The organism is Rhodococcus sp. S3, assembly GCF_058211795.1.
Map to the genome: position 1 here is coordinate 4,187,635 of NZ_CM177074.1, position 115,343 is coordinate 4,302,977.

The window sequence follows — 115,343 nt, forward strand, 5'->3', positions numbered from 1 at the left end:
GATGCTCGCCAACGTCGCGCGAGGCGGCCTGATCGGAGTTGCAGAGACGGTACCCGGCGTGTCGGGCGGTACAGTGGCTCTGGTCACAGGGATTTACAGTCGCCTGATCGCGTCCGGCAAGCACATCACGGACGTCCCCCGCGCGATGGTCGGGGGAGCGGGTTGGCGGACCGCTCTGCGACGTGTCGACTGGTGGCTTCTGATTCCGGTCGCTGTCGGCATGGTGGTCGCCGTGTTCTCGATCGCCGGGGTCATGGAGTCGTTCGTGAGCAACCAGCCCGTCTATTCCCGGGCATTGTTCATGGGAATGATCGCGACGTCGGTGATCGTCCCCTTCCTGGAAATCGAACGCGGAGCCCTACGTGCACGGGGAGCGAAGGGCCGCGCGTGCGCTCTGTTCGTACTGATGGCCGCCGCTGTGTTCGCGCTGACGTCGCTGCCTCGCAGCGAGATGTCCGATCCGTCCCTGATCCTGGTCTTCGGCGCCGCGGCCGTGGCAGTCTGCGCTCTCGTGCTGCCGGGTGTCTCGGGATCGTTCTTCCTGCTGGTCGTCGGCCTCTACGCGCCGACGATGGCCGCCGTCGACGATCGGAACGTGCAATACCTGGGCGTGTTCGTGCTCGGGGCACTGGTGGGTGTGGTGACGTTCGTGCGCGTACTCGAATGGCTGCTGGAACGCCATCACACCGCGGCCATGGTCGCCGCAGCGGGTCTGATGCTCGGCTCACTACGTGCGCTGTGGCCGTGGCAGACGGATACCGGAGCACTCCTCGGCGTAGGCGACGGCTGGCCACTCGCATCGGGTCTGTTCGTGGCCGGTGCCGCTGTGGTCGGCGTGGTCGCTCTGGTCCAACGCCGGGTTTATGCCGCTGATGCCCGCGCATCCGTGGAGGCAGCGGAGCAAGCACGAAGTATCGAACAACGCTGAAGAACGACGCCGAACGCTGTACCGGGTCGGAGGATCGGTTCGTGAATCGGTATTCTCGCACATCGTGATTACTTCGGTCCCCACGACCAACCTGGCACTGCTTCCGGGGTTTCTCGATCCTGTCAATCTCCTGAATTCGTTCGGGACCTGGATGCTCATCGGGTTGCTGCTCGTGGTGTTCATCGAATCCGGTCTGCTGTTCCCGCTGCTGCCCGGCGACTCGCTGCTGTTCACCGCGGGTCTGATCGCGGCGGCCAAGTCGGCGGAGGTCGAGCCGTTCGCCCCGCTGTGGGTGCTGATGGTGACGATCCCGATCGCGGCCGTCCTCGGCGACCAGGTCGGTTACCTCATCGGCGCGAAGGGCGGCACCAGGCTGTTCAAGCCCGATGCGAAGCTCTTCAAGCAGGCCTACATCGACGAGGCGCACCAGTTCTTCCTGCGTCACGGTCCCGCGATGATCTTCCTGGCACGTTTCGTGCCGATCGTGCGCACCTACGCCCCGCTCGTCGCGGGCGCCGCGAAGATGCCTTACCGCGTGTTCATCACCTACAACGTCCTCGGCGGCATCGTGTGGGGCGCCGGCGTGACGCTGCTCGGCTACCTGCTGGGCCAGATCACCTTCATCGCCGACAACATCGACATCATCTTCCTGGGCATCGTGTTCGTCTCGGTGATCCCGATCATCACCGAGGTCGGCAAGCGCGTGCTCAGCTCGCGTCGTGCGGCCAAGAACGGTGAGGCGTCGGCCGCCGAGGCCGAGCCCGCGACAATGCCCATCAACCGCATCGAGAGCACGTAGGAACGGTCCTCGCACCACAGAAGGTGGATTCCGCCCGTCGAACGAACGGGTCGGAATCCACCTTCTTCCGTTTCAGGACCGCGAGGCCGCAACAGCGTAGGCCGATTCCATGAGCATCCACCCGCCGAGCTGCACCGACATGTCACGTTCGGCGACGGCCGACTCGCGGACGGTGCCGCCCGCGAACCGCGCGACCGAGGTGCCCAGGCCGGGCAGCCGCGCCTGCCGCGACCAGTCGCGACCGAAGACCGGCAGCTCCTCGACCTGCAATCGGTTCTCCCAGGCGGCCTCCGCCGACGCCAGCACGATCCGTGCCGCGACGTTGCGGGCGCGGATGTCGTCACCGTCGACGACGGGCAGTGTCGTGGCGACCATCGCGAGGTAGCGGGCCAGGATCCCGTTGAACAGTCCCCCGTCGCCGCCTCCCCCGCCGGTGACGACACTGCATTCGGTGAGGTGATCGTCGACCGCGGCCACGAGCGCGTGGACCCTGCGGCGATGCCGCGGGTCGTCGAGCTGCAGGGCGAGCTCGGTCTCCAGGCCGAGGGTCACACCCTGGCAGTAGCTGTAGATCGCGCGTTCGTGCACGCCGTCGCGGATGCCGTCCAGGACGAGACCCGTCTCGGGGTCGAGCAGCACCTCGTGGATCCAGTCGGCCATCTCCTCGGCGCGGTAGACCTTGCCGGTGCGGGCGAGCAGCAGCGCCGCCGGACCGTTCGCGGGGGCGTTGAAGAAGTTGTCCCGCCGACGCCACGGGATTCCGCCGCCGCTCTCGGGTTGCCAGGCGTCGACGAGCTCGTCGACGAGGGTCGCGATCGCGCCGCGGTGGTCGACGTAGAGATGCCGTTCGGCCCGTTCGAGCGACAGGCCGAGCCACGCCATGTCGTCGTAGTAGTTGTTGGTCCAGCCGGTGAGGTTGCGGATGCGGTGGGTGCGCGCGAGCCGCACGACACGGCGCCGGCGGCGCGGGGTCGCGTCGCGCTCGGCGGCGTCGACGGCGGTGTCGATCAGGTGTGCCTGCCACCAGTAGTGCCAGGAGAGGAACAGTCGCTCACGTCGGACGGCGGGCCATCCGACCACCCCGAGCGCGGTGCCGGGCAGGGCCCAGAGACGACGGAGGTGCCGCGACACGATCGCACCCTCCGCGGCGTCGGCCCGCTCCGACCACCGGGCGGCCTCGACTCCGTCCGAACGCTGTCCTGCTGCGGTGTTCATCACCCTCCACACTGCCCGACCGGCGGCCGCCCCGACGACGGTCCGCGCGACTTTCATCCCGGAATGCGGGGCAGGTGTTACCAGGCGTCCGAGAAATCGGCGTGCTGCCGGATCCACGCGTGCATCGCGATCCCCGCGGCGACACCCGCATTGATGGACCGCGTGGAGCCGAACTGGGCGATGGAGACCGTCATCGAGGCGACGTTGCGGGCCGCTTCGGTGACGCCGGGACCCTCCTGCCCGAACAGCAGCAGGCAGCGGCGCGGCAGGGTCGCCGTCTCCAACCGGACCGAGCCGGGGGTGTTGTCCACCGCGACGATCTCGAGGTCCTGCTCGGCCGCCCATGCGACGAGCGCGTCGACGTCGGGGTGGTGGAGCAGATGCTGGTAGCGGTCGGTGACCATCGCTCCGCGCCGGTTCCATCGGCGTCGTCCCACGATGTGCACGGTGCCCACGGCGAACGCGTTGGCGGTGCGGACGACCGTTCCGATGTTCGCGTCGTGCGCGAAGTTCTCGATGGCGACGTGCAGCGGGTGCCGGCGACGGTCGATGTCCGCGACGATCGCCTCACGGGTCCAGTAGCGGTAGGCGTCGACGACGTTGCGCCGGTCGCCGTGGGCGAGCAGTTCGGGATCGTAGCGCGGATCGGTCGGCGGCTCGGTGCCGAACTCCTCGATCCACGGTCCGACGCCGTGCGGGTGCTCACCCCACTCGGTGGGGCCCGCCGCGTCCTCTACGGCCGGTTCGGAATGCGTGTCGGTCACCGTCAGAACGTCTCGTTCGAACCTGCTGCGACGCGGAAACCGTGGCCGGTGGCATCATTGGTGCAGGTCACGTCGGCTGCGGTGGTGGCGCACGTGTAGCCGAGCTGTGACAGCGACGATCCCGGCGGCAGGACGGGGCTCGCCCCGTCGGGCGAGAGGTAGACCGGTCCGCCCGAGCACACGAACTCGCCTTCGCCGGAGTCCTGCACGCGGATGCCGAGCCCCCAGTTGACCATGCAGTCCTCGGGGCGCGGCGGGATCGGATCGGTCGGTCCCTCGCAGCCCGCCTCGGTGCGGGTGGGCAGCCGGACGATGCCGCATTCGAAGGTGCCGTCGGGGCTGCTGAAGTAGTACGACTCGTTGCGCTGGTACTCGACCTGCGCGAGCGGAGCCGGTGCCTCCGGGGAGGTCTCCGGCTCGGGAGCCGGTTCGGTCGTCGACGGGGTCGTCTCCTCGGTGGTGCTCGGAGCGACCGTCGTGGGCGAGGTCGTCGAGGCAGCCGCCGAGGTCGTCGTCGACGTCGCTCCGGAGTCGGCCTCCGGCCCGTCCGCGGAGCCTCCGCATCCTGCGACGAACAGTGTCGTACCCGCGACGACTGCGACCGGCCACATCCGAATTCTCACGCAACACCCTTCCCGACGACGTGCGGGTGTCACTCTATCGAGCGGTGTCAGTGGCCGGTCAGGCGCCGGTTGACCAGGCGATTCATCCATCCGGGCGACACCTGGGCGAGTGTGGCGAGCACGGTCGCCTGCCGGCCCACGGGCCTGTGCACCCGTCCCGAGCGCCGCGTGGGGCGGGTCGCGTCGAACACCGCGCGGGCGACGTCGTCGGCGCCGAGGTTCACGCCCAGGGAGCGTCGCGAGCCGATATCCATCCCGTCGACCATGTTCGTGTCGACGAACAGCGGCCACAGCGCCTGCACCTTGATGTCGTGGCGTGCCCACTCGAGTTCGAGTGCTTCGGTCAGACCGCGCACCGCGAACTTGGTAGCGCTGTAGGTGGCGAGCTCGGGTTGTCCGTAGAGCGCCGACGCCGAGCACATGTTCACGATGTGCGCGCCGGGGGTGTCGCGGAGATACGGGAAGGCCGCGTGGCAGCCGAGGACGACACCGGTGACGTTGACGTCGACGAGCTGGCGGTGCCGACTCGCCGGGATGTCCTCGAACGGCCCGGACGACAGCAGCCCGGCGTTGTTGACGAGGACGTCGAGCCGACCGTCGGTGCAGAAGTCCTCGAGGGCGCGGGTCCACGCGGAGGTGTCGGTGACGTCGAGGGCACCGGTGACGATCCGTCCGGCGGTGATCGAGGCGCCCTCCTCGGCGAGGCTCGCGAGCCCCACGGTGTCGATGTCGAAGGCACCGACGCGGTAACCGTGACGGGCGAAGAGCAGGGCGGTGGAGCGACCGATACCGGCGGCGGCGCCGGTGATCACCACGCTGGGAACGGACATGGGATCACCCTAATCGCGGGCGGGAGCCGACGGCGCACAGCGGGGATAGGCTGGGATCGGAGAAGCTGTGAATCGTCGTATCGTTGCCACCGTCGCGTTCGTCACCGTGGGATATGTCGTCGTTCTCGCGTTGTGGATGCACCTGTTCCTGCCGATCTCCGAACCCGGCACCGAGGGCTTCCAGGTGGTCTTCCTCGTCTGCCTGTACGGCACCGTGCTCGGCCTGTCGGTGGCGCTCGCAGGTCGTCGCTCGGAGGTCATGCGCCGCATCGAACGTGAGGGCTACGAGGGATGGGCGACCATCCGTTCCGCGACACCGCTCGACATGACCTCGACCGGTCAACTGACGCGGCTCGACCTCGAGCTCACGGTGCCCGGATCGGAACCCTATCGCGGCACCGTCGTCTACGAGGTCGACCGCCGCGACCTGCACCGCTACGTGGCCGGTGAGGTCGTGAGCATCTGGGTGGATCCGCTCGACCGCGACCGGATCGTCCTCTACCCCTAGAGGTCCCGGCTCGTGAGAGCGAGAAGCCCTTCCACGAGCAGCAGCTGGGCCACGACGTAGGTGGCCAGCACGAATCCTTCCGCCGCCGCGCGCGTCTTCTCGTCCTTCAGCAGGGTGCGGCGCACCACGATCGATCCGTCGGACAGCGTGAAGATCAGGCCGCCGAGACCGAGCCAACTGCGCCGGTCGGCACCCGGCACGGGCAGACCCGCGCGCACTCGCGCACCGGGCGCGAGTGCGGGGTCTCCGGCGAGGGTCGCGGTGGTGGCGAGCAGGGCGCCGTATCCGGTCAGCGGCGCGGCCACCGAGCGGTTGCGGGCGGCGAGCAGACCGGCCGCACCGGCCAGAGCCCCGGCACGCTGCACCGCGACCGGCTTCGACACCCGCGCACCACGCCGGACGAGGATGCTCGAGTAGGCGGTCTGCATGACGCCGAAACAGGCTGCACCGCTCAGGATCCGACGGTCCTCGTCGGAGCGGATCATGGCGATGTCGCCGAGGGTGGCGGCCGCGAGACCCGCGACCAGCAGGGCGGTGTCGGCGCGATCGGTGTCGCGGGAGCGGCGCAGCACCCGCACGGCGAGCGCCGGTGCGATGAGCGGTTTGGCGACCCGCTGCAGCGTCTCGTTCCCCGACACTCCCCCGACGACGGTGGCGGCCGACACCGCCGCGAACACCGCGTGCTCGATACCCCACCTCGTGCGACTGAACCAACCCATGCGCGCACAGTACCCGGGAGGGGTCAGCAGCGGCGCGCACCGCCGGACGCCGTGGCGCGCAGGAAGGTCGGCGCCGGAAGATCGCGACGTGCAGCGGCGTGGGCGACGGCCTGTCGCACCGGGTCGACGCGGTCGTCCTCGCACAGCGCGATCGCCGACCCGCCGAAACCGCCGCCCACCATCCGGGCGCCGAGTGCACCGGCAGCGACGGCCGCGTCGACGGCGGTGTCGAGTTCGAGGCAGCTGACCTCGAAGTCGTCGCGCAACGAACGGTGCGACGCATCGAGCAGGGGTCCGAGATCCCGGATCCGCCCTGCCCGCAACAACTCCGCGGCCTCCTGAACTCGGGCGATCTCGTCGATCACGTGCCGGGCGCGGCGACGCAGGACGGGATCGTCGATCGGGTCCGCCGACGAGGCGTCGCGCAGGCTCTCCACACCGAGCAGTCGGGTGGCGTCCTCGACCTCACGGCGGCGCTGCCCGTACTGTCCGTCGGCGAGCTCGTGTCCGGTGCCGGTGTCGACGACCAGCACGGTCAGCCCACGGGCTTCCGCGTCGAACGGGATGTGTTCGCTGCTGCCGTCGGCGAAGTCGAGGAGCAGCGCGTGGCCGAGGCGGGCGTGGAGGGCGATCCGCTGGTCGAGCCCACCCGTGGGAGCACCGGCGTAGTCGTTCTCCGCGCGCACGCACGCCGCGGCGAGCCGGTCACGACCGTCGTCGTCGAGGGGCAACCCGGACAGGTCGGCGAGTGCCACCGCGACCGACGTCTCGAGCGCCGCGGACGACGAGAGTCCCGCTCCCACGGGCACGTCCGATGCGACCGCGATGTCCGCGCCGGTGAATCCCGGCGGGTCGAGCGTCCAGATCACGCCGGCGACGTAGGCGGCCCAGCCGTCGACGTGCCGGTCGCGCAGATCGAAGTCGACGCCGTCGAAACCGGAACTGCGCACGCGCAGCAGATGATCGGAGCGGCGACGTACCGCGACGACGGTGACCTGCGGGATCGCCATCGGCAGGCACAGACCCCCGGCATAGTCGACGTGCTCACCGATGAGATTGACACGCCCGGGAGCGCACCAGCAGCCCTCGGGTTCGGTGCCGAACTCGGCCGCGAACAGTGCGCGGGCGGTCGCTGCGAGTGTCATGGCGCCACCTCACGCAGACGTTCGGCGATCCGTTCGGGGGTGGTGTCGCTGATCCACGCGCCCATCGCGGATTCGGATCCGGCGAGATATTTCAGCTTGTCCGGGGCCCGCCGCAACGAAAAGATCTGGCAGAACAGCCGCACGTCCCCGCGAGGTGCACCGACCGGTGCCTGGTGCCAGGCGGCGATGTAGGGGGCGCGGTCGACACCGGGGAAGAACCGGTCGACGCGGCCGAGCAGGTCGCGCTGGACGGCGGCGAGTTCGTCGCGTTCGTGCTCGTCGAGGGCGGCGAGATCCGGGACGTCGCGGTGCGGGACGAGGTGCACCTCGACGGGCCAGCGCGCCGCGGCGGGAACATAGGCCGACCACGCGTCGCCGGAGACCACGAGCCGGGTGCCCGCGCGTCGTTCGGCGTCGAGAATATCGCCCTGCAACGACCTGCCGGTCCGCCCGCGATGCTCGCGGGCGCGGTCGAGCAGGGCCTGTGAGCGCGCCGGGACGAACGGATAGGCGTAGATCTGTCCGTGCGGATGCTGCAGTGTCACACCGATTTCCACACCCCGGTTCTCGAAACAGAAGACCTGCTCGACATCCGGCAGCTGCGACAGCGCGGCGGTGCGGGCGGCGAGCGCATCGATGACGGTGCGCGCCCGGGATACGGAGAGGTCGGCGAACCGGGCGTCGTGGTCGGGGGTGAACGCGACGACCTCGCAGCGGCCGGTCGCCGGTCGTCGCGGCCACAGACCCTCGTCGTCGACGAGATCCCCACCGGCCGAGGGCGCCCCGAGCGACGGGAAACGGTTCTCGAACACCACGACGTCGTAGTCGTCGGCCGGGATCTCGGTGCACGCATCGGCCCTGCTCGGACACAGCGGGCAGTCGACGGCCGACGGCAGGAAGGTGCGGTCCATGCGGTGCGCCGCGAAGGTGACCCACTCCCCCGTCAGCGGGTCGCGGCGCATCTCGGAGGTCGCCGCGACCGGCGGCAGGTCGCGGCGGTCGTGGAGGTCGCGGGTCGCGGCACCGGAGACGAACGGCTCGGTGTCGTCGAAGTAGATCAGTTCCCGGCCGTCCGCGAGATGCGTGACGGTCTGCCGGACCCGCGCCTCCACGCGGCTACTTGTCGTCCAGACCCAGGTCGGCGAGGCCGAGCAGGGAACGGTACTCGACGCCCTCGGCGGCGATGACCTCGTCGGCGCCGGTCGCGCGGTCGACGACGGTCGCGACACCCACGACGATGGCACCGGCCTCGCGCAGCGCCTTGACGGCGGTGAGCGGCGAGTTGCCGGTGGTGGTGGTGTCCTCGACGACGAGCACGCGCTTGCCGGTGACGTCCGGTCCCTCGATCTGCCGCTGCATGCCGTGTGCCTTGGCGGCCTTACGGACGACGAAGGCGTCGATGGGACGGCCGGGGGCGTGCATGACGGCGAGAGCGACCGGGTCGGCACCCATGGTCAGGCCGCCGACGGCGTCGAAGTCCCAGTCGGAGACGAGTTCGCGCAAGAGCTTGCCGATCAGCGGGCCGGCCTTGTGGTGCAGGGTCGCGCGGCGCAGGTCGACGTAGTAGTCGGCTTCCTTACCGGACGACAGGGTCACGCGGCCGTGCACCACCGCCAGCTCGCGTACCAGTGCTGCCAGTTCGTCGCGGTCACTCATTGCGTCCTCACCCGTCGTTCGGCGGCGCGACGCCGGTGCGGTCGCGCTCGTGTCGGGGAACGAGCCTAGTCGCTGCGGGTCGCAGGTCAGGCAGCGACGGTGTCGGAGGTCGCCTCGGACTCCGACCGGACGTCGTTCTCGACAACCTTCGCATCGACGGTCTCGTGCCTGCGGGCCGGCTCGGATGCGGCGACGGGCGCGGGCGCCTCGAACAGCACGACCGGGCCGACGGCCGCGAGCTTCGCGAACAACGACGTGGGGAATCGGCCGACCGCGGTGTTCAGGGCGCCACCGAGGTCGTTGTGCACGCGGACGGCTCCGGCGATGCGCTGCTCGCGGGTCTGCAGTTCCCGGGCGACCCGGATGAACGGCCAGTGGTTGACCCCTTCGAGGCCACCGATCAGCTCGTGGAGCGTCGCGGACAGCGCGTTCTCCGCACCGGCGCGCTCGGTGAGGCCGAGGCGTTGGTCGCGCACGCCGATGGCGAGCGAGCGGGAGCCGACGACGGGCCGGATGCGCTCACGTTCGACGCCGGCACCGGCCGACGCCGCGATGAGCGCGGGCACGAGATCGTAGCGGTCGTCGAGTTCGTGGAGGAGCAGGCGCAGGCTCTCCCGGTGGCGTTGCTGCAACGTCCGAAGACGGCGCACGCCTGTACGCAACCACAGCACCACCGCAACCACGACAGCAACACAGAGCACCACAGCCACAGACGTCACGCGCAGAAATGTACCGAGCGCACGAATCGCGTCGAAGACTGCACCCGGCGTGTCCTACACGGTGTATCCGTACCGTGATCTGGCAACACCCGCCGTCAGTTCGTCCGGCGACGATCAGGTGCGGCCGCGACCATTGCCGAAGGTGTTGGTCAGCTTCCGCACGAGGTTCTGCGGCACCAGTCGTCCCGCCGTGGCGAGCACCTTGTACTGCAGCCCGGGGATGCTGCGGACCTCGCCCTTGTCGAGGTCGGCGAGCGAGGTGCGCACCACCTCGTCGACGTCGAGCCACATCAGGTTCGGGGTGGACGACATGTCGATCCCGGCACGCCGATGGAATTCGGTGCGCACGAAGCCGGGGCACAGTGCCTGCACCCGCACGCCCGTGCCGGCGAGACCGCCCGCCAGTCCTTCCGTGAACGACACGACATAGGCCTTGCTGCCGGAGTAGGTGGAACCGCGCCCGGGCAGCAGACCGGCCACGCTCGCGACGTTGACGATGTCGCCCCGGCCCGCCTCGATCATCGACGGGAGCGCGGCACGGGTGAACGCGACGACCGAGGTGACGTTGACGTCGAGCTGCGCCTGCAGCAGCGCCGGATCGGCGGTCCAGAACTCGCCGGTCGTGCCGAAGCCGGCGTTGTTGACGAGCATGTCGACGCCGCGACCGAGGCGCTCGACGACGAGATCGCGACCGTCGGCGGCCGCCAGGTCGGCGACGATGATCTCCGATGCCGCCCCGAACTTCTGCTTCAGCTCGGCGGCGAGTTCGTCGAGGGCGGGACGGGTGCGGGCGACGAGCACGAGGTCGTAACCGCGACTCGCGAGGGTGCGGGCGAAACCCGCACCGATTCCCGAGGTGGGGCCGGTCACGAGCGCGACGGGGCGGGCGGAAGTCATGGCCGCCACACTAACGACACGCGACGCGCGCGACCACCTCTCGAGGATCTACCTCAGTGACAATTCTCGGCGTTCCGCCTCAGTGACGGGCGGAGGGCCGTCCCGGATCCTGCGACCCCCGGTCGAGTTCCTCGGGTTCGACGACGGGCGGCAGCACGTGGAGGATGCCCGACAAACGCGCGACGGTCTCGATGGCCGAGTCCCATTCGCGTCCGGAGCTGCCGACGGGGATCGAGCCGAGCGTCCACTCGCCTTCGCTCCACAGCATCTGCACGTGGTCGGGGATGGACTCGGTGAACGCGACCATCCGCTGGTCGCACACGCGTCGCGCGATCTCGAGGTCGGTGGCGAAGACGATGCGCGGGCCGATCGAACCGAGCAGGTTCATGTCGGGGTCCTTCGGCGGCGGCGTCGACTTGAGCCGCAGATCGATGTCGACGTCGGAGCCGACCTTGCGCCGGACCGCGACGATCGTCGCGGTCTCCTCGATGTCGAACAGGACGAACTCCTCGCCGCGGCGAACCCCACGGACGATGTCGATCGCGCCGAGATATTCCTGCTTGGCGAGCGCCGCGCGGTGCCAGGTGGACGGCAGGTGGTCCTCGGCGGAGGTGTACTTGTAGCCCTGCGCCTTGGCCCAGATCTCCCGGATACGACCCGACTGTTCCCGCCGCGTCCGGTCGACGTAGAGCAGCGCGACCGCACCCAGCAGTGCGACCGCGGCCAGAGAGAACCACATGACAGTCATCGTCGAGTCAGCCTAGCGGGTCAGCGGCCCGAACCACCGAAGGATGGGAGGGACGCGCTGACGACGGTCTCGGCGGTCATCCGTCCCTGCTCGACGGCGCTGCCGGTCGCCACGGCGGTCGCTCCGACCTCGAGGTTGTCGGCGGTGTTGCCGGTCAGGGTGATGATCTCGGTGTCGGGGGTGAGGACGACGGTGACCGTCGAACCACCGATGACGCCGAGGGTGATGCTGCCGCCGTCGTTCGCGGTGATCGTGCCCACGACCGCACCCGCGTCGCCCATGACCTCGCCGAGTCCACCCGGGATCCGGTCGAGAGGCAGTCCCGGGGCGGTCGGTTCGGGTGCCGGCGGAAGAGTCGCCGTCGGCGGAGGCACGACGGTCGCCGGGGCGCGATCCGACGCGACCCGCGAGGTGGAGTCGTCGGGCCGGCTGAGCAGGAACCCGATGGTGCCGCCGAGCGCGATGAGGACCACGGCCGCGAGCGCGATCAGTCCCCAACGCGGGCCGCGCGGCTTCCCGGAATCCGCGCCGGGCACCGGACCCGTGGGTGGCTGCCCGGGGATTCCCTGTCCCGGCGTTCCCGACCCCGGGCTCATCGCCGTCTGCGGGTTGGCGGGGTCGTAACCGGGGAGCATCTGCGTGGGCTGATAGCCGTGCGGGGGCGGGTAACCCGGCCGAGGCGGATACGGCTGTTGCGACGGAGGACCCTGCGGGGACGGATATGCCTGGGTGGGCTGGTACTCGCTCCCCTGCGCGCCCCACTGCTCGTAGCGGGTGTACGCCACCGTCGGGTTGGTGACCGGCCGCCCGTACGCCTCGGTCGGGTCGTCGGTGTGCAGCACGCGGGTCGCGTCGTCGTCCGTCCCGTTCGACGACTCGTCGAGTGCGTAGGCCCGTTCCTGCGGGGTGCGCGGATCCTGGGGATTCGTCATAACGCCTTCCAGAGTAGGCGCGCGCGGCCCCGGCGGCTCCTGCCACCGAGACCGCGCACGGGTGCCGTCAGGCGCTGATCACGAGGTGGTCGCCGTCCTCGCTGACGCCCACGTGGACGGTGTCTCCGTCCTTGATCTCACCGGCGAGCAGCTTCTTGGCGAGCTGGTCGCCGACCGCCTGCTGGATCAGGCGGCGCAACGGACGTGCACCGTACTGCGGGTCGTAGCCGCGTACCGCCAGCCAGAACCGCGCGGTGTTCGAGACGTCCAACGTCAGTCGCCGTGCCGACATGCGGTCGGCGAACTGGTCGAGCTGGATGTCGACGATCTTCTCGAGCTGCTCCTCCGAGAGCGGGTCGAAGACCACGACGTCGTCGAGCCGGTTGATGAACTCCGGCTTGAACGCCGCCCGCACCGCCGCCATCACGTGTTCCTTGTCGCCACCCGCACCGAGGTTCGAGGTGAGGATCAGGATGGTGTTGCGGAAGTCGACCGTGCGGCCCTGGCCGTCGGTGAGACGACCGTCGTCGAGCACCTGCAACAGCGTGTCGAAGACGTCCGGATGGGCCTTCTCGACCTCGTCGAACAGCACCACCGTGTAGGGGCGGCGCCGCACGGCCTCGGTCAGCTGACCGCCGGCCTCGTAGCCGACGTAGCCCGGAGGCGCACCGACGAGGCGTGCCACCGAGTGCTTCTCGCTGTACTCGGACATGTCGATCCGCACCATGGCGCGTTCGTCGTCGAACAGGAAGTCCGCAAGCGCCTTGGCCAGCTCCGTCTTACCGACACCGGTCGGACCGAGGAACAGGAAGGACCCCGTCGGACGGTTCGGGTCGGCGACACCGGCACGTGCACGACGCACCGCGTCGGAGACGGCCTGCACCGCGACGTCCTGGCCGACGACCCGCTTGCGCAGTTCGTCCTCCATCCGCAGCAGTTTGGCGGTCTCGCCCTCGAGCATGCGGCCGGCGGGGATGCCGGTCCATGCCGCGACGACGTCGGCGACGTCGTCCGGGCCGACCTCCTCCTTGAGCATCAGGTCACCACCGGCGGTGGCACCCGACGCGGCGGCTGCCGCCTCGAGCTTCTTCTCCAGCTCGGGGATGCGGCCGTAGCGCAGCTCGGCGGCCTTGCCGAGGTCGCCGTCGCGTTCGGCGCGTTCCTCCTCGCCGCGCAGGGATTCGAGCTGTTCCTTGATCTCCCGCACGGAGTCGATCGCGGTCTTCTCGTTCTGCCAGCGCGTCGTGAGCTGGTTGAGCTTCTCCCGCTCGTCGGCGAGTTCGGCGCGCAGCTTCTCGAGGCGTTCCTTCGAGGCCTCGTCGCTCTCCTTCTGCAACGCCATCTCCTCGATCTCGAGGCGACGGACGATGCGTTCGACGCTGTCGATCTCCTCGGGACGCGAATCGATCTCCATCCGCAGGCGCGAAGCCGCCTCGTCGACGAGGTCGATGGCCTTGTCGGGCAGGAAGCGCGAGGTGATGTACCGGTCGGACAGCGTCGCCGCCGCGACGAGCGCGGAGTCGGTGATGCGCACGCCGTGGTGCACCTCGTAGCGCTCCTTGAGGCCGCGCAGGATGCCGACGGTGTCCTCGACACTCGGCTCCCCGACGAGGACCTGCTGGAAGCGACGTTCGAGAGCCGCGTCCTTCTCGATGTACTTGCGGTACTCGTCGAGGGTCGTGGCACCGACCAGCCGCAACTCACCGCGGGCGAGCATCGGCTTGATCATGTTGCCGGCATCCATCGCCGACTCGCCCGTCGCGCCCGCACCGACGATGGTGTGGAGCTCGTCGATGAAGGTGATGATCTGCCCGGCCGATTCCTTGATCTCGTCGAGCACGGCCTTGAGGCGTTCCTCGAACTCGCCGCGGTACTTCGCGCCCGCGACCATCGAGCCGAGGTCGAGCGAGATGACGGTCTTGCCGCGCAGCGACTCGGGCACGTCCCCGGCGACGATGCGCTGGGCGAGGCCCTCGACGATGGCGGTCTTACCGACGCCCGGCTCACCGATGAGGACCGGGTTGTTCTTGGTCCTGCGGGAGAGCACCTGGACGACACGGCGGATCTCGTTGTCGCGACCGATGACCGGGTCGAGCTTGCCTTCGCGCGCCCGCGCCGTCAGATCGGTGGAGTACTTCTCCAGGGCCTGGTAGCTGGCCTCGGGGTCGGCGGAGGTCACGCGGCGGTTGCCGCGGACGGTCGTGAAGGCGTCGCGCAGGGCGGTCGGCGTTGCGCCGTGCCCGGCGAGCAGCTTCGCGACATCGGAGTCGCCACCGGCGAGGCCGACGAGGACGTGCTCGGTGGAGACGAATTCGTCGGTGAGTTCGGTGGCGAGTTTCTGTGCCGCAGTCATGGCCGCGATCGCCTCACGCCCGAGCTGCGGTGTGGTGGTCGCCCCGCTGGTCTGCGGAAGACGACGGACGAGGTCCTCGGCTTCCCTGCGGACCGCGGCCGGGTCGACGCCCACCGCTTCGAGCAGCGGGCCGGCGATGCCGTCGGTCTGGTCGAGCAGTGCCACGAGCAGGTGTGCCGGACGGATTTCCGGGTTGCCCGCAGTGGACGCCGACTGAAGTGCAGCGGTGAGTGCGGCCTGGGTCTTGGTCGTCGGATTGAACGAGTCCACTGCGCGCCCCTTTCTTTCTCGGTGCACTCCCGCGCAGGCGAGTGCCCCATGTCGATTCTGCACCCGATTCCCTGCACCGGGCAGGTCTCGGTGATGTCGAATTCTTCAACGGATCATAAGTTGAGTTTGTTCCACTCAACTTTCCTGAGTGTAGTGACTCTGAACACAAACCGCTTGCAGACTGTGACGGACCCGGCGGTCAGTGGCCGGGCGCCCTGCAACCGACTACAGTGGCGGCGTTCGCGCAGCACGGATACAGGGAGGATGGCGTGGAGGCTTTCGCCATCGCCCGGGTTCAGCTCAGCTTCGCGTCGATCATCGCCACCCCCACCGGAGCCGAACGGTTCGCGACGGCGTTCTACAACGCCATGTGGAGCGAGTCCACCGGCATCCGCTCACTGTTCCCCGCCGGCATGGAGTCGATGCGGCAGCGTTTCGCGACCGCGGTCGGCTGGGTCGTCGCCCGTCTCCACGAGCCCGGCACCGTCGACAGGTTCCTCGCCCAGCTCGCGCGCGACCACCGGAAGTACGGGGTCGAGCCGCTGCACTACCGCGTCGCGGGCAACGCACTGCTCGCCGCGGTCCGCGAGTGCACTCCCCTGATCCTGTGGACGGCCGCGCTCGAGCGCACCTGGGCCGAGGTCGTCGACGGGGTCGTCGATACGATGGCGACCGCCGCGGCCACCGACGACCTGCCCGCCTCGTGGGGGGCCACCGTCGTCGGCCACGAACGCGTGCTCCCCGATCTGGCGATCATCCGGCTCGAGGCCGACAGCCCGATCCCCTATTACGCCGGCCAGTACATGAGCGTGCAGATCCCGCAGCGCCCGCACATGTGGCGGTACCTGTCCGCGGCGATCCCTCCGAATCCGTACGGGCAGATCGAATTCCACGTCCGACGGGTCTCCACCGGATGGGTGAGCCCGGCGCTCGTCGGCGAGACCGCCGTCGGTGACCGATGGACGATCGGCCCACCGCTCGGTGGCCTGCACGTCGACCGCGAGAGCGGCCAGGACGTGCTGATGATCGCGTCCGGTACCGGACTCGCCCCCATGCGCGCCCAGATCATGGAGATGGCGATGCGCGGCGACAACCCGCGCGTCCACCTGTTCTACGGCGGCAAGTATCCGTGCGACCTGTACGACCTCGAGACGCTGTGGCAGATCGCCACGACCAACCCGTGGCTGACCATCGTGCCGGTGCTCGAGGAGAAGGAGAACCCTTGGTGGCACCCGGTTCCTGTGAAGGAACCGCCCACCGGCCTCAACCGGCCGATGTACGGCAAGCTCGGTAAGGTCGCCGGGCAGTTCGGCACGTGGGCCGACCGTCAGATCCAGATCGCCGGGTCGCCGTCGATGATCCGCACGACGCTGTACGCGTTGTCGGCGGCAGGCACCCCGCGTCAGAACATCAGCTTCGACCCGCTCTGATCTGCTTGCGCAGCTTCCGTGCTGCGAGAACGTTCCGCGTCAGCGAGATGGGGTTCGGTGGCACCCATCCGGCCTGCTTCGCCATTCCGAGATCGTCGCGTACGGCCCAGTGCTCGACCACCTTGCCGTCGGCCACCCGCAGCCAATGGGTCTGCCGCACCGAGAACCGCTTCCCCGTGGGCGCGAACACCTGATCGACGCGCCCGTACTCGTCGTAGGTCACGAACGGACCTTCGTGCCGGGCCGACATGACGGAGTCGACGACGACGAGACCGTCCTCCTCCACGACGTGCCTCACCTCGAACCTCAGGTCCGCGAAGGCCTCGCGCAACCACAGTGCAGTCGCGAAGAAACCCTCGGGCCCCGGCGCTCTCGCGGCCGGCGGTTCGTCCTTCGCCTCGTGGTTGACCGCATCGGCGGACACCACCTCCTCGAAGACGCTGCGGTCACCGTCGACCATGATCATCATGGACCGCACGGCGAGAGCCCTCTTCTCCTCCGAACCGAGTTCCGAGGTGGACGCCGGAGTGGAATGTTCGATCTTCACGGCACTCTCCTGCCTGTGAAACGAGACGATCGACCCCCGGTTCGAGTATGAACCGGCCGGTCGGGAAGTCAACGCCGCAGGAGAAGGGAAACGGTGGCTACATCCGCTGCGCCGCGACCGCCCGCGCGAACTCCGGATGCGCCTGCGAGATGACGAGTTCCGAACCGTCCTCGGCCACGGACATTCCCAGCGACGCCCGCTTCGGTTCGAGCACCCGCAGGGCGACGTAGATCGGGAGGAACGACAGACCGAAGACACTGAGCAGCGCGAGACCGTAGATCTTGGGAGCGCCCTGCACGAGCGCGAACACCAGCGCGAGGAAGATGACGCCGAGGACCGTGCAGGTCGCGGCGGCGGCGATCTGCCACCGCGTGCGGACGGCGACGCAGCGAGCGCACACAGGCCAGTCCACCGCGGCGACCTGCACCGTGTAGGCGGCCTCGAGCGCCGAACCGAACCGGTTCGATCCCTGGCGGGGCTCCGACGCGTCGGCCGCGACCGTCACCCGGACACGTCCGGTCTCGGGCTCTCCGTGGCGCGGGCAGATCGGGGGGATGGGATCGATCGGTCGCATCGAACCGTCTCCGAGCGTGCTCGTCGCTCCCGAGCCCGGATATTCGACTGCCAACCGCACCTCGACCCGCTGGGCGTCCCCGTTCACCATGCGAGGGAGTATGTCAGGCCGCACTCCCCGGCGAAAGCCGAGGATCTATCGGCCGCGTCGCCTCTCCGTCTCGGCCACGAAATTCGGGTGGGCGTACGCGACAACGAGGGCCGACCCGTCGATCGGAGCCTCGAAACCCCACCAGCCCTGACGCATCTGTCTGACGAAGATCGCCGGGGTCGGAACGAGAATGGCACCGAACACCAGCAGTGTCGCCACGCCGGGATGTTCACGCCCCAACCCGATGATCGCCATATTCACCACGGCGAGCAGACAGAACAACCCGGCAAACAGGAACAACTTGATCGCCCATCGCGCCACCCGATCCACCCGCACACAGCGCGCACACATCGGCACGTCGAACGAGATGTGGCGCGGTACGTGCTGTGCGCGGGCGCGCCAGGTGCTCGCCTGAGCTCCGGCCTCGGTGCCGAGGATCCGAATTTGACCACGGGTGTGCCGAACCTTCCGGCTCGTGGTGACCCATGTCCTCACTCGTTCGATCTCCGGCACACCGTGCACGGGACACAAGGGCGGAAGTGGATCCTTCACGGTCAGCAGGGGGTTCGATGCTCCATCCGGCGCCGACTTCACGTCGTCGCGGCACTTCAACTCGAAACGCACATGTGCACGGTCCGATTTCGTGATCCCCCCATGTTTCACGCCGAGCACTGTAGCGGGCCGTCTGGAGGCGCGTCGCCATGCCCTACACTCTCGTCCGATCACGACAGGGGGGATGTCTTGACACAACCGTATCTACACGTGGATCCCGACGATCTGCGCACAGCGGCACGCGATCTGCAGGATCTGGCCGATCAGGCCGACAGCGCGCGCCGCTACGTAGACCGATGGCTGACGGCACCCGAGATCGGGGGGTTCGTCTTCCTCGACGTCGCCGAGCGTGTGCATACCGTCCGCTCCCGGCTGACCTCGCTCTACGGGGAACTGGGCGTGGCCACCGACCGGGCTGCGACGGCGATGACCGAATCCGCACGGACGTACGAGGACACCGAAGTCGCCACTTCGACACAGTTCGAGCGCACGAACCCGGACGTCGGCTGGTGAGCGCCCGTCCCGATGAAGCGCTTGTCGAACCCACCGCCTCCGATCCCATACCGGACCTGCTCGAACGCACCCTCGGCTTGTACTACCTCTCCCCGAGCTTCTACGTCGCCGAACTGTGCAAGTTCGTGGTGGGTACCGATCCGTGGGCATGGGCTGCCCAGTACTACGCCGGGGATTGGGCGACAGTGCTGCGCGCGAGCGATGCTGTCGACAGACTCGCCACCTTCCACCGCGAGTACGCGACCGCCGTCGAGGAGGTCCACGGCACGGTCGCCCCCTGGAGTGGGTCGGCCGCACACGCCGCAGGGTTGTACCTCACCGATCTCGCGGCCGTTCTCGACGAGCAGGCGCAGGCCGTCCACGGCATCGGTAGGCAACTCGAACAGGTAGCCCTGGCCATGTACGAACTGAACCAGGCCTTCGCCGAAATTCTCTCCGTCATAACGGATGCCGCAATCATCGCCCTCGTCAAGTGGGCCGCGGCGGGTGTCGTCGGCGCGACCGGGGTCGGCGCCATCGCCTCCGTGGTGGTGGCGGGCACCTCACTGCGGGAACTCAAGCTCATCGCCGATTCGTGGAGCCGAGCGATGAGCATCCACACCGCCGTATGGACGACCGTCCAGGGATCCATGGGATTGCTCGTCGGTCACCTCACACAGATCGAGAACATCGAGATTCCCACCCTCCCCGCAGTCTAAGCACCACGGTGCCGCACAGAAATCGAGAAGACATGGACGAACCCGAGATCGTCGTCGACGTCGCGCGCGGCGATGCCACCCTGTCCCGCGAGATCGTCACGTCATTGCGGTCGATCGCCGACGCCACGGGCGACCCGGCCTTCGCGAAGCTCGTCGAGCAGGTGACGTCGGGTGAGCTGGGGGTGCGGGAACTCGCCGGTACAGAAGTGTTCTCGTCGATGCTCGACCGTCTGGTCGCCCCGGTCCTCGAGTCGCTGAAGGAGACGACCTTCGAGGATCTCGTCGAGGAGCGTCCCGACCCTCATATGTAACGCAGATCACACTTCTTGCGATGATCCATCATCAGCCACACACAGAGGAACGGACATGAGCAGGATTCACGTGTGGCTCGCGATGATCGTCGTCATCGCGGGGATCGGGCTGACGGGCCCGACCGCGTCGGCCGCAACGCCCTATTGCGGCATCCACTGGGGTTCGCTGGACAAGGTGAACCCGACGATGGTCGCCTCACCGTTCACCGTCGTGCGGGCGGGACAGCACGAGTGCTTCGACCGGATCGTCGTCGATCTCGCCGGACCGGCCGCGGGGTACCGCGTCGGCTACGTCCCCGCCGTCCACGAGGACGGATCCGGGTTCGAGGCTCCGCTGCGCGGAGGCGCCTACCTCCAGGTGGTCGTCCTCGCGCCCGCCTACTACGTACCGGCGAACCGGCGCGAGGTCGTCGACGTGAGCGGATACCGCACCCTGCGACAGGTGGCGTGGGCCAACAGTTTCGAAGGCCAGACCACCCTCGGTGTCGGGGTACGGGCCCGGCTGCCGTTCCGGGTGTTCACCCTCGACGGTCCCGGTAGCGGTTCGCGGGTGGTGCTGGACGTCGCGCACCAGTGGTGAGGCAGGACAGCGGCATTCCGAATCCACGAGTCCTGGTGACAAACAGCCGGCCCCGGCAACCACGACCGGTTGCCGGGACCGACTGCCACGCGAACGGGGTCAGCGATAGGACGCCCGCAGCGTCTTCTTGTCGAGCTTGCCCAGCGGCGTCAGCGGCAGCGCGTCGAGGAAGTCGACCGACTTGGGCGCGTGCACCGAACCCTTTGCGGCACGCACCTTCTCGATCAGTTCCTCGGCCGGCACCGACTGACCGTCGCGCAGCACGACACACGCCTTGACGGCCTCGCCCCACTTGGTATCCGGCACACCGACGACGGCCACCGACGCGACCGCCGGGTGCGACGAGATGACGTCCTCGATCTCGCGGGGGAAGACGTTGAAGCCTCCGGTGACGATCATGTCCTTCTTGCGGTCGACGATCGTCATGAAGCCGTTCTTGTCGGCGCGCGCGACGTCACCCGTGTGCAGCCATCCGCCGCGCAGCGCCTCGGCGGTCTCCTCCGGCTTGTTCAGATAGCCCTTCATCACCAGCGGGCCGCGCACACAGATCTCGCCGAGTTCGCCCTGCGGCACCTCGTTCAGGTCGTCGTCGAGCAGACGGACGTCGAGCCACGGCACGGGGCGACCACACGACGCGAGGCGGCTCGGATCGTCGGGGAGGTGTTCTTCCTTGCGCAGCACCGAGATGGTCATGCCGCATTCGGACTGGCCGTAGAACTGGAAGAAGACCGGGCCGAGCCGCTCGATCCCTTCGCGCAGGCGGGACGGCGACATCGCCGACGCACCGTAGAACAGGGTCTCGAGGCTCGACAGGTCGCGGCTGTCGAAATCGGGATGGTCGAGCAGCATGTAGATCATCGTCGGCACGAGCATGGTCGCGTTGATGCGATGCTTCTCGATCGCTTCGAGCACGAGCGCAGGATCGAAGTGCGGCAGCACGTAGAGGCATCCGCCGCGCAGGAGCGTGGGGACGAAGAACGCCGCACCCGCGTGCGAGAGCGGGGTGCACACGAGGAAGCGCGGCTGCTCGGGCCACTGCCACTCGGCCATCTGGATCTGATTCAGGGCCGCGCCCGAACGGAACGAGCCCATCACGCCCTTCGGCTTCCCGGTGGTGCCGCCGGTGTAGACGATGGACGAGGTGTCCTCGATGTCGACAGGCGCGGACACGAGGCGCTGCTCGGTGAACTCCTCGGACAGGGCGAGGATGTCGGTGCCCACCGAGGACGGGCCGAGGGAGAACAGGTTCTTCAGGGTCGGCACCTGCTCGCGCAGCTCCGCGGCGCGTTCCTCGAAGTGGCGGGGATCGAAGATCAGGGTCTCGATCTCGGCGTCGGTCGAGATGTACTGGTGGTCGGAGAGCGAGCCCATGGGGTTCAGGGCCGTGTTGCGGCAGCCGGCGACCATCGTGGCGCCCATCGAGATGAGCACCTCGGGCCGGTTCTTGGACAGCATCGCCACCGCCGATCCCTGCCCGACCCCGACGGACGCGAGCGCCTGCTGGAACCGGCTGATGGCAGCGCGCATCTCGGCTCCGGTGAGGACGACGTCACCGAGGTGCAGGGCGGGCCGGTCGGCGCTGCGGTCGAGCGCGGTGATGAGGAGATCGGGCGTGAATGCGGGGCGGTAGAGGTCGGCGTACTCCTCGGGCATGGTCGTCCTTCCGGTGTGCTGTGACGGTCCGTTGTGTGACGTCACCGGTCGGCGTTCTCCGCTGTGGTGACCATCACCTGCCGTTCGTCACGATAACCTCTCGATGCCGAAAACTGAAACACGTTCCACTCTGCCTTTTCGCCGATTTCTCGCCTAGAGTCTTGGGCACGTCACAGCACACCACCGGGGGATCACGCATGCAGTCGGCCACGCCGTCACCGAGCGAGACCGAAACGGCAGTCACCGCAACCGTCGTCGAACATCATCGGCTCCGGCACGACCTCGTCGTCGTGCGTCTCGAATGCGACGACGCGATCGTCGATTTCCGCCCCGGGCAGTACGTCGACGTGGCCGTGCCGCAACGTCCCACGCTGCCGCGTCGCCTCTCCCCCGCGCTGCCACCGTCGCTGGACGGCAAGCTCGAGTTCCACGTGCGCACGGTCCCGGGTGGCTGGGTGAGCGGCGCGATCGTCGCCGACACCCAACCGGGCGACGTGTGGCAGATCGGCGCCGCCCGCGGCGGCGACCTCCACATCGACGACACCGGCCGCATCGTCATCATGGTGGCCGGCGGCACGGGCCTCGCGCCGCTGCGGTCGTTGATCCTCGACACGGCGCGTCGCCCGGATCCGCCCCGCACCTTCCTGTTCACGGGCGCCCGCAACCCGCGCGACCTGTACGCCGCCGACATGCTCATGCTCCTGTCGGAGGCGCTGCCGTGGCTGACGGTGGTGCCGGTCGTGGAGACCCTCGAGATCCCCGACATCCCCGACCCCTGGTTCGATCGCATCGCCCCGCGCATCGACGAGTTCGGACCCGACCCCGACGAACTGCTCGAGGGCAGCGTCGACGAGGTCGTCACGTCCTACGGTGCGTTCGGCGACCACCAGGTGCTCGTGTGCGGCCCGGCGGCCATGGTGCGCACCACCGCTCAGCGGCTGATCGAGACCGGTACCCCGGTCGAGAACATCCGCTACGACCCGTACTGAGTGCCCCGGCGCACCGGCCGGCGCTCTACGAAGCGGCCGCGGTCACCCAGGCACGGGCGACGACCGACCCGGACGAGTCCGTGCCGACGAGCGCGACGTCCTCGACGTTCTCGTGATCGGTGCGGTAACGCTGCAACACGGTCACCGACCAGGTCGGTGATCCGGGACCCGCGGAGTGCTCGTAGAAGCGCATCCGGAGCCGCCGCACATCGGCGAGGTCGAACCGTTCGACAACCGAATGCAGCAGTTCGTCGGCGTACGGGGTGGGCACACCGTGCTCACCGCCCGGACGCGCCGATCCGGACACGAAGACCTCGGCGACGACCCGCCCGATCTCATCGACGTATCCGAGTGTCCGGTCGAGCCGGCCGGACGCCTCGTCACGGTTGTCGCGGGCCCGGCAGGTCAGCGCGTCGGTGGTGGGTGGCGCGAAGAACACGACGTCCACTTCGTCCACCGGGCCGTCTTCGGGACGGGGCCCGGCTCCCCAGAGGGACAGCACGGTAGGGAGGGAACGGACGTCCCCGTTCGTGATCGTCACATGCCCTCCCTACCTCTCGGATCGTCCGCTCAGGCGACCGGTGCGTCCGACGATGCTGCGTCGCGTGCCGCGATGTACCCGAAGACCAGGCCCTGCCCGATGGTGGCGCCGGCACCGGGATAGCGGTGGCCGAACGCGTTGGCCGCGGTGTTGCCGATGGCGTAGAGACCGGCGATGGGGCTGCCGTCCTCGCGGAGGACCCGCGCCCGTTCGTCGGCGCGCACGCCACCGCACGTGCCGAGATCGCTCAGCGTCATCTTCACCGCGTAGAGCGGGCCGTGCGTGAGGGGTCGCAGGTTCGGGTTCGGCTGGACGGTCGGGTCACCGTAGTAGCGGTCGTAGGCACTGCCGCCACGTCCGAACTCGGAATCCGTTCCCGCCGCCGCGTCCTCGTTGAACTTGCCGAACGTCGCGGCGAAGGTGTCCACCGGCACGCCCATCGACGCCGCGAGTTCCGCAGCGGTGGTGCCGCGGTGGGCGATGCCCGCCTTGTACCAGGCCTCCGGGAGCGGCTGGCGCGGGAACACCCCGGCCGCGAAGACGTAGCTGTTGCGGTACTTCTGGTCGAAGACGATCCACATCGACTCGATCGGATCGCCGGCACGCTCGCGTTCGAGCACCAACTGTCCGAACGACATGTAGTCGGACGACTCGTTGGTGAACCGGCGTCCCGTCTGGTCGACGATGAACGAGCCGGGCAGCGAACGCTCGGCGAGCATGACCATCGGCGGCTTGCCCGGGCGGGTCGGCGCGACGGCGGGGAACCACCAGGCCTGGTCCATGAGGGCGAGATCGGCACCGACCTCCTGGGCCGCCTTGATCGCATCGCCGGTGTTGGTCTCCGCCCCGAGGCTCTCGTGGTCGAGCAGACGCTCGGACTGGAACTTGCGGCGCATCTCCATGTCGTGGTCGAACCCGCCGGCGGCGAGCACCACCCCGCGACGCGCGGTCACCGTCACCTCACGTCCGTTCTGCGCTACGACGGCACCGGTGACACGGTCGCCGTCGGTGAGCAGACGCACCAGCGACGTCTCGGTCCACACCGGCACACCGGCCTTCAGCACACCCGCGAACAGTCCGGCGGCGATCGCCTGTCCACCGGCGACGTATTCACGCTTGACGGCGAGACCGGCGACACCCTGGGCGAGCCGCTTGAAGATGCGCGGAAAACCCTTGTGCGGCACGCGCAGCATGAGGTTCATCCACTTGTAGTCGGCACCGGTGGTGGGCATCGGCAGGCTCGCCTCCATGAGGCCGGGACGCAGTCGACCGCGCTCCTCACCGAGGACCGACAGGTCCAGGGGCAGGCACTCGCAGCTGCGGCCGACCGCCGAACCACCCGCCAGTTCGGGGTGATAGTCGGAGTAGCCCTCTGCCCAGAACAGCTTCATGGGGGTGGTGCGCTGGAGCATCTCGACGGTGGCGACACCGTTGTCGACGAAGGCCTCGCCCCGCTCGACCGGCGCCGTGCCGTCGACGACCGTCCGCACGTAGGTGTGGCCGCGCTCGATGGTGTCGCCGCTTCCCGCCGCGTCGAGTACCGGATTGGCCGGCACCCAGAACGCACCGCCGGAACGGGCGGTCGATCCGCCGACGTAGGCCGATTTCTCCACGATGAGGGCGGACAGGCCCGCCTCGTGCGCGGTGAGCGCGGCGGCCATGCCGGTACCGGACCCGATCACGAGCAGGTCCACGGTCGTGTCGCGGGCTGTGGTCACGGCCGGTACAGGGGTCTTGGCCATCGACTGTCTCCTTCACATCGTTGTCTTCCGGACGGTATGGCAGCTCCGGGAGTCGTAACATGCGTGATCCCGATCACCGGGAGAACGCGAGGACGGACGATCGGTCTCCGACGGTCCGATCATTCCGGCGAGGCGAAGACGCCGGAGAGGTAGGCGACGATCTCGTGGAACAACTCCTCCGCAGCAGGTAGCACGGCTGTCATGGTCGCGAAACCGTGCATCATCCCGTCGTACCGCCGTAGTTCGACCGGCACACCGGATTCCTGCATACGCCGCGCGTACTCCTCGGTGCCGTCGCGCGTGGGGTCCACTTCGGCGGTGGCGACGAAGGCGGGCGGCAGGCCGACCAGGTCGCCGGCGAGGCCCGGAGATGCCTGCACAGAACGCCGGTCGGCGGGATCCGGCACGTACATGTCCCAGAACCAGTGACAATCCTCCGGGGACAGCAGTGCCGTGGCGTACTCGGGATTGGTCACTTCCATCACCGCAGTCCCGTACAGGGAGATCTGCGCGAGAGGACATGGAAGACCGGTCTCGTGGAGTTGCTGGGCCAACGCGAAGGTCAGAGTGCCACCGGCACTCTCGCCTGCGATCACTGCTCGCGTCACGTCGACGGGCCGAAGTTCATCGGCCGCAGAGGTGATCCATTCCCAAACACTCCGACAATCGTCGAGCGCCGCCGGACAGGGGTGTTCCGGCGCCAGCCGGTAGTCCACGGAGACGATGACGGACCGGGATGCGATGCTCAACTTCCGCAGGTACTCCTCGTTCTGGTCGAGATTTCCGACGGCGAATCCTCCACTGTGCATCCACTGCACCACCGGCAACCCCGGGTCGTCGGACGGCCGGTAGACGCGCACGGGAACGCCACCACCGGCAGAGGGAACGACGCTGTCCTGTCGATGATGAATGGGTGTCGTTGCCGGAATCGCGTGTGCAGCGAGAGCGGCACGCAGATCCTCCACAGGCGTCTCGTGCATGGGCTTCGCCATGCGTGTTGCAGATGCATCGACCACCCGCTGGGCTTCCGGTGAGAGCGGCATATGTTCTCGTTTCGTCGACGTCTCGTACGGGCCGGGACGGTTCCGATCGCGGTGGCGGCCGTTCGGATCAGAGAACTCGCGCGGACACCTCTGCGAAGTGATCGGCGTATCTCACCGAGTCCTGGGTATCGAGGACGACGTGGACAGCACTGAAGACCGGTCCCGCTTCGGTGGCCCGGATGCTGCCGCGCACGATGCCACTCGATACGTTGAACGGCCTACCGTCGACGATCTTGGTGACGAAGATGTAGGACGAGAACTCGACCTCTCCGTCCGCGACGTCGGTGACGAACACATTGGTGCCGTTGTGGCGCAGCGGATAAGGGCTGTTGCGCCGGTGGTCGTCCTTCCACGCCATCACATTGGCGGCGCCACGCACGTCGACGCGGATGAAGTCCTCGTAGTCGGTCTCACCCGTGTCGCTCGCGCAACTGAAGGCGATGTCGTCGGCCATGAGCGCCCGAAGTTCGATGGGATTCCATTCGTCGTAATGGAACCACCAGGCCGCGACGAGGGCGCTGACGGTGCCCGGATCCACGGTCGACTCGTTCATGGAACTCTCCTGGAAGTCGGGGCGGATGGTCGGGGAATCCGGAAGCTCTGTCACCGGTCGCGTCCGGCGGTGATACCCATTCGTGTGAGCATCGCCTGTGGGTCGGCCGGCGGCGCGAGATCGAGGAGCTGGTGCGCACGCCGATGTACTGCGGCGATGCACAGGTCGTCATCCGAGTGGATCCAGAACTCGCCGCGCGCGATCTGCTCGACCATGTGCTCGGCGGCGACGAGCGGATCGAGCCCTTTCTCGACGTTGTCGCGTTGCATGGCCGCGAACACCGCGTTCGCCGTCGGGTTGTCCGTGGGTGCCTCACGCTGCGCCGACAGGAAGATCTCGCTCCGGATCGAATGCGGGATCACGGCACTCACCTGGATCGGTGCGGTGTCGAGAAGCTTACGCCCGAAGTAGATGTCGTGTAGTTCGGGATAGAAGACCACGCCGTCGTTGCCGAGGAATCCCCGGAACACCGGTGCGACGAAGTCCGACAGTGTCGCGTCCGCTTTACGATCCTTCCCACCGGAGATCGCGAGATACTCCTCGGTCGACGAGAAATGATGAGCAAGGATGAGACGCCACGGGCCGTTCTTCCGGATCACGGAGAAGATCGTCTCGATCTCCTCCGGTGTGTAGAAGTTCTCGATCACGGACGGTGGCGCCACGGGAATCATCGGATGACGCTCGAGGGTGGTCATTGGGGCTCCTCTCTGCCGCGGCATCAGCCCCGGCGGAACGGTGATCCGCGTGACATTAAGCACTTTCGATCGCATCGAATCTGACGGATTCCGAAGAGCGGGAGGGTTTCCCGTCGAGATCGCCTGCCTTCTACCCACGTGCAGCGGCGGCACCTGCCCGACGGCCGAAGAAGCTGCCGTCGCCGAGACTGGCACCGCTCGCGTAACCGCCGGCACAGACGCCTGCGGTGCACCGCCCGGCCGCGAGGAGACCCGGTATCGGCTCTCCCGAGATGTGCAGCACGCGGGAGTCCGTGTCCGTCTTCAATCCGCCCAGGGGGAACCCGCTCGTCATACCTCTCAGGTCGAATGCGGCGATCGGCGTTCCGATCGGCCGCACCCATTTCTCGTTCTTGGAGAACAGCGGGTCGGATCCGTCCTCGGCGTGCATGTTGTAGACACTCAGTGTCGAGGTCAGCGTTCCGGCAGGGAGGCCCATCTCCGCCTCGAGTTCTGCGGCCGTTTCACATACCCACGTCGGTTGCGGACCGGCCGACACCCCTCCCAGCACCTCGTCGTACGCGCGTTGATCGAGGATCAGGAAGGCTTCGTTGTTCTGATGGAAGAGCATCGCCTGCCCGATCCGCCCCGGATAGGTGTCTTCCGTGATGAACCGCTGTCCGTGCGCGTTGACGATGATTCCGCGCACCATGAGCTGAGGTGACGTGTGGACGGCGACCTCGGCAGCATCCATGTGCGCCGTCGCAGCACCGAGCGCTTGTCCGATCCGGATCGCCCGACCGTCGTGAGCGTCGATCGCAGATCCGGGCCGCCCGAGGAGGGCCGGCACGTGATCGCGCACCATCTCCTCGTCGAATGCGAAGCTCCCCATTGCGAGCACGACACCGCGGTGGGCGCGGATGGTGATCGTCGTGCCGTACCTGCGCGCGACCACACCCACGACCCGGCCGTCGTCGTTCACGACCACCGTCCGGACCCGAATGTCGTACTCTGCTTTCACACCCAGTTTCTCGGCTGTCTCGGCGAGGGGCTTCATCAGCATGTACCCGCCCCCGCGCTCACCGGTCTTCTTGTTGTCCATCTTCGGTAGATGTCCACGCGGAGCCGGAGGAATCACGCCCGCGAACGGTGCTGCGTTCTCGCCTCCGGAGTACATCAGCCCTTCGTCGTGCGCCGGCTCCCAGCCGGGCTCGCCCCAGAACTCCTCCTTGAACGGAACCCCGGCTTCGACCAGCCAGTTGTAGTGGTCGACACTGCCCTCGCAGTACGCGTCGACCTTTGCTTCGTCCACGGCGGGGCCCAGCGCAGCCTTCATGAATGCCTTCATGTTCTCGACCGTGTCGTCGAAGCCGCACGCCTTCTGCAACGGTGTTCCGCCGCCGAGGTAGATGAATCCACCTGCCATCGATGCTGCGCCGCCCCAACCGCCGGACCGCTCGAGGACGAGGACGTCGGCGCCGACACGCGCAGCCTCGACAGCAGCACTGACACCGGCAATTCCGTAGCCGGCGACAACGACGTCTGCGGAGAGATCCCACGTCGAGATCTCGGATTCGGGTACGGGACGCACGGAATCGTCGGACATCGTGTTCTCCTCGAAGTAGCGGAAGGGCACTCGGCCGCACGGTCCCACTCTTCCGGCGCAAATGGGACGAAGTCTCCCGCTCAGCGGTCGATGGGCGCCGCATCCACGGCGGTGCCGCCGACACTCGTCCCGAATCGGTTCGATCGGCGTGAACCGACGAAGAACGAACGTTTCACCGCATCGGGCGGTGAAACCACCCTCGTCTCAGGAGGACAACGGATGTCCGATCCCTCGACCCCGCCCGCCGATGATCGCCGCGACAGCGCAGTGGTGACCAGGTCCACGACCTTCGTCATCGCTGCCCTGGTCCTGGCGGAATGCGTGAGTGCCTTCGAAGCCGGGATGATCTTCATCGCCCTGCCACGGTTCGGCGAGATCTTCGATGCACCGGCCTCGACGACCGGATGGGCGGTGACCGCCTACATGCTCGTCGCCGCGACGACAGCGCTCGTGGGTGGCCGCCTCGGCGACATGTACGGCCGCAAGAAGGTCCTGATCATCGCGATGATGGTGTCGACACTCGGCTCCGTCATCAGCGTCTTCGGCGATTCGATGGGCGCGATCATCCTCGGCCGAGGTGTGCAGGGCGCCGCCGGCGCGATCCTGCCGCTCTGCTACGGGCTTGCACGAGAAGCACTCCCGCCGAGCAAGGTGGCCCTCGCTGTGGGATACATCAGCGGCGCGGCCCTGCTGGCCGGATCGGGTGGCTATTTCGTCGCGGGAGTACTGCTCGATGTGGCCGACTGGCACATGATCTTCGTCTTCGCCGCCGCGCTCGCCGTCGTGGCGTCCGTGGTCGCAGCGTTCGCCCTACCCGGCACCCACACGCGCACGGACCTCCCCCGGTTCGACTATCTGGGTGCTGCACTGCTGACCCCGGGCCTGGTGGCCCTCCTCTACGGCATCACGCAGGGACCGACCTGGGGTTGGGCCGGTTTCGGCGTTCTCGCCCTCATCATCGGGGGGCTCGTCGTCCTGAGTGTGTGGACCGTGTGGGAGTTGCGCCTGGCAGAGCCCCTCGTGAATCTCCGGGCACTGGCAACCAAGCGGATGACTCTCAATCTGATCGCCGTCGCGGTTCTGGCGCTCGGCCCGGTCGGAGCCGTCCAGATCGTCACTCCCCTGATCCTGCAGGCTCCGACCTCCATGCCCGTCGGACTCGGCATGTCGGCAACCGTGGCAGGTCTCATCGGCGGCATCGGGGCCATCGTCGGATTCGCGGCGTCCCCGATAGCGGGGATGGTCGCAGGGCGCTGGGGTGGCCGGACCGCGTTCTTCATCGGAGCAGCTCTGTTCGCCGTGGCCAACCTCCTGATTCTCGTGGGTCACAAGTCGCTGCCCGTCATGATCGCCGTCTTCGTCGTTGCCGCTGTGGCAACAGCGTTCGCCTACACCGGCTACCCGAAGATCGTCATCGAATCCGTGCCGGAGGACGTCACCAGCGTCACGACCGGAGTGCTGGCCACAGCCCGACAGGCGTTCTCCGCCATCAGCGTTGCGATCGTGTCGGTCATGCTCTCGCTGTGGACCGTGCCGGACACCACCATGCCGACATCGGCGTCGCTCGACCTGGCGGTCGGCTGGTTCGTGTTGTGCTCGCTGATCGTGGCGGCGATCTGTTTGTTCATCGGCCGGCCGCAACAGGCGCAGGCCGTCGACTCGCCTGTGAGCGACGGCCGGGACGACGCCGACATGTCCGGCGCCGCAGTCTGAAAGCGCACCCGGCGTGGGCCCGTTCGTTCCTCCGGGAAAACCCTCCCGCGAAGCGGGATACGGTCGTCCTGGGACTCCCCGACGACCGTAGGTTCTCGATATGGCAGACGAGAATATCTTCGTGGTCGACCGTGTGGTCACGAAACCGGGATGTGCACGTACGTTCGTCGACAGATACATCGCCGAATACGTACCGGGGGGACGTGGACGAGGAATGACACTCGACCGGATCCTCGTCAGTCCTCCGGTCTGGTCCGACGACGAAACCAACGTGGTCACCATCATGTGGTCGGTCGACGGCGTGAAGTCGTGGTGGAACATGACCCGACAGGGACGACGAGACCCCGAACTCGGACTGTGGTGGTCGGATATGGATCAGTACATCACCGAGCGCTCGCGGACGATGGCCGCCCAGGCCGCCGACATCGAAGGACTTGCCGATGTTTAACGTGGTCAGAGTTGTGCACTTCGACGAGTCCGCCAGCACTGCGGACTGCGCCGAATACGTCGACACCGTTCGGATCGCCGCCAAGGAACTCGACACGCTCGGACACTTCGTGGCTCCCACCCTGCCCGGCGTGATCAACGGTGGCAATGTCCTTGTGCACCTCCGTTTTCCTTCCGCAGAGATCGCCGCTCGCCACATCGGCGATTTCGACGTCACCCTCCGTACACCCCCCGCGATGTATGTGGACGGAGTCGGTTATCCGGCCTCCTCGGCGCACAGACGTCCGGACGAGCCGCACACGGTCTACCGCGCGCTTCTGGTGCGGGTCGACCCCGACGCCTCGGTCGAGGCCGTCGAGGAGTTCGAAGGTGACCTGTTGAAGATGCCGGGGTACATCCCCTCGATCGTCGCCTGGCGCCTGAGCCGGGTAGCGGATTCGGTGGGCCGTACCGAATGGACGCACGTGTGGGAGCAGGAGTTCACCGATCACGACGCTCTCATGGGCCAGTACCTGAATCATCCGGTCCACTGGAGCATCGTCGACCGCTGGTTCGACCCGGAGTGTCCGGAAGTGATTGTCCGCGAACGGGTGTGCCACACCTTCTGCTCCGTCGACGACATCGCCATCGAGTGAGAACGACGACGTCCTCGGACCATCGGTGATGGTCCGAGGACTCGTCTTCAGCAGGGTGCGGTCACTCGAACAGTGAGCGCATCATCTTCCAGATCTCCTGCCGTGCAGGCTCCGTCAGCGACAGCGACGGGAACGTCAGGAATCCGTGGAAGAGACCGTCGAATCGTCGATGCCGTACTTCCACACCGGCGTCCGCGAGTCGTTGCGCGTAATCGTCACCGGACGAGCACGGTGGATCGAGTTCGGCGGTGATCACGACAGCCTGCGGCAGTCCTGCAAGCGAATCGGCCCGCGTCGGGACCACTCGGGGATCGTCCCTGCCGTCCGGGGCGTACTGCTCCCAGTACCACTTCATCGCCTTGGTGGTGTTGTAGTACCCCGACCCGTACTTCCGGTACGACTCCGTGTCGAAGTCGTCGTCGATGACCGGATAGAACAGCGCCTGGCCGAACACTGCAGGCCCCCCACCGTCGCGCGCTGCGAGGGCGACGGTGGCGGCGAGGTTCCCCCCGGCACTGTCACCTGCGAGCACGATGCGCGTGGGATCTCCCCCGTACGTCGTGATGTTGCCGGCCGCCCATTCGAGTGCCGCGTACATGTCCTCGTGCGCTGCCGGCGCACGATGTTCCGGTGCGAGTCGGTAGTCGACGGACACGACGACGACGCCGACCCCCTCCGCCATCGAACGGCAGAACTCGTCGTGACTGTCGAGATCGCAGAACACGAAGCCACCACCGTGGGCGAAGACCACCACCGGAATCGCGCCCTCGGAACTCTCGGGCCGATAGACACGGAGCGCGAGGTCTCCACCGGGCCCGTCGATGGTGATGTCGTGGACATCCCGCATGGCGGGCAGGCGCTGAAGAGGTGCACGACGACTGCGGATCAGGTCACGGAGTTCCGGGGGCGGAACCGTGGTGACATCCGGAAAGCCCGCATCCAGGGCTTTCAGCATGGACTCGACTTCAGGATGCAATGACATGTGGGTCTCCTCGATGTGGTGCGTCCGGTCACGCTAAGACCGGGGGCGACAGGTCCGGAACCCGATCTCCCGACCAGCGGTCGACCGAAATACGTCACTTCAGTGGGACGAAGCCTTCGCTCGGACGGACCCGGCCACGAGGATGAGGAGCAGTCCACACCCGACGGTCACCGATCGACGGTGACCGGAGACCCGGAGGAAGCGACATCATGACCACCGCGCACGGTGCCACGTCCGCACCCGACGACGTCTACGACCCCGACGTGAGGAAGCTGGTCGAGGCGATCCGCGCGCGAGGCGTCGGTTCCTTGCGGGACACCGGGGTCGAAGCAGCCCGCCACTCCCTCGAGTCGATCGTCCGGCCCGCCGGCCCCGACATGCGCTCCGTGCAGTCCAGGGAACTCGCCGGACCCCACGGCACCGTTCCCGTGCGCATCTACCGCCCTCGTTCGGCGCCGGATCGACACGCACCCGCACTGGTCTGGTTCCACGGCGGCGGCATGATCATGGGCACCCTCGATTCGTTCGACCGGCTCGCGCGCGAGGTCGCCGAATCGACGCGGGCCGTGGTGATCAACGTCGACTACCGACTCGCCCCCGAACACCGCTATCCCGTGGCCCACGACGAAGCCTGGGCGGCACTCCGATGGGCACACGACAACGCTCACGATCTGGGTCTGGATCCGGACCGTATCGGGGTGGGCGGAGACAGCGCCGGCGGCGGGCTGGCCGCGGCCACAGCTCTCCGGGCCCGCAACGAAGGCGGGCCCCGGATCGCTCAGCAGGTACTGGTGTACCCCGGCCTCGAGCGCCGATGTGATCGACCGTCCATGCGCCACTTCGGCGACAGTCCCTTTCTCAGGGCCGAGGACATCGACTGGATGAAATCGCTGTATCTGGGCGATGATCCGGCAGAGGACGACGAGTACGGAACCCCGGTGCTGGCGACCGATCTGAGTGGGCTCCCTCCTGCGGTGGTGATCTGCGGCTATGCCGATCCCCTCCGGGACGGTGTGGAGGACTACGGACGACGCCTGCAGGAAGCGGGGGTGCCGACGGCCGTCATCCGCTATCCGGGGGTCGGGCACGGATTCTTCATGCAGACCCACGCACTGGCACGGGCCAGGGCCGCGATGACGGAGGTCGGTGCCCTGGTCGCCGCACGGTTCGCTCCGATCGCCTGATCCCGGAAACCCTCCCGGTGAGCAGACCATGACCGTCCCGGAGCCGTGAAACTCCTCGTATTTTGTCCGCGAGCGCGCAACCCGGTTCGCTCGTAGATGCCGAGGGAGGCAGCAATGTCCCGAGAACCCGGATCCCAGGTGGAACACGACGAGATCGAACACGCGGACGTCGTGGTGGTCGGGATGGGTGCCGCCGGTTGTGCCGCCGCTCTGGCCGCCCACGACGCGGGTGCCCGAGTGGTCGTACTGGAGAAGACCGGTCCCGGCGAGGCCGGCGGGAACACACGGGTATCGGGTGGCGGCTGGTTCCATCACGACGATCCCGAACGCGCTGCTGTGTATCTGCGCGCGCTGTGCGGCGACGATCGGCCCCTACCCGAGCCCGTCGTCCGAGCGTGGTCCCACGGAACCCGAGAGGTGTCCGCATGGGTCGAATCGCTCGGTGTCGAGGTGGGGCCGCACGGTCACTTCAACGCGGCCGGAGCGGAGTATCCCGAGCTGCCCGGGAGCGACTGCTACGGAGGATTGCGTTGTGTCGAGGGGACACTCGGCCAGGGTCGACTCTTCGCGGTCCTGGAGAAGGCATTGCACGATCGCGGCATCGACGTGCGGTACGAGACGCCCGTTGCGCGCCTGACGACCGACGCGCTCACAGGTTCGGTGACCGGCGTCGTCACCGCCGGCGGTGAACGGATCGACGCCGGGCGCGGCGTCGTGCTCGCCACCGGTGGCTTCGAAGGCGACCCCGAACTGGTACGCACTCACCTCGGACTCGAGGACGTGCCGGTGTGGGGAAGCACGGCCGCGACCGGTGACGGCCTCCGTATGGCACAGGAGGTCGGGGCGGATCTGTGGCACATGGACAACATGATGGCGGTCAACGGCATCACCGACCCGGCCTCCCGCCACGGCTACTTCGCGATGTTCGTCCATTCGCGTGGGGTGATCTGGGTCGACGACACGGGCCGTCGATTCGTGGACGAGTTCGTCCCGTCGGGGCACGGACAGGCGCTGATCGACGGGCGGTACGTTCTGCATCCGCATCGCCCCATGTGGGTCGTGTTCGACGAGAAGACGAGGTCGGCCGGTCCGATCAGCGGCTCGGCCGACATCCTCCCGGTCGGATGGAACGTGTTGATGAACGGTTATCGGTGGAGCTCCGACAACATGACGGAGATCGAAGCCGGCTGGATACGACGCGGCGACACGCTGGAAGAGCTTGCCGCGGTGACAGGACTGCCCGCAGATGCTCTCGCAGAAAGCGTCTCGGAGTACAACGCTGCATGCGCTGCGGGGGTGGACGAGCGCTTCGGGCGTTCCGCCGCCACGCTGGTGCCACTTCTCGACCCCCCCTTCTACGCCTACCGCAGCGGACCGATGCTGGCGTGGACCAACGGTGGGCCTCGTCGTGACGAACACGCCCGTGTCCTCGCCACGAACGGCACGGTCATCGAGGGACTCTATGCCGCAGGCACGGTGAGCTCGACATTCAGTTGGGCCAAGGACGGCGGTTTCCACATTGCCGATGCGTTCGTGTTCGGCCGCATCGCCGGCGAACACGCCGCTCGTCGTATCGGTTGAGTCCGGAGACCGGGACGGTTCGTGCGTCCTGCGCCCGCCGCGCGCAGACTGCCCGGAGACGACGTTGCGAAGGAGTGTCCTGTCATGGCCCCTGTGCCGAACCGAGATCCGAAGGTGCGGATCGGAATCACCAGTCCGATCGTCACGCGACTTCCGGGTGCGTGCAACGAATGGGAAGCAACCGCCGGGATCGACGAACTGGCACGGATCGCGGTGACCGCCGACCGTTTGGGATTTCATCACCTCACCTGCAGCGAACACGTGGCCGTGCCGGTGCCTGTGGCCGAAGTCCGTGGCGGGACGTACTGGGATCCGTCGGTGACACTCGGCTACCTGGCGGGACGGACCGAACGGATCCGGCTCGCCACGCAGGTACTGGTGCTCGGCTATCACCATCCGTTGGAGATCGCGAAGCGCTACGGCACTATCGATACCGTCAGCGCAGGTCGGCTGATATTGGGCCTCGGCGTCGGCACGCTACGAGAGGAGTTCGATCTGCTCGATGCCCCCTTCACCGATCGTGGTGCGCGGGCGGACGATTCCCTGGCTGCGCTGCGTGCCGCACTCTCCGAGCGCGTACCGTCCTATCGCGGAAAGTATTTCGAGTTCTCCGACATGGTCGTGGAGCCCAACGCGGTACAACCGCGGGTGCCGCTGTGGATCGGCGGGCGTACACCACGCTCCTTGCGACGGGCGTGCGAACTGGCAGACGGCTGGGTTCCTTTCGGTCTGTCGTTCGACGACGTGCAGGCGATGCTGGCCGAGCGACAGGTGCAGTCCGGATTCGAGGTCGTGTTGCCGGCTGCGGGTCTGGATCCGCTCGGCGACCCGGACCGGACGAGAAGGAGGCTCGATCGCGCCGTGTCGGCAGGTGCGACGATCATCGGCGCCGGCGTGACCGCCGAGACGGTCGACCACTACTGCGAGCAGCTCGAGGCTCTCACGGAGCTGTACGGGGAGGCGTTCGGGAACGCCGCGGATCTCCCGCTGCGCGGGAGCGCGACCCCATATCCACCACGACGCGAATAACGTCGACGAAGTCGCCCCTTGACCATCATCAGATCCGAGGAACAGCTATGACCGTGTCCGAAGCAGACGCCCGCACCCAGCGCATCCGCACCACCGTGCACGCCTATCTCGATGCCGTGGCCGCGGGCGTGGCCGCCGATATCGCCGCCCTCTACGCCGACGACGCCACCCTCGAGGATCCCGTCGGCAGCGAACCGCGCGTGGGCCGGGCCGCGATCGCCGAGTTCTACAAGGGTGTCGAGGCCACCGAGAACACCACCGAACTGCTCACGCTCCGGATCGGCGGGTCGACCGCGGCCTTCCACTTCCGTGTGGTCACGAAGGCGGGCGAGCAGACCTACGAGATCGAACCCATCGACATCATGACGTTCGACGACGAGGGGCGAATCACCAGCATGCGGGCGGTCTGGGCACCGAGCGACATGCGTGTTCGCTGACCGGTGGACGGGGCACGGTTCGCCAGCCCCCGCCACGGTGACGGACACTGGAACGAACGCCGATCGATTGGAGCTTCGATGACAGCGGAACACGCGGTACTGGATCCCCGACGGATCCGCGACGTGATGGGCAACTTCTGCACGGGTGTCACGGTGATCACCGCGCTCGACGGCGACGAACCCCTCGGATTCGCATGCCAGTCGTTCGTGTCGGTCTCGCTGGACCCGCCGCTCATCTCGTTCTGTCCCGCCCGCACGTCGACGACCTGGCCGAAGATCCGGGAGGTCGGAACCCTGGCCGTCAACGTCCTGTCCGAGAGCCAGCGCACCCTGTGCGGTGCGTTCGCGGTGAGCGGCGGCAACAAGTTCCGCGGGGTGCGCTGGGAGCCGGGCGACAACGGCGCTCCGGCGCTCGAGGGAGCTCTCGCGCGGGTGGAGGCGACCGTGGAGACCGAGTACGAGGCCGGCGACCACACGATCGTGCTGGCCAGGGTCACGGGGCTGACGTCGCTGCACTCCCGCGGTCCGCTCCTGTTCTTCCAGGGCACGTACGGCGGTTTCGAACGGCGGTGACACCGAACGTCGGCGATGCGGAACGACGGGTGAGGGAATAGACGGTCACCGGTCGAGGTTGCTCCGAAGGTGTGCCCGGCGGCCGATACCGGGCCCCGACGCGAAGGATTACCGGTGACCGTTCCCCTCTCCATCCTCGACCTCGCACACATCGGCAAGGGTGAGACCGCCCGTGAGAGCTTCGACGCCAGCGTGAAGATGGCCCAGCTCGCCGAGCAGTGGGGTTACCGGCGAATCTGGTACGCCGAACACCACAACATGCCGACGATCGCCTCGTCGGCGACGAGTGTGCTCATCGCGCACGTCGCCGCGCACACCTCGTCGATCCGTCTCGGCGCCGGCGGCATCATGCTGCCGAACCACTCGCCGCTGACCATCGCCGAACAGTTCGGCACCCTCGCCACCCTGCATCCCGGCCGCATCGACCTCGGTCTCGGGCGCGCCCCCGGCAGCGACCAGAAGACCATGCGGGCGCTGCGCCGCGACCCGACCTCCGCCGACACCTTCCCGCAGGACGTCCTCGAACTGCAGGCCTACCTGAAGGGCGAGTCGCGGATCCCGGGAGTCGACGCGATCCCCGGTAAGGGCACCGACGTTCCGCTGTACATCCTGGGCTCGTCGTTGTTCGGCGCGAAACTCGCTGCCCTGCTCGGTCTTCCGTACGCCTTCGCGTCGCACTTCGCGCCGCAGGCCCTCGAGGACGCGGTGCGGCTGTACCGCCGCGAGTTCCAGCCCTCCCCCGACCACCCGGAGCCGCACGTCATCGCGGGTGTCGGCGTGATCGCCGCCGACACCACCGAGGAGGCGCAGTCGCTGTTCGAGGCGACCAAGCGGGCCCGGGTCGTCCAGATGGTCGGACGCGGGCGCACGTTCAGCGAGGAGGAGATCGACATGCTGCTCGACTCTCCCGCCGGCATGCAGGTGCTCGAGATGCTCCGGTACACCGCCGTGGGTACGCCGCAGGAGGTGCGCGACTACCTCGACCGGTTCACCGAGCGCGCGCAGGCCGACGAGCTGATCGTCGTGTCGTCGGCTCCCGGACGCGACGCGTGGCTGCGCTCGCTCGAGCTTGTTGCGCAGGTCAGCGACCTCGTCCCGGCCTGATCGCCGAACACCGGCGGATCGGGCTACCGACGGGTACACTTTGGCGGCCGGCCAGGCACGGCTGAGAACCACGAGTCGTCAACCGCCAGGAGCACGATGAAGTACCGCACCCGCGCTGTTGCAGCGGCAGTGCTGACCGCCGCAGCGGCGATCACTGCACCGGCCGCCGCGACAGCCGATTCCCTCCCCACCGACGGGCCCACCATCTCGGTGACGATCCGCAACGACACCGACGCACCGATGGTGCTCACGTCGACCGAGAACCCCTACGGCAGATGGGTGGACGAGCCGGCCGCGGTGGTCCCGGCCCGTTCCACCGAGACGGTCTCGGCGAGCAGCGCCGACCGGCGCGGGTTCGGCATCCAGATCGACTACACGATGCCCGGCGACGCGACCGTGGCGCTCATGGCCAACAATTACGGCACCGGCGTCGCGAACGGCGACGGCACCCACATCGAGGGTGCCAACCGACACGGCTTCGCGGTCGCTGCGATCGTGGAGGACGGATATCCGTTCATGACAGCGGACTTCGTCGTCACCAGGCCCTGAGACGACGAACCGGGCCCGAAGGGATACCTGCGTATCCCCCCGGGCCCGGTTCGTTTGTGCGTCGGCGTCGCGCCTCTGTGTCAGCGTCCCGCCGCGTCCATCACGGACAGGTGCGCGAACAGCGCGCTCGCGCCGATCGGGTTGCCGCCGCCGGGGTAGACGGTGCCGCTCGGTGCGGCCATCGTGTTGCCCGCCGCGTACAGGCCGGGGATCGGAGCGCCCTCGCTGTCGAGCACGCGCCCGACGGTGTCGGTCCGCAGACCGCCCTTGGTGCCGAGGTCGGAGATGCCGAACTGCGCCGCGTGGAAGGGTCCCTGTTCGATGGGGACCAGTGCGGAACCACCGCCGGTGAAGGCGAGATCGTAGGGTTCGTCCCCGCGACCGAAGTCCTCGTCGACTCCCTTCGCGGCCAGCTCGTTCCACCGCGCGACGGTCGCCTTCAGGGATTCGGCGGGCACACCGATCTGCTCGGCGAGTTCCTCGAGGGTGTCGGCGGTCTTCCACAGTCCCGCGTCGACGTACTTCTCGGTCTCGACGAGCGGCACGTTCGTCGCCCCGACCGGCGGGACCTCACCGTTCCGGTCGTCGTAGATCATCCAGAACGGCACTGTCATCTCGCCGCGTTCCATGCGGGCGATGACGTCGCGGCCCAGACGGTCGTAGGGTGCGTACTCGTTGGTGAACCGCGCACCGTCCTGGTCGACGAAGATGCCTCCGGTGAAGCACAGCGCGAACGCCGAGCGTCCGTCCGGGTGGGTCAATCCCGGCGACCACCAGGCCTGATCCATCAGATCCACGTCGGCGCCGACGGCGATGCCCGCCTCGTGGGCCTTGCCGAGATTCGACCACGGGCCCATCGAGTCCCGCGCGGCGCCGGGCACCCCGTACTTGCCGCGCATCTCGTCGTTCTGATCGAAGCCACCGGCGGCGAGGACGACGCCCTTGCGCGCGCGGATCGCCCGTCGCTCGCCGTCGTGCTCGACGATCGCGCCCACCACGGTTCCGTCCTCGACGATCAGTTCCTCGAGCGGGGTGTTCCGGTACAGGTTCACGTTCGGGTACTTGCGCAGGGCGATGAGGAATCGTCCGACGAGCGCGCGACCGCCGATGAGCATGTCGGGCAGGGGTTCGCCGTTGCGTTCGCGGCCGAGCGGGCCGCGGATCGACTCGTTGAGCTCGGGATCGGCGGCGATGGGCAGCGGCGACGGGACGATGTGACGTCCCTGGGCACGGGCCTTGGGCGCCTTGCCGAAGTAGTCGGGCCACGGGTAGACCATGAATTCGAGGTCGTCGTCGGACTCGAGATAGTCGATCAGCGGGGCGCCGCCGCGGACGTAGGCCTCCTGCAGTTCGCGCGGGGTGCGGTCGCCGACGACCGCGTGGTAGTAGGTCAGCGCGTCCTCGAGGGTGTCATCGTCACCGGCGCGCTGCAGGACCGCGTTGGTGGGGAACCAGACGCCGCCGCCCCCGGAGTACGCCGTGGTGCCGCCGAAGTACTCGGACGCCTCGACGAGGATCACCGACAGCCCTTCGCGCGCAGCGGTGTACGCACCGCAGCACCCTCCGGCTCCCGACCCCACCACGAGGACGTCGCATTCTTCCGCCCACTCCGCCATGACTGTTGCCTTCCGTCGACCGTTCGTGTGGAACACGCCACACTAGGCAGACGTCGGGTCCGCACAGGGCGATCGTCTCGCTGGGCGGGAGATTTTCGTTCTCGACCGTTCCGGCGGATCAGTCCCGCTCGACCGCGGTGCGGTCAGTCTCGTCTGTTGCGCGGCTTCCACACCACGAGGGCGTTGCTGCGCGGAATCGGCACCAGATCGCCGCGCGTCGAACGCAACTGGGCGACCTCTGCGTTGAGTTCGGCGACGCGCTGCTGCAGCGCCTCGACCTGGTTGGTCAGCTCTATGATCCGCTTGATCCCGGCGAGGTTGACACCTTCGTCCTGGGAGAGGCGCTGCACTTCGCGCAGCAGTTCGACGTCGCGCGGCGAGTACCGGCGGCCGCCACCGCTGGTGCGGTGCGGGGTGACGAGTCCGAGCCGGTCGTAGTTACGCAGCGTCTGCGCATGCATCCCGGCGAGTTCTGCTGCCACCGAGATGACGTAGACGCGCGCATCGGGTCCGGTGACAGATCCCGTGGCATTCTCGTCTCGCTCATCACGCACCTGCCCATCCCTCTCTAGGATCGAAACCGCTTGCCTCTTCTGCACGAAGATAGTTGTGCAGCGCTTCCGTCGCCTTCTCGTCGAGATTCTGCGGGATCGCGACCTTCACCGTGACGAGAAGATCACCGGCGCCGCCCCCGCGCTTGGGAACGCCGCGTCCGCGGACCCGCAGGACCCGGCCGTCGACCGTTCCCGGCGGGATCTTCAAGCCGACGCGGCCGTCGAGGGTCGGCACCGAGACGGTGCCGCCGAGGACGAGTTCGCCGTAGCTGACGGGCAGCACGAGGGTCAGATCGTCGCCCTCACGACCGAACACGCGGTCGGGGCGCACGTGCACCGTCACGAACAGGTCGCCGGACGGGGCGCCGCGCAGACCGGCCTCACCCTGACCGGCGAGGCGGATACGCGAACCGTCCTTGATGCCTGCGGGGACCCGCACGGTGATGGTGCGGGTGCGGTTCTGCACGCCGGTACCGCGGCAGTCGCTGCAGGGGTTGTCGATGATCGATCCGCTGCCCCGGCAGTCGTCGCACGGTTCCGAGAATCCGAACGCGCCCTGGTTACGGGAGACCACACCGCTTCCGTTGCAGTTCGGGCAGACCCGCGGGCTCGTTCCCGGCTGGGCACCGCTGCCGTGGCAGGTGGTGCACGGCGCCGGGCTGGTCATCCGCAGGGGAACCGTGACGCCCTGGACGGCGTCGCGGAAGTCGAGCGTCGTCTCGGTCTCGACATCGGATCCGCGGCGTGGACGCGAACGGCCGGCGGTGGAAGCAGTGCCGCCACCGGCGCGGTTGAACAGGCCACCGAAGAGGTCGCCGAGCCCACCGTCGCCGCCGCCGCCGAACAGGTCGCCGATGTCGAAGGTCGCTCCGGTGCCACCGGAGAATCCGCCGGCGCCGGGACGGAAGCCACCCGGCATGCCGCCGGAGGCGAACAGGCGCCGGGTCTCGTCGTATTCCTTGCGCTTGGCGGGATCCGACAGGACGGCGTTGGCCTCGCTGACGGCCTTGAAGCGTTCCTCGGCCTTGGCGTCACCGGGGTTGGCGTCGGGATGCAGGTCCCGCGCCAGTTTCCGGTAGGCCTTCTTGATCTCGTCCTGCGTTGCGTCGGGGGAGACGCCCAGGTCCTTGTAGAAATCCTTCTCGATCCACTCCCGCTGGCTCACCGGGCGTCTCCTCCTCTCGCGTTCTCTTGTTCTTACTCTGTGCCCGGCTCGCCCGACGGCGCGTCACCCGGCGTGTCCGCCGGATCGCCGTCGGTGACCGTCACCATCGCGTGCCGCAGGATGCGGTCGCCGAAGCGGTAACCCTTGCGGAGCACCGTCCCGAGCACCGGGTGGTGACCGTCGCCTTCCATCTGGACGGCCTCGTGCAGCTCGGGATCGAAGGCGTCGCCTTCCTCGCCGAACGCGACGAGTCCGACACTGTCGAACACACCGGTCAGCTTGCCGGACAGTGCCTTCAGCGGACCCGTCTCCAGGTCGCCGTGGGCGCGGGCCCGGTCGAGGTCGTCGAGGACGTCGAGGAACTTCGCCGCGACGGAGGCCTTGGCCTCCTCCGCGATCGCCGTGCGCTGCGCCTCGGCGCGGCGACGGTAGTTCGCGTACTCCGCGCTCACGCGCTGCAGATCGGCGGTGCGCTCGGCGAGTTCCTTCGCCTCCTGCGACTGTCCTTCGGTCTGCTCGGCCTTCTCGGCCTCACCCTCCGCAGGAACCGACTCGATCACCTCGCCCTCCTCGGCGCGCGGCTCCTCGGCGGGGTCGCGCACCTCGAAGGTCTCGGGGTCGATCCGTCGCTTGTCGGTGACGGTCACCGGTTCCTGCTCGGGCTTGTCGGCACTCACTTCTTCTCCGAATCGTTCGGCTCGTCGACGACCTCGGCGTCGACGACGTCGTCGGCACCTGCGGCCGCGCCGTCACCGGCAGCGGCACCCTCGGCGCCCTGCGCCTCGTAGATGGCCTGGCCGAGGGCCTGCGACTCGGTCGCGAGCTTCTCGACGGCGGCCTTGACCGCGTTGATGTCGGAGCCGGCGAGGGCGTCGTTGGCTTCCTTGATCGCAGCCTCGACCTTCTCCTTGACGTCGGCCGGGACCTTGTCCTCGTTCTCCTTGATGAACTTCTCGGTCTGGTGCACGAGCGACTCGGCCTGGTTGCGGACCTCGGCCTCCTCGCGACGCTTGCGGTCCTCCTCGGCGTGCGCCTCGGCGTCCTTGACCATCCGGTCGATCTCCTCCTGGGACAGGCCGGAGCCTTCCTGGATCTTGATCGTGTTCTCCTTGCCGGTGCCCTTGTCGCGGGCGGTGACGTGGACGATGCCGTTGGCGTCGATGTCGAAGGTCACCTCGATCTGCGGGACGCCACGCGGAGCCGGCGCGATGCCGCCGAGCTCGAACGAGCCGAGCAGCTTGTTGTGCGCCGCGATCTCACGCTCGCCCTGGAAGACCTGGATCTGCACCGACGGCTGGTTGTCGTCGGCGGTGGTGAAGGTCTCCGACCGCTTGGTGGGGATCGTGGTGTTGCGCTCGATGAGCTTGGTCATCACGCCGCCCTTGGTCTCGATACCCAGCGACAGCGGGGTGACGTCGAGCAGCAGCACGTCCTTGACCTCGCCCTTGAGGACGCCGGCCTGCAGGGCTGCACCCACGGCGACGACCTCGTCGGGGTTCACGCCCTTGTTGGGCTCGCGGCCACCGGTGAGCTCGCGCACCAGGTCGGTGACGGCGGGCATACGGGTCGAGCCGCCGACCAGCACGACGTGGTCGATGTCGCCGACGGAAATGCCGGCGTCCTTGACGACCTGCTGGAACGGAGCGCGGGTGCGCTCGAGGAGGTCGCCGGTGATCTTCTGGAACTCCGAGCGGGTGAGCTGCTCGTCGAGGAACAGCGGGTTCTTGTCCGCGTCGACGGTGATGTACGGCAGGTTGATCGAGGTCGACTGCGAGGACGACAGCTCGATCTTGGCCTTCTCGGCAGCCTCGCGCAGACGCTGCATGGCCATCTTGTCCTTGGTCAGGTCGACGCCGTGCTGTGCCTTGAACTTGTCGACGAGCCAGTTGACGATGCGCTCGTCCCAGTCGTCGCCACCGAGGTGGTTGTCGCCGGAGGTCGCGCGGACCTCGACGACGCCGTCGCCGATCTCGAGGAGGGAGACGTCGAAGGTGCCGCCACCGAGGTCGAAGACCAGGATGGTCTGCTCCTTCTCGCCCTTGTCGAGACCGTAGGCGAGGGCAGCCGCGGTGGGCTCGTTGACGATGCGCAGGACGTTGAGACCGGCGATGGTGCCGGCTTCCTTCGTGGCCTGACGCTGGGCGTCGTTGAAGTACGCCGGGACGGTGATGACCGCGTCGGTGATGTCCTCACCGAGGTAGGCCTCCGCGTCGCGCTTGAGCTTCATCAGCGTGCGGGCGCTGATCTCCTGCGGCGTGTACTTCTTGTCGTCGATGGCCACGGTCCAGTCCGTGCCGATGTGGCGCTTGACCGAACGGATGGTGCGGTCGACGTTGGTGACCGCCTGGTTCTTGGCGGGCTGACCCACCAGAACCTCACCGTTCTTCGCGAATGCGACGACGGACGGGGTGGTGCGGGACCCCTCGGCGTTGGCGACCACAACGGGCTCGCCGCCTTCCAGAACGGAAACGACCGAGTTGGTGGTTCCGAGGTCGATGCCGACCGCACGAGCCATAATTTTCCTCCAATGTTCCTGCCGCGACGCGTGCGCGCCGCGAAAACGTTCCATGCCCGACCTGAGCCCGTTCGACTCAGGTGAGCGCGGTCGACTCAAGCCTGCACCCGAGCGGTCCACGCCGTCAAGTGAAGTTGAGTCTCATGCGCTCAAGTTGTTGTCTGACTCGTCCAACGGCAGGTCGTGGACTTTTGTTCCGAGCGTGACGCAGATCACGTAGACGTCGGGATCGCGCTGTTCCGCTTGCTCCCCCGCGTCCGCGGAAACGACCCGCTGGGCGGGAGAGACCGGTGCCCCGCCCGTTCCCACAGCCCTAGCGTGAGGCCACTTCATGAACCTCCGTGTCCGTTCCGGGACCGGACCGTTCGCGCTCGTGGAAGGACTCCAAGTTGAACGGACAGCATTTCCGATCCGTCGTCACCGCACCCGATGCCACCTCGTACGACGTCGTCGTGGTCGGGGCCGGCGTCGCCGGCCTCTACGCGATCCACCGATTCCGCAGCCAGGGCCTGACGGTCCGCGCGTTCGAGGCCGCGTCGGGGGTGGGCGGGGTCTGGTACTGGAACCGCTACCCCGGCGCGCGCTGCGACGTCGAGTCGATCGACTACTCCTATTCCTTCTCCCCCGAACTCGAGCAGGAGTGGAACTGGAGCGAGAAGTACGCCACCCAGCCCGAGATCCTCGCCTATCTCGAGCACGTCGCCGACCGCTTCGACCTGCGCCGCGACATCCGGTTCGACACCCGCGTCACCTCCGCGGTCCTCGACGAGGACGCCCTGCGCTGGACCGTGCGCACCGATCGCGGTGACGAGGTCTCGGCCCGCTTCCTCGTCGTGGCCGCCGGGCCGCTGTCGAACGCGAACACCCCGGCATTCGACGGCCTCGACCGCTTCACCGGCGACATCGTCCACACGGCCCGCTGGCCCCACGACGGCGTCGATCTCACCGGCAAGCGCGTCGGCGTGATCGGCACCGGATCGTCGGGCATCCAGTCGATCCCGATCATCGCCGAGCAGGCCGAGCGGCTGTTCGTCTTCCAGCGCTCGGCGAACTACAGCATCCCCGCCGGCAACGTGCCGCTCGACGACACCACCCGCGCCGAGCAGAAGGCGAACTACGCCGAACGGCGCCGGCTGTCACGGGAATCCGGCGGCGGCTCGCCGCACCGGCCGCACCCGAAGTCGGCACTCGAGGTCTCCGAGGACGAACGACGCGCCGTCTACGAGGAACGCTGGAAGCTCGGCGGCGTCCTCTATTCCAAGGCGTTCCCCGATCAGCTCACCGATCCCGCTGCCAACGACACCGCCCGTGCGTTCTGGGAGGAGAAGATCCGCGCGGTCGTCGACGATCCCGCGGTCGCCGAGCTGCTGATCCCCAAGGACCACGCGATCGGCGCCAAGCGCATCGTCACCGACAGCGGGTACTACGAGACGTACAACCGCGACAACGTCGAACTCGTCGACCTGCGCAGCACGCCGCTCGTCGGTATGGACGAGACCGGCATCGTCACCACCGGCGCGCACTACGACCTCGACGTGATCGTCCTCGCGACCGGCTTCGACGCCATGACCGGTTCGCTCGACAAGCTCGAGATCGTCGGCCGCGGTGGCCGCACCCTGAAGGAGAAGTGGGCGGCCGGCCCGCAGACCTATCTCGGACTCGGCATCGACGGCTTCCCCAACTTCTTCAACCTCACCGGCCCCGGCAGTCCGTCGGTCCTCGCGAACATGGTGTTGCACTCCGAACTCCACGTCGACTGGGTCGCGGACGCGATCGCCTATCTCGATGCGCGCGGCGCCGCCGGTATCGAGGGCACGCCGGAGGCCGTCGCCGACTGGGTGGAGGAATGCCGCAACCGGGCCGAGGCGTCGCTGCTGAACTCCGCGAACTCCTGGTACCTCGGCGCGAACATTCCCGGGCGGCCCCGCGTGTTCATGCCCTTCCTCGGTGGCTTCGGCATCTACCGCGAGATCATCACGGAAGTAGCCGAATCCGGGTACAAGGGGTTCGCGATCCTCGAGGGCCGAGACCCCGGACGGTAGGACAAAGGACCGACCGGTTGCGCCCGTCGAGCAATTCGTCCGGGCGCAACCGGTGGTGGTCCGACCCAGTGCTTACTTGATGCAGTGCCCGGCGTCGACGGGCAGGGTGACACCGGTGATGTAGCGGGACTCCTCGGATGCGAGGAACAGGCTCGCGTTCGCGATGTCCTCGGGTTCGATCAACGGCACGGGGAGCAGGTGCATCGACTGCAGGGCCGCCTCGAACTGCTCCCGCGTCGGGTTCTCGACACCCGGGCAGAAGGTGCGCATCGTGGCCGGGTTCTCCACCATCGTGGTCCGGGTGTTGGCGGGGTGGATCGTGTTGACCCGCACCCGATGCGGGGCGAGTTCGTTGGCGAGCGACTTCATCAGCCCCACCACACCGTGCTTGGCGGCGGTGTAGTGCCCGACGCTCACGAGCCCGCGCAGACCCGCGATCGAACTGACGAGCACGATCGAGCCTCCGCGACCACCGGTCACGATGTGCGGGATCGCGGCCTTGCATGTGCGCCACACGCCGGTGAGGTTGACGTCGAGCATGGTCTGCCAGCGTTCGGAGTCCATCTCCGTCGCCCGGCCCGACGAGCTGATGCCCGCCGTCGCGCACACGACGTCGAGCCGGCCGAGCGCGGCGACCCCTTGCGCCACCGCGTCGTCGAGCGACGGCTGGTCGCGCACGTCCACCTCGAAGGCACAGATCTTCCGGCCGAGCGATTCCACCAGTCGCACGGTCTCGGCGAGATCAGCCGGTGACGCGCCGGGTGTGGTCGCGTGGTCCACCGGGGCGCACACGTCGACGGCGACGATGTCGGCACCTTCCTGCGCGAACCGCACCGCCTGGGCGCGGCCCATCCCCCGCACTGCGCCGGTGATCAGCGCGACCTTCCCGTCCAGACGTCCACTCATCACGCCACCTTCTGGGTCAGGCCGCCGTCGACGACCATCTGCAGGCCGGTGACGTAACGGGATTCGTCGGATGCGAGGAACAACACCGCATTGCTCACGTCGGCCGGTTCGACCCACGGCACGCGCAACAGCGTCTTCGTCGACAGCACCTCCGCGGCGTCGTCGGCGGTGGGCGCGTCGAGATCGGGGCGCAACCGCGCGAAGGTCGCGGGGTTGAGCGTCATCGGTGTCGCCGCCGCACCCGGATGAACGGTGCTGACGCGGATCGCCCGCGCCCCGAGTTCGTTCGCCAGGGTCTTGGCCAGACCCGTGACGGCATGCTTCGCCGCCGAGTAGTGCGACGCTCCCGGTACGGCCTTGATCGCGGCGGTGGAGCTGACGATGATCACTGAGCCACCGGCGGGATCGAGTTCGGCGACACCGGCTTTGACGGTGTGCCAGGTTCCGGTGAGGTTGACGTCGATCGACCGGTTCCAGATCTCGTCGTCGATCTCCCAGGACGGGCCCGGATTGTCGCTGATGCCGGCGTTCGCGACGACGACGTCGAGCGGGCCGAGCTCGGACACTCCGGCCCGCACCGCCGCGACCACCGCGTCGAAGTCGCGGACGTCCGCTGTTCCGGTGACGATCCGGCGGCCCGTCGCGCGGACGAGGCGGGCGGTTTCGTCCAGTTCGGCCTCCGTGCGACCACCCGGCAGGTCCAGCGCGACGATGTCGGCGCCCTCCTCGGCCAGCCGCGTCGCGCACGCGCGCCCGAGCCCACCTGCGGCACCCGTGATCAGTGCGACCTTCCCGGTCATCCGTGTCATGGAACGTTCCTTTCGCCGTGACGTGTCGCGACGCTAACGACCGGTGACGCCGATCCGGGAGGTCTTCTCCCGTGTGACGGGAGGCGTCCTCCCCACCGATTTGTCGCGTTCCATCCAGCGGGAGACACGCTTCACGCGGCGAGTGGCCGACGAGTTCCATGAGGCGCATCACAAGTCTCTCCACCACTGACGGCACGGAGGAATTCATGTCCATCGACACCGCACGCTCCACACCGGACGACGACGTCGAGATCCGCGAGATCCAGGCCGCGGCCGCTCCCACCCGCTTCGCCCGTGGCTGGCACTGCCTCGGCCTGCTCCGCGACTTCCAGGACGGCAAGCCGCACTCCATCGAGGCCTTCGGCACCAAGCTGGTCGTGTTCGCCGACAGCAAGGGGCAGCTCAACGTCCTCGACGCCTACTGCCGGCACATGGGTGGCGACCTGAGCCGCGGCGAGGTCAAGGGCGACTCGATCGCGTGCCCGTTCCACGACTGGCGCTGGAACGGCAAGGGCAAGTGCACCGACATCCCCTACGCCCGGCGTGTCCCGCCGATCGCGAAGACCCGCGCCTGGACGACGCTGGAGCGCAACGGCCAGCTGTACGTGTGGAACGACCCGCAGGGCAATCCGCCGCCGGAGGACGTCACCATCCCGGAGATCGCCGGCTACGGCACCGACGAGTGGACGGACTGGAGCTGGAAGAGCTTGCGAATCAAGGGTTCGCACTGCCGTGAGATCGTCGACAACGTCGTCGACATGGCGCACTTCTTCTACATCCACTACTCGTTCCCGCGCTACTTCAAGAACGTCTTCGAGGGCCACACCGCCACGCAGTACATGCACTCGACCGGTCGCGAGGACGTCATCAGCGGCACCAACTACGACGACCCCAACGCCGAACTGCGTTCGGAAGCGACCTATTTCGGCCCGTCGTACATGATCGACTGGCTCGAATCCGATGCCAACGGCCAGACCATCGAGACGGTGCTCATCAACTGCCACTACCCGGTGAGCAACAACGAGTTCGTGCTGCAGTACGGCGCGATCGTCAAGAAGCTCCCGGGCGTGTCGGACGAGATGGCCGCCGGGATGGCCGCGCAGTTCGCCGAGGGTGTGCAGCTCGGTTTCGAGCAGGACGTCGAGATCTGGAAGAACAAGGCACCGATCGACAATCCGCTGCTGTCCGAGGAGGACGGCCCGGTTTACCAGCTGCGTCGCTGGTACCAGCAGTTCTACGTCGATGTCGAGGACATCACCGAGGACATGACCAAGCGCTTCGAGTTCGAGATCGACACCACCCGGGCGGTCGCGAGCTGGCAGAAGGAGGTCGCGGAGAACCTCGCGAAGCAGGCCGAAGACTCGACCGCGACCCCCTAGAGGCCCCTCGTCGCATCCCCCACCCCATCAGAAGGAACACGATCATGAGCTACGAAGTCCTGGCCGGCATCGAGGCCGCGGCCGACGACATCTTCGTCGAAGGTGTCGAGGCCGAACGAATCGGCAAGGTCGCCGACGCGACCGTCAAGCGCATGAAGGAGTCCGGCTCCATCCGCATGCTGCAGCCCAAGGAGCACGGCGGTTTCGAGTCGCATCCACGCGAGTTCGCCGAGACGGTCATGCGGATGGCGTCGCTCAATCCTTCGGCCGGCTGGGTCCACGGCATCGTGGGCGTGCATCCCTGGCAGCTCGCGTTCGCCGATCCCAGGGTCCAGCAGGAGGTCTGGGGCAAGGACCAGGACACGTGGCTCGCGTCGCCGTACATGCCGGGCGGCATGTGTGTGCCGGTCGACGGCGGCTACAAGTTCTCCGGCAGGTGGTCGTTCTCCTCGGGCACCGACCACTGCGACTGGGCGTTCCTCGGCGCGATGGCATGCAATCCGGACGGCAGCGTGCAGATGCCGCCGCGCATGCTGCACGTGATCATCCCGCGGTCCGACTACCGGATCATCGACGACTCGTGGGACGTCGTGGGTCTGCGCGGGACGGGGTCGAAGGACGTCGTCGTCGAGGACGCCTTCGTGCCGGACTACCGCGTCATGGACTGCGACGAGGTCATCGACGGCACCGCCGTCCGCAAGTACGGCCGCACCGAGTCGCTGTACCTGATGCCGTGGTCGAACATGTTCCCGCTCGGGATCACCTCGGCCACCATCGGCATCTGCGAGGGCTTGCTGCACCACGCCAACGAGTACCAGCGCGAGCGCATCAACCCCCAGGGCACGGCCGTCAAGGACGATCCCTACACCCTGTTCGCGATCGGTGAGGCCACCGCGAAACTACGGTCGGCACGGGATTCGCTGCTCGCCAACGTCGATCGCATGTGGGACATCGTCGACTCCGGGAGGACGCCGACCTTCGAGCAGCGTGCCCTCGGCCGCGAGACCCAGGTGAACGCCGCCTGGCAGGCCGTCACCGCCGTCGACCAGGTCTACGCCCGGTGCGGCGGTAACGCACTGCGGATGGACAAGCCGATGCAGCGGTTCTGGCGCGACGCGCACGCCGGTCTGCACCACGCGATCCACGTCCCGGGCACGGTCTACCACGCGGCGACGCTGAGCGGCCTCGGCGTGGACCCGCAGGGTCCGCTGCGGGCGATGATCTGACCTTCCACACATCCGAATCGACAACGGAGACAACAGTATGAGCAAGTCCGACGTCGGCAGTTTCGGCACCGACATCCGCGGTCTGGGATACGTGAGGATCCAGACGAACGACATGGAGCGCTGGCGGAAGTTCGCCTTCGAGGTCCTCGGCTTCGCCCAGGGGTCCGGGCCGGAGGAGAACGCGCTGTACCTGCGCATGGACGAGCGCAGCGCGCGCATCGTCGTGGTGCCGGGCGAGGACGACAGGGTCGTCACGATCGGCTGGGAGGTCCGCGACCGCGCGGCCCTGGCACGCGTCCAAGCAGCCGTCGAGGCGGCCGGGGTGGCCGTCAAGCCGCTGTCGGTCGAGGAAGCCGACCTGCGCCGGGTGGAGGAGGTCATCACCTTCCAGGATCCGAGCGGTGCGACCCTCGAGGTCTTCCACGGCCCGGTACTCGACCACAGCCCGGTGGTCACGCCGTTCGGGGCAAAGTTCGTGACGGGCGCGCAGGGACTCGGCCACGTCGTCCTGCCGGTCACCGACATCAACGGCACCTTCGACTTCTACACCGAGGTCCTCGGATTCCTGCCGCGCGGCGCCTTCCGGTTGCCGGCACCGCCGGAGTTCGGGCCGATGCGCCTGCGCTTCCTGGGCGTCAACCAGCGCCATCACAGCCTCGCGCTGATCCCGGCTCCTCACGGTGGCGCCCCGGGGCTGATCCACCTCATGGTCGAGGTCGACACCCTCGACGCGGTCGGCCAGGCTCTCGACCGGGTCGTCAAGGACGGTTTCTCGGTGTCGTCGACGCTGGGTCGGCACACCAACGACAAGATGGTGTCGTTCTACGTCCGCGCTCCCGGCGGCTGGGACATCGAGTTCGGTACCGACGGGCAGCTCGTGGACGAGACGTTCTACACGTCCGAGGAGATCACCGCCGACAGCTACTGGGGCCACGACTGGTCCGGCAGCGAGCCGCTCGCCGCCATGTAGCACCGCAGCTCCGCACTTCCGGACAACTGCAGATCGCTCCCCGAAGAGGGGGAACCCCGTCCACCAGGACAGCGGGTTCCCCCTCTTCGGCATGCAATCTCGGTGATCCACTTCACAAATCCGCGCGCGTATGTCACTATTTCTAATAGAAATACCCACGTCAGTTGGGTTTCGTGGCGATTCTCGCCCCTGATCGAGGGAGATATCGGTGACCGCACCCGCGACTGCAGACTCCACCCCCACCGCAATTCTCGAACGGATCTCGCTCGTCCTGGACGCCTTCGACGGCCCCGGACGACTCACGCTCGCCCAGGTCGTCAGGCGGACCGGGCTGCCCCGCTCGTCCGCCCATCGGATGCTCGAACGACTCGTCGAGATGCGGTGGCTGCGCCGCGAGGGCCGCGACTACGAACTCGGCACCCGCTTGATGGAGCTCGGTTCGATCGCCGTCCACCAGAACCGCCTGCACAGCGCCGCCGCCCCGATCCTGCACGACCTGCACCGCGCCACCGGATACGTCGTGCACCTCGGCGTACTCGACGGGCACGACGTGCTCTACCTCGACAAGGTCGGCGGCCGGCTCGCCACCGAGCTGCCCACCCGCGTCGGCAGTCGCTATCCCGCACGCAATTCCGCGATCGGCAAGGCCCTGCTCGCCTACACCCCGCACAGCACCGACGACCTCGCCGATCTCACCCCCGAACTGCGCAAGGTCCGCGAGACGGGCGTGGCGTACGAGGTGACCCGGATCTCCGGCGGGATCGGCATCATCGCCGTCCCGATCGGCCCCGTCGGCGATGTCGTCGCCGCCCTGTCCATCTGCGGACCGACCAGCCATCTCAAGTTCGATCACCGCCACGCCGCCCCGGTCCGTATGGCGGCGAACGCGATCCACCGATCTCTCACCGGACGCCCCCGCACCGCGCCGGTCGTGCCGCGGCCGCACCACCAGGGCCTGTCCGCAGCGACGGCACAACCTCGGCTGCAGTACGCCTGAGCGGCGCCGACTCAGCTGCGCTCGCGCCGTTCGAGCCCCAGCACGAAGTCCTCCACGTCGCGCCAGGACCCGGCGACCTGCGGAACGGGATTGCCCAGTTCGTCGCGGTCCTGGACGGACGAGAACGTCTCGGCCGCCTCGTCGATGTCGGCCAGGACCTGCTTCGCCAGATCGATCTCGGCCTGGAAGTAGCGTTCGGCCCAGACCAGGCTCATGCGGGAGAACGCCCATGCCGGTTCGCGGTTGGCGTGATCGCCGTGCAGTTTCGCCCGCTCCCGCATGGACTCCATGTTCTCGATATGCGACCGGACGAGCTTCTTCAGTTCGTCGGGCTCGTTGAGATGCCCCATCCACAGACGCAGCATGAGGCCGTGCTTGAGGACCGGCTGTTCGACGGGCGCAGCCCGCGACCAGTTCCGCACGGCACGGGTGCCGCGTTCGGTGACGCGGTAGACCCGGCGGCCGCGTTCCCCCGGCTCGGACACCATCTCCGACTCGGCCAGTCCTGCCGCCTCGAGCTTCTTGAGTTCGGCGTAGATCTGGCTGACGGACGGACTCCAGTAGAAGAAGCCGATGCTCCAGTCCGCCCACTTCTTCAGGTCGTAACCGGTGAGTCCCTCACCGAAGGTGAGCATGCCCAGAACGGCCCAACTCGTGGCGGGCAACGACGGGTAACTGTCGTCGGAAGCATCGGCGACAGGCTCGATCTCGGGCATGATCGAAGCCTAACAGCCCAGGTAGATGCAGGTGCAGTGCGCCGGATTACGCCCACTGAGCGGAACGTGGTCTCCCGTTCGGTGGGAGAACGGGAGACTCGGCCGGGCGCCGCAACTAGCGTCGCTGTCACAGCCCCAGGAGGTCCGATCATGGAAAGCGTCACCTGCAACCACTGCAGCAATCGCGTCCTCGTCGAGAAGTACAGCGAGGCACACACCAGCATCCAGTGGCTCGACGACGCCGACAGCGTCTGCCCCGAGTTCGCGCGGGCCCGCACCGCCCAGGAAGGCCGTGCCTGGATCCCCACCTGCCACAAACTGCAGCAGACGATCGACGACCTGATCGTCTCCGGCCAGATCGGCCTGTCGCTGCGCAGCTATCCGGTACCCGGCCGCCTCGAATGACGCGGAGCGCGGCCGGGATCCGCCGGATCACATCCCCCGCGCCTCGTTCGCCTTCGTGATGAACTCGATCTGTTCACGACTCGGCCCGCAGAACTCCTGCTCGATCTGCTGCGCGTTGTCCTCGTGCATGCGGTAGAGGCTGTCGCGTAGGCCCTCGTCGCCGCCGTGGAACTGCTCGAGCAGACCCATCCATTGCCGTGCCATCTCCTGGGCCTCGGGAGAAGCCGGATCCATCCCCGCACTCAGTGCAGCGTCGACACGTGGGATGAGCTCCTGCCACGACGCCTCCGCCGCCGTGATGACGTCGTCGCCCAGCCTTGCGCGTCGTTCCGCGAGGTCTGCGATCTGTCCCTTGTCGAAATACTTCTCGAAGACGTCGTCCACTTCGATCACTCCTCGGATCACCTGAAGGAAGTCGGCGACCGATGCATCCGGCGACGTTCGGACCGTGCGGGAGAGCATCTCGACCTGGGCGCGCAGCGTGCGGGTTGCCGCGAGCTGATCGTCCAGGTAGGCACGGTGTGCATCGAGGATCTCCGACAGCGAGGTGTCACCGTCGGTGACCGTGGCGATCGCGTCCAGCGACAGCCCGAGCTGACGCAGCACCAGCACCTGGTACAGCCTCTCGACGTCCGGCTCCTCGTACAACCGGTGACCCGACGCCGTCCGGCCCGACGGCCGCACGAGGCCTATGTCGTCGTAGTGATGCAGGGTCCGCACGGTCAGGCCCGTCTCCGCTGCGAGACGCCCCACCTTCCATTGCTGTCCGGAACGTGTCTGCTGCATCGTCCACCCACTTCCACCGGCACTCCGTGTACCGGCACGATCGACGCTATGACCTCACGTTACGTGAGGTGCAAGCCGATCGTCCGGCTACAACTCGTCTACCGGCCGGCTCCCGCGACCAGCCCTTCCGCACTGCGCACCGCCACCGAGGCGGCCTTCACGGTGAACGGATCGAGCAACGGATGCTCTGCGCGGGATCGCCAGTGCCGCACAGCATCGACGGCCGCCGCGCGGATCTCGGCGGGCGACGCGTCGTCGGCAAGACCGAGGCGCCGGGTGGCGCCGATCCCGGATCCACCGACCACACGCTGCAGCGCCAGGACCTCCTCGTCGGGCAACGACACCGACGCCGACCGCAGTCTGCCCAGCAGGCGGAGTTCGGCGAAGCCGTGGTCGTCGGCCAGTTCGCGTCGCACGGCTCCCAGCAGCTCGTGGTCGCCGCACGCGTGCAGCACCCGTTCGAGCGCCAGCAACGCCGAATGGGTCTTGAGCTGATCGGCACGCTGACCGAACTGCACATCGATGACCTGACGCAGCTCGTCGAGCCCGCTGCGCGCGACGAGTTCCGCGGCGAGGGACGGTGAATCGCGCGCGCCGAGCTGCACGAGCAGCACCGCGGTGCGGATGCCGAACAGACCGAACCGGTCGACGAGACGCGCCCGCATCCCGGGATCGACGGGCAGGTCGACGTCGGGCCGCGCGAAACGATCGGCCGACAACATCGCGACCTGCAGTTGGTCCACCGGCACCTGAGCGAGCGCCTCGAAGGCCGCGAACTCGTTCTGCCGCAGGGTCCGTGCGGCAAGGGCGAGCAGTCCGGCGACCGGCACGACCGCCTGGCACAGTCCGGTGCGTTCGAGTTCGTCGGTGAACCTCGCCGCGACCTGCTTCGCCGACATCATCGCGTCGGCGCGACCGGCACCGACCTCGTCGGCGCGCGACACCACCCCGACGATGCCGAGCGGCCCCGATCCCCCGCCGACGTGCCGGCCGATCCGTTCGAGGAATTCGACGTCGGCGGCGCCGAGCGAGCGCATCAGGTAGACGACGGCGTCCGCCCCGGAGGCCGATTCCTCCGGGGTGAGCAGCGCCAGGGTCCGCGCCGACACGTCCTGCGACAACGACGACGTGCCCGGGGTGTCGATGATGGTGGTCTGTGCCAGCGCGCTGGCCGGCCATTCGACGTCGATGAAGTCGACGCGGTCGGCGGTGAGTTCGCCGAGGTCGAAGGTCAGACGCCCGTCGGGACGCTGCACGGGCACCGGCATGCGGTGGTCCCCGTCGTACCAGGCGTTCACCGACGGCACCGGTCCGTTGCGGTACCAGGTGACGACGCGCGTGCACTCCGTCGCGTCTGTGGGTGCGATGTCCTGTCCCACAAGCGCATTGAGGAGGGTCGACTTGCCGGCCTTGAGCGATCCGGCGAGCGCGACCCGCAGCGGCTGATCGAGTCGCGCGGCGCAGTGGTCGAGCCGGTCCGCGACGGCCGGGTTCCCGCCGTACGACGTGCGTGCCCGGTCGAGCAGGTCGCGGGCGCGCGCGAGAGCCGGGGTCACGCCGACACTCCCGCGAGTTCCGCGGCGCGCTCGCGCAATCGGCTCAGTTCCGCGACCTGCGTGTCGAGTTCACCGATCCGACGGCGGCGTTCCTGTTCCTGCACGGTCGCGGCCTGACGGGTCGCTTCGAGCGAATCGTCGAGCGATCGCAGTGTCTGCTCGGCGATCTCGGTGAAGTGATCGCGCAACTGACGCTGGATGAGGCGGAGCCGGTCCTTCGATTCCTTGCCGACCTGGAAGCTCACGTCGTCGGTGAAGGCGCGGATCGCGTTCTTCGCGTCGGCGCGGCGTCTGGCGAGCCGGACCTGCTTGTCGTCGCGATACGCCTTGGTGCCCAGGACGACTCCGGCTCCCACCGAGATCGGGTTCACGAGTGCCATCCCCATCAGGGTGGTGACCAGACCGAACATCAGCACGCCGCCGTAGGAGCCCTTCATACCGACGAGCACCTTCTGACCGATACCGATCCGGCCCGATTCGAGATCGGACAGGTTCTCGACGGGATCGAGCAGCGTCGACAGGTCACCGAGATGCAGCGAGGGCAGGGACGCGTCGTCGAGCGCGAAGTGCTCCGCCACCCTGCCGGCAAGGATCTCGGCGCGTTCGTGCGCCCACACGAAGTTGTCACCGACGGATTCGGCGACCTGCTCGGCGAGCCACTGCCCCAGCCGCGGCCACTCCTTGCCCGGATCGCAGTCGTCCACGGATGCTTCGGCGTCGCGGGTCACCGTGCGCAACCGGTCGCGCAGGTCGTGGTCGATGTCGGCCGCGAGATCGGCGATGCCGTCCGACAACGTGATCTGCCACCGCGCCGCCCGCGTCCGCAATGCCTCGGTCGCGGCGCGCGCCCGGTGCAGGTCCTCGATCGCGGCGTTCCCGGAGTCGGGGCCGCGCAGGGCGGCGAGTTCGCTCTCGCAGCCGAGCGCGAGATGGTCGACGACGGTCTTCACGTCGTGCGCCACCGACAGTCGAGCCGAGTCTGCGTTGCGCGCGACCACCTGGTCGCGCAGGAAGTCGTAGATCGCGTCGAAACCGGATTCCTGCTGCAGCGAAGCGTCTTCGGTGCGCAGAGCGTACTCGCGCAGCAGGGACGAGACCGGCAGCAACGGCAGGTCGAGTCCCGCGCGCTGCAGATGTTCGCGGTCGGCGTCGACGATCGCGCGCCAGTGCGGATACACGTCGGTTTTGGTGACGAGCACCGCCGACGCCGGGCACAGCGTCTGCACCTGTCGCAGGAACGACATCTCCGGTGCGGTGAACTCCTGGCTCGCATCCGAGACGACGAAGACCGCGTCCGCAGTCGCAAGAAGCGTCAATGTGGCTGCGGTGTGCGGATTCCCGTGCCCACCCACACCCGGGGTGTCGACGAACACGAGTCCGTCGGCAAGCAGTGGGCTCGGCACGCTCACCTCGAGCCGTTCGACGTCCCGGCCGGCGCTGCGTGGCGCGACCTGCTGCAGGTCGCCGAAAGGCACGGCGATCCGCGGCGCCGAACCGGTCGGGACGAGTTCGGCGGACGGCTCCTGCCCGTGCTGCACGAGCGTGGGGACCGCGGTGGTCTCGTCGTCGCCGACGGAACACACCTCGAGGCCGAGCAGTGCGTTCACGAACCGGCTCTTGCCCTGGTTCAGACCCCCGACGACGACCACCCGCAGTCGCGGGTCGGTGACCTTCGTGCGGGCGGCCGTCAGCCGGTCGGTGAGATCGTTGCGTCCGGCGCTGCGGGAGCGCGCGATCGCGGAGTCGATCAGGTCGAGGAGCGCTCGACGTCTCGAGGGATCGGATGGATGCTGCGTATCCGGTGAATGCTGCATGGGCTGCGTCGACTCGCCTTCCGTCGGTGCGGGCTCCGGCCATTATGTCCCGGAGCCCGCACCGCTGCGGTCAGGGCAGCAGTCCGTCGAGGTCGGTGGAGTCGGCGACACCGAGCGAAGAGTCGCCACCGGCTCCGAGCGAAGAGTCGCCACCGGCTCCGAGCGAAGAGTCGCCACCGGCGCCGGCGAACAGGCCGCCGCCGAGACCGGAGGTCGCGGTGAGGCCGCCCTCGCCGAAGAGGCCCGCAGCTCCCGAGGCGGAGCCGAAGACGTCCTCACCGACCGATGCCCAACTCTCCGCACCGCCCGACAGGGCCGTATCCACTCCGCCCGACAGAGCCGTCCCCACCTGCGTGGACAGTTCGGCACCGAGGTCGGCTGCGCTCTCCAGACCGCCGGAGACACCGAGGTCGGCGGCAGCGCCCAGGTCTGCCGCACCACCGAGATCCAACGAACTCTCGAAATCGGTGGCTGCACCCAGGTCGACCGACGTTCCCAGCCCACCGGCTGCACCGATCCCCGAGTCGATCGCCGCGCCGAGGTCCGCACCCACGTTCACCCCGGCCCCGAGTTCCGCCGCCGTGTCCAGCGCACCGTCGAGGGCGTAACCGAGCTGACCGGTGGCTTCGGCACCGGCGCCGAGGCTGCCGCCGATCGTCGTCGCGAGCTGCGTGCCGAGATCGGCACCCGCATCGAGGGACACCGACCCCGCGGCAGTCTCGAGGGCACTGCCGAGCTGCAGGCCGAGCTCGGCACCGGCCGAACCACCGGTGGCGAAGGTCGAGCCGAGGACGGACGACAGATCCGATCCGAGGCTCGTCCCCACCTGCACGGTCGAATCGACGGTCCCGCCGAGACCGCTGGTCGAGCCGATGGCGATGTTCAGCGCGGACGACAGGTCGGTGGTCGCGGTGGTCTCGAGACCCAGCGCGCCGCCGAGCACCCCGCCGACCAGCGTGCCGAGGTCGATGCCCGCCCCGGCCTCGGCGTCGATCTCGCCGCCACCCGAAAGGACCGTGTCGAGGTCGACGCCGCCGAGCAAGCCGCCCTGTGCGCTGCTCTCGATGACGGTCCCCAGCGCGGCGCCGAGATCGGCCGCAGCTCCGCCACCCACTCCGAGCAGGGCCGAGAGGGACGCACCGAGACCGAGGGTCGCGCCTACACCGGCGTCGAGACCCGCGGAGAGGTCGGTTCCCAGTCCGGCCCCGAGGTCGGCCACACCACCGAGGACACCACCCAGGCTCGTGCCGAGCGCGCCGGTCGGTTCCGTGCCCACGCCGAGAACGCCACCGAGCGTCGTGCCGAGCGCGACCCCCAGTTCGGCACCGCCGTCGAGGGCCGCGGTGAGCTCGGTCGAGAACGCACCACCGGCATCGACGGCCGATTCCAGCAGGCCACCGAGAGCGAGCCCGATGTCGGCGCCGAGCGTCCCGCCGATACCCAGGGCTCCTTCGAGGGTGGTCGCGAGGTCGGCGCCGAGACCGCCCGATGCCTCGACGGCAGCGTCGATCGCGGCGGCGAGATCGGCGGCGGCACCGACGCCCAGGCCCAGACCGCCTTCGAGCGCCCCGGCCAGCGCACCACCGACATCCAGAGCACCCCCGACGGCGAGGTCTCCACCGAGTTCGAGACCCGCGCCGAGTGCACCACCGAGCGCAGCACCCAGGGAAGCACCGAGCTCGCCACCGGCTTCGAGTGCCGCTCCGAGCTGCGCACCGAGGTCGGCGACGATCCCGGTCTGCGCGCCGACACTCCCGCCGAGGTTCAGTCCGCCACCGAGACCCAGGCCCCCACCGAGGCCTGCACCCACACCGAGGCCCAGGCCGGCAGCGCCACCCAGGCCCACTGCTCCACCGAGACCTGCCGCTCCGCCGAGGCCGGCCGCGGCGGTACCGGCGATCGACGCTCCGACGTTCGCCGCACCGTTCAGCGCTGCGGTCAGTTCGGCGGCGGTCCCGGCGAACAGACCGCTGTCCGCAACGAGCGGGGCGACGGCGACGATGTCGGCGTGGCACACGTCGTCCAGTCCGGCTTCGGCGAGAACGGCCTCGGGGTTGCTGCAGTACCGGGCGAGTTCCTTCTCATCGCGGAACAGGCTGAGGATGAAGTCGAGTACGGCGTTGGTGGCCATCGCGTGTCTCCTGAGTCGTCGGGATCTGGGAACGACGCTACGAATCCGCGGGTCACGGGCACAGGGGGTGCGGCCCCCTGTCTGCCGTCGCCCGTTAGGGGATCGGGGTGCGGGGGCATCGGGGTCGTTAGGGGATCGTCCCCACGATCGGGCCGGTGGGCGGTGCGGGAGCTAACGGGTCACGGGGTGGGAACGACAGGCTCATCGAGACCGAACGATGGAACGAGAACGCGGACCGATGTCCGCCCAGAACCCGGGAGCGTGCATGTATTCAGGACTCGGCGTCACGATCGGGGCGGCCAACTCGGTGGCCCTCACCGTGCTCGACCAGCCCCGATCCGGCGATCCCAGCGTTGCGTCGATCCCCACCGAACTCCACCTCCCCGCGGGCGGGGCCCCTGTCCTCGGCGCCGGTGCCCCGATCCCCGGCACGCAGGTGTTCTCCGGCTATGCGGCCCGGGTGGGCGATCCGGTCGGCATCCTCGCCGACGACGGCTCCACCTACCTCGGTGAGGATCTCGTCGCGTCGACCGTGGCCTGCCTGCAGTACCGCACCGGTACCTCCGATGTGCCGACGATGCTGGCGCATCCCGCCGCGTGGTCGGCGCACACCGTCGAGGCCCTGGCGGCGGCACTCGTCCGTGCCGGCGTGACCGCACGGACGATCCCCGAACCCATCGCGGCGGTGCGCTGGCTCGACGCCACCCACGGGCCGCTGGGCGACGACGTGACGGTGGTCTACGACCTCGGTGCGCGCAGCCTCGACGTCGCCGTCGTGCAGGGCGGCGCCCATCCGACACTGCTGGGCCGACCGCTGAGCAGTGACGACGTCTCCGGCGATCACCTCGACCATCTCGTCACCACCTATCTGCTCGGAACACTCGGCGAGGACGCGGCCGGCCTCGATCCGTTCGATTCCGCGACCGTCGCGGCACTCGCCGACTTCCGCGGTCGGTGCCGCGCGGCGAAGGAAGCGCTGTCCAGCGACACCGAGACGGTGGTGCCGGTCACGCTGCCCGATCTGCACCGCGACCTGCGTCTGGTGCGCAGCGAGTTCGAGGAATTCGCCCGGGAATCGCTCGAGGCGTCGCTCGCCGTGGTGCAGGACGCGATCCGCGGGGCCGGGCTCGACCGTTCGGACATCGGACGCGTACTGCTGATCGGTGGTGGCTCGTCCACCCCGCTCGTCGCCGAACTGATCTCGTCGGAGCTGGGTCTGCCGATCGTCTCGTCGGCGCGACCGGCCTACACCGCAGCGCACGGGGCCGCGCTCGCAGCAGCCGCGGTCGATGCCCCGACTGCCGCGGTTCCGGTGACGCCCCCTGCACCTGTCGTCGACGACGAACCCGAGACCGTCGCGCTGCCGGTGGTGTCCGTCGCCGAGGCGCCGCCTGTCGCTGCTGCGCATCGGCCGGCGGTCGTCGACACCGCCACCGGCACACCCGCCCGCGCCCGTGCCCGTTCGTTCACGCTGGTGGGGGCTGCTGTCGCTGCCGTCGTCGTCCTCGCCGGCGGCGGACTGGCGATCGGCACCCTGTCGTCGGAGGCCGAGACGCCCGGTTCGGAGGTACGTCCGTCGAGCGAAGTCGTGGCCGGGAACCCGACGACCACCGAGACCGTCTCCGGTACGACTGTCCCCGGCACGACCGGCGCGCAGCCGTCCGAGGCGGGAACCGTCGTCCCGGTCCGGGTGCAGGGCCCGGACGGGACCGTGACCGCTGTCCCGGTCGCCGCGACGCCCGCTTCCGGCGCCGCACCCACCGGCGCTGTACCTGCGCCGGACCCGACCGCACCCGTGCCGGCAGCACCCGGTCAAAGCCCGCAGGCACCCCAGCCCGCGCCGCAACCCGCTCCTGCCCCGGCCCCGGCGCCCGCCCCTCAGCCCGCGCCGCAACCGACCCCGCCGAGCACGGGTGGCAGCGGTGTCGGCGACGCCCTGTCCGGCGCAGGTCAGGGTGCCGGTGCCGTCGTCGAGGGTGTCGGTAACGGCGTCGGTGGGGTGCTCGACGGCACCGGCAACGTGGTCGGTGGTGTCCTCGACGGCACGGGGCAGGTCGTCGGCGGACTGCTCGGAACCGGGCGCTGACCGATCCGATGACGTCCGCTCCCGCCCCTCCGCGACGTCCGGTCCCCCGGGAGGTCGCGCGTGCCCTGACCGCGGCCACTCCCCCGCGACTGTTGCTCGTCGGCGGCACCGGAACCGGGAAGTCCGCAATACTCGCTTCGCTCCGAACCGATTTCGCCGATGCCCGCATCGTCGACGACGCACACCGCATGACCGCCGCGGAACTGCAGGAGCTCGTCGACCACATCCGGGATGCGCCGACGGGGATCGTCGTTGCCACCGAAGCCCGACCGCACCGAGCCGAGATGCGTTCGCTGACAGCAGCGTTCGCGGGACACGGGACGGTGGTGGAACTGGGTTCGTGGACGCCTCGTGAGATCGCCGGTCGCGCGGCGTCGTTCGAGCTCCGGCTCGCACCGCCTCAGGTGCGCGCCCTGCACCGCCTCACGGGCGGCGTACCGCATCTCGTGGAGACCGCCCTCGAGGCCGTGCGGACGGAGAGCGATGCCCGGCGGGCCGTCGAGGAGGCGATTCGCCGGCAGCTCCTCGCGGATCTCGATCTCACCGTAGCCCTGGCGCTCGTCGATCTCGGTGCCGCGCTCGATCCCGGCGAACTCGCCGCCGTACTCGACATCCCTGTCGAGCGTGCCCTCGACCTCGTCGATGCCGCTCGTGCGAGCGGCCTGCTCGGCACGGATGCCGCGAGCCTCACCACCGGGGCGAGCGGTGTGCCCGCCGCGGTCCTGGGAAGGCACAACCTGTTCGCTCTCGCGCGTCGTCTCCTCGCGACCCGTATCGATGCCGGAACGCTGACGCCACAGCTCGCCCGCGGTCTCGCGACGATCGGTCTCACCGACCCGCACCTCGCCGATCGGCTGGTCGCCTTCGCGGCCGACGCGCCACCGCGCGAAGCCGCCGATCTTCTCGACGCCACCGTACCCGCGGGAGCCGATCCCGCGACCCTTGCGTTGCGACGAGCCGAAGTCGCCTTCGCGGCAGGGGATCTCGAGCGAGCCGAACAGATCACCGACCGGTTGCTCGACCGCGCCGACACTGCGGACGTCGACGACGTGCGCGCCGCCACCCGGATCTCCGCGAGCATCGCCGCACATCGCGGCATGCTCGACCGCAGTGCCGACCTGTTCGAATGGCTCGGCCCCGAACGGGTCGGTACGGACGCTCCCCTCGCCGCGACCGTGCTGCTCGCCGCCGGTCGCCCCTCTGCTGCAGAGAATCTCCGCGGTGCCGCCACATCGGGTGCGCCGACCTCGTCGGCCTCCGCCGCGCGACTGCTCGAGGAGGGCCTGCGTGAATCCGTCGGCGGCGACGGCCGGATCGCGATGAACCGCCTCACCCGCGCCCTGACGAGTCTCGGATCCGACGGATCGCTGCGCGCCTGGCCCGACACGGTCGACGCCGTCGCTGCACTGTTGTGTCTGCACTCGGGCGAACTCGGGCACGCACGCGCGATCCTCGATCGTCCGGAGACTCCCACCGTGCGCAATCGCATCCTCGTGGCGTGGACCGAGATGCTCGGCGGCGATCTCGCCGCGGCCGCGGCGACCGCCGAAGCCGTCGCTCCCGAGGTGACCGGGCAGCGCGACCTCCTCTTCTTCCACGCCCTGCAGGTCGGGTTGGCGCGACGCAACGCCGACCTCGGAGCGTTGACGGTGCGGTGGCAGGCCGCGCAGTCGGTGGTGGCGGAGTATTCCGTCGACCTGTTCGGGCTGCTGCCCCTGGGTGAGTTGTGGCTGGCCGCCGTCCGACTCGGGGAGTCCGCGCGGGTCGGGCATCTCGTCGCCGGTGCCCGCGCGCTGCTCACCACCCTCGGCGAGCCACCGCTGTGGGGTGCGGCGCTGCACTGGTACGGGGTACAGGCCGCGATCGCCGCGGACCGGCCGGCCGACCTCGTCCCGCACGCCCGCGCCCTGGCCCTGGCCGCGGAGACCACCGCCTACGCCGCGGTGCTCGCGCGGGCCGGGCACGCATGGCTCTCGGTGCTGCGCGGTGAGGTCGACGCGGTGCGTATCCGCGAGGCGGCCGAGTCCCTCGCGTCCGTGGGTCTTCCGTGGGACGGCGCGAAGCTCGCGGGAGAAGCGGCGCTGCGGACGGACGACACCACGGTCGCCACCGGATTACTGCAGGTCGCGCGAACGATCCGGCAGGACGGTCCGGCCGGTCGCGCACCGGCCGACATCGCCCCCGACACTCCTCCGGGCGATCCGGACGAATCACCCCTCGGCGCCCGGGAGAAGCCGGGTGCGCTGTCCGAGCGCGAGGCGCAGGTGGCCGACCTGGTGGTTTCGGGCCTCACCTACCGAGAGGTAGGAAACCACCTGTACATTTCCGCGAAGACCGTGGAACATCATGTCGCCCGTATCCGGCGCCGACTCGGTGCCGGTTCCCGCTCGGAGCTCCTGTCACTGCTCCGGGCCATGGGGCACGGCGCAGATGTACCCCGTCACACACACTCCGACCGGAATGGAGGCAAGCCGGCATGTCCGTAGGCGTAGGCCTGAGGGTGGGGACCACCGTGTCGTCGGTTGCGGTCACCTCACCGACGCCGGGACGGCCGGACCCCGCACCGATCGAGCGGTTCACCGCCGTCCACCTGCATTCCGACGGCACCGCGACACTGGGCGACCACGACATCGTCGACGGGCACACCAGTTCCTTCACCGGCTTCGTCGACCGCCTCGGCCACTCCGGTGGTGTCCGCGCCAACGACGGTTCGCTCTCCCGCGCCGAAGACCTCGTCGCCACGGCCATGGAATGCCTCCTCGCCGACGCAGCCTCCTTGATCGGCGACACCCCGTACACCGCTGTGGCGACGCACCCCACCGACTGGCCGAGCTCGACGGTCGCGGTGCTGCGCAACGCCCTCGACTACGTCGGGTTGCGTCACGTCTCGCTCGTCTCCGACGCCGAGGCCGCCGCGGCATGGTTCGAATCGCAGGTCGCGCACCAGACCGGGCGGCTCCTCGCGGTCTATCACATCGACCCGCAGGGCTCGACCGTCACGCTCGTGCGCTCGGGAGTCGCGGCGGGCAAGGCCTTCCGATTCCCCGAGGACGACGCCCCGTCGGTCGCCGCGCAGCTCTCGTCGGCGCTCGGCGCATTCGGCTGGCTCGTGAGCAACCTCGACGCCATCGTCGTCACGATCGACGAAGCGGTCGACCCGAGCGCCGCGCAGCTCGTCGCACAGTCGGTGAAGACCGGACTCGGCGTGCGGTGCGCCCTGGCGCCCGAGCCGCACCAGACGATGGTGCGTGGTGCCGCACTCGCCGCGGCCGCCGGTTCGGTCGACCTCCTCGGCTCGACGCAGATCCTGCCCACCGCCAAGCTCGCCGAACCGCGACGCAGCGAACTCGACCCGGAGATCACCGCGGTGATCTCGAAGATCACGGCGACTCCCCCTCCGGGTGCCACGCCCGCTGCCGCCGCGAAGCCCGCGGCGAACACGTCGAAGGCGACGGTCGCCGCCGTCGCAGCCGGAGAAGCCGCCGACGAGAAGTCCTCGGGTCGCTCGTCGAAGGTCACGGCCATCGCGGCGGCGGCCGCGATCGCGCTGCTCGTGGGCGTCGGCGCGTTGGTGTTCGGTCTGCGGGACTCTCCGATGGCCACCGCTGGCACGCAGGTCGCCGAGACCCCGACTGCACCCGCCACCACCACGACCTCCAAGGCGCGGCCCGCGCCGGCTCCCCGCAGCACCGAGGAGACCACCACCGAGGAGTCGACCGAACCGGCCGTCGCCGAGGAGACGGTGCCTGTCGCCCCGCCCGTCGTGGAGCAGACCTGGGTCGACCCCATCACCGGCACGAGCGAGCAGTCCTCTACTTCTTCGTCGTCGCCTGGCTCGACCACCTCGAGCACGTCCTCGACCACGTCGAGCACCGGCTGGTCGCGGCGGAACCAGCCCAGTGATTCCTCGGGTGGCGGACGCGGCAGCGGCGGAAGCGGTGGCGGGGACAGCAGTACGCCGACGACCACCTCGTCGACCGTCGCGCCCACGTCCGAGCCTTCCGAGCCGATAGATCCGGAGCCCAGTTCGGAACCGCCGGAGACTGAGACCGGCAACTAGACAGCGTGGGTATCCGGGTGGTGACCTACGGCACTATCGGCGGTCGCCGGGCCGTCCCGTAGGCTGTCCCGCGGGTCGGCTCGCCGATTCCACGAAGCACCTGTTCAAGAGCACATCGAGCACACATGAAAGGCCTCCATGCGTCTCTCGTCGGCGTCGCGCGCCGCAGTCCGTTCCACCACCCGCCGCGTCGCAGTCGCAGCGGCCTCCGCGGTTCTGCTGGCAGTGCCCTTGAGCGCCACAGCGAGTGCCGCGCCCGCCGAACAGTTGCCTTCCGCTGAACTTCCCGCCGAACTCGTCGAGGCGATCCAGCGCGACCTGGGTCTGTCCCCCGAGGAGTACCTCGATCGTGCCGCCCGCGCGCAGGAGCTCGGCGACTACGCCCGCGACTTCCGCTCCGAGCACCCCTCCGAGTTCGCCGGTGCCTGGCTCGGCGAGGACGGCAAGCCGGTCATCGCCGTCACGAATCGCGAGGCCGCCGAGCGCGCTGCGCAGGACGGCTTCCACGCCACGGTCGCGCCGGTCTCGGCCGACGGACTCGAGCAGGCCCTCGCCGAACTGAACCGCTGGGTGGCGGGACTCCCGCGCGAGGTGTCGTCGCAGATCAACTCCGCGTCGATCGATGTGCTCAACAACCAGATCGTCCTCGACATCGTGAACTCGCCGATCGGGCGTGCACTGAACCTGCCGTCGCTGGTGGCGAACGTGCAGGTCCAGCTGTCGCCGGGCATGCCGCCGAACGATCCGGCCCCGATGGGTGGCGACACCTACATCACCGCCGACGGCGACGTCCGCACCACGCCCATCGAGCGCATCGGCATCTGCTCGTTCGGCTTCAACGGTGTCGACGCCGACGGTAACGCCGTCAATCTCACCGCCGGTCACTGCGACGCGGTCGCCCGTGCCGACGGTGGTTCGACGGTCTACCTGCCCAACCGCGCGAACATCGACGAGAGCGTGCGGATCGGCAAGTTCACAGAGTCCACGGTGGGCACCGACAGCACCCTCGACTACGGCATCGTCTCGCTCGACGAGGCCGGCGTCGAGGCCGGCCTCGACCGCCCGTCGGTCCGCGGCGGCAACGGTTCGACCCTCACGGTCACCGGCACGGCCGTTCCGGTCGTCGGCGCGCCCGTCTGCAAGTCGGGCCAATCCTCGTCGTTCACGTGCGGCCTCGTCGTCGCCGATCGCATCGAGACCCAGCTGATCTACGACTCGGGGTTCTCGAGCACCATCCGCGGCTTCGCGACCTCCGCCTGCACCCTCGCGGGTGACAGCGGTGGCGCCATCGTCACCGGCACCCTCGCCCTCGGCGTGATCAGCGGATCGAACAGCGCCGGCGCACCGAACTGCGTCGAGGCGAACCTTGTACTCGCGCCCAACGGTGGCACCTCCAGCCTCGGCATTCCGATCCAGGAGATCGAGAACGCCACCGGCACCCGGGTCCGCACTGCGGCGAACCCGGCATAACGGCCGGAACCGTCCGGTCCGTTCGTCACAACAGTCACACGAGTCTCATCCGTAACCGAGAAGTACCTATGTACTTCCTCGCTCACCCCTTAGGATCGGACGGACGCCGATCCGCGGGGGAACGGCGCCTTCGCGCGTGCATGCGTGAAGGAACGAGAAAGGTATCCATGCGACGCACCTTCGCACGTCGGACGGCCGTCATCGGTTCGGCCGCACTGCTGCTCCTCGGTCCTGCCGTTGCCATCGCGCAGGCCGAACCCGAGACCGAACCCGCGCAGACATCGTCTCTGCCGGCCGAGCTCGTCGAGGCGTTGCAGCGCGACCTGAACATCGATGCCGAGCGCTTCCTCGCCGATGCGCAGCGCAGCCAGGATCTCGCCGCGTTCGCCGAGAAGGCACGGGAGCAGTTCGAAGCCGTCTTCGCCGGTGTGTGGCTGGACGACCAGGGCACCGCCACGGTCGGCCTCACCGAGGGTGACGGCTTCGAGGAGGCCCGCAAGGCCGCCGAGGATGCCGGATTCACCGTCGCCGAGACCGAACGCAGCGAGGACGCCCTCGAAGATCAGCTCGGCGCGCTGGGCGACTGGCTCGAGACCCAGCCGCCCGCCGTCGCCGACGTCATCCGCGGTATCGCCATCGACGTGGTGAACAACGACGTCGTCGTGCGCACCGACAACGTGTCCGGTGTCGAGCTCCCCGACTTCCTCGACGGGGTGCGCGTGCTGTTCGCTCCCGCCGAGCTGACGCCGGAAGGCGCGACCGACCTGCAGCCCATCGCCGGTGGCCTCGACGCCCCCGACGCCCTCTTCGGTGGCGACGCCTACGCCGCGCTCGGCGCCGGCGAGGGCCTGCGCTGCTCGCTCGGCTTCAACGGCGAGGACGGCAACGGACAGCCCGTGAACATCACCGCCGGTCACTGCGACCCCAACCGCGCGCAGGCCGGCACTCGGTGGGCCTCCCAGGTCCACCAGCTCATCGGCGACAACCTCGGCCAGCACCTCGGCTCGTTCGAGAAGACGGTGCTCGACGGCAGCGACTACGCGCTGATCCGCCCCACCTCCGATGCCGCGGGTCGCTTCGAGAACAACGGCGTGCGCGTTCCGTTCGCCGCTCCGCTGCCCATCACGGGTGTCGCGGATCCCGTCGTCGGCGCTCCGGTCTGCAAGTCGGGCCTGCGCACCGGCTACAGCTGCGGCGTCGTGACCGCCACCGGCCAGAACGTCGAGATCGGCCACCGTGTGCTCGAGAACGGCTTCTCCACCAACCTGTGCGCCCTGCAGGGCGACAGCGGTGGCACCCTCGTCACCGGCACCCTCGCCCTCGGCATCTCCAGCGCCTCGAACGTCGGCCAGTACGGCATGTGCGAGATCGCCGGGTTCGTCAGCGGCCTGCTCGGTGAGAGCCCCGAGCTGTTCGCCACGCCGATCAAGACGGTCCTGGCGGAGAACCCGGGCCTGAAGGTCCGCACCTGGTAATCCACCAGAACGTCACGAAGGTCCGTTCCCTACGGGGAGCGGACCTTCGTCGTTCGTGGGGGCGTTCGGAGGGGCGTACGGCCGTGCCGGTCGGCGCAGGTTCGGGGCGGTTCTCCTGCACCACAACGACCGGCGGCAGAAGGCGGTGGAACAGCCCTTCGTCGGGCGTTCGGAGGATGCCTCCAGGGGCCCTCGGAAATGCCCCTGAATCCGCTTCGGAAAGCGCCCGCGAGCTGCATTTCCTAGGTGAACCTAACCACCTCCGGGACCTGGCTTCCCAATGTCCGTTTAGCGTGGGTTACGATCCTCGCACCCTGGCCGGTAGCGCCATCCCCTGAAAGGACTTCACTTGAGCAGCGAGATCTTGATGACCAGCCTCGAACTCGGCTTCGACATCTTCGGCTATGTCTGGGACATCATTCGCCACGGCAGCCGACTCATCGGGTCCATGTAACGACACCCGATTCGAGCTGAAGGCCCTGTCCGCACTTTCGGACAGGGCCTTTCTGTATGGGTTCCGACGCCGGATGGAGAACGGCCGCTGCAAGGAGTTCGTCCTTACAGCGGCCGTTCGAGTTCGAATGCCTAGCCGACTGGAATCAGTTGGCGTAGACCGTGGTGCCCGGAGGCGCCAGCAGGGTCTGCGCCAAGCCGACACCGGCAACGATCAGCGTCGGACCACCCGCGATGATGGTTCCGACGACGCCACCGATACCAGCGCCCGTGATGGTGCCGACAGCGGGCATCACGAAGGTGCCGACAACTGCGCCGATGATGGTTCCGATCAGGCCGCCGACCGCGGTCGCGATACCCAGCTGCGACGCGAAATTCTGCTGAGCCTTCAGGTTCTCGTCCGGCGAAGCAACATCGGTCAGCTTCAGGGCGACCGGCGTGAGGCTCGCGCCGACCTTGTCCTCGGGGGCGACGGGGGTGGCCTTCGACAGGTCGGTGACCGGGGTCAGCGTGAGGGTCTTGCCGTCCTCGCTGATCTGACGCTCGAAGGGGAGCTGCAGATCGCCGAGCTGAATGGCCAGCGGCAGGCTGAGGACAGTGTTGCCGGCGTTGTCCTGGAGCTCGACGCTCTCGCCGTCCCCGGAGACCTGGAACTCGCCGGCGTCGATGACGGTGACCACCGAGTCGCCCTCGATCTTGGACTCGTAGTTGATCTCGTCCTGCGCAGCGGGCGCCGCATACGAGGTACCGGCGGTGATGCCCATGGCGGCGATCGTCATCGTCGCCACAGCGGCAAGCTTCTTCAGCTTCATCTTTTTCCGTTCTGTGACATGGCGCACGCCTGTTAAGACGCCCCCATTCTGCTGTATTGACCTGGAGTTCTACGTCCCCCGACGCGTACAGCCCACATGCGAACCCCATGTACCGCGCGAATCATAACCGACATCACAGGCGGAGTGTTATACCCATTTGCCCGAATGGAAACAGCATCGTGGCCGGTAGAGCGGTGTCGTGATTTCCGTGTGACACACGCCTCGTTTCCGGCAGGTTAGGACATCCTGCGTGACGGCGGTATCACGTTTGACCTCTAGCGTGTCCGGGCACACGGTCTCCGATTCGACGCAGTTTTTGCTACTGGCGGGTAACTCCAGTTCAGACCAAGTTACCGGTGGGTAACTTAGCTTGCGTTACGATGCGGTGACTCATACCAGGCGGCACGACGCCGCCCCCGACACGAAAGGCCACGTATGAATGCCCTGACGATTACGTTGGGCACGATCGGCGTGCTGCTGAGCCTCGTGTGTTGGTTCGCGTTCATCAGCGGCGCACTGAAGATGGTCAACACGATCCGGGTCGGCCAGCCGGCCCCGGACCGCTGGCGGCCGTTCTTCCCGCGCTTCAAGCAGATGGTCGTCGAATTCCTCGCGCACACGAAGATGGTCAAGTTCCGGACCGTCGGCTGGGCGCACTGGCTGGTGATGGTCGGCTTCATGCTCGGCGCGATCGTCTGGTTCGAGGCCTACGGCCAGACGTTCGACCCGGAGTTCCACTGGCCCCTCATCGGTGACACCGTCGTCTATCACTTCATCGACGAGATCCTCGGCCTCGGCACGGTGATCGGCATCCTGACGCTGATCTACATCCGCCAGCGCAACCATCCGCGTCAGCCCGGTCGGATGTCGCGCTTCAGCGGCTCGAACTTCAAGGCCGCCTACTTCGTCGAAGCGGTCGTGCTGCTCGAAGGCCTGGGCATGATCATGGTGAAGGCCGGCAAGATTGCCCTCACCGGCCACTACAACGCCTACACCGACTTCTTCACCATGCAGGTCGCGAAGCTTCTCCCCGCGAACGCCGTCATGGTGTCGATCTTCGCGTTCGTCAAGCTCATGTCGGGCATGGTGTGGCTCTACATCGTCGGCCGCAACATCACCTGGGGTGTCGCGTGGCACCGCTTCTCGGCCTTCTTCAACATCTACTTCAAGCGTGAGGACGACGGCGGTCCCGCCCTCGGTGCCGCACGTCAGATGATGTCCGGCGGCAAGCCCGTCGACATGGAGGACGCCGATCCGGACAAGGACACCTTCGGTGCCGGCCACATCGAGGACTTCACGTGGAAGGGCTGGCTGGACTTCACGACCTGCACCGAGTGCGGTCGTTGCCAGTCGCAGTGCCCCGCCTGGAACACCGGTAAGCCGCTGTCGCCGAAGCTGCTCATCACGTCGCTGCGCGACCACGGTTACGCCAAGGCTCCCTACCTGCTCGCCGGTGGTCGCACCGATCTCGGTGGCGACGAAGTCGGCCTGGTCGACGCCGAGGGCAATCCGGACGAGGCCAAGCTGGCGAAGATCCCGGCGTCGGCTCGCGAGGAGTCGGGTCGCAAGCTCGTCGGCGAGACCGAGGGACTGCTGGAAGCAGGCGAACTGGCTCCCGTCATCGACACCGAGACCCTGTGGTCGTGCACCAACTGTGGTGCGTGCGTCGAGCAGTGCCCGGTGGACATCGAGCACGTCGACCACATCATCGACATGCGTCGCTACCAGGTGCTCATCGAGTCGGACTTCCCGTCCGAGCTCGCGGGTCTGTTCAAGAACCTCGAGAACAAGGGCAATCCCTGGGGCCAGAACGCCAAGGACCGTCTCAACTGGATCAACGAGATGGAGTTCGACATCCCGGTCTTCGGCCAGGATGCCGACAGCTTCGACGGCTACGAGTACCTCTTCTGGGTCGGCTGTGCCGGTGCCTACGAGGACCGCGCCAAGAAGACCACGAAGGCCGTCGCCGAGCTCCTCGCGACCGCCGGCGTGAAGTTCATGGTCCTCGGCGCCGAGGAGACCTGCACCGGCGACTCCGCTCGCCGCGCGGGCAACGAGTTCCTGTTCCAGCAGCTGGCGCAGCAGAACATCGAGGTCCTCAACGGTGTGTTCGAGGGCGTCGAGCAGAGCAAGCGCAAGATCGTTGTGACCTGTGCGCACTGCTTCAACGCGCTGAACAACGAGTACCCGCAGGTGGGTGGCAGCTACGAGGTCGTCCACCACACGCAGCTGCTCAACCGTCTCGTGCGGGCGAAGAAGCTGGTCCAGGTCAAGGCCGTCGGCCAGGACGTGACCTACCATGACCCGTGCTTCCTCGGACGGCACAACAAGGTCTACAACGCTCCGCGTGAGCTGATGGCGGCGTCGGGCGCGAAGCTTGTCGAGATGCCGCGTCACGGCGAGCGGTCCATGTGCTGTGGTGCCGGTGGTGCCCGCATGTGGATGGAGGAGAAGATCGGTAAGCGCATCAACATCGACCGTGTCGACGAAGCGCTCACCACGAATCCCGCCAAGATCGCGACGGGCTGCCCGTTCTGCCGCGTCATGCTCACCGACGGTGTGACGGCGCGTCAGGAAGAGGGCAAGGGCGAGGGCGTCGAGGTCATCGACGTCGCGCAGCTCATGCTCGAGTCCATCTCTCGCGTCGAGGCCGCGAAGCTCAGCGACAACCTCAAGGTCGTCCAGCAGCCGAAGACTCCGGTCGAGGTCGAGGAGACCGCGGAAGAGGTCGAGAAGGAGCGCGTCGAGGAGGTCGAGGTGGCAGCGGCAGCGCCGGCTGCTCCGAAGACCACCGGTGCTCCGAAGGCCGGCGGACTGCAGATGAAGGGCGGCCTCAAGGCTCCGGGCGGACCGAAGGCTCCCGGTGGCGCGAAGGCTCCCGCTGCCGAGGCGGCCGAGGCTCCGGCAGCTCCGAAGGCCAAGCCCGGCGGCCTGCAGATGAAGGGCGGCCTCAAGGGTCCGGGCGCGAAGAAGGCAGCGGCTCCGGCTGCACCTGCCGCGTCGTCCGAGGCTTCTGCTGCTCCTGCGGCCGAGGCACCGGCAGCGCCGAAGGCCAAGCCGGGCGGACTGCAGATGAAGGGTGGCCTCAAGGCTCCGGGCGCGAAGGCCCCCGGTGCTGCGAAGCCGGCCGCACCTGCTGCTGCCCCTGCCGAGTCGTCGTCGGAAGCTCCCGCAGCCGAGGCACCCGCGGTGCCGAAGGCGAAGCCGGGTGGCCTCCAGCTCAAGAGCGGCCTGAAGGGTCCCGGCGCGAAGAAGGCGGCTCCGGCAGCGAACTCTGCTCCCGCGGCTCCGGCCGAGGAAGCACCTGCTGCAGAGGCTCCCACGGCGGAGGCTCCCGCTGCGGAAGCGCCTGCGGAGCAGCCGAAGGAGTCGGCGATCCCGAAGGCGAAGCCGGGCGGACTGCAGCTCAAGAGCGGCCTGAAGGGACCGGGTGCGAAGAAGGCTGCGCCTGCCACTCCGGCTGCACCGGCGAAGGCTGAGCCGACGCCGGAGTCGGCACCCGAGCCCGAGACGGCACCCGAGCCCGAGGCCCCGGTGAAGCCGGAGGCCGAGGCGCCGGCGCCGCCGCAGGCGAAGCCGGGCGGACTGCAGATCAAGAGCGGCATCAAGCCGCCGGGTCGCAAGTAAGTAGGTAAACAACCGAGAAGTGAGGCTCGCAACCGTGGTGGTCAACCACTGGGGTTGTGAGCCTCACTTCTGCGTTGTGAGCTTTCGTACGACGTACCGCCCAACCGGACCACTCCCCCGCCGCGCCAACTCCATGGCCGCACGGATCTTCGACGCGAGCGCGCCCGGGGTCTCCAGGTCGTCCCACGTCCACCGCACGACCACCCACCCCGCCTGGCGCAGCCGGTCCTCGCGCAGCTTCTCCTGATAGACGACGTCCTCCGCATCCCTGGTGGCGACGCCGTCGCGTCGGTACTTGATACGACCGTCGAACTCACCGATGACACCGTGCTCGGGCCACAGGAAGTCGACCCGCGCGAGCCAACGATCGGCAGCGTCGAGCACATCGACCTGTGCAAGCGGGACCGGCAGATGTTCGTCGAGCATCAGGATGCGACTGCGCGACTCGCCGACGCTGTCGCTACGGTCGTCCATCCTTCCCACCGCTCGGGAAGCACGCGCGCGTCCCGGATGAGATCCCATCCGCTCCAGCGCACTCCGCAGCAATGCGATGTCGGTCAGTCCGTGCCGCAACACGCGGTCACCGAGCACTACCGACTCTTCGAACGGCTCGGTTGCTGCGATATCGACAACGGTCCGCGCGACCTCCAGTACGCGGGCTCCGCATCTGTCCACTACTTCGGCTTCGTCGAGTCGCGCCGTGTGCATCACTCGTCCCGGCGTTCGTTTGCCACCGCTGCGTCGGTTGTAGGTGAGGTGGACGTCGTCCAGAGCGATTCTCCACGGGCGCAGTCCGTGGAGTACGGCTGCGGAGACGTGGCTGAGCGCAGCGTCGGGTGACGAGACCTGCAGCATCGCCCGTGCGCGAAATGCGTGCCGGCCGAAGTCGTCGGTTGCCTCGTACGTCTCGCGGGGAACGAAGACACCCGATGCGAGCCGTACCCAGTGACCGCTCCTGACCAGACCGCGGATCTCGCCCGGAGTGCGGCCCGATGCCTGAGCGTCGCTGCGATGGATGAGGACGTCGTCGCGCATGCGTCGAGCGTCGCTCGAGCCGAACGGCGAACTGCCGGCAGAACGGCCGATCGGCCGGATCTGTGGATGAACCGACCGCCTGTGGAGAACTCGCCAGGAGGCGCCGATCGCGGGGCCGAGGACGGGCCACGAGTTGTGCAAGTCGTCCTGCCGGTAGCCCCAGTTGTGGGTGCCGTCGTGGATATCGATGATGGCGGGGATGCCCAGTTCGTCGAGGCGCGTCGCCATGCGTCGGTGGTCGGAGCGATCCGGCGCCTAGTTTCCCCCGCCGTATCGTGCCTGAATCGCCGTTCTCTTCCCACGCTGAATGTTGATTCGCGACACATCGTGCCCGTAGTGCTCGAGCAGTCGCGGGTCCATTATCCGCCGCCACAGGGGTGGGAACAGAGCCAGGATGATCAATACCGCGTAGCCGGCGGGCAGCTGCGGCGCCTGCGGCATCGAGCGCAGGGTTTGGTAGCGGCGCAGCGGGTTGGCGTGGTGGTCGCTGTGTCGCTGCAGGTTGTAGAGGAACAGGTTGGAGCACACGTGGTTGCTGTTCCAGCTGTGCTGGGGCTGCACCCGTTCGTAGCTGCCGTCCGGGCGCTTCTCGCGCAGCAGCCCGTAGTGCTCGAGATAGTTGGCACCTTCGAGGAACATGATCGCCATGACGGCCTGGACGACGAGCCACGGGGCGATCGACCAGCCGAACACCGCGATGAGCACGGCATAGAGGACGACGCTCAGCGCCCACGCGTTGAGGATGTCGTTGTGCCGCACGTTCCAGAACGACATGCCGCGACGCTCGAGCCGGCCCTTCTCGTAGCGGATGGCGGAGCGGAGGCTGCCGAACACCGAGCGGGGCAGGAAACGCCAGTAGCTCTCGCCCATGCGGGCGGTGGCCGGGTCCTCCGGGGTCGCCACACGGGCGTGGTGCCCCCGATTGTGTTCGACGTAGAAGTGGCCGTAGAACGACTGGGCGAGCGCGATCTTCGCGAGGCGCCGCTCGATGGTGGTGCGCTTGTGTCCGAGTTCGTGCGCCGCGTTGATGCCCACACCGCCGACGATGCCGAGTGTGGCGGCCATCGCGAATCGTTCGGCGCCGCCCATGGGCTGCGACACCCACATCCAGCACCCGAATGTCAGGCCCGCATATTGCAGTGGGAGATAGAGATAGGTGCAGTAGCGGTAGTACCGGTCGTTCTCGAGCGTCCGCATCACGCTCTCGGGTGGATTGCTCGTGTCCAGCCTCGCGAACGCGTCGACCAACGGGCAGACGACGGCGATGACCAGTGCACCGGTGGCCCAGAAGACGCCGAGGTGCAGGTATTCGACGAGGAAATAGGCGATGAACGGGCTCAGGGGGATGACGAGTCCGTACAGCCAGAGGCGCTTCTTGGGGTCGGTCCATCGATCGTGCGTCGCGCTGCGAGGAGTCGCCGAATCCATAGACACCAATCCCCCAGGAAGGAAAAACCGTCCGGTACGAATCCCCCCGTACCGGAGAAAACAAACTGTTACCCCACGACTTACCCCACGACTCGGACACACCTTACAAGCAGTACTTACCGACCGGTAGGACCTTGCGCACTGTTTGTGGTGGAGAGCACACGACGACGGCGCCGCACCCGAAGATGCGCCGCCGTCGAACGCGGAATTCTCGAAAGGGTGCGACCTAGATGGTGCGCACGCCCTGAGCCTGCGGGCCCTTCTGCCCCTGGCCGATCTCGAACTCGACTCGTGCTCCCTCGTCCAGGGTCTTGAAGCCCGAACCCTGGATTTCGGAGTAATGGACGAAAACGTCTGCTCCCCCACCATCCTGCTCGATGAAGCCGAAGCCCTTTTCCGCGTTGAACCACTTGACAGTGCCCTGCGCCATACCACTTGCTCCTTGCATTCCCCCACGTCACCCCGACGTGAGGCCTAGATGGACCTCGATCATCGCACTGATCCGGACATTCGTCGCGTCTTGTTTCCCGAGTCGTTACCACGACCTACAAAACGCGGATGAAATCGTGTTGCAGCACGGTGGCACCATGTAACCCGTGACTACCGAGGAGCAAGGCCAACTTCACCATCACATCAGCCGTCGGCTCGAGCAGTCGTCGAAGCTCCAGAACGTGCTCTACGAGATCCGCGGGCCGGTGCATGCCCACGCCGCGCGGCTCGAGGCCGAGGGGCATCGCATCCTCAAGCTCAACATCGGCAACCCCGCGCCGTTCGGGTTCGAGGCGCCCGACACGATCGTGCAGGACATGATCGCGGCGCTGCCCCACGCGCAGGGCTACTCGGAGTCCAAGGGCATCGCCTCGGCCCGTCGCGCGATCGTCACGCGCTACGAGCTCGTACCGCGCTTCCCCAAGTTCGACATCAACGACGTCTACCTGGGCAACGGCGTCTCCGAGCTCATCACCATCACCATGCAGGCCCTGCTCGACGACGGCGACGAGGTGCTCATCCCGGCACCCGACTATCCGTTGTGGACGGCGATGACCTCGCTCGCCGGTGGCACCCCCGTGCACTACCTGTGCGACGAGACCAACGACTGGAACCCGGACCTCGACGACATCGAGTCCCGGATCACCGAGCGCACCAAGGCGATCGTGGTGATCAACCCGAACAACCCGACGGGCGCCGTGTACTCGCAGGAGGTGCTCGAGGGGATCGTGCGCCTCGCGCGCAAGCACCAGCTGCTGCTGCTCGCCGACGAGATCTACGACAAGATCCTCTACGACGACACCAAGCACGTCTCCCTGGCCTCACTGGCCCCGGATCTGCTCTGCCTGACCTACAACGGCCTGTCGAAGGCGTACCGGGTCGCCGGCTACCGGTCGGGCTGGATGGTCATCACCGGCCCGAAGGATCACGCGGCAGGCTTCCTCGAGGGCGTGGATCTGCTCGCCTCGACCCGGTTGTGCCCCAACGTGCCGGCCCAGCACGCCATCCAGGTGGCGCTCGGCGGCTACCAGAGCATCGAGGACCTCGTGCTGCCCGGCGGGCGCCTGCTCGAGCAGCGCGACGTCGCGTGGGAGCGGCTCAACGCCATCCCGGGCGTGAGCTGCGTGAAGCCGCGCGGTGCGCTCTACGCCTTCCCGCGTCTGGATCCGGAGGTCTACGACATCCACGACGACGAGAAGCTCGTGCAGGATCTGCTGCTGCAGGAGCGCATCCTCGTCACCCAGGGCACGGGCTTCAACTGGCCGAACCACGACCATCTGCGCATCGTCACGCTGCCGTGGGCACGCGATCTGGCGGTCGCGATCGAGCGGATCGGCAACTTCCTGTCCTCCTACAAGCAGTAGGACAGAGCCTCCGACCCCGGACCGGTAATTGTTGCCGAACAGTTATCTTGGGGCTTTCGGGGACCAAAGTCCCTGGATATGAGCATGCTCTACCTACCCGATCGGACGGTTTGTCGGGTTCGTGACCATCGCCACATGTCAACCCCTCCCCAAGCCGGGGTCGGAACCAGTAATTTGTCTTATTGGCACTAAGCACTACGCACTGTGCCGGGCTCCCTGATCGATCGCCATCCCCCCTGTGCGAGATCAGGTGACGGTGGCGGGGACACCCCCCTGCTCCCCGCCACCACCAGCCCAAACCTTCTCGCCTCTTGGCTAGCCTGTCCGGGTGAATCACGGACACGGCCATTTCAGCCACGGACACGGTCACGGCCACGGGCAGGCCGAAAGTCCCATCCCCCTCGGACCCATCGCCGCGAAGATCGTCGTCGGCCTACTGGCTGCGATCGGTCTCCTGGTGCTCTTCGGCACCGCACTGCTGTGGCCGAGCAGCCGTTCCGTGGACATCCCCGCCCCCTTCCAGACCACCGGCGGCGGCGCCGTCGTCACCGAGGCCGGGACGGTCGTCGAACAGAACACCGGACCGTGCGGCAGCCCGTCCTTCGGGCGCGTCTTCACCGGTGAGCCGTCCCCTCCCTCGAGCAACACCTTCGACTGCGAACGCAGCATCGTCGCCATCGAATCCGGTCCCGACGACGGTGCGCGGACCCTCCTCGAGGTGATCCCCGGCCCGGGTCAGCCCGAACTGCAGGCCGGCGACGAGATCCGTCTCGTCCGCCAGACCGATCCGGCGGGCGCCACCCAGTACTCCTTCTACGACTACGCCCGCGGCTTCCCGCTCGCGCTGGTGGTCGCGGTGTTCGCCGTCGTAGTGGTCGCGATCGCCCGCTGGCGCGGTCTGCGGGCCCTGATCGGCCTGGGCGTCGCGTTCGGCGTGCTGGTGGTGTTCATGCTCCCTGCGCTCCTGGACGGCAAACCCGCCGTGCCGGTCGCACTGGTCGGCGGTGCACTCATCCTCTACGCGGTGCTGTATCTGGCGCACGGCGTGAATCTGAGGACCAGTTCGGCGCTGCTCGGCACGCTCGCGTCGATGGTCGTCGCGGCCCTGTTGTCCTACGTCGCGATCCGCATGACGCACCTGACCGGTCTGTCGGAGGAACAGAACACCGACGTGCAGCTGTACATCGGGCACGTGTCGATCTCTGGCCTACTGTTGGCGGGATTCATCATCGGCTCGCTCGGTGTGCTCAACGACGTCACCATCACGCAGGCGTCGTCGGCCTTCGAACTCGCCGGCCTCGATCCCGAGTCGTCGCGCCGCGAGATCTTCTCGGCGGCGATGCGCGTGGGCCGCGACCACATCGCCAGCACCGTCTACACACTCGTCCTCGCCTACGCGGGTGGCGCGCTGCCCCTACTGCTGCTGTTCTCGGTGGCCGGGCGCTCGATCACCGATGTGATCACCAGCGACGCCGTGGCCATCGAGCTGGTCCGCGCATGCGTCGGCGGCATCGCGCTCACGTTGTCGGTACCGCTCACCACCGCGATCGCCGCCGTGCTCGCGCGTACCGACGCACCCGGACAGCAGACGGGTGGCCGGCACGCGCGACGCGCGTGACTCAGGGAAGCCGGATCTGCGGCAGCGGCGGCAACTCGATCGTCGGCAGCGGCGGCAGCGTCGGCACCGGCACTCCCAGCCCCGGGATGGTCGGAGCCGGAGCGGGCGGAAGCTCGGGGGCCGGCGGAACCGGGCGCGGCGAATAGGTCGTCGGAGCCGGCTCCGGCTCGACCGTGGTGGTGGTCGTGGTGACCTGCGTGGGCGCCACCGCCGGCGCGGGGTTCTGCCGCGGCGCACCGGTCGTCGGGGGGGTGTACGACTGGGTCGGGCTCGTCTCGTCGGTCGACGAACTCGCGAAGCCGGTGCTCAGCGCCACCCCGATGACCGCGACGACCGCGAGGGCCGTGCCCGCGATACCGGCGCCGGAGATCTGCTTGCCGCTGACCGACGGACCGCGACCGGCCAGCGTCGACCACCACGGCTTCTTCGCGTCGGCGGACTCCGGCCCGGATGCGGCGGCTGCGGTCGTCTGCGCGGGGGCCGCAGCGGCGACGACCGGGATTTGTTCGGTCTCGGCGCTGGTCGACGACGGGCGGCCCGGCACGATGCGGGTGAGGGTGCTCACCGGCTGCGAGTTCGCAGGCTTCGCGGCGGCCATCGCCCCACCCTTGGCGAGGACGAGTTCGGGCTCGTGCGGCACCACCAGCGGCAGACCGAGCCACGAGCGCAGCACCTCCTGCACGAGCGGGATGTGCGCGCCGCCGCCGAGCAGGACGACGGCCTCGGGGTTGCGACCGGCACGGGAGATCACCTGGTGCACGAACTGCGCCGACGACTCGACGCACTGCGCGATGAGCGGATCGAAGGTCTCGCGCGACATGAGCACGACCCCCGCCGCGCCCGGCACGGCCACGGTCTCGCTCAGCGAGAGCTTCTCCTTGGCCTCGCGGCACTGGGCGGACAATTCGTCGTCGGTGGCGGGGTCGTCGGGGCGCCACACACCGTTGGTGTCGAGCTGGTGGTCGCGGATCACGTTGTCGAAGACGCGGCCGCCGATGCTGTCGGTGCGTTCGGCGAGCACCTCGCGGGAGACGAGGTCGACGACGGTGACGGTGAGCCCGGCGTCGCCGAGGTCGTAGAAGACGGCGGTGTTGCTGCCGAGCTCGCCGGTGGCCTGCAGATAGGTGACGGCGGCTTCGGGTTCGGAGACGAGCAGGTAACGGTCGATGTGCTCGACGGCCATTGCCGCGCGCAGGCGCTCGCCCTGGGCCTGGTCGCGATAGACCAGTCCCACCCGCTCGATCGGATCGCCCGCCACACCGGTCTGGAAGAGCACCCCGAGGGTGCCTGCCGCCAGCCGCGCCGGATCGTCCTTACCGGTTTCGACCACCTGGAACTGGAACCCCGCCGTCGGGATCGTTCGATCCACCGGCCGCACCACCCGAACGGCGCTCTCCCCCACGGTCACACCGAGAATAGAACTCATCAGCCGCCTTCGACGTTGGATGCGCCAGCCGCGTCAGCTTCCCCCGGCGCCCGAAATCACCGACGATGGTACAGAACGTTACCGATCGGTCACGAGGGCCGTTCGGATGACGTACACCGGGACCGAGCACTCCACAGATGTCTCCTGAGCGTCCGGAAGGCGTCTCCCATAGGATCGCCGAATGCGGATTCTCTATGTGTGTACCGGAAACATCTGCCGATCACCCACCGCAGAGAGGTTGACCACCGCATACGCGGCCGAGGCCGGTCGCGACGACCTCTCGGCGCACAGCGCCGGCACCCGGGCGATGGTCGGCTACGGCATGGAACCCACCGCGGCACTCGTGTTGCAGCAGCTCGGAGGCGATCCGGACGGATTCGCCGCGCGTCGGATCACCCCGCAGATCGCGGAGGACTCCGACATGATCATCACGATGAGCGAGCGGCACCGCGCCAAGGTCGTCCAGCTCGCACCGCGCAGGATGCGCGTGACGTTCACGCTGCGCGAGGCCGCCAGGCTGCAGAACGCCACCGGGGCGCGCACCGTCGCAGAACTGACGACGGCCCGGGCGCAGATGTCTGCACCCGGGCCGGAGGACATCGTCGACCCGATCGGCCGAGACGAGGAGACGTTCGTCACGGTCGGATCCGAGATCGCCGACCTGCTGCTACCTCTCCTCGCCGCTCTCCGAGCCTGAGTCGTTCACCGGGCGTCGCGGTGCGTGCACCACGGGCCGCGACAGCGGCTCCGAGGCGGAGTACGCCTGCGGCGCCTGGTAGGGCTCACTGCCGTACCGCTCCGATGCCGGCTGCGGCGCCGGCGGGAACTGCTCCGCAGCGCGGTAGTGGTAGGCGTCGTTGCTCGGCGCCGGGTAGGCCTGCGTGGCCGGCGGCTCGACATGATGCTGACCGTTCTGCGGCCGGGCCGGTCCCTCGACGGGTGCCGACGCGGTCGTCTGCGCCTGCGCATCCGGCTGGGCGGTCGGTGCGGTCGGTGCCGGTGCACCGACACGCTGCGTCGCCGGCGTGCTCGTCTGAGCGGCTGCCGGGGTGGCACCGTCCTTGTCGGAGCTGTAGTAATACCGATACTCGTAGGCACTGCCACGCCCCTTGGTGGGGGTCATGGACAGGATCGTGCCCAGCACGGGCGCATTGACCGCACGCAGGTTGCCGACGGCCCGACCGAACTGCTCGCGGGTGGTCTTGCCGTAACGCGCGATGAGCAGCGCACCGTCGGCGATGTTCGTGAGGATCGCCGCGTCGGTGACGGGCAGCAGCGGCGGCGCGTCGATGATGACGTAGTCGAAGCGCGACCGCAGGTCCTCGATGACCTCCCGCGCATGCGCGGAACCGAGCAGCTCGGACGGGTTGGGCGGCAGACCGCCGGCCGCGAGCACCCACATGCCGTCGAAACGGGTCGGCTGGAGCACGTCCTCGAGCGAGGCCGTGTGCGCGAGCACGTTCGACAGGCCGGCGTCGCCGAGCGAGCCGAGGTACTTGGTCACACGCGGACGGCGCAGGTCGGCTTCGACGAGCACGACGGAGTGACCGGCCTCGGCGAGCACCAGGGCCAGGTTGACGGCCGTGGTGGTCTTGCCCTCGCCGGGCAGCGAGCTGGTGACGACGATCGCGCGCGGCGGGTTGTCGACCTCGAGGAACTGCAGGTTGGTCCGCATCTCGCGGTAGGCCTCGGCGTCGCCGCTGTTGGCTTCCGCGAACACGATCGCCGGCTCTTCCTGGCGGGCCTTGTCGAGCGGGATCACACCCACCACACCGGTGCCGGCGAGATCCTCGACGGCGTTGCGGTCCTTGATGGTGTTGTCGAGGCGGTCACGCAGCACCGCAAGGGCGATACCGAGCAGCAGACCGACGGCCAGACCCAGCGCGACGTTCCGCGTGGTCTTCGGCGTCACCGGCGACGACGGCGTGGCTGCGTACTGCTCGACCACCACGCGGGCGGTAGGCGGGCCGCCGTCCTCGGGGGTCTCCAGTTCGCGTGCCATGACGACGAACTCGTCCGACAGTGCGTTGGCGAGGTCGCGGGCACGCTCGGGCGACTCGTCGGTGACGGCGGTGTCGATGAGCACCGTGTCGGGGGTCGACGAGGCGGTCACCTTGCCGGCGAGATCGACGGCCGACATCTCGCCGAGACCGAGCTTGTCGAGGGTGCGCTGCGCGAGGGTGGTGCCCTCGAGCAGTTCGGTGTAGGAGGTGACTCGCTGCTGCGAGAACAGGTTGCCCTGATAGATCTCCTGCACCGATGCGCCCGACGAGGTCGACACGAACAGGCGTGTCTTGGCTTCGTACTGGGGCGTGGTCAGCAGGGAGGCGCCGAGGGCGGCAAGAACCGCCACCACCGTCGTGACGGCGACGATCTTCCACCTCGCCTGCAGAATTCGCAGGTAATCATGTACTTCCATCAGGGCGTCTCCCTCGTTGCGGTAACACTGCGTGCGCACCCGGTGGGCGCGGTGTGGGGGTCGTCGTGGCGCTCGAGCACGCTGTCGAGCACCGGGCCGATCGCACGCACCGCGTCCGGATCGGCCAGTTCCGAGTGCGTGAACGGCACCGGATGTTCGACGACGAGACCGCGCACATATCGCTGCCAGGTGGCGGCGAGATCTGGGTGCCGGTCGAGATCGGGTTCGGCGACCACCAGGTCGATGTCGCCGTCGTATTCGCTGAGGGTGTGTCGGCGCACCGCGTCTTCGACGGCCTGCGCGGCGGCGTCGGTGCGGCGCCGGACCTCGGCGACGAGTTCTTCGGGCAGCCCGGCGATGTCGGGTACGTTCTCTGCCGTCGGGTGGGGCTCGGCAGGCACAGTCTCGGGCGTGAGCGTGTCGAGCAGCACTACCGCACCGACCTGCTCTCCGTGCTCGCGGAGCTGCACGGCCATCTCGTGTGCGATGGTGCCGCCCACCGACCAGCCCAGCAGGTGGTAGGGACCATCGGCCCTCACCTTACGGATTTCGGCCACATACCGCGCGGCGAGTTCGCCGATGCTGTCCGGAATGTCGTCGAAGCCCGTTGCCTGGAGACCGTAGAGGGTACGGCCGTCGAGATGCTGCGCGAAACCGGCGTACATCCATGCGAGTCCGCTGATGGGGTGCACGCAGAACAACGGCGGCTTCTCGTCACCGCGACCGGCGATCTCGACGAGGCTGCCGAGCGGGTCGCGTTCGTCATTACTGCGGCCGTGGTCGATGCGGTCGGCGAGCGACGCGAGATCCGGGCTGGTGAACAGCCACTCGACGGGAACGTCGGCGCCGAGCTCGTCGCGCAGTTCACCGGCGACGGTGACGGCCGCGATGGAACTGCCACCGAGGTCGAAGAAGCTTCGGTCAGCAGAGATCTCGTCGATCGGCCGGTCGAGGTGGCGGGCGAACACCGCGGCGACGGTCTGCGCGATGTGTCCCTGCGGCGCCACATATGGTTCGTCGACGGCGGTGTCGGGGGCGGGCAGCGCCGCGCGGTCGACCTTGCCGGATGCCATCAGCGGCAGTGCGTCGACGACGGTGATGCTCACCGGCCGCAGGTGACGCGGCAGGTCAGCGACGAGCGCGCGACGCAATGCTGCCGTGTCGGGTGCGGTGCCGGTCTCGGGCTGGACATAGGAGACGAGCACGGTGTCGCCGTCACGTCCGGGATGCGGAACGGTCACGGCCGCCGCGACTCCCGGACGGGACAGCAGGGCGGCGTCGACCTCGGCGGGTTCGACACGGATTCCGTGGATCTTCACCTGATCGTCCACTCGGGCCACGTGATCCAGTACCCCGTTCGGAAGGATCCGAACCATGTCTCCGGTCCGGTACAGCCTCGACCCCGCCTCGCCGTACGGATTTGCGACGAATCGTGTTGCCGTGAGCCCGGATTCGTTCCGGTATCCACGCGCCATGCTGTCGCCGGTCACGTAGAGTTCGCCGACGGTGCCGCGCGGTACGGGGTGCAGCCGTGCGTCGAGCACGTACGCGGTGGCTCCCGCCACCGGAGTGCCGATGTTCGGTTTCCCCTCACCGCTCAGCCGGGACGAATGGGACAGGGCGACGGTGAATTCGGTGGGTCCGTAGCCGTTGAAGATCCGGTGCCGCGACCAGCGGCGCACCAGCGCGGCCGGGAGGGTCTCCCCCGCGACGATGATCGTCGCGGGCTCGATGGCGTCGGGGTCGAGCGTTCCCAGCACGGTGGGCGTGATGTTGAGGTGCGTGACGCGCTCGTCGGCGATCAACTCGCGCAAGGGCTCCCCGGCGAAGGTGTGATCGGGGGCGATCACGAGCGCACCGCCGTGTGCGTGGGCGGAGAGCAGTTCGAAGACCGCGGCGTCGAAGGTGTGCGAGGCGACCTGCAGGACACGTGATTCGGGGCCGAGTCCGGCGACGGCGCTCTGCAGCTCGAGCAGGGTCGCCAGGCCGCGGTGGGTGACCTCGACACCCTTCGGGGTGCCGGTGGTGCCGGAGGTGTAGATCGTGTACGCGAGATCGTCGTATGTCACTGAGGGCGTGGGCGGTTGCGTCTCGTCGAAGCCGATGCTCCGGTCGGCGGTCAGATCGATCCAGGTCAGGTATCCGAGCTCGCGGCCGCCGACGGTCAGCCCGATCCGGGCGCCGGAGTCGGCGAGGATCGCGGCGCTGCGCGCCTCGGGCTGGGTGAGATCGACCGACACCCATGCCGCCCCGAGCTTGGTGACGGCCCAGACTGCCAGCGGCCAGTATTCGCTGCGCGGCACCGCGATCGCGACGAGGTCTCCGCGGCGCACGCCGTGGGAGGCGAGCACGGAGGCGATCTCGTCGGCGCGGGCGTCGAGTCCGCCGTACGTCCACGCGACGGTGCCGGAGCGCACCGCGATGCGTCCGCGATGCTGCTCGACGGCAGTCTCGAGGATCTCGGGCAGGGTGCGCGGCGCGACGGCCGGAGTCGACAGCGGTGCGGGCACCGGCACGGCGAGATCGCCGACGGCGCGTTCGGGTTCTGCGAGGGCCGCAGCAAGCATCGCGACGAGGTCGGTGAGCATCGCGTCGCCGGTGGTGTCGTCGAACAGATCCGTCGCGTAGACCAGGCGCAGGTCGAGTCCGGCCTCGCGCTCGACGAGTTCGACGACCACGTCGAACTGCGCGGCCGGTTCCCCGGCGTCGGTCTCGGCGATCTGCACGTCCGGCAGTTGCGGCAGCACCTCGCCGGCCTCGACGCGGTGCGTGAGCAGCACCTGGAAGAGCGGGCTGTACGACGGGTCGCGGCGCGGTGCGAGACGGGCGACGACCTCGTCGAACGGCACGTCGGCGTGCGCGAGCGCGCCGAGATCGGTGGCCCGCACGTCGCGCAGCAGGTCGGCGAACGGGCGCGCCGGGTCGACCGCGGTGCGCAGCACGACGGTGCCGACGAACATGCCGACGAGCCGGTCGAGACGGGCATCGGTGCGACCCGCGATAGCGGTGCCGACGGCGATGTCGCTGCGTCCGCTGCGACGCGCGAGCATCGCGGCGAGCACCGCGTGGACGAGCATGAAGACGGTGACGTCGTGGCTGCGCGCGACGTCCCGGAGGCGGCGGTGGGTCTCGGCGTCGAGCTTCGAGACGATCTGCGCGCCCCGGTGGGTCGGTTGCGCGGGGCGCGGCCGGTCGGCGGGCAGCGGCAGCGGGCTGTCGGGCAGACCGTCGAGTGTGGTTGCCCAGTAGTCGAGTTGGCGAGCGGCGAGCGAGCTCCGGTCGGCGGCGTCGCCGAGCAGTTCGTGCTGCCAGCGCGCGTAGTCGCCGTAGGTGACGGGCAGCGACTCGAAGACCGGTGTCTCTCCCCCGCGACGCGCGGCGTAGGCGACGGCGAGATCGGTGAGCAGCGGACCGACGGACGCGCCGTCGAACGCGATGTGGTGCACCGCGGCGGCGAGCACCCAGCGGCCGGGTTCGACGTCGAACAACCGGATCCGCATCGGGGCCTGCGTCGTGATGTCGAAGGGCGCGGTGATCGTGGCGGTCACAGCCGCGGCGACGTCCTCCGGAGCGGAGTGTTCGAGCACCGGCGGGGCGACGGGCACCTGCACGTCGTCGGTGAAGGCGGTGCGCAGCACGCGGTGGCGGTCGACGACGTCGCTCACCGCGGCGGTGAGGGCGTCGACGTCGAGGTCGCCGCTCAGCGTCAGCACGACCGGCACGAGATAGCCGGCGGTGCCGGTCTCGGACCGCGCGACGATGCCGAGGCGGCGCTGCGCGGGTGCGATCGGTGCCGGGGTGTCATCGTCGTAGGGCCGCAGCGCGACGCGCTGGTCGTCGCCGGATTCGATGCGGGCGGCGAGCGCGGCCAGGGTCGGGGCGGCGAGCACCTCGCGCACCGGCACGTCGGTACCGAACGCCTCGCTCAGCCGCGCGGCGAACACGACGGCCGACAGCGAGTCGCCGCCGGCGGTGAAGAACCCACGGTGCGCGGCCGGGCGAGCGCCGAGCACGTCCTCGGCGACGGTGACGACGAGATCCTCGGCATCGGTGAGCGGACGATCGAGGGCAGCGTCGTCGTCGAGCGCGGCGGCGTCGTGCAGTTCGAGCGCTGCGACGTCGAGCTTGCCGTTGGACGTGAGGGGCAGCTGGTCGAGCGCGTGCACGCGGGTCGGCATGCGGTGCGGCGGCACGACGAGCGCGAGTCGCGCGGTGATGTCGTCGGCCGACAGGTCCGGTCCGGCCGCGAACGCGACGAGCGTGCCGCTCACCGCGACCACCGCGGCCTGCCGGATGCCGGGCTGGGCGAGCAGCGTCGCTTCGAGTTCGCCGGGTTCGATGCGCACGCCGCGCACCTTGAGCTGGCGGTCGGTGCGGCCGAGGTAGCCGAGGGTGTCGTCGACGCGGCGGTGGACGCGGTCGCCCGTGCGGTACATGCGGACACCGCCGGGGGCGGCGACGAAACGTTCGGCGGTGCGGGCCGGGTCGTCGAGATATCCGGCGGCGAGGCCTTCACCCGCGAGGTACAGCTCGCCGACGGCTCCGGCCGGCACGGGACGCAGGCGCGCGTCGAGCACGTGGGCGACGGTGCCGGGGACGGGCTTGCCGATGCTCGGGCGGGTGCCGGGTTCGATGTCGACCAGGGTCGCGACGATCGTGGCCTCCGTCGGCCCGTACGCGTCGAGCATCACGCGGCCGTCGGCCCAGCGCGCGGCGAGCGACGGCGACAGTGATTCGCCACCGGAGGCGACGACCTTCAGGTCGGGCAGTCCCTCGGGATCGAGGGTGCCGAGCACCGTGGGGGTCGACAGGTAATGGGTGATGCGCTGTTCGGCGAGGTAGCGGTGCAGGTCCTGCCCGGCGTAGACGTCCGGGGGTGCGACGACGAGCGTCGCGCCGGTGGTGTGGGCGAGCAGCAGTTCGAGCAGTGCCGCGTCGAACTCGGGTGAATAGCCGTGCAGCACGCGGTCTCCGGGCTCGACCCGGTAACGCTCGGCCACTTCGGCGGCGAGCGGGGCGAGTCCGCGGTGCGTCACCGCGACCCGCTTCGGGGTGCCGGTGGACCCGGAGGTGGACACGACGTAGGCGGTGCCGGGCAGGCACGTCTCCCCCACCTGCCGCGAATGCGTGAAGGCCGCACCGGTCTTGGTGATGGCCCACAGGGTGCGGATGTAGTCGACGCTGCGCGGTGCGTCGATGCGCACGATCTTCCCGTCCCGCGCGCCGTCGGCCCGCAGCTCCTCGGCGAGGGTGTCGGACTGCTCGTCGAGTTCGCGGTAGGTGAGCGATTCGCCGTCGCCGCGCAGGGCTTCCCGGTCGGGATGGGCGGCGGCGGTGGCGCGCAACATCTCGGCGAGTGTGCGTGCCGGGGCCGGTTCGCCGCCGTCGAGGGCGGCGGCCGGGGCGTCGACGGCCACTTCACCGATGGTCCTGTCGGGTGCGCTCGCCAGGCTGCCGAGCAACGCGACGAAACGGCTGGCGAGCAGGTCGGCAGTGCGGCCGGCGAAGCGGGCGGCATCGAACACGAGCGTGCCGGTGTAGCCGTCGGGTCGCGGGGCGAGCGTGAACTGCAGGTCGAACTTCGGTGTGTCGTCGAGGACTTCGCGCGCCTCGACGGTGAGCTCTCCGAGGCTGATCGGGTCGATGCCGAAGTCCTGCAGCGCCAGCGCGACCTGCGGTGCACCGCTCTGCCACTCCGACAGCAGCTGCTCGTAGGGCACGGCGACGTGATCGAAGGCGGCGACGTCGAAGTCGCGGACCTGGCCGAGCAGTCCGGCGAACGACATGTCCGGAGCCACGCGGGCGCGCAGCACGAGGGTGTCGAGGAACGGGCCGACGAGGTCTTCGAGCTGCGCCCAGCGGCGTCCGCCCACCACGGCGGCGACGGCGATGTCGCCGCTGCCGCCGAGCCGCGCGAGCAGCACCGACAGCGCGGCGTGCAGCACCATGAACTCGGTGGCGCCGTGTGCGCGGGCGAGTTCGGCGAGCGCGGCGCGCACATCGGCGGGCACCGTGAAGTCGACGCTGCGCGCACCGGTGTCGGTTCCGGTGGCGTCGGCGGGCAGTTCGGTGACGGTCAGTCCGTCGAGGGCGCGTCGCCAGTGCTCGAGGTCGCGTTCCGGGATGCCGCGTTCGGCTTCCCACAGGGCGTAGTCGGCATACTGCAGCGGCAGCGGTTCCCACTGCGGTGCCGCGCCGTTCACGCGGGCGAGATACGCGATGGTGAGGTCGCGCAGCAGCGGCCGCAGCGACGTGCCGTCGGCGATCGAATGGTCGACGTCGAGGTGCAGCACGTGCTGGTCGGGGCCGGTGCGTTCGAGGCGCACACGCCACCGATCGCTGCGCGGCGCCTCGTGGACCTGCTGGTACACACCGTCGCCGTCGACGATGTAGTCGGTGCGCAGGATCTCGTGGCGCAGCGCGACGTCGCCGAGCGCGGCCTGCAGGGCACCGAGGTCGAGCGGTCCGCTCAGGTTGACCTCACTGCGCAGCCGGTAGGCATCGGGGGCAAGCGAACTCAGTCCCCACAAGCGACGCTGGGCGCGGCTGAGCGGGATCCGTTCCGGTCGCGGCGACACGGCGACGGGTCCGGCGTCGGTGTCGAAACCACCGGCGTCGAGGGCGGCGGCGAGCGCATCGACGGTGGGGTTCGCGAAGACGGTGCGCAGCGGCACGTCGGTGCCGGTCTCGTCACGCAGGCGTCCGACGAGGACGGTGGCGAGCAGCGAGTTGCCGCCGACGGCGAAGAAGTCGTCGGTGCGTCCCACCGCGGTGCCGTCGCCGAGGACGTCGCCGATGATGCGGGCGACGAGCGCTTCGGTCTCCGTGCGCGGTTCACTGCCTTCCCCGGCGGCGGGTTCGGACAGTGCGGCGTCGTCGACCTTGCCGTGGGAGGTGAGCGGGATCGCGGCCAGCGGCACAATCGCGGTGGGCACGAGATGCGCGGGCAGAACGGTGCGCAGCTGGGCTCGCAGGTCTGAGTCGTCGAGGTTCTCACCGGTGACGTAGGAGATGAGGCGGCCGCTGCGCACGAGGGTCACGGCCCGGTCGACGCCGTCGAGAGCGGTGAGAGCGGTGTCGATCTCGCCGGGTTCGATGCGCACGCCGCGCAGCTTGATCTGGTTGTCACTGCGGCCGACGAATTCGAGGGCGCCGGCGCGGGTCCAGCGCACAAGGTCGCCGGTGCGGTAGCGGCGGCCGCCGGGTCCGGCGACGAACCGCGCCGCGGTGCGCGCGGCGGCATCCCGGTAGCCCGACGCGAGTCGCGGCCCCGAGACGTACAGTTCGCCGACCACGCCGGCGGGCACGGGACGCAGTCCCTCGTCGAGGACCTCGACGGTGACGCCGCGGACCGGGGTGCCGATGACGATGTCGTCGCCGGGTCGCAGGGGCTGCGAGTTGGTGACGAACATCGTGGCCTCGGCCGGACCGTAGCTGTTGATGAGAGTGCGGCCGTCTCCCCAGCGGTCGACGATCTCGCGGGTGAGGCGGTCGCCGCCGAGCACGAGGGTGCGGAGGGCCGGCAGGTCGCGCACCGGCACGGTCGCGAGCGTCGACGGCGTCATCACCGCGTGGGTGATCGCGGCGCTGTCGAGCAGGTCGCCGAGCGCGGCGCCACCGTAGCTGTCGGCGTCGGCCACCACGAGCGTCGCGCCGGAGATGCCGGCGGTGAGCATCTCGAGCATCGCGGCGTCGAACGACGGTGCCGCGACGTGCAGGACGCGATCACCCGGGAAAGCGGCGAGGTATTCGCCGATGTCCTCGGCGAACGCGCTCGCGGCGCGCTGAGTGACGGTGACGGCCTTGGGGTGCCCGGTGGTGCCGGAGGTGAAGACGAAGTAGGCGGGGGCGTCGGGTACGGGATCGACGACGTCGGCGAGCGGTTCCTCGTCGTCGGAGGTCACCTCGAGCCACCGCACGGTCGCCGGAAGTGCCGGCGCTTCACCGACTCCCACGCGCACGTCGGCGAGCATCTCGGCCAGGCGTGCGGTGGGGGCGGTGGGGTCGACGAGCATGGGTGCGGCGCCGGCGCCGATGATGCCCCACACGGCGAGCACGGATTCGAGCGAACGCGGGTAGGCGCACGCGACCGGATCGCCCGGGCGCACCCCGGCGAGTTGCAGACGCGCGGCGAGAGCGTCGGAATAGTAGAGCAGTTCGGGATACGACAGTTCGCGGTCGTCGTCGACGATCGCGAGTTCCTCGCCGCCGGCAGCCGCGCCCTGCGCGAGCCACTGGCGCAGCGACCGCGATGCACCCGGCGTGGCGCCGACAGTGGGCAGGCCGGCGTCGCTGTGCAGGTCGATCTCGCCGATCCGCACATCCGGATCTGCGACAGCGGCGCTCAGGATCGTGCGCAGACGATCGGCGTAGCCGGCGACGGTGTCGGCGTCGTACAGGTCTGTGCTGTAGAAGAATTCGAGGTCGATGCCGTCCTGCTGCTCGGTGACGGTGACCTGCACGTCGACGTTGACCGTCTCGGTGTCGACAGGCGCGGCGGTGACGTTCAGGCCGGGCAACGCGAACGTCGACGCGACGGGTCGTGCCTGCGACAAAGCCACCTGGAACAGCGGGTGCCGTGCTTCGCTGCGGGCGGGCTGCAGCTTCTCGACGAGTGTCTCGAACGGTGCGTCCGGGTTGCCGTAGGCGGCGAGGTCGCGGCGATGCACCTGCGCGAGCAGGTCGGTGAAGGTGGTGGCGGGGTCGACGTCGGTGCGCAGCACGAGGGTGCCGGCGAACATACCGACGACGTCGTCGAGCTGCGGGTCGCCGCGACCGGAAACAGCGGTGCCGATAGGGATGTCGCGGCCGGCACCGTGCCGCGCGAGCAGGGCCGCGAGCGCGGCGTGCAGCACCATGAACACCGTCGCGCGACCTTCACGGGCCAGCTCGTGCAGTCCGCGGACGAGGTCGGCGTCGAGCGAGACGGTATGGGCGGCACCGTGTCCGGTGGGCTGCGCGGGTCGCGGACGGTCGCCGGGCAGGGTCACCTCGTCGGGCAGGTCGGCGAGCTCGCCCAGCCAGTACGGGATCTGCTCGTCGGCGACGCTGCGCTGCCACCGCGCGTAGTCGGTGTACTGCACGGGCAGTTCCGGCAGCTCGGGGCTCGCGCCGCTGAGGCGGGCGTCGTAGGCGACGGCGATATCGCGCAGCAGCGGCGTGAGCGACCAGCCGTCGGCCGCGATGTGGTGCAGGACGACGAGCAGCACGTGCCGGTCGGGTGCCGTCCGGTACAGCCGCATGCGGGCCGGAGGTTCGACGGTGAGGTCGAAGCCGGTGGTGGCGCAGTCGCGGACGAACTCGTCGAGAGCGTCCTCCGGCACGGCCACCGGGTCGAGATCGGGGCGCGCGGCGGGCAGCACGGTGTATTCGTCGGCGGCCGGGTAGACGGTGCGCAGTGTGCGGTGCCGTTCGAGCACGTCGGCCACCGCAGCGGCGAGGGCGTCGACGTCGAGGTTCCCGTCGAGCCGCACCACGAAGGGCAGGTTGTAGCTCGGCGATGTCGGGTCGAAGCGGTTGATGAACCACAGGCGCTGCTGCGCCGCCGACAGCGGAGCGGGTGCGTCGGGGTCGGCGACGAGAGGCGCACGGCGCGAGCCGGTCTCACCGTTCTCGTCGACGAAGGCAGCGAGCGCTGCGACGGTGCGGTTCTCGAAGACGTCGCGCACGGTGACGTCGGAGTCGAGCACGTCCGACACGCGACCGGCCAGTCGCGTGGCGAGCAACGAGTTGCCGCCGAGGTGGAAGAAGTCGTCGTCGGCGCCGAGGGTGCCGGGGGCGATGCCGAGCAGTTCGGCGCACACGTCCGCGACGAGTTCCTCGACCGGTCCGTGCGGTGCCGCTCCCCCACCGGCGGTGACGTCGGGGGTGGGCAGCGCAGCGCGGTCGAGTTTGCCGTTGGCGGTGAGCGGCAGCGCGTCGAGGACCACGGCGGCCGACGGGACGAGGTAGTCGGGCAGGCTGCGGCGCAGGTCGCGCAGCGCCGCGGTGGCGTCGCCGCCGACGAGATAGGCGACGAGACGGTCGTCGCGCAGCAGCACGACGGCCTGGCGCACGCCCTCGCTGCGCAGCAGGGCGGCTTCGATCTCGCCGGGCTCGATGCGGTAGCCACGCAATTCGATCTGCTGGTCGGCACGACCGAGATAGTGCAGCGCCTCGCTGGTGTCGCGGCGGCCGAGGTCACCGGTGCGGTAGCGGCGGGTGCCACCGGGAGCGGCGACGAAACGGGTCGCGGTCTGGCCGGGGCGTCCGCGGTAGCCGCGCGCGAGTTGGTCTCCGCGCACGTACAGTTCGCCGATCGCGCCGGGCAGGGCGGGGCGCAGCGACGAGTCGAGCACGTCGACGGCGAGACCGGGCAGCGGCGTTCCGATGCCGGTCGCGGTGGCGTCTCCGAAGGTGACGTGCACGGTGGTCTCGGTGATGCCGAACATGTTGACCGCCCGCACATGCGGATGGCTTTCGGCCCACGGGCGCACCCGCGCGGGGTCGAGGGCTTCGCCGCCGAAGATCAGCAGCCGCAGGTCTTCGAGCGGCGCGTGATCGGCGGCGGCGAGCTGGTAGAAGGCCGTGGGGGTCTGATTGAGCACCGTCACCCGGTTGCTGGTGAGCACCTGCACGAAGGCGGCCGGGTCGCGCACGGTGAGGTGATCGACCACGACGACGGACGCGCCGGTGGCGAGCGGTGCCCACATCTCCCATACGGAGAAGTCGAAGGCCGGCGAGTGGAACAGCGTCCACACGTCGTCGGCGCGCAGCCCGAATTCGTCGACGGTCGCGGCGAGCAGCGACAGCACGTTGCGGTGCGTCACCTGCACGCCCTTGGGGGTCCCGGTGGAGCCGGACGTGTAGACGATGTAGGCGCCGAGATCCGCGACGAGCGGGAAGTCGAACAGCGCGCCGTCGTCGAGGCGGCCGGCCACCTCCGGGTCGTCGAGTCGCAGCGTCGGCACGCGGACGTCGGTGAAGTCGCTGTCGGTGACGACCAGCGAGGGCTGCGCGTCGTCGAACAGGGTCTGCAGGCGCGTCGCGGGATGCGTGACGTCGACGGGCAGGTAGATGCCGCCGGCGCGGGAGACGGCGAGGATCGCGACGACGAGGTCGGGGGTGCGCGGCAGTGCGACGGCGACGACGTCCTCGGCGGTGACGCCGCGTTCGCGGAGGAGTTTCGCGAGCGCGCCCGAACGCGACCACAGCGCGCCGTAGCTGAGGGAGTACCCGTCCCCCACCACGGCGACGGCCGCCGGATCGTCGGCCACGCGCTGCGCGACCAGCTCGGGCAGCGACTCTGCCGAAAGTTGTTGCGCGACGCCGACGGGGGTGAGGTCGGCGTCGCCCAACTCGATACCGCCGACCGACACAGCCGGGTCGGCGGTAACGGCATCGAGGATACGCACGAACCACGACTGCCACTGCACAATCGTGTGCGAATCCAAAAGTTCGTCCGCGTACGTAAGGATCGTTTCCAAACCGGCCGGCACACCGGTCTCGGAACGGCGTTCGCGGACGGTCAGCTCGAGGTCGACGCGGGCCGTGCCCACCGGGATCTCGCGGATTGTCCTGGAGCTGCCGGGCAGCGTGAACTCGTCGAGCGAGAACGACTCGTACGCCAGGATGACCTGGAACAACGGGTGGTGCGCGTCGGTGCCGGCGCCCATCGCGTCGACGATGCGATCGAACGGCACGTCGGCGTGGGCGAAGGCGTCGAGGTCGGCGCGACGGGTGTCGGCGAGCAGGTCGGCGAAGGTGCGGCGCGGATGCACCCGCAACCGCAGCGGCACGGTGCCGACGAACATGCCCACCACGTCGTCGACCGCGGCGTCGCTGCGTCCTGAGACCGGTGTGCCGATGGTGACGTCGTCGGTGGCGGCGAGTGCCGACAGCAGCGTCGCGAAGGCCGCGTGCATCACCATGAACGGCGTGACGTCGTGGGCCCGAGCGAGCTTGTCGATCGCGGCGTGCAGTTCGGCGGGGATCGTGAAGCTCGCGCGACCCGCGGTACCGGTGGTCGCCGCGGTGCGGGGACGGTCGGTGGGCAGCGCGAGCAGCGGCGACGCGTCGTCGAGGGTCTGCTTCCAGAAGGCAAGCTGCCGAGCCGCGAGACTGTCGGGATCGTTCTCGGCGCCGAGCACGGCCCGGTGCCAGCGCGCGTAGTCGCGGTAGGTGACCGCCGGTGCCGGCAGGTCCGGCGTCTCCCCGTCGCGGTGGGCGCGGTAGGCGGCGACGGCGTCGCGGCCGAGCGGCAGCAGCGACAGGCCGTCGGCGGCGATGTGGTCGATCACCACGGCGAGCACGTAGCCGGAGTTTGTCCGATACAGCCGGGTGCGGATCGGTGGGTCGACGGTGAGATCGAAACGCGCGCGAGCGAATTCGGTCATCTCCGCATCGAGGTCGGTGCCGGCGTCGACGGGCTCGAGGTCGAGCGTCACCGACGACAGCACGTGCTGGCGTGGGCCGGACGGGCTGTCGGGGAAGACCGTGCGCAGCGAGTCGTGGCGAGACAGCACGGTGGCGGCGGACGCACGTACGGCGTCGAGATCGGTGTCGGCGTCGAGATCGAGCGCGAAGGCGATGTGGTCGCCGCCGTCGATACCGTCGGCCACGTCGAACCGGTTGAGCAGCCACATGCGCTGCTGCGCGGGTGCGAGCGGCGCGTCGCTGTCGTCGTCGATGTGCACGAGCGGCAGGTGCTCGCCGATGGGTTCCTCGGCGAGCAGGTTCGCGAGTTCGGCGACGGTGGGGTGCTCGAAGATGTCGCGCACACCCACCCGGCGACCCGCGACTCCCCGCAGGCGCGCGGCGAGCTGGGTCGCGAGCAGTGAATTGCCGCCGACGGCGAAGAAGTCGTCGGATCCGGCGACGCTCGGCAGATCGAGCAGGTCGGCGACGACACCGGAGACGAGTTCTTCGGTGGCGCTGCGGTATCCGTCGGTGCGAGTCGCGGTGACCTCAGGCTCGGGCAGCGCGGCGCGGTCGATCTTGCCGGTGCTGGTGAGCGGGAAGGCGTCGAGCACGGTGACGATCGCGGGCACCATGTGCCGGGGCAGCCGCTGGGCGGCCCACTCGCGGATCTCGTGCGGGTCGAGGCGGCCGTTGCGGCTGTGCACGTAGGTGGCGAGGGTGTCGCCGCGCACCACGGTCACGGCGGTGCCGATACCCGGGTGGGTCTGTAAGGTCGCGTCGATCTCGCCGAGTTCGATGCGGAAACCGCGGATCTTGACCTGGTGGTCGCTGCGGCCGACGAATTCGAGAGCGCGGTCGTCGTCGTGTCCTGTCCAGCGGACGAGATCGCCTGTGCGATAGAGACGCCCGGCGCCGAACGGGTTGGCGACGAACCGGTCGGCGGTGAGCGCGGGTGCGTCGAGGTAGCCGCGGGCGACGCCCTGTCCCCCGAGATACAGCTCGCCGGTCACACACTCGGGCACGGGTCGCAGGCGTTCGCTCAGCACCACCGCGGTGACTCCGACGAGGCCAGTGCCGATGGTGAGCCGGTCGCCGGGTGCGAAGGGTTCGCTCGACGTGGCGAGCACCGTCGTCTCGGTGGGGCCGTAGACGTTGAGCAGGGTGCGGCCGGGCGCCCAGCGTTCGGCGGTCCCGACCGGCCACGCCTCGCCGCCGATCGCGATGGTGCGCAGGGCGTCGAGTCCGGCGGGGTCGAGCTGGGTGGGCACCGAGGGCGTCGAGAACCAGTGGGTGATGCCTTCGGCGCGAAGCAGTTCCACGAGTTCGTCGCCACCGAACAGGTCGGCGGGCGCGACCACCAGTGTGCCGCCGGAGGTGAGCGCCAGGACGTATTCGAGCACCGCGCCGTCGAAGGCGGGGGTGGCGAAGTGCAGCACCCGTGCGTCGGTTGCGGTGTCCGAGATGGTGGGCAGGTCGAAGCGCTCGACGAACGACTGCGCGAGCGGGCCGAGTCCACGATGCGAGACCACCACACCCTTGGGCCGGCCGGTGGATCCCGAGGTGTAGACGACGTAGGCCGTGTTGTCGACGTGCAGCGGCCGCACTCGATCCGCATCGGTGATCGGGCGGGTGTCGCCCTTGACGGTGAAGGCGATCGGCTCGATCCCGTCGGGCAGCGCGACGTCGCCGTCGACGATCGCGTACCGCGCGCCGGATGCGCCGAGCAGCTGAGCGATGCGTGCGGCGGGCTGGTTGGGGGCGACGGGCACGAAGGCCGCGCCGCTCAGCGCCACGGCCGCGGCGGCGAGCACCGACCGCGTCGACCGCGAGAGCACGACGGCCACACGGTCTTCCGTACCGATGCCCTGCTCGATCAGCGTCCACGCGAGCGGGCGTGCCGCCGTGCGGATCTCGACGGCCTGTCCACCGGGCTCGGTCACGCAAGCCGGCGACCGGTCGATGATCTCGGCGAAGGTCGCCTCCGGGCCGGGTTCGGCCGGTTCGACGGAGAGGGTGCCGAGGTCGAGGTCGCCGACGGGCAGCGACGGATGCTGCGCGACCTGCTCGAGCACTCCGCTCAGGCGGGTTACCCAGCGGGCGATGGTGTCATCGTCGAACAGTTTCGTGTCGTAGACGAGGCGGCCGGTGAGCGATCCGTCGCGTAGTTCGCGCAGTGATATCTCGACGTCGAATCGTGCCTGCGCCGAGGCGATCTCCTGAGGCCGCACGGTGAGGCCGGGTAGTTCGAGGTCGGGCACGTCCACGTTGTCGTAGGCGAGCATCACGTGGAAGGGTGAGAAACCGAGGGCGTCGACGACGTAGTCGAACGGCACGGTGGCGTGCGCGAAGGCGTCGAGGTCGGTGTCGCGGGCCTGCGCGAGCAGCGCCGTGAACGGCTCGGCCGGGTCGACATTCGTCCGCAGGGTGACGGTGCCGACGAACATGCCGACGAGCGCGTCGAGGTCGGGGTGGTCGCGACCGGCCGTTCCGGTGCCGATGGCGATGTCGTGCCCGGAGGTCCAGGCGGCGAGCCACACGGCGACGGCGGCGTGCACGGCCATGAAGGTGGTGGCGTCGTGCGCGGCGGCAACGGATCGCAGTGCCGCGACCTGGTCGGCCGGCACCGTGAAGTCCACGGCCGCAGCGGGACCGAAGCCGCCGTTGCCGGGACGGTCGGTGGGCAGCGGCGCCGCATCGGCGAGACCGTCGAGTGTGCGGGTCCAGTAGTCGATCTCGCGACCGGCGCGAGTGTCGGGTGCCGCCGGGTCGCCGAGGCGATCGAGATGCCACTGCGCGTAGTGCCGGTAGTGCAGCGGCAGCGGCGTCCACGCGGGCGCCTCCCCGGCCGTGCGGGCGAGGTAGGCGGTGGCGACGTCGGCGGTGAGCGGCACGAACGACGCACCGTCGAGCGCGATGTGGTGGGCGACGACGGCGAGCACGTGCTTGTCGTCGGCGAGTCGCAGCAAGCGGATGCGGAACGGGATCTGCGCGGTGAGGTCGAACGGTTCGGCCGCCCACTCGGTGATGAGGGCTTCGACGTCACCCTCGGCGGTTTCGGGTTCGAGCGCGAGACCGGCGACGGCACGATCCAGGGGCAGCACGTCCTGCACCGGGCCGTCGAGCTCGAGGCGGAACAGTGTGCGGAGGGTTTCATGCCGGTCGAGGACGTCCACCACCGCGGCCTGCAGAGCCGGCAGGTCGAGCGCGCCGTCGAGGTGCAGCGCGAACGGCAGGTGGTAGGCGGCCGGGTCGCCGTGTGCCCGGGCGAGCAGGAACAGTCGGCGCTGCGCGGGGGCGAGCGGCGACGGCCCGGTGTCTGGGATGGCGACGGGTCGCGATTCCGATTCGGGTCGCTTCGCGGCGGCGGCCGCCAGTCGGGCAACGGTCGGGTGAGCGAACACGTCGCGCAACTGCACGTCGCGGCTCAATGCGGCACCGAGACGGGCGGCGAGCTGGGCGGCGCCGAGCGAGTGACCGCCGAGCGCGAAGAAGTCGTCGTCGGCTCCGATGTCGTCGATGCCGGTGAGCTCGACGAACAGCTCCGCGACGATCTTCTCGGTCGGGCCGTTGGGCGGCCGCGATCCGACGGCCACAGCACGCTCGGGTGCGGGCAGCGCGCGCCGGTCGACCTTGCCGGCCGGCGTGAGCGGCAACGCCTCGAGCACGGTGATCGACGACGGACGCAGATAGGTGGGCAGTTCGTCGGCGAGGCGGACGGTGAGGTCGGCGGGGTCGACGTCGCCCACGACGTAGGCGGCGATGTGCTCGCCGTGGACGGTGACGGTCGCGGCCTGTACCTCGTCGAAGGCGACGAGCGCGGCTTCGATCTCGCCGAGTTCGATGCGGTAGCCGCGGATCTTCACCTGCTGGTCGGCGCGGCCGAGGAATTCGAGGTGCCCGTCGGTGGTCCAGCGGGCGCGGTCGCCCGTGCGGTACATGCGTCCACCGAACGGCGAGGCGACGAAGCGTTCGGCGGTGAGGGCCGGTGCGCCGAGGTAGCCACGCGCGACTCCCGGCCCCCCGAGATACAGCTCGCCGATCACGCCGGCGGGCACGGGATGCAGGCGGGCGTCGAGGACAGCGGCGGTCATGCCGTCGATCGGCCGGCCGATGGGCACACCCGCGCCGCGCTGCAGCGGGTCGCTGAGTGTCGCGAGGATCGTGGTCTCGGTGGGCCCGTAGGCGTTGAGCATGGTGCGGCCGGCGGACCAGCGGTCGGCCACGGCCTGCGGCAGCGCTTCGCCACCGGCGTCGAGAACCTGCAGGTCGGGCAGGCTGTCGTCGGGAGTGACGGCGAGGATCGCCGGTGCGGTGATCGCGTGGGTGACGGATTCGCTGCGCAGCAGGGTTGCCAGCGCCGGTCCGCCGACGGCGTCGGGCGGGCAGATCACCAGGGTTGCGCCGGCGTCGAAGGCGAGGAGCAGCTCCTGCAGGGACGCGTCGAAGGACGGCGACGCGAGGTGCAGCACCCGCGACGTCTCATCGGCGCGGTAGCGATCGCGCAGCGTCGACACGAGCGCCGACACTCCGCGGTGGCCCACCGCGACCGCCTTCGGGGTGCCGGTGGAACCGGATGTGTGGATGACCCACGCCGTGTTGTCGACGTGCAGCGGCCGCAGGCGATGCTCGGCAGTGAAGGTCTCAGCGGAACCGTCGGCAGGCGGCGCGATGCGGGTGACGTGTTCGGGCAGCGCCGGGTGATCATGGGCGACGGCGATCCGCACGTCGCGCAGTACCTGGTCGAGGCGACGGGCGGGAAGTTCGGGGTCGAGCGGGGTGTAGGCGGCGCCGGTATTGGCGACGGCCCACAACGCGACCACCGAATCGATCGAGCGGGGCAGCAGCACCGCGACGCGCTCTTCGGGTCCGGCACCAGCCGCGACCAGCGCATGAGCGAGCGCGTCGGAGCGAGCGTCGAGTTCGCGGTAGGTGATGCTGTCGTGTCCGTCCACGACGGCGACGGTGTCGCTCGCGGCGTGGCGGGTGAGGACGTCGAGCAACAGTTCCGGCTCGGGCGCGGTGCGTCCGCGGGCGGGAGCCAGACCGTCGAGTTCGGCCGGGTCGGCGAGGGCGAGATCGCCCACTGCGACGCTGGTGTTCTGCACGAACTCCTTCAGGAATCCGAGGAAACGGCTGTGCAGCGACGAAAGGCGCTCGCCGCTGTAGAGATCGGGGTTGGCCTCGAAATCGACGCGCATGGTGCGGCCGGCGACGCCCGGGTAGACGTTGACCGACAGGTCGTCGACCGGTCCGGTGGACTGCACGTGGTAGTCGCCGATCACGTCGCCGAACGCGATCTGCGGGTGGAACATCATCAGGTTGACGACGGGACCGAACGCATTGCGGGTCTCGCTGTGCTCGCGGCCCATCTCGCGCAGGTCGGCCAGCATGTCTTCGTAGCGGTAGCGCTGATGACGCAGGGCTCCGGTGAGTTCGACCTGCACGTCGCGGATCAGATCGGTGGCCGGCGCCGACTGATCGACGCGTACCCGCAGCGGAACTACGTTGGAGATCGCTCCGGCGGAGCGACGCAACGGCGCGGTGGTGCGAGCCGAGACCGGAAGCGTGAGCACCACGTCGTCGGTACCGCACGCGCGGGACAGAAATGCTGCGAAGGCTGCGACGACGATCGGCACGTCGGTCGAATTCGCATCGTGGGCCAGAGCCGTCACGGCGTCGGCGACCTCGGACAGCAACTCGGCGTCGGCATGGCGAGCCGGCACCTTCGGTGGAGCGACGCCCTCGACGAGCGAAATCGGTTCGGGCAGGTCGGAAAGCCGCTCGAGCCAGTGGGCACGATCGGCGGTCTGACGTTTCGACCCCGAATATGCAGCCTCGAACTCGACGATCTTCTCGACGGGCATCGACGTGACGGGCGGTGTCTCCTCCCCCGCAATCCACGCCGAGTAGAGCTCGGCGGAGCGGTTGAGCATGATCATCGCGCCGTGCCCGTCCAGAGCTATGTGGTGGACGTAGCTGGACAGGAAGTACCGGCCGTCGGCGACATGGAGCAGCGCCGTCGCGATCAATCGGTCGCGCAGCGGATCGATGGGCCGCGAGAACCGCTCACTCATCCACCGGTGGGCCGCAGCCTCGGGGTCGTCGCACGAACGGAAATCCACGTACGGGACGTCGTCGTCGAACTCGACATCGACGACCTGCTCTGGAAGCCCTTCCTTTTCGACGAGGAAAAGGAAGCCCGACTCCACGTCGCGTGCACCCTGCACACATGCCTTACGAACGAGGTCGTGATCGAGCTCGCCTCGAAGTTCTACGTACTGGGCAATCGTGAAGGGCACATCAGGATGGAGTGCTTGCGCGTACCAGAGACCCCGCTGACTCGGGGACAGCGGAAGTAGATGCACCACGCTCCCCTCGTCCTCCCGACACAATTCAGGACACGGGAAGTGCAGAACCCTCCCCTGTCATGCGATCGTGGACGGAGCCTCCCAACTCCACGGTCACGATCACCGTGCAGAAGTTTACTTACAGTCACTGTTACCCACCACTTGAACGGTTGGCCAGATCGAAATCGGGTTATCGTCTCGAGCGAAAACCACGAAGGGGGCACAAGCGGCGTGAACGATGTTACCGGTGAGTCAGATTCGCCCGAACGGCGTCGACGCAAGGTGCGGAGACGTCTGTCCGACGAGGAGATCGCAGCTCAGCGCAGGAAGCGCCGACGCGTGCAGATCGGCTGCGGCGTAGGCGCGCTCGTTGTCGTCGGATTCATCGGCTGGCTGGGTTACGAAGGCTTGCAGGCGAAGTCGAATCTGGAGAAGGCGCAGGACTTCGCGACGCAGGCGAAAGACGCTCTGCTCGCAGGCGATACCGACAAGGCCCGCGTCGCCGCGGGCGATGCCGATCGTTACGCCCAGGATGCCCAGGGTTCGGTCGACTCGGTGCCGTGGCGTATCGCCGGTGCCGTTCCATTCTTGGGGAGCCCGTTCGATTCCACTCGCCAGATGACCACCATTGTGAGCGGTCTCACAGAGCAGGTTCTCCTCCCCGCGGTCGACGCGGGCAGTGCAGTCTCTCCCGATCAGTTGATTTTGGACGGCGCACGCATCAATCTTGCGGCTCTTCGCGACGCCGCGCCCGTCCTCGAGACGACCTCTGCGGCGATCAGCGACCTCGACGAGCAGGCCCAGAATGTCGACAGCACGTGGTTGGGACTGATCGACGACGCGCGGGTCGATCTGCAGGACCAGGTGTCCGAGTTGTCCGGCCTGTTGAACAACACCTCGCTCGCAGCGCAGATCGCGCCGGCCATGCTCGGAGCAGACGGTCCGCGTAGCTACTTCATCGGATTCCAAACAAACGCCGAAGCGAGGGGAACCGGCGGTCTAGTAGGTGGGTTTGGTATTGTGCGCGCCGATGCAGGCGCCGTCCGAGTCGATGACCTGGCAAGCAACCGGGACCTTAGCGACGAATACGAACCGCTCGACCTCGGGCCCGACTACATGCGCCACTACGGCGCAAGTCGACCAACTATTGAATTGTCGAACAGTAACTTGAGTCCCCATTTCCCGTATGCCGCCCAGATCTGGCAATCTATGTGGGCTCAGGAGTCCGGCGAGACAGTTACTGGAGCTATCGCCACCGATCCGATTGCGTTGAGTTACGTCCTCGACGCCGTAGGCCCGATTACCATGCCTGATGGTGAGCGCGTTACGGCGGAAAATGTCGTCGAACTCACAGAGTCTACGGCATACGTACGCTTCTCCGACGACAACATCGCGCGAAAGAAATACCTCCAAGACGTTGCGGCGCGAGTCGTCGAAAAAATGACCAGCAGTATTTCGAACCCGCGTGACTTACTCGAAGCGCTTGGCAAGGCCTCATCGGAAGGGCGATTGGCCATTTGGAGCAGCGTCCCGCAAGAACAAGACATACTAGAACGTACACCTCTCGCACAAAACACGCCCTCCACTGACGGACCATATGCCGAAGTGATCGTGAACAACCTCGGCGGAAACAAACTTGACTACTATCTGAAACGAACGTGGACTTACACGGCCGACACCTGCGAGGGCGATACACGGACCACGACCGTGACCGTCGATTTAGCGAATACAGTTCCTAACCGCGAGTTTCCCGACTACGTCGCCGGAACATACAATAATCGCGACATTCCCCGCGGAACCAATTTGACAGATCTTGCCCTATACCCCACGAAAGGTTCCAAGCTAGAAAGCGTTACTGTAAACGGATATAAAACGATTTCTTTTACGGGAAGAGAATTGGGAAGACCAATCTTCAGCGTCCAACTTCCAATATATCCGGGTGACACAGCAACGGTTGAATTTAAGTATTCAGAACCCGTGAAACCGGGTATTCCCTCTCTACCCATTCAGCCGTTAGTAGACGAACCCCAAGTAGTCCTCGACGCACCGACCTGCAGCAAGGACGGAGAATAACGCCGGATCCGGTCCAGGCGCACGCCATATCGATACTTCTTGCGTGGTACTGACCCAAGCTCGATTTTGATGGGCTGCACAATCCAGAAGTATATAAGAATGGTCCCGATCCATCGCCGTGACACGGATCTGCAAATCGGGAGACGCGCCGTCGTCGACTCGACATATCGAGAAGGCCCCGGCCCATGCTCGCTGTCCATCAAACGCCACCGCTTCATGGTGTTGCGCCCCGGGTCTGTTGGAGGGTCTGATCACACGGAGGATGAGATCCATGGGAGCGCCGAGGAAGTACCCGGAGGAGCTGAAGGAACGAGCGACGCGGCTGGCAGTCGAGGCACGCCGCGATCCAGGATCGAGAACAGGAGCGATCAAGCGGATCGCCGATCAGTTGGGCACCCATCCCGAAGCCCTCCGTACCTGAGTCCCCAGGGAAAAGATCGACGGTGGCGCCCGTCCGGGCACCACCACCGAAGTGTCAGCGGTCATGTAATTCCCCAGGTTGAGGGGTCGACCCGTCACGTAATTCCTCACCCGCCTGTCACGTAATTCCCCACCCTTGGGGCGTGTCGGCCGGGGTGTGGGTGCTGCTGCAGGTTCGCTTCTTCCCAAGGTCCACCGAGGGCCTGGGAAGGGGCCCGACGGTGGCAAGGAGAACGTGGACGATGACCGATCTGACCTGAGTTAGGACACTTTTAGTACCCCGCGAAGCCGAGATCATCGAGAATCTGTTGCTGAGCAGACGGGACCTGAGTAGTGCCCCATAGAGTGGTGTAACCCGGTGACCAGCAACACAACCGGCAGCGTGTCGCTGCTGGACGTGAAACGGTCACCGCGTGATCCTTCGAGTCAACCTTCCACAGAATCCTCGAACGGAGTCATCACGATGACCGCACCCCACATTGTCGACCCTGCAGGCGTATTGCACCAAGCCCTGACCGACGCGTCGCCCGATCTGATGCGCGAACTGCTGCAAACCATGATCAACGCCCTGCTGTCCGCCGAGGCCGACGCGGTCTGCGGCGCCGAATGGGGCCGACAGTCCACCGAACGAGTCAATCAGCGCAACGGATACCGGCACCGTCCCCTCGACACCCGCGTCGGCACCATCGACGTCGCCGTCCCCAAACTCCGATCCGGAACGTATTTCCCCGAATGGCTCCTCGAACGCCGTAAACGCGCCGAGGCGGCATTGATCACCGTGGTCGCCGACTGCTACCTGGCCGGGGTCTCCACCCGCCGGATGGACAAGCTGGTCAAAACCCTCGGCATCAACGCACTGTCGAAATCCCAGGTCTCACGCATGGCCGAGGACCTCGACGAGCAGGTTGCCGCATTCCGGCAACGCCGCCTCGATCACGCGGGCCCGTTCACGTTCGTCGCCGCCGACGCATTGACGATGAAAGTCCGCGAGAACAAGCAGGTCGTGAATGCAGTCGCGATGGTCGCCACCGGAGTCAACGCCGACGGGCACCGCGAAGTGCTGGGCCTGCACGTGGCCACCAGCGAGACCGGTCCGGCATGGAACACCTTCTTCGCCGACCTGGTCGCCCGCGGTCTGAGCGGGGTCCGGTTGGTCACCTCCGATGCGCACCGTGGTCTGGTCGATGCGATCGCGGCGAACCTGCCCGGTGCTGCGTGGCAGCGGTGCCGGACCCACTACGCGGCGAACCTGATGGGTGTGTGTCCGAAGAGCATGTGGCCGGCGGTCAAGGCGATGTTGCATTCGGTCTACGACCAACCGACGGCCGATGCGGTCGATGCTCAGTTCGATCGTCTCGTCGAGTACACCGAGGACCGGCTCCCGGCGGTGGCTGAGCACCTGGGTAATGCTCGCCCGGATCTGTTGTCGTTCAGTGCTTTTCCGAAGGATGTGTGGACTCAGGTGTGGTCGAACAATCCGGCCGAGCGGCTCAATCGAGAAATCCGGCGTCGGACCGATGCGGTGGGGATCTTCCCGAACCGCGACGCGGTCGTCAGGCTGGTCGGTGCTGTTCTGGCTGAGCAGACCGATGAATGGGCGGAGGGTCGGCGGTATCTCGGGCTCGAGGTGCTGGCTCGTTGTCGTGCCGTTGGTGCGGAGCCGGAGTCCTGCGGGGAGGTGGTTACAGAGCCTGCCGCCGCGATTCCTGCTGCATAGTCAGGACAGGAGAAAGGATCACCGTCCTACACCACCTATCGGGGCTTGACCGGGACCTGCGGCGGGAACGATTCGGTGGTGCCGTTGATCGCGATGATCAAGGTCCGTAGCGGACGCAGTTGCTTGACGACATTCGCGATCGACAGGCCGGTCGCATCCTGCACCACCCTCGATACCGCCAGCGCCGCAAACAAGATGGTCAAGTGCGCCTCGATGGCCTCTCTGGTGTGGTGGAAGATCGGCCGCGCACGCAGATCCGTCTTCGACATTCGAAACGACTGCTCGACCCGCCACAGGTCGTGGTACTTGCCGATCAACTCCGATCCGGTCATCACCGAGGCCTCGATGTTGGCCACGTAGCCTTTGAGCCCGGTCAGGCGCCGGGCCCGTTCGAGACTGCTCGTGTCGAGCTTGCGGCCTTTCGCGGTGACGGTGACGAACCGGGTCGCCTTCGCCGGTTTCGATCCGTCGATCACCGCTCGGGCCCGCGCCTCCTGCGCGTTCAACGTCTGCGCGTCACGGACCGCGCGTTTGCGCGAGTACTGCCACACCGCCCGCCACGCCTTCGGATGATCCCGCCGGTTCCAGACGGGTTCGGCTCGCCGTCTGATGTCGTTGACGGTGGCCCGTCCGTGCCGCGGGGTGACCGTATCGATGACCTGCCCGTCGGCGAAAACGTCCCCGTGCCAATGAAAATGGCTCGCCAGATCGGCCGGCGCCTTGGTCACCCGCGAACCGACGATGAACCTCAGCCCGGCCTCGTCCAACGCGGTCAGGTTCGACCCGGACAGCATGCCGGCGTCGGCGACGATCACCATCGCCTCGGTGTCGAGACCGTGCCGCGCCAGGAACTGCGTCACTATGGGCACGATGGTGGTGGTTTCGGCGGTGTTGCCGTCGAAACAGCCGACCTCGAGCGGGAACCCGGTGCGGTCGACGAGCAGACCGACCACGATCTGCGGATCGACCCGCCGCTCCTTCGAGTACCCGACCTTGCGCAGGTCGTCTTCCTTCTCGGCTTCGAAGTACAAGGTCGTGACGTCGTACATGATCAACGTCAGATCCCCGCTGGTCGAGGCATGTTCGAAGCAGCGGCGGGCGAGTGTGTCGCGGTACTTGCTGTCCAGTACTCGCTTGAGGTGACGTCGGATTGTTCTGTAGGACACCGCGTCTGCGCCGAGATCCTCGAGAACGCGCAGGGAATCGATCTTCGAGGTGGGTTCGACGATCCGGGCGATGACCAGATTGCGGAACACCGCGTCACCGACCTCATCGAACCCGAGCCGGTCGAAGACGGTCCCGAGCACGTCGTACAGCAGGCGTGAGCTCGTGCCCATCGTGCGGCCGGCCGGTGCGACCGCCGCGCCGCTTGTTCGAACGGCTTCGGAAGCATCGTCGGAATCGGTGTTCCAGTTCGACACCTCGGCGACGTGGGCCGTGCGGGTGGCCACCTCGAGGTCGAGGACGCCCTGATCACCGTCGACGATTCGGCGAGCCCGGGCGAGCAGCACGCCGAGTTCGGCGTCGGTGTGCGCGGAGCCGAGGTGGGTGACGATTTCGACCCGGCCTCGGTTCTTGCGGGCGACCTGCACGGCGACCGCGCCCGAGGCGGTGCGCACTTTCCTCACGTACGTCACCGCCTGGACCCTACCCGGTTAGTACCCCATTTTGTCCGTCGCCGGCATGGGAACTGCAGGTCACGGCGTCGCAGACCCCATTACTACTCTTGTAGTGTCCGAAGTCAGGTCAAATGTGAGTGCGGCCCCCGCCCAGCCCCTCATATCGTCTAATCTGGTGCAGCTCGGGTCAGAACCACGATCTCCCCAATGCAGCGCAGTGATCGAGACAATTGCACTGCTCCACCCACTTGCAGTCCGCAAACCCACTTACCCGATATCAGTCCAACACCGACTGACCCGAATTACCGACTACCACCGAAACGCCCAACAATGATCGAACTCGAACTAGCTTCGAAAGAGCGCGACTCTACCCGTCGCGGACGCCATGACGCGGGTGAGGCCATTTCCGACCCAGCCCCGGATGAGCGCTACAGGATACATCAGCACCGCGACTATTAGCGCACCGAGCTGTGCAGACGCCGTCGTACTGTCAGTTCCTACAAGTTCGGGCAACAAAATGACTGCCAGACACAGAGCAATAAAGCATGCAAGTCCGCGAGCACCAATGACGGTCACAGGCCGTAGAACGGTAACGTTCCGCCTTAATAGAAATCGAATTACCTGATACAACACAATAAATGCGCACCAGGCAAGGGCTATCCGACCCGGTCCGCAATAGGCCTTGTCATACAGCAATGTCCCGACGTAAGAACCGTGCGTGAAAGCCGCCAAAAATCCAAGAAAAATACCGAAAAGTATCCCCCAGACAAGGCCCGAGCGTCCTCTGACGAATTCCCGCACTTCCGGCCAATACCATCCAGCCAAGAGCGCTGAGGTAAAGAGCAATTGCCAACTTGCAATACTAAAGAACGCGCTGCCGTCCGGACGATTTGGAAGAGCACCCCAGTTCCGCGATACACTGAAGACAAACAAAACGATCGAAAAGAGCGCAACCAACCGCCAACGCTCAGCGGCAAGCAACGGAACCCAAACTAGCGTTAAGCTTAAAAGGAAAACGTAGAGGGACAGAATATCGAGGTTCTCCGGATTGAGCTGAAGCGTAAAAAGCCAGAATGCTACGGCACTCCAGTCCGATTCATCAAGACTCGGAAGGGAATCGCGAGGACTTATCGACCCGGCAATCACTGCTAAGGCCACGATGCCAACGTGCGAAACATATAATAGAGCAATTCTCTTGCACTGTCTTATCCTCACTAACCATATGTTTGACGAATCCACCGACTTTCGATAAACGATACCTAAAACGAGTCCTGTCAGGAGAATAAATCCTGACGCACCATCGACCCACGGAATCAAATGTACGGCCTGTCCCAGAGCAGAGTCCTTAGCCAGGTGTCCGATGACCATGCTGAGAATGCAGAGGCCCCGAATGGTGTCAATCGCTAAATCGCGCCTCTTCCCAGCCAATCCGCTACCATCGCTAATAGTCAGCACCTCCACTCAAGCTCTGACGACATGCGGAAAATCGGGCGCTACACATCTACCCAAAACTGCACGTGTTCAGAGCAAACAAACATGGGTCACCAAAGAAATAAGTCCAGCGTGCGACTTCCACAATCCGTCAGGAAGAACTGCGACCCAAGCCCTTATACGTCCAATCGGCATCGCGCCATAGAGTCGGGTCTAAGCAGTTCCGACCGTCGATAATTACACGTCGCCGAACAACCTCAGCCAAGTCTCTAGGTTTAAGTTCCTTGAATTCTTCCCATTCCGTCAGTACCAATACAATATCAGCACCTTCGCACGCAGCACCCGTAGAATCTGCATAACTGAGTGTCGGGAACACCGCACGGGAATTTTCTATTGCTTTGGGATCGTATACTGACACGGACGCGCCTTGAAGTTGCAACTGTCCCGCTACATTCAGTGCGGGAGAATCACGCACGTCGTCTGAGTTTGGCTTGAACGCAGCGCCAAGTACGGCAACCCGTGCGCCGAGAAGCCCACCTGACAACTCTTTAGCAATCTCAACTACACGTGTCCGACGACGCATATTTATATTGTCAACTTCCCGAAGGAAGGTAAGTGCTTCGTCTGCACCCAATTCACCTGCACGAGCCATAAAGGCGCGGATATCCTTCGGAAGGCATCCGCCCCCAAAACCGATCCCCGCATTAAGAAATCGCCGGCCAATCCGCACATCGTGCCCGAGCGCATCAGCGAGTTCCGTGACGTCTGCGCCAGCAGCTTCGCATACCTCTGATATAGCATTAATAAACGAAATTTTAGTCGCCAGGAACGCATTCGCCGCTGTCTTCACCAACTCGGCAGTCGGCAAGTCTGTTACTAGAAAGGGGGTATTTTCCTCAAGTGACCGAGAGTAAACCGATTGTGCGATCTCCACCGAACGTCCGCGCCGGGACTTGTCCACACCTAGCACGATGCGGTCAGGGTGAAGCGTGTCTTGAACCGCAAATCCTTCCCTCAGGAACTCAGGGTTCCAGGCAACTTCAAGCGCATTGCCAACGGGCGAAAGCGCCGCAGCACGTTCACCCAGCCTCTTCGCTGTGCCTACAGGGACGGTGGATTTGCCAAAGATTACGGCGGGACGCGTAATCATCGGGGCTAAGGTATCTATGACAGCGTCCACAAATTTAAGGTCCGCGGCGTATTCGCCCTTCTTTTGCGGCGTCCCCACGGCGAGAAAGTGGATGTCCGCAAAATCCGCGGCCTCTCCATAAGAAGTCGTAAAGCTTAACCTTCCGGCTTCGATGTTCTTCTTTAACAGTTCGTCAAGTCCGGGTTCGTAGAAGGGGGCGTGTCCACTTTGCAGAGTCGACACCTTCCTGGGGTCAACGTCGACACCGAGAACACGATGCCCCAGATCCGCCATGCACGCCGCGTGTGTTGCGCCGAGATAACCCGTTCCGAAAACCGCAATATTGTCTGACAAAATCCGTCTCTTTCAAGAGATGCTAACCTCGATGCAGGACTCCGCATCGGAATTAGACACGTAGGTTCTGAAGGTTATCGCGATACCAACTAATTGTTGAGGCAATACCTTCACGTAGCTTGATTCGTGGTGACCAACCCGTTGCATTCAGTTTCGAGACGTCAAGCAATTTTCGGGGCGTTCCGTCGGGCCTCGAATTGTCCCAGAGGGTGCGTCCTGCGTACCCAATTTCCTGAGCCACTATTTCAGCAAGCTCCCTGATTGAGAGGTCTTGACCGGTGCCTACATTTACATGAGAATCCGCATCGTAGTGGTCCAATAAGTGAATGCATGCAGACGCCAAGTCGTCGACGTGAAGGAACTCCCGCCGAGGGGTACCGGTGCCCCAGTTAGTAACGGAGGACACCATATTTAAGCGGGCGTCTTCATATCTACGAATAAGTCCCGGCAATACATGAGAACCTTGGGGTGAAAAATTATCACCTGGACCATACAAGTTTGTAGGCATCGCGGATATCCATGGCAATCCGTACTGACGTCGAACTGATTTCACCTGCAAAATGCCGGCAATCTTGGCTATCGCATATGCGTCGTTTGTCGGTTCAAGTTCTCCGGTGAGAAGATACTCTTCTTTGATTGGCTGTCGCGCCATCTTCGGGTAGATGCACGATGAGCCTAGAAACAGCAGTCTCTCAACACCGCTCGCTAATGAGGCATCAAACAGATTAACCTGTATCTGAAGATTATCGGAAATGAAGTCAACCGGATACTTTTCGTTTGCCATGATTCCGCCGACCTTGGCCGCCGCAATAATAACATTCTTTGGCTTGTTTTCTGCGAAGAAATCAAACACTGCATCGCGATTACGCAAATCCAGTTCACGCGACGAGCGCCCTAGTATTTTAGTAAATCCCGCGCGGGTCAGCTCGCGCCAGATAGCAGATCCCACTAGGCCATTATGCCCAGCAACATATATAAGCGCGTCCCTGTCTACGAGGGAAGGTACGGGCGAACTCACTGGGGTCATCTCAATTCCAATTCGCGAGGACCGGCGAGTCGATCCAGTGTCGACCGCTGTGCTCAAGCGCCTTTATATCGGCATCGACCATGATCCGTGCGAGCTCGGGCGTTTGCACCGAGGCCTTCCACCCTAGGCGAGCTTCAGCTTTGGATGAGTCACCTACCAAAGCGTCCACTTCTGTTGGCCGAAGGTAACGCTCGTCGAACCGGACGTGATCTTCCCAATTTAACCCTGCGTGTTCGAACGCGGCTACCACGAAATCCTTGACCGTGAACGCACTCCCCGTCGCAAGGCAATAATCATCAGGTTCGTCGGCTTGCAGCATTCTCCACATACCTTCAACGTATTCCGGGGCGTAACCCCAGTCACGAACTGCGTCCAAATTGCCCATATAAACGTGTTGCTCAAGCCCTGCCTGGATACGAGCGACAGCGCGAGTCACCTTTCGTGTTACAAATGTCTCGCCGCGCCTCGGAGATTCATGGTTAAACAAAATCCCATTGACCGCAAACAGTCCGTAAGCTTCCCGATAATTTTTTGTCATCCAATAGGAGTACACCTTGGATGCACCATATGGAGAACGAGGATAGAACGGGGTCTCCTCGTTTTGAGGGGGTGGCGTCGCGCCAAACATCTCCGAACTCGATGCTTGGTAAAAGCGGCAATTGAGCCCCGCTAACCTCACCGCTTCCAGTAGGCGGGTCGAACCGATCCCCGTGGTATCTCCCGTGTGCTCAGGCTCGTCGAAGCTTACGCGAACATGGGATTGAGCAGCGAGATTATACACTTCCTCAGGCATAATCTGCGATAGAAGTGTCACGAGTCTAGCGCCATCACTTAAGTCCCCGTAGTGTAGGAATATCCGCGCATTCGGTTCGTGTGGATCTATGTACAAATGGTCAATTCTCGCGGTGTTGAATGTTGAAGCCCGGCGAACCAGTCCATGAACCTCATACCCCTTCTTGAGCAATAACTCGGCGAGGTAAGACCCGTCCTGACCCGTAATACCGGTAATGAATGCACGTTTCATTCGAAAAATATTCCTTTCCGCATCAAAAATCCTGGTGGTCGATCGCATGCAAGAAGCGTCTTTCGACTAACAATACGATCGATATCGTTACTCGACAGTTACCGATTTTGCGAGATTACGAGGTCGGTCTACGTCGTACCCGCGCGCCCTCGCAACTTCGGCCGCGAAGACCTGCAGCGGCACCGTAGAGAGTAGCGGTTGGAGCAGCGTGGGTGCCGAGGGTACCTCGATGAGGAAGTCAGCAAAGGGTCGTACTGTGTCGTCGCCCTCTTCCGCGATCACTATTGTCCGAGCACCGCGCGCTTGAATTTCGCGGATATTTGAGAGGAGCTTCGCATGCAATACCGAACCCTCCTTCCACGACGGCATCACGACAAAGACCGGTAGCCCGTCCTCGATCAGTGCGATCGGGCCGTGCTTGAGCTCGCCTGCGGCGAACCCTTCTGCATGCGTGTATGCAAGCTCTTTGAGTTTTAACGCACCCTCTAAAGCGACCGGGTACCCGACGTGCCTGCCGAGGAAAAGCACAGTACGAGCGGTCGCGAGTTCGCGAGCCAAAGCACGTACGGGCTCAATTCTCTCCAGGACCTGCTCGATGAGTGCTGGCATGGCCTCAAGAGCAGCGAATTCGCGAGCGACCTCGTCTGGGTATTTCGTACCCCGAGCCTGCGCCAGCGCTAGCCCGACCAGATAGTTCGCCGCTACCTGCGCCAAGAATGCTTTCGTCGAGGCCACGCCGATCTCAGGTCCTGCTCGCGTGTACAGAACAGCGTCTGCCTCGCGCGGAATCTGCGATCCATTTGTATTGCAGACGGCAAGTACGCGGGCCTTCTGTCCTTTGGCATGGCGTACGGCCTCCAGGGTGTCAGCGGTCTCTCCGGACTGCGAAACCGCGACCACCAGCGTCGAACGGTCGAGCACAGGGTCCCTGTATCGGAACTCACTAGCGAGTTCGACCTCAACTGGCAGCCGCGTCCAGTGCTCGATCGCGTATTTCGCCACGAGGCCCGAATGGAAT

85 protein-coding genes and 1 pseudogene (2 of these 86 only partly in view) are annotated in these 115,343 nt (G+C 67.7%); 37 read left to right on the forward strand and 49 right to left on the reverse strand.

Annotated features, from left to right (window positions below; translation table 11 throughout):
• Both AC0LPE_RS19440 and AC0LPE_RS19445 read left to right on the forward strand, forming a co-directional pair.
• Positions 1-928 carry the 3' portion of a DUF368 domain-containing protein gene (locus tag AC0LPE_RS19440; protein WP_490605019.1) on the forward strand. The gene continues 80 nt to the left of window position 1, outside the view, so 928 of the gene's 1,008 nt are visible here — the last part of the coding sequence; its start codon lies off the left edge, out of view; it ends in the stop codon at positions 926-928.
• Between the two features lie 64 nt (positions 929-992).
• On the forward strand, positions 993-1,727 hold the full coding sequence (locus AC0LPE_RS19445) for a VTT domain-containing protein (RefSeq protein ID WP_490605020.1): 735 nt from the start codon (positions 993-995) through the stop codon (positions 1,725-1,727).
• 72 nt (positions 1,728-1,799) lie between these two features.
• Here the strand turns inward: AC0LPE_RS19445 and AC0LPE_RS19450 are convergent, their stop codons facing one another.
• From AC0LPE_RS19450 to AC0LPE_RS19465, 4 genes are all read right to left on the reverse strand, one after another.
• Positions 1,800-2,942: a glycoside hydrolase family 76 protein gene (locus tag AC0LPE_RS19450; RefSeq protein ID WP_490605021.1), complete on the reverse strand. Its 1,143-nt coding sequence runs from the start codon at positions 2,940-2,942 to the stop codon at positions 1,800-1,802.
• Positions 2,943-3,019: 77 nt separating this feature from the next.
• A complete protein-coding gene (locus AC0LPE_RS19455) occupies positions 3,020-3,706 on the reverse strand; it encodes a TrmH family RNA methyltransferase (RefSeq protein WP_145692342.1) in 687 nt (228 codons plus the stop codon).
• 2 nt (positions 3,707-3,708) lie between these two features.
• Positions 3,709-4,317 (reverse strand): hypothetical protein, encoded by a 609-nt coding sequence (locus tag AC0LPE_RS19460; protein ID WP_490606372.1) that lies wholly within the window; start codon positions 4,315-4,317, stop codon positions 3,709-3,711.
• 59 nt (positions 4,318-4,376) lie between these two features.
• Entirely contained in the window at positions 4,377-5,159 is a 783-nt protein-coding gene (locus tag AC0LPE_RS19465; protein WP_490605022.1) for an SDR family oxidoreductase, read from the reverse strand.
• Between the two features lie 67 nt (positions 5,160-5,226).
• Between AC0LPE_RS19465 and AC0LPE_RS19470 the strand changes: the two genes are divergently transcribed.
• Positions 5,227-5,667, forward strand: coding sequence for a hypothetical protein (locus tag AC0LPE_RS19470; protein WP_490605023.1), 441 nt, complete (start codon positions 5,227-5,229; stop codon positions 5,665-5,667).
• Here the strand turns inward: AC0LPE_RS19470 and AC0LPE_RS19475 are convergent.
• From AC0LPE_RS19475 to clpB, 9 genes are all read right to left on the reverse strand, one after another.
• Positions 5,664-6,386: a lysoplasmalogenase family protein gene (locus AC0LPE_RS19475; protein WP_088898895.1), complete on the reverse strand. Its 723-nt coding sequence runs from the start codon at positions 6,384-6,386 to the stop codon at positions 5,664-5,666. The two genes, AC0LPE_RS19470 and AC0LPE_RS19475, sit on opposite strands and share 4 nt — an antisense overlap.
• A 23-nt stretch (positions 6,387-6,409) precedes the next feature.
• Positions 6,410-7,531: a galactokinase gene (gene galK, locus AC0LPE_RS19480; RefSeq protein ID WP_160876835.1), complete on the reverse strand. Its 1,122-nt coding sequence runs from the start codon at positions 7,529-7,531 to the stop codon at positions 6,410-6,412.
• Entirely contained in the window at positions 7,528-8,643 is a 1,116-nt protein-coding gene (gene galT / locus AC0LPE_RS19485) for a galactose-1-phosphate uridylyltransferase (RefSeq protein WP_160876837.1), read from the reverse strand. Before galT ends, galK begins: the two co-directional genes overlap by 4 nt.
• A gap of 4 nt (positions 8,644-8,647) precedes the next feature.
• Positions 8,648-9,187 carry an orotate phosphoribosyltransferase gene (gene pyrE / locus AC0LPE_RS19490; RefSeq protein ID WP_016691489.1) on the reverse strand — a complete coding sequence of 180 codons (540 nt, stop codon included), beginning with the start codon at positions 9,185-9,187 and terminating at the stop codon, positions 8,648-8,650.
• 86 nt (positions 9,188-9,273) lie between these two features.
• Complete coding sequence (locus tag AC0LPE_RS19495) at positions 9,274-9,861, reverse strand: LemA family protein (protein WP_490606373.1); 588 nt, start codon at positions 9,859-9,861, stop codon at positions 9,274-9,276.
• A 159-nt stretch (positions 9,862-10,020) separates the two neighbouring features.
• Positions 10,021-10,803, reverse strand: a complete 783-nt coding sequence (locus AC0LPE_RS19500; RefSeq protein ID WP_490605024.1) for an SDR family NAD(P)-dependent oxidoreductase — start codon at positions 10,801-10,803, stop codon at positions 10,021-10,023.
• A 79-nt stretch (positions 10,804-10,882) separates the two neighbouring features.
• Positions 10,883-11,542 (reverse strand): type III secretion system chaperone family protein, encoded by a 660-nt coding sequence (locus AC0LPE_RS19505; protein ID WP_145692341.1) that lies wholly within the window; start codon positions 11,540-11,542, stop codon positions 10,883-10,885.
• 29 nt (positions 11,543-11,571) lie between these two features.
• Positions 11,572-12,483: a hypothetical protein gene (locus AC0LPE_RS19510; protein ID WP_490605025.1), complete on the reverse strand. Its 912-nt coding sequence runs from the start codon at positions 12,481-12,483 to the stop codon at positions 11,572-11,574.
• Between the two features lie 67 nt (positions 12,484-12,550).
• Positions 12,551-15,106 (reverse strand): ATP-dependent chaperone ClpB, encoded by a 2,556-nt coding sequence (clpB, locus tag AC0LPE_RS19515; RefSeq protein ID WP_490605026.1) that lies wholly within the window; start codon positions 15,104-15,106, stop codon positions 12,551-12,553.
• A 269-nt stretch (positions 15,107-15,375) separates the two neighbouring features.
• Here clpB and AC0LPE_RS19520 point away from each other — a divergent pair, with 269 nt between their 5' ends.
• Entirely contained in the window at positions 15,376-16,536 is a 1,161-nt protein-coding gene (locus tag AC0LPE_RS19520) for an FAD-binding oxidoreductase (protein ID WP_059384663.1), read from the forward strand.
• On the opposite strand, the gene AC0LPE_RS19525 is transcribed toward AC0LPE_RS19520, so the two are convergent.
• From AC0LPE_RS19525 to AC0LPE_RS19535, 3 genes are all read right to left on the reverse strand, one after another.
• Positions 16,517-17,083, reverse strand: coding sequence for an ester cyclase (locus AC0LPE_RS19525; RefSeq protein ID WP_039585569.1), 567 nt, complete (start codon positions 17,081-17,083; stop codon positions 16,517-16,519). The genes AC0LPE_RS19520 and AC0LPE_RS19525 overlap by 20 nt on opposite strands.
• Before the next feature lie 97 nt (positions 17,084-17,180).
• Positions 17,181-17,747 carry a hypothetical protein gene (locus AC0LPE_RS19530; protein WP_006553007.1) on the reverse strand — a complete coding sequence of 189 codons (567 nt, stop codon included), beginning with the start codon at positions 17,745-17,747 and terminating at the stop codon, positions 17,181-17,183.
• 45 nt (positions 17,748-17,792) lie between these two features.
• A complete protein-coding gene (locus AC0LPE_RS19535; protein ID WP_059384650.1) occupies positions 17,793-18,371 on the reverse strand; it encodes a hypothetical protein in 579 nt (192 codons plus the stop codon).
• Between the two features lie 138 nt (positions 18,372-18,509).
• Here AC0LPE_RS19535 and AC0LPE_RS19540 point away from each other — a divergent pair, with 138 nt between their 5' ends.
• From AC0LPE_RS19540 to AC0LPE_RS19555, 4 genes are read left to right on the forward strand one after another with little or no spacing between them, the layout of a single operon-like run.
• The gene (locus AC0LPE_RS19540) at positions 18,510-18,812 is read left to right on the forward strand and encodes a hypothetical protein (RefSeq protein WP_006553010.1); all 303 of its coding nucleotides are present in this window, start codon (positions 18,510-18,512) and stop codon (positions 18,810-18,812) included.
• Complete coding sequence (locus tag AC0LPE_RS19545) at positions 18,809-19,510, forward strand: hypothetical protein (RefSeq protein ID WP_006553011.1); 702 nt, start codon at positions 18,809-18,811, stop codon at positions 19,508-19,510. Before AC0LPE_RS19540 ends, AC0LPE_RS19545 begins: the two co-directional genes overlap by 4 nt.
• Before the next feature lie 32 nt (positions 19,511-19,542).
• The gene (locus AC0LPE_RS19550; protein ID WP_059384651.1) at positions 19,543-19,821 is read left to right on the forward strand and encodes a hypothetical protein; all 279 of its coding nucleotides are present in this window, start codon (positions 19,543-19,545) and stop codon (positions 19,819-19,821) included.
• A 55-nt stretch (positions 19,822-19,876) separates the two neighbouring features.
• On the forward strand, positions 19,877-20,401 hold the full coding sequence (locus tag AC0LPE_RS19555) for an AMIN-like domain-containing (lipo)protein (RefSeq protein ID WP_490605027.1): 525 nt from the start codon (positions 19,877-19,879) through the stop codon (positions 20,399-20,401).
• A gap of 99 nt (positions 20,402-20,500) precedes the next feature.
• On the opposite strand, the gene AC0LPE_RS19560 is transcribed toward AC0LPE_RS19555, so the two are convergent.
• Entirely contained in the window at positions 20,501-22,054 is a 1,554-nt protein-coding gene (locus AC0LPE_RS19560; protein WP_059384652.1) for an AMP-binding protein, read from the reverse strand.
• A 197-nt stretch (positions 22,055-22,251) separates the two neighbouring features.
• On the opposite strand from AC0LPE_RS19560, the gene AC0LPE_RS19565 reads away from it, so the two are divergent.
• Positions 22,252-23,043, forward strand: a complete 792-nt coding sequence (locus tag AC0LPE_RS19565; RefSeq protein ID WP_059384653.1) for an FAD-binding oxidoreductase — start codon at positions 22,252-22,254, stop codon at positions 23,041-23,043.
• Between the two features lie 25 nt (positions 23,044-23,068).
• On the opposite strand, the gene AC0LPE_RS19570 is transcribed toward AC0LPE_RS19565, so the two are convergent.
• From AC0LPE_RS19570 to AC0LPE_RS19595, 6 genes and pseudogenes are all read right to left on the reverse strand, one after another.
• Positions 23,069-23,584 carry a hypothetical protein gene (locus tag AC0LPE_RS19570; protein WP_059384654.1) on the reverse strand — a complete coding sequence of 172 codons (516 nt, stop codon included), beginning with the start codon at positions 23,582-23,584 and terminating at the stop codon, positions 23,069-23,071.
• A 29-nt stretch (positions 23,585-23,613) separates the two neighbouring features.
• On the reverse strand, positions 23,614-25,326 hold the full coding sequence (locus AC0LPE_RS19575; protein ID WP_059384655.1) for a 3-ketosteroid-delta-1-dehydrogenase: 1,713 nt from the start codon (positions 25,324-25,326) through the stop codon (positions 23,614-23,616).
• Positions 25,327-25,445: 119 nt separating this feature from the next.
• Positions 25,446-26,306 carry an alpha/beta hydrolase gene (locus tag AC0LPE_RS19580; protein ID WP_490605028.1) on the reverse strand — a complete coding sequence of 287 codons (861 nt, stop codon included), beginning with the start codon at positions 26,304-26,306 and terminating at the stop codon, positions 25,446-25,448.
• Between the two features lie 130 nt (positions 26,307-26,436).
• Positions 26,437-26,922 (reverse strand): hypothetical protein, encoded by a 486-nt coding sequence (locus AC0LPE_RS19585; protein ID WP_490605029.1) that lies wholly within the window; start codon positions 26,920-26,922, stop codon positions 26,437-26,439.
• A 50-nt stretch (positions 26,923-26,972) separates the two neighbouring features.
• A pseudogene (locus AC0LPE_RS19590) lies at positions 26,973-27,305 on the reverse strand (SDR family NAD(P)-dependent oxidoreductase); the annotation flags it as partial.
• 442 nt (positions 27,306-27,747) lie between these two features.
• Positions 27,748-29,202 carry an FAD-dependent oxidoreductase gene (locus tag AC0LPE_RS19595; RefSeq protein ID WP_490605030.1) on the reverse strand — a complete coding sequence of 485 codons (1,455 nt, stop codon included), beginning with the start codon at positions 29,200-29,202 and terminating at the stop codon, positions 27,748-27,750.
• 219 nt (positions 29,203-29,421) lie between these two features.
• Here AC0LPE_RS19595 and AC0LPE_RS19600 point away from each other — a divergent pair, with 219 nt between their 5' ends.
• From AC0LPE_RS19600 to AC0LPE_RS19610, 3 genes are all read left to right on the forward strand, one after another.
• The gene (locus AC0LPE_RS19600) at positions 29,422-30,915 is read left to right on the forward strand and encodes an MFS transporter (RefSeq protein WP_423658474.1); all 1,494 of its coding nucleotides are present in this window, start codon (positions 29,422-29,424) and stop codon (positions 30,913-30,915) included.
• Between the two features lie 100 nt (positions 30,916-31,015).
• Positions 31,016-31,363, forward strand: coding sequence for a hypothetical protein (locus AC0LPE_RS19605; RefSeq protein ID WP_088898864.1), 348 nt, complete (start codon positions 31,016-31,018; stop codon positions 31,361-31,363).
• Complete coding sequence (locus AC0LPE_RS19610) at positions 31,356-31,997, forward strand: Dabb family protein (RefSeq protein ID WP_253250122.1); 642 nt, start codon at positions 31,356-31,358, stop codon at positions 31,995-31,997. Before AC0LPE_RS19605 ends, AC0LPE_RS19610 begins: the two co-directional genes overlap by 8 nt.
• A gap of 61 nt (positions 31,998-32,058) precedes the next feature.
• Here AC0LPE_RS19610 and AC0LPE_RS19615 read toward each other — a convergent pair whose 3' ends face one another.
• Positions 32,059-32,979: an alpha/beta hydrolase gene (locus AC0LPE_RS19615; RefSeq protein ID WP_490605031.1), complete on the reverse strand. Its 921-nt coding sequence runs from the start codon at positions 32,977-32,979 to the stop codon at positions 32,059-32,061.
• A gap of 209 nt (positions 32,980-33,188) precedes the next feature.
• On the opposite strand from AC0LPE_RS19615, the gene AC0LPE_RS19620 reads away from it, so the two are divergent.
• From AC0LPE_RS19620 to AC0LPE_RS19650, 7 genes are all read left to right on the forward strand, one after another.
• Complete coding sequence (locus AC0LPE_RS19620; protein WP_088898861.1) at positions 33,189-34,163, forward strand: alpha/beta hydrolase; 975 nt, start codon at positions 33,189-33,191, stop codon at positions 34,161-34,163.
• Positions 34,164-34,277: 114 nt separating this feature from the next.
• A complete protein-coding gene (locus tag AC0LPE_RS19625) occupies positions 34,278-35,744 on the forward strand; it encodes an FAD-dependent oxidoreductase (RefSeq protein ID WP_230825787.1) in 1,467 nt (488 codons plus the stop codon).
• 114 nt (positions 35,745-35,858) lie between these two features.
• The gene (locus AC0LPE_RS19630; protein WP_423658857.1) at positions 35,859-36,773 is read left to right on the forward strand and encodes an LLM class F420-dependent oxidoreductase; all 915 of its coding nucleotides are present in this window, start codon (positions 35,859-35,861) and stop codon (positions 36,771-36,773) included.
• A 47-nt stretch (positions 36,774-36,820) separates the two neighbouring features.
• Complete coding sequence (locus tag AC0LPE_RS19635) at positions 36,821-37,210, forward strand: nuclear transport factor 2 family protein (RefSeq protein ID WP_016695964.1); 390 nt, start codon at positions 36,821-36,823, stop codon at positions 37,208-37,210.
• Positions 37,211-37,288: 78 nt separating this feature from the next.
• Entirely contained in the window at positions 37,289-37,783 is a 495-nt protein-coding gene (locus tag AC0LPE_RS19640) for a flavin reductase family protein (RefSeq protein WP_016695963.1), read from the forward strand.
• A 114-nt stretch (positions 37,784-37,897) separates the two neighbouring features.
• Positions 37,898-38,887: an LLM class flavin-dependent oxidoreductase gene (locus AC0LPE_RS19645; RefSeq protein WP_490605032.1), complete on the forward strand. Its 990-nt coding sequence runs from the start codon at positions 37,898-37,900 to the stop codon at positions 38,885-38,887.
• A gap of 96 nt (positions 38,888-38,983) precedes the next feature.
• Positions 38,984-39,436: a hypothetical protein gene (locus AC0LPE_RS19650; protein WP_264722434.1), complete on the forward strand. Its 453-nt coding sequence runs from the start codon at positions 38,984-38,986 to the stop codon at positions 39,434-39,436.
• Between the two features lie 80 nt (positions 39,437-39,516).
• On the opposite strand, the gene AC0LPE_RS19655 is transcribed toward AC0LPE_RS19650, so the two are convergent.
• The 5 genes from AC0LPE_RS19655 to dnaK form a co-directional block, all read right to left on the reverse strand.
• Positions 39,517-41,052, reverse strand: a complete 1,536-nt coding sequence (locus tag AC0LPE_RS19655; RefSeq protein ID WP_088898855.1) for an FAD-binding protein — start codon at positions 41,050-41,052, stop codon at positions 39,517-39,519.
• A gap of 143 nt (positions 41,053-41,195) precedes the next feature.
• A complete protein-coding gene (locus tag AC0LPE_RS19660; RefSeq protein ID WP_490605033.1) occupies positions 41,196-41,606 on the reverse strand; it encodes a heat shock protein transcriptional repressor HspR in 411 nt (136 codons plus the stop codon).
• Positions 41,599-42,771 (reverse strand): molecular chaperone DnaJ, encoded by a 1,173-nt coding sequence (gene dnaJ / locus AC0LPE_RS19665; RefSeq protein WP_490605034.1) that lies wholly within the window; start codon positions 42,769-42,771, stop codon positions 41,599-41,601. Before dnaJ ends, AC0LPE_RS19660 begins: the two co-directional genes overlap by 8 nt.
• Before the next feature lie 32 nt (positions 42,772-42,803).
• The gene (gene grpE / locus AC0LPE_RS19670; protein WP_490605035.1) at positions 42,804-43,448 is read right to left on the reverse strand and encodes a nucleotide exchange factor GrpE; all 645 of its coding nucleotides are present in this window, start codon (positions 43,446-43,448) and stop codon (positions 42,804-42,806) included.
• Positions 43,445-45,286, reverse strand: a complete 1,842-nt coding sequence (dnaK, locus tag AC0LPE_RS19675; protein WP_024101921.1) for a molecular chaperone DnaK — start codon at positions 45,284-45,286, stop codon at positions 43,445-43,447. Before dnaK ends, grpE begins: the two co-directional genes overlap by 4 nt.
• A 389-nt stretch (positions 45,287-45,675) precedes the next feature.
• On the opposite strand from dnaK, the gene AC0LPE_RS19680 reads away from it, so the two are divergent.
• Positions 45,676-47,328 (forward strand): flavin-containing monooxygenase, encoded by a 1,653-nt coding sequence (locus AC0LPE_RS19680; protein WP_490605036.1) that lies wholly within the window; start codon positions 45,676-45,678, stop codon positions 47,326-47,328.
• 72 nt (positions 47,329-47,400) lie between these two features.
• On the opposite strand, the gene AC0LPE_RS19685 is transcribed toward AC0LPE_RS19680, so the two are convergent.
• Entirely contained in the window at positions 47,401-48,234 is an 834-nt protein-coding gene (locus tag AC0LPE_RS19685) for a mycofactocin-coupled SDR family oxidoreductase (protein ID WP_490605037.1), read from the reverse strand.
• The gene (locus tag AC0LPE_RS19690; RefSeq protein WP_490605038.1) at positions 48,234-49,043 is read right to left on the reverse strand and encodes a mycofactocin-coupled SDR family oxidoreductase; all 810 of its coding nucleotides are present in this window, start codon (positions 49,041-49,043) and stop codon (positions 48,234-48,236) included. Before AC0LPE_RS19690 ends, AC0LPE_RS19685 begins: the two co-directional genes overlap by 1 nt.
• A gap of 206 nt (positions 49,044-49,249) precedes the next feature.
• Here AC0LPE_RS19690 and AC0LPE_RS19695 point away from each other — a divergent pair, with 206 nt between their 5' ends.
• The 4 genes from AC0LPE_RS19695 (at position 49,250) to AC0LPE_RS19710 (ending at position 53,615) form a co-directional block, all read left to right on the forward strand.
• On the forward strand, positions 49,250-50,422 hold the full coding sequence (locus tag AC0LPE_RS19695; RefSeq protein ID WP_088898848.1) for a 3-ketosteroid-9-alpha-monooxygenase, oxygenase component: 1,173 nt from the start codon (positions 49,250-49,252) through the stop codon (positions 50,420-50,422).
• Between the two features lie 44 nt (positions 50,423-50,466).
• Positions 50,467-51,648 carry an acyl-CoA dehydrogenase family protein gene (locus AC0LPE_RS19700; RefSeq protein ID WP_016695950.1) on the forward strand — a complete coding sequence of 394 codons (1,182 nt, stop codon included), beginning with the start codon at positions 50,467-50,469 and terminating at the stop codon, positions 51,646-51,648.
• Between the two features lie 37 nt (positions 51,649-51,685).
• Positions 51,686-52,618, forward strand: a complete 933-nt coding sequence (gene bphC / locus AC0LPE_RS19705; protein WP_016695949.1) for a biphenyl-2,3-diol 1,2-dioxygenase — start codon at positions 51,686-51,688, stop codon at positions 52,616-52,618.
• 208 nt (positions 52,619-52,826) lie between these two features.
• Positions 52,827-53,615: an IclR family transcriptional regulator gene (locus tag AC0LPE_RS19710; protein WP_258259042.1), complete on the forward strand. Its 789-nt coding sequence runs from the start codon at positions 52,827-52,829 to the stop codon at positions 53,613-53,615.
• An 11-nt stretch (positions 53,616-53,626) separates the two neighbouring features.
• On the opposite strand, the gene AC0LPE_RS19715 is transcribed toward AC0LPE_RS19710, so the two are convergent.
• The gene (locus AC0LPE_RS19715) at positions 53,627-54,331 is read right to left on the reverse strand and encodes a PadR family transcriptional regulator (protein WP_016695947.1); all 705 of its coding nucleotides are present in this window, start codon (positions 54,329-54,331) and stop codon (positions 53,627-53,629) included.
• Between the two features lie 150 nt (positions 54,332-54,481).
• Here AC0LPE_RS19715 and AC0LPE_RS19720 point away from each other — a divergent pair, with 150 nt between their 5' ends.
• Positions 54,482-54,736, forward strand: coding sequence for a hypothetical protein (locus AC0LPE_RS19720; RefSeq protein WP_016695946.1), 255 nt, complete (start codon positions 54,482-54,484; stop codon positions 54,734-54,736).
• A gap of 27 nt (positions 54,737-54,763) precedes the next feature.
• Here AC0LPE_RS19720 and AC0LPE_RS19725 read toward each other — a convergent pair whose 3' ends face one another.
• The 4 genes from AC0LPE_RS19725 to AC0LPE_RS19740 all read right to left on the reverse strand — a co-directional run bounded on the left by AC0LPE_RS19725 (position 54,764) and on the right by AC0LPE_RS19740 (position 61,023).
• The gene (locus AC0LPE_RS19725) at positions 54,764-55,522 is read right to left on the reverse strand and encodes a MerR family transcriptional regulator (protein WP_016695945.1); all 759 of its coding nucleotides are present in this window, start codon (positions 55,520-55,522) and stop codon (positions 54,764-54,766) included.
• Positions 55,523-55,620: 98 nt separating this feature from the next.
• The gene (locus tag AC0LPE_RS19730) at positions 55,621-57,078 is read right to left on the reverse strand and encodes a dynamin family protein (RefSeq protein ID WP_490605039.1); all 1,458 of its coding nucleotides are present in this window, start codon (positions 57,076-57,078) and stop codon (positions 55,621-55,623) included.
• Entirely contained in the window at positions 57,075-58,892 is a 1,818-nt protein-coding gene (locus AC0LPE_RS19735) for a dynamin family protein (protein WP_490605040.1), read from the reverse strand. Before AC0LPE_RS19735 ends, AC0LPE_RS19730 begins: the two co-directional genes overlap by 4 nt.
• A gap of 70 nt (positions 58,893-58,962) precedes the next feature.
• Entirely contained in the window at positions 58,963-61,023 is a 2,061-nt protein-coding gene (locus AC0LPE_RS19740) for an IniB N-terminal domain-containing protein (RefSeq protein ID WP_490605041.1), read from the reverse strand.
• 265 nt (positions 61,024-61,288) lie between these two features.
• Between AC0LPE_RS19740 and AC0LPE_RS19745 the strand changes: the two genes are divergently transcribed.
• From AC0LPE_RS19745 to AC0LPE_RS19765, 5 genes are all read left to right on the forward strand, one after another.
• Positions 61,289-63,109 (forward strand): Hsp70 family protein, encoded by a 1,821-nt coding sequence (locus AC0LPE_RS19745; protein WP_490605042.1) that lies wholly within the window; start codon positions 61,289-61,291, stop codon positions 63,107-63,109.
• 8 nt (positions 63,110-63,117) lie between these two features.
• Positions 63,118-65,595, forward strand: coding sequence for a LuxR C-terminal-related transcriptional regulator (locus AC0LPE_RS19750; RefSeq protein ID WP_490605043.1), 2,478 nt, complete (start codon positions 63,118-63,120; stop codon positions 65,593-65,595).
• Positions 65,586-67,169 (forward strand): DUF7159 family protein, encoded by a 1,584-nt coding sequence (locus AC0LPE_RS19755; protein WP_490605044.1) that lies wholly within the window; start codon positions 65,586-65,588, stop codon positions 67,167-67,169. Before AC0LPE_RS19750 ends, AC0LPE_RS19755 begins: the two co-directional genes overlap by 10 nt.
• A gap of 138 nt (positions 67,170-67,307) precedes the next feature.
• Complete coding sequence (locus AC0LPE_RS19760) at positions 67,308-68,639, forward strand: S1 family peptidase (RefSeq protein WP_490605045.1); 1,332 nt, start codon at positions 67,308-67,310, stop codon at positions 68,637-68,639.
• A gap of 167 nt (positions 68,640-68,806) precedes the next feature.
• The gene (locus AC0LPE_RS19765) at positions 68,807-70,114 is read left to right on the forward strand and encodes a S1 family peptidase (protein ID WP_490605046.1); all 1,308 of its coding nucleotides are present in this window, start codon (positions 68,807-68,809) and stop codon (positions 70,112-70,114) included.
• Positions 70,115-70,713: 599 nt separating this feature from the next.
• Here the strand turns inward: AC0LPE_RS19765 and AC0LPE_RS19770 are convergent.
• On the reverse strand, positions 70,714-71,379 hold the full coding sequence (locus AC0LPE_RS19770) for a DUF8020 domain-containing protein (RefSeq protein WP_085469144.1): 666 nt from the start codon (positions 71,377-71,379) through the stop codon (positions 70,714-70,716).
• Between the two features lie 435 nt (positions 71,380-71,814).
• Here AC0LPE_RS19770 and AC0LPE_RS19775 point away from each other — a divergent pair, with 435 nt between their 5' ends.
• Positions 71,815-75,006 (forward strand): (Fe-S)-binding protein, encoded by a 3,192-nt coding sequence (locus AC0LPE_RS19775; protein WP_490605047.1) that lies wholly within the window; start codon positions 71,815-71,817, stop codon positions 75,004-75,006.
• Positions 75,007-75,069: 63 nt separating this feature from the next.
• On the opposite strand, the gene AC0LPE_RS19780 is transcribed toward AC0LPE_RS19775, so the two are convergent.
• The 3 genes from AC0LPE_RS19780 to AC0LPE_RS19790 all read right to left on the reverse strand — a co-directional run bounded on the left by AC0LPE_RS19780 (position 75,070) and on the right by AC0LPE_RS19790 (position 77,899).
• Positions 75,070-76,269 (reverse strand): hypothetical protein, encoded by a 1,200-nt coding sequence (locus AC0LPE_RS19780; protein WP_229565643.1) that lies wholly within the window; start codon positions 76,267-76,269, stop codon positions 75,070-75,072.
• A gap of 27 nt (positions 76,270-76,296) precedes the next feature.
• Entirely contained in the window at positions 76,297-77,469 is a 1,173-nt protein-coding gene (locus AC0LPE_RS19785; protein ID WP_490605048.1) for an alkane 1-monooxygenase, read from the reverse strand.
• Between the two features lie 226 nt (positions 77,470-77,695).
• Positions 77,696-77,899 (reverse strand): cold-shock protein, encoded by a 204-nt coding sequence (locus AC0LPE_RS19790; protein ID WP_016695928.1) that lies wholly within the window; start codon positions 77,897-77,899, stop codon positions 77,696-77,698.
• Positions 77,900-78,065: 166 nt separating this feature from the next.
• On the opposite strand from AC0LPE_RS19790, the gene AC0LPE_RS19795 reads away from it, so the two are divergent.
• Together AC0LPE_RS19795 and AC0LPE_RS19800 are read left to right on the forward strand one after the other, a co-directional pair.
• Entirely contained in the window at positions 78,066-79,322 is a 1,257-nt protein-coding gene (locus AC0LPE_RS19795; protein ID WP_026061855.1) for a pyridoxal phosphate-dependent aminotransferase, read from the forward strand.
• A gap of 328 nt (positions 79,323-79,650) precedes the next feature.
• The gene (locus AC0LPE_RS19800) at positions 79,651-80,940 is read left to right on the forward strand and encodes a YibE/F family protein (protein WP_016695926.1); all 1,290 of its coding nucleotides are present in this window, start codon (positions 79,651-79,653) and stop codon (positions 80,938-80,940) included.
• Position 80,941: 1 nt separating this feature from the next.
• Here AC0LPE_RS19800 and AC0LPE_RS19805 read toward each other — a convergent pair whose 3' ends face one another.
• The gene (locus tag AC0LPE_RS19805; protein WP_490605049.1) at positions 80,942-82,366 is read right to left on the reverse strand and encodes a DUF7159 family protein; all 1,425 of its coding nucleotides are present in this window, start codon (positions 82,364-82,366) and stop codon (positions 80,942-80,944) included.
• Positions 82,367-82,547: 181 nt separating this feature from the next.
• Here AC0LPE_RS19805 and AC0LPE_RS19810 point away from each other — a divergent pair, with 181 nt between their 5' ends.
• A complete protein-coding gene (locus tag AC0LPE_RS19810; protein WP_192378522.1) occupies positions 82,548-83,063 on the forward strand; it encodes an arsenate reductase/protein-tyrosine-phosphatase family protein in 516 nt (171 codons plus the stop codon).
• Here AC0LPE_RS19810 and AC0LPE_RS19815 read toward each other — a convergent pair.
• A complete protein-coding gene (locus AC0LPE_RS19815; RefSeq protein ID WP_490605050.1) occupies positions 83,034-84,785 on the reverse strand; it encodes a tyrosine-protein kinase domain-containing protein in 1,752 nt (583 codons plus the stop codon). The two genes, AC0LPE_RS19810 and AC0LPE_RS19815, sit on opposite strands and share 30 nt — an antisense overlap.
• The gene (locus AC0LPE_RS19820; protein WP_490606374.1) at positions 84,785-103,549 is read right to left on the reverse strand and encodes an amino acid adenylation domain-containing protein; all 18,765 of its coding nucleotides are present in this window, start codon (positions 103,547-103,549) and stop codon (positions 84,785-84,787) included. Before AC0LPE_RS19820 ends, AC0LPE_RS19815 begins: the two co-directional genes overlap by 1 nt.
• A 213-nt stretch (positions 103,550-103,762) precedes the next feature.
• Here AC0LPE_RS19820 and AC0LPE_RS19825 point away from each other — a divergent pair, with 213 nt between their 5' ends.
• From AC0LPE_RS19825 to AC0LPE_RS19835, 3 genes are all read left to right on the forward strand, one after another.
• Complete coding sequence (locus AC0LPE_RS19825; protein ID WP_490605051.1) at positions 103,763-105,604, forward strand: DUF4012 domain-containing protein; 1,842 nt, start codon at positions 103,763-103,765, stop codon at positions 105,602-105,604.
• Between the two features lie 271 nt (positions 105,605-105,875).
• Positions 105,876-106,025 carry a hypothetical protein gene (locus AC0LPE_RS19830; protein WP_490605052.1) on the forward strand — a complete coding sequence of 50 codons (150 nt, stop codon included), beginning with the start codon at positions 105,876-105,878 and terminating at the stop codon, positions 106,023-106,025.
• A gap of 462 nt (positions 106,026-106,487) precedes the next feature.
• Positions 106,488-107,741 carry an IS256 family transposase gene (locus tag AC0LPE_RS19835; protein ID WP_490604568.1) on the forward strand — a complete coding sequence of 418 codons (1,254 nt, stop codon included), beginning with the start codon at positions 106,488-106,490 and terminating at the stop codon, positions 107,739-107,741.
• 35 nt (positions 107,742-107,776) lie between these two features.
• Here AC0LPE_RS19835 and AC0LPE_RS19840 read toward each other — a convergent pair whose 3' ends face one another.
• The 6 genes from AC0LPE_RS19840 to glmS form a co-directional block, all read right to left on the reverse strand.
• Positions 107,777-109,378, reverse strand: a complete 1,602-nt coding sequence (locus AC0LPE_RS19840; RefSeq protein WP_490605053.1) for an IS1634 family transposase — start codon at positions 109,376-109,378, stop codon at positions 107,777-107,779.
• A 327-nt stretch (positions 109,379-109,705) separates the two neighbouring features.
• Complete coding sequence (gene opgC / locus AC0LPE_RS19845) at positions 109,706-110,821, reverse strand: OpgC domain-containing protein (RefSeq protein WP_490605054.1); 1,116 nt, start codon at positions 110,819-110,821, stop codon at positions 109,706-109,708.
• Between the two features lie 121 nt (positions 110,822-110,942).
• Positions 110,943-112,274, reverse strand: a complete 1,332-nt coding sequence (locus AC0LPE_RS19850; RefSeq protein WP_490605055.1) for a UDP-glucose dehydrogenase family protein — start codon at positions 112,272-112,274, stop codon at positions 110,943-110,945.
• A 52-nt stretch (positions 112,275-112,326) separates the two neighbouring features.
• Complete coding sequence (locus tag AC0LPE_RS19855) at positions 112,327-113,301, reverse strand: GDP-L-fucose synthase family protein (protein ID WP_490605056.1); 975 nt, start codon at positions 113,299-113,301, stop codon at positions 112,327-112,329.
• Between the two features lies 1 nt (position 113,302).
• The gene (gene gmd / locus AC0LPE_RS19860) at positions 113,303-114,325 is read right to left on the reverse strand and encodes a GDP-mannose 4,6-dehydratase (RefSeq protein ID WP_490606375.1); all 1,023 of its coding nucleotides are present in this window, start codon (positions 114,323-114,325) and stop codon (positions 113,303-113,305) included.
• Positions 114,326-114,412: 87 nt separating this feature from the next.
• Positions 114,413-115,343, reverse strand: the 3' portion of a protein-coding gene (gene glmS / locus AC0LPE_RS19865) for a glutamine--fructose-6-phosphate transaminase (isomerizing) (RefSeq protein ID WP_490605057.1). The gene runs 935 nt beyond the window's last position; only the last 931 of its 1,866 coding nucleotides appear in the window; its start codon lies beyond the right edge, outside the window; its stop codon occupies positions 114,413-114,415.

Excerpts from the sequence above, each read along its gene's own strand:
- AC0LPE_RS19450 (WP_490605021.1), bottom strand. The coding sequence starts at position 2,942 with ATGAACACCGCAGCAGGACAGCGTTCGGACGGAGTCGAGGCCGCCCGG.
- AC0LPE_RS19460 (WP_490606372.1), bottom strand. The coding sequence starts at position 4,317 with ATGTGGCCGGTCGCAGTCGTCGCGGGTACGACACTGTTCGTCGCAGGA.
- AC0LPE_RS19465 (WP_490605022.1), bottom strand. The coding sequence starts at position 5,159 with ATGTCCGTTCCCAGCGTGGTGATCACCGGCGCCGCCGCCGGTATCGGT.
- AC0LPE_RS19475 (WP_088898895.1), bottom strand. The coding sequence starts at position 6,386 with ATGGGTTGGTTCAGTCGCACGAGGTGGGGTATCGAGCACGCGGTGTTC.
- galK (WP_160876835.1), bottom strand. The coding sequence starts at position 7,531 with ATGACACTCGCAGCGACCGCCCGCGCACTGTTCGCGGCCGAGTTCGGC.
- pyrE (WP_016691489.1), bottom strand. The coding sequence starts at position 9,187 with ATGAGTGACCGCGACGAACTGGCAGCACTGGTACGCGAGCTGGCGGTG.
- AC0LPE_RS19500 (WP_490605024.1), bottom strand. The coding sequence starts at position 10,803 with ATGACTTCCGCCCGCCCCGTCGCGCTCGTGACCGGCCCCACCTCGGGA.
- AC0LPE_RS19505 (WP_145692341.1), bottom strand. The coding sequence starts at position 11,542 with ATGTGGTTCTCTCTGGCCGCGGTCGCACTGCTGGGTGCGGTCGCGCTG.
- AC0LPE_RS19510 (WP_490605025.1), bottom strand. The coding sequence starts at position 12,483 with ATGACGAATCCCCAGGATCCGCGCACCCCGCAGGAACGGGCCTACGCA.
- AC0LPE_RS19530 (WP_006553007.1), bottom strand. The coding sequence starts at position 17,747 with ATGGTGAACGGGGACGCCCAGCGGGTCGAGGTGCGGTTGGCAGTCGAA.
- AC0LPE_RS19550 (WP_059384651.1), top strand. The coding sequence starts at position 19,543 with ATGGACGAACCCGAGATCGTCGTCGACGTCGCGCGCGGCGATGCCACC.
- AC0LPE_RS19555 (WP_490605027.1), top strand. The coding sequence starts at position 19,877 with ATGAGCAGGATTCACGTGTGGCTCGCGATGATCGTCGTCATCGCGGGG.
- AC0LPE_RS19560 (WP_059384652.1), bottom strand. The coding sequence starts at position 22,054 with ATGCCCGAGGAGTACGCCGACCTCTACCGCCCCGCATTCACGCCCGAT.
- AC0LPE_RS19565 (WP_059384653.1), top strand. The coding sequence starts at position 22,252 with ATGCAGTCGGCCACGCCGTCACCGAGCGAGACCGAAACGGCAGTCACC.
- AC0LPE_RS19575 (WP_059384655.1), bottom strand. The coding sequence starts at position 25,326 with ATGGCCAAGACCCCTGTACCGGCCGTGACCACAGCCCGCGACACGACC.
- AC0LPE_RS19580 (WP_490605028.1), bottom strand. The coding sequence starts at position 26,306 with ATGCACGAGACGCCTGTGGAGGATCTGCGTGCCGCTCTCGCTGCACAC.
- AC0LPE_RS19585 (WP_490605029.1), bottom strand. The coding sequence starts at position 26,922 with ATGAACGAGTCGACCGTGGATCCGGGCACCGTCAGCGCCCTCGTCGCG.
- AC0LPE_RS19595 (WP_490605030.1), bottom strand. The coding sequence starts at position 29,202 with ATGTCCGACGATTCCGTGCGTCCCGTACCCGAATCCGAGATCTCGACG.
- AC0LPE_RS19600 (WP_423658474.1), top strand. The coding sequence starts at position 29,422 with ATGTCCGATCCCTCGACCCCGCCCGCCGATGATCGCCGCGACAGCGCA.
- AC0LPE_RS19605 (WP_088898864.1), top strand. The coding sequence starts at position 31,016 with ATGGCAGACGAGAATATCTTCGTGGTCGACCGTGTGGTCACGAAACCG.
- AC0LPE_RS19610 (WP_253250122.1), top strand. The coding sequence starts at position 31,356 with ATGTTTAACGTGGTCAGAGTTGTGCACTTCGACGAGTCCGCCAGCACT.
- AC0LPE_RS19615 (WP_490605031.1), bottom strand. The coding sequence starts at position 32,979 with ATGTCATTGCATCCTGAAGTCGAGTCCATGCTGAAAGCCCTGGATGCG.
- AC0LPE_RS19620 (WP_088898861.1), top strand. The coding sequence starts at position 33,189 with ATGACCACCGCGCACGGTGCCACGTCCGCACCCGACGACGTCTACGAC.
- AC0LPE_RS19625 (WP_230825787.1), top strand. The coding sequence starts at position 34,278 with ATGTCCCGAGAACCCGGATCCCAGGTGGAACACGACGAGATCGAACAC.
- AC0LPE_RS19635 (WP_016695964.1), top strand. The coding sequence starts at position 36,821 with ATGACCGTGTCCGAAGCAGACGCCCGCACCCAGCGCATCCGCACCACC.
- AC0LPE_RS19640 (WP_016695963.1), top strand. The coding sequence starts at position 37,289 with ATGACAGCGGAACACGCGGTACTGGATCCCCGACGGATCCGCGACGTG.
- AC0LPE_RS19650 (WP_264722434.1), top strand. The coding sequence starts at position 38,984 with ATGAAGTACCGCACCCGCGCTGTTGCAGCGGCAGTGCTGACCGCCGCA.
- AC0LPE_RS19655 (WP_088898855.1), bottom strand. The coding sequence starts at position 41,052 with ATGGCGGAGTGGGCGGAAGAATGCGACGTCCTCGTGGTGGGGTCGGGA.
- dnaK (WP_024101921.1), bottom strand. The coding sequence starts at position 45,286 with ATGGCTCGTGCGGTCGGCATCGACCTCGGAACCACCAACTCGGTCGTT.
- AC0LPE_RS19685 (WP_490605037.1), bottom strand. The coding sequence starts at position 48,234 with ATGAGTGGACGTCTGGACGGGAAGGTCGCGCTGATCACCGGCGCAGTG.
- AC0LPE_RS19690 (WP_490605038.1), bottom strand. The coding sequence starts at position 49,043 with ATGACACGGATGACCGGGAAGGTCGCACTGATCACGGGTGCCGCAGGT.
- AC0LPE_RS19695 (WP_088898848.1), top strand. The coding sequence starts at position 49,250 with ATGTCCATCGACACCGCACGCTCCACACCGGACGACGACGTCGAGATC.
- AC0LPE_RS19700 (WP_016695950.1), top strand. The coding sequence starts at position 50,467 with ATGAGCTACGAAGTCCTGGCCGGCATCGAGGCCGCGGCCGACGACATC.
- bphC (WP_016695949.1), top strand. The coding sequence starts at position 51,686 with ATGAGCAAGTCCGACGTCGGCAGTTTCGGCACCGACATCCGCGGTCTG.
- AC0LPE_RS19715 (WP_016695947.1), bottom strand. The coding sequence starts at position 54,331 with ATGCCCGAGATCGAGCCTGTCGCCGATGCTTCCGACGACAGTTACCCG.
- AC0LPE_RS19720 (WP_016695946.1), top strand. The coding sequence starts at position 54,482 with ATGGAAAGCGTCACCTGCAACCACTGCAGCAATCGCGTCCTCGTCGAG.
- AC0LPE_RS19725 (WP_016695945.1), bottom strand. The coding sequence starts at position 55,522 with ATGCAGCAGACACGTTCCGGACAGCAATGGAAGGTGGGGCGTCTCGCA.
- AC0LPE_RS19735 (WP_490605040.1), bottom strand. The coding sequence starts at position 58,892 with ATGCAGCATTCACCGGATACGCAGCATCCATCCGATCCCTCGAGACGT.
- AC0LPE_RS19740 (WP_490605041.1), bottom strand. The coding sequence starts at position 61,023 with ATGGCCACCAACGCCGTACTCGACTTCATCCTCAGCCTGTTCCGCGAT.
- AC0LPE_RS19745 (WP_490605042.1), top strand. The coding sequence starts at position 61,289 with ATGTATTCAGGACTCGGCGTCACGATCGGGGCGGCCAACTCGGTGGCC.
- AC0LPE_RS19750 (WP_490605043.1), top strand. The coding sequence starts at position 63,118 with ATGACGTCCGCTCCCGCCCCTCCGCGACGTCCGGTCCCCCGGGAGGTC.
- AC0LPE_RS19755 (WP_490605044.1), top strand. The coding sequence starts at position 65,586 with ATGTCCGTAGGCGTAGGCCTGAGGGTGGGGACCACCGTGTCGTCGGTT.
- AC0LPE_RS19760 (WP_490605045.1), top strand. The coding sequence starts at position 67,308 with ATGCGTCTCTCGTCGGCGTCGCGCGCCGCAGTCCGTTCCACCACCCGC.
- AC0LPE_RS19765 (WP_490605046.1), top strand. The coding sequence starts at position 68,807 with ATGCGACGCACCTTCGCACGTCGGACGGCCGTCATCGGTTCGGCCGCA.
- AC0LPE_RS19770 (WP_085469144.1), bottom strand. The coding sequence starts at position 71,379 with ATGAAGCTGAAGAAGCTTGCCGCTGTGGCGACGATGACGATCGCCGCC.
- AC0LPE_RS19775 (WP_490605047.1), top strand. The coding sequence starts at position 71,815 with ATGAATGCCCTGACGATTACGTTGGGCACGATCGGCGTGCTGCTGAGC.
- AC0LPE_RS19780 (WP_229565643.1), bottom strand. The coding sequence starts at position 76,269 with ATGGCGACGCGCCTCGACGAACTGGGCATCCCCGCCATCATCGATATC.
- AC0LPE_RS19785 (WP_490605048.1), bottom strand. The coding sequence starts at position 77,469 with ATGGATTCGGCGACTCCTCGCAGCGCGACGCACGATCGATGGACCGAC.
- AC0LPE_RS19790 (WP_016695928.1), bottom strand. The coding sequence starts at position 77,899 with ATGGCGCAGGGCACTGTCAAGTGGTTCAACGCGGAAAAGGGCTTCGGC.
- AC0LPE_RS19805 (WP_490605049.1), bottom strand. The coding sequence starts at position 82,366 with ATGAGTTCTATTCTCGGTGTGACCGTGGGGGAGAGCGCCGTTCGGGTG.
- AC0LPE_RS19810 (WP_192378522.1), top strand. The coding sequence starts at position 82,548 with ATGCGGATTCTCTATGTGTGTACCGGAAACATCTGCCGATCACCCACC.
- AC0LPE_RS19815 (WP_490605050.1), bottom strand. The coding sequence starts at position 84,785 with ATGGAAGTACATGATTACCTGCGAATTCTGCAGGCGAGGTGGAAGATC.
- AC0LPE_RS19830 (WP_490605052.1), top strand. The coding sequence starts at position 105,876 with ATGGGAGCGCCGAGGAAGTACCCGGAGGAGCTGAAGGAACGAGCGACG.
- AC0LPE_RS19835 (WP_490604568.1), top strand. The coding sequence starts at position 106,488 with ATGACCGCACCCCACATTGTCGACCCTGCAGGCGTATTGCACCAAGCC.
- AC0LPE_RS19855 (WP_490605056.1), bottom strand. The coding sequence starts at position 113,301 with ATGACCCCAGTGAGTTCGCCCGTACCTTCCCTCGTAGACAGGGACGCG.
- gmd (WP_490606375.1), bottom strand. The coding sequence starts at position 114,325 with ATGAAACGTGCATTCATTACCGGTATTACGGGTCAGGACGGGTCTTAC.